General features: G+C 60.2%; 88 protein-coding genes and 2 pseudogenes. 57 read left to right on the top strand and 33 right to left on the bottom strand.

Annotated features, from left to right (window positions below; all coding sequences use genetic code 11):
* From MUB52_RS19305 to MUB52_RS19255, 11 genes are all read right to left on the bottom strand, one after another.
* On the bottom strand, positions 1-490 hold a 490-nt coding region (locus tag MUB52_RS19305), incomplete at its 3' end, for a helix-turn-helix domain-containing protein (RefSeq protein WP_263845778.1).
* Positions 487-924, bottom strand: a complete 438-nt coding sequence (locus MUB52_RS24110) for a DUF6932 family protein (RefSeq protein WP_404818252.1) — start codon at positions 922-924, stop codon at positions 487-489. The genes MUB52_RS19305 and MUB52_RS24110, both read right to left, overlap by 4 nt.
* Before the next feature lie 189 nt (positions 925-1113).
* Positions 1114-3030: a type IV secretory system conjugative DNA transfer family protein gene (locus MUB52_RS19295; protein ID WP_263845776.1), complete on the bottom strand. Its 1917-nt coding sequence runs from the start codon at positions 3028-3030 to the stop codon at positions 1114-1116.
* On the bottom strand, positions 3030-4937 hold the full coding sequence (locus MUB52_RS19290; protein ID WP_263845775.1) for a relaxase/mobilization nuclease domain-containing protein: 1908 nt from the start codon (positions 4935-4937) through the stop codon (positions 3030-3032). Before MUB52_RS19290 ends, MUB52_RS19295 begins: the two co-directional genes overlap by 1 nt.
* The gene (locus tag MUB52_RS19285) at positions 4930-5514 is read right to left on the bottom strand and encodes a helix-turn-helix domain-containing protein (RefSeq protein ID WP_263845774.1); all 585 of its coding nucleotides are present in this window, start codon (positions 5512-5514) and stop codon (positions 4930-4932) included. Before MUB52_RS19285 ends, MUB52_RS19290 begins: the two co-directional genes overlap by 8 nt.
* 340 nt (positions 5515-5854) lie before the next feature.
* Entirely contained in the window at positions 5855-6082 is a 228-nt protein-coding gene (locus tag MUB52_RS19280) for a hypothetical protein (RefSeq protein WP_263845773.1), read from the bottom strand.
* The gene (locus tag MUB52_RS19275; protein WP_263845772.1) at positions 6079-6438 is read right to left on the bottom strand and encodes a DUF2958 domain-containing protein; all 360 of its coding nucleotides are present in this window, start codon (positions 6436-6438) and stop codon (positions 6079-6081) included. Before MUB52_RS19275 ends, MUB52_RS19280 begins: the two co-directional genes overlap by 4 nt.
* A 64-nt stretch (positions 6439-6502) precedes the next feature.
* Positions 6503-6709, bottom strand: coding sequence for a hypothetical protein (locus tag MUB52_RS19270; protein ID WP_249994673.1), 207 nt, complete (start codon positions 6707-6709; stop codon positions 6503-6505).
* A 421-nt stretch (positions 6710-7130) separates the two neighbouring features.
* Positions 7131-7985 carry a cation diffusion facilitator family transporter gene (locus MUB52_RS19265; RefSeq protein ID WP_263845771.1) on the bottom strand — a complete coding sequence of 285 codons (855 nt, stop codon included), beginning with the start codon at positions 7983-7985 and terminating at the stop codon, positions 7131-7133.
* The gene (locus tag MUB52_RS19260; RefSeq protein ID WP_263845770.1) at positions 7982-8911 is read right to left on the bottom strand and encodes a cation diffusion facilitator family transporter; all 930 of its coding nucleotides are present in this window, start codon (positions 8909-8911) and stop codon (positions 7982-7984) included. The genes MUB52_RS19265 and MUB52_RS19260 overlap by 4 nt, the downstream gene beginning before the upstream one ends.
* A complete protein-coding gene (locus tag MUB52_RS19255; protein ID WP_263845769.1) occupies positions 8901-9656 on the bottom strand; it encodes a transglutaminase-like domain-containing protein in 756 nt (251 codons plus the stop codon). Before MUB52_RS19255 ends, MUB52_RS19260 begins: the two co-directional genes overlap by 11 nt.
* A 70-nt stretch (positions 9657-9726) precedes the next feature.
* On the opposite strand from MUB52_RS19255, the gene MUB52_RS19250 reads away from it, so the two are divergent.
* Positions 9727-10143 (top strand): MerR family transcriptional regulator, encoded by a 417-nt coding sequence (locus tag MUB52_RS19250; RefSeq protein WP_263845768.1) that lies wholly within the window; start codon positions 9727-9729, stop codon positions 10141-10143.
* Positions 10144-10287: 144 nt separating this feature from the next.
* On the opposite strand, the gene MUB52_RS19245 is transcribed toward MUB52_RS19250, so the two are convergent.
* Entirely contained in the window at positions 10288-10512 is a 225-nt protein-coding gene (locus MUB52_RS19245; RefSeq protein ID WP_263845767.1) for a GDCCVxC domain-containing (seleno)protein, read from the bottom strand.
* Between the two features lie 618 nt (positions 10513-11130).
* Between MUB52_RS19245 and MUB52_RS19240 the strand changes: the two genes are divergently transcribed.
* Positions 11131-11520 (top strand): MerR family transcriptional regulator, encoded by a 390-nt coding sequence (locus MUB52_RS19240; RefSeq protein WP_263845766.1) that lies wholly within the window; start codon positions 11131-11133, stop codon positions 11518-11520.
* A gap of 291 nt (positions 11521-11811) precedes the next feature.
* On the opposite strand, the gene MUB52_RS19235 is transcribed toward MUB52_RS19240, so the two are convergent.
* The 11 genes from MUB52_RS19235 to MUB52_RS19185 all read right to left on the bottom strand — a co-directional run bounded on the left by MUB52_RS19235 (position 11812) and on the right by MUB52_RS19185 (position 24496).
* Positions 11812-12846, bottom strand: a complete 1035-nt coding sequence (locus MUB52_RS19235; RefSeq protein ID WP_263845765.1) for an IS110 family RNA-guided transposase — start codon at positions 12844-12846, stop codon at positions 11812-11814.
* 172 nt (positions 12847-13018) lie between these two features.
* Complete coding sequence (locus MUB52_RS19230) at positions 13019-13918, bottom strand: ArdC family protein (protein WP_263845764.1); 900 nt, start codon at positions 13916-13918, stop codon at positions 13019-13021.
* A gap of 272 nt (positions 13919-14190) precedes the next feature.
* Positions 14191-15363 carry an ATP-binding protein gene (locus MUB52_RS19225; RefSeq protein WP_263845763.1) on the bottom strand — a complete coding sequence of 391 codons (1173 nt, stop codon included), beginning with the start codon at positions 15361-15363 and terminating at the stop codon, positions 14191-14193.
* Between the two features lie 52 nt (positions 15364-15415).
* On the bottom strand, positions 15416-16681 hold the full coding sequence (gene repC, locus MUB52_RS19220; RefSeq protein WP_263845762.1) for a plasmid replication protein RepC: 1266 nt from the start codon (positions 16679-16681) through the stop codon (positions 15416-15418).
* A 164-nt stretch (positions 16682-16845) separates the two neighbouring features.
* Positions 16846-17841, bottom strand: coding sequence for a plasmid partitioning protein RepB (repB, locus tag MUB52_RS19215; protein ID WP_263845761.1), 996 nt, complete (start codon positions 17839-17841; stop codon positions 16846-16848).
* Between the two features lie 73 nt (positions 17842-17914).
* Complete coding sequence (repA, locus tag MUB52_RS19210) at positions 17915-19132, bottom strand: plasmid partitioning protein RepA (protein WP_263845760.1); 1218 nt, start codon at positions 19130-19132, stop codon at positions 17915-17917.
* A gap of 515 nt (positions 19133-19647) precedes the next feature.
* Positions 19648-19986, bottom strand: coding sequence for a DUF736 domain-containing protein (locus MUB52_RS19205; protein ID WP_013959932.1), 339 nt, complete (start codon positions 19984-19986; stop codon positions 19648-19650).
* Positions 19987-20811: 825 nt separating this feature from the next.
* Positions 20812-22668: a ParB/RepB/Spo0J family partition protein gene (locus tag MUB52_RS19200; protein WP_263845759.1), complete on the bottom strand. Its 1857-nt coding sequence runs from the start codon at positions 22666-22668 to the stop codon at positions 20812-20814.
* A gap of 141 nt (positions 22669-22809) precedes the next feature.
* On the bottom strand, positions 22810-23178 hold the full coding sequence (locus MUB52_RS19195) for a hypothetical protein (protein ID WP_263845758.1): 369 nt from the start codon (positions 23176-23178) through the stop codon (positions 22810-22812).
* A 598-nt stretch (positions 23179-23776) separates the two neighbouring features.
* Positions 23777-24073, bottom strand: coding sequence for a DUF6522 family protein (locus MUB52_RS19190; RefSeq protein ID WP_263845757.1), 297 nt, complete (start codon positions 24071-24073; stop codon positions 23777-23779).
* Between the two features lie 9 nt (positions 24074-24082).
* Positions 24083-24496: an RrF2 family transcriptional regulator gene (locus MUB52_RS19185; protein WP_263845756.1), complete on the bottom strand. Its 414-nt coding sequence runs from the start codon at positions 24494-24496 to the stop codon at positions 24083-24085.
* An 88-nt stretch (positions 24497-24584) separates the two neighbouring features.
* Here MUB52_RS19185 and MUB52_RS19180 point away from each other — a divergent pair, with 88 nt between their 5' ends.
* From MUB52_RS19180 to MUB52_RS19145, 8 genes are all read left to right on the top strand, one after another.
* A complete protein-coding gene (locus tag MUB52_RS19180; protein ID WP_263845755.1) occupies positions 24585-25046 on the top strand; it encodes a group III truncated hemoglobin in 462 nt (153 codons plus the stop codon).
* A 15-nt stretch (positions 25047-25061) separates the two neighbouring features.
* Entirely contained in the window at positions 25062-25535 is a 474-nt protein-coding gene (locus MUB52_RS19175; RefSeq protein ID WP_160764833.1) for a hemerythrin domain-containing protein, read from the top strand.
* Between the two features lie 13 nt (positions 25536-25548).
* Positions 25549-26244, top strand: coding sequence for a 5-formyltetrahydrofolate cyclo-ligase (locus MUB52_RS19170; protein ID WP_263845754.1), 696 nt, complete (start codon positions 25549-25551; stop codon positions 26242-26244).
* Complete coding sequence (locus tag MUB52_RS19165; protein WP_263845753.1) at positions 26241-27452, top strand: NnrS family protein; 1212 nt, start codon at positions 26241-26243, stop codon at positions 27450-27452. Before MUB52_RS19170 ends, MUB52_RS19165 begins: the two co-directional genes overlap by 4 nt.
* Before the next feature lie 4 nt (positions 27453-27456).
* Complete coding sequence (locus MUB52_RS19160; RefSeq protein ID WP_245819069.1) at positions 27457-28125, top strand: NnrU family protein; 669 nt, start codon at positions 27457-27459, stop codon at positions 28123-28125.
* A gap of 72 nt (positions 28126-28197) precedes the next feature.
* Entirely contained in the window at positions 28198-28641 is a 444-nt protein-coding gene (locus MUB52_RS19155; protein ID WP_227258181.1) for a CBS domain-containing protein, read from the top strand.
* Between the two features lie 133 nt (positions 28642-28774).
* Positions 28775-29068, top strand: coding sequence for a DUF6455 family protein (locus MUB52_RS19150; protein ID WP_263845784.1), 294 nt, complete (start codon positions 28775-28777; stop codon positions 29066-29068).
* Positions 29065-29334: a DUF6455 family protein gene (locus MUB52_RS19145; RefSeq protein WP_263845752.1), complete on the top strand. Its 270-nt coding sequence runs from the start codon at positions 29065-29067 to the stop codon at positions 29332-29334. The genes MUB52_RS19150 and MUB52_RS19145 overlap by 4 nt, the downstream gene beginning before the upstream one ends.
* A 6-nt stretch (positions 29335-29340) precedes the next feature.
* On the opposite strand, the gene MUB52_RS19140 is transcribed toward MUB52_RS19145, so the two are convergent.
* Positions 29341-29655 (bottom strand): carboxymuconolactone decarboxylase family protein, encoded by a 315-nt coding sequence (locus MUB52_RS19140; protein WP_093994237.1) that lies wholly within the window; start codon positions 29653-29655, stop codon positions 29341-29343.
* 10 nt (positions 29656-29665) lie between these two features.
* Complete coding sequence (locus MUB52_RS19135) at positions 29666-30361, bottom strand: helix-turn-helix domain-containing protein (RefSeq protein WP_263845751.1); 696 nt, start codon at positions 30359-30361, stop codon at positions 29666-29668.
* Positions 30362-30621: 260 nt separating this feature from the next.
* On the opposite strand from MUB52_RS19135, the gene MUB52_RS19130 reads away from it, so the two are divergent.
* From MUB52_RS19130 to MUB52_RS19085, 10 genes are read left to right on the top strand one after another with little or no spacing between them, the layout of a single operon-like run.
* Positions 30622-33354, top strand: coding sequence for a nitrate/nitrite transporter (locus MUB52_RS19130; RefSeq protein WP_263845750.1), 2733 nt, complete (start codon positions 30622-30624; stop codon positions 33352-33354).
* Positions 33355-33367: 13 nt separating this feature from the next.
* Positions 33368-37108, top strand: coding sequence for a nitrate reductase subunit alpha (locus MUB52_RS19125; RefSeq protein ID WP_263845783.1), 3741 nt, complete (start codon positions 33368-33370; stop codon positions 37106-37108).
* A complete protein-coding gene (narH, locus tag MUB52_RS19120) occupies positions 37105-38628 on the top strand; it encodes a nitrate reductase subunit beta (protein ID WP_093994234.1) in 1524 nt (507 codons plus the stop codon). Before MUB52_RS19125 ends, narH begins: the two co-directional genes overlap by 4 nt.
* 1 nt (position 38629) lies before the next feature.
* Complete coding sequence (narJ, locus tag MUB52_RS19115; protein ID WP_263845749.1) at positions 38630-39334, top strand: nitrate reductase molybdenum cofactor assembly chaperone; 705 nt, start codon at positions 38630-38632, stop codon at positions 39332-39334.
* A 12-nt stretch (positions 39335-39346) separates the two neighbouring features.
* Positions 39347-40096 carry a respiratory nitrate reductase subunit gamma gene (narI, locus tag MUB52_RS19110; protein WP_263845748.1) on the top strand — a complete coding sequence of 250 codons (750 nt, stop codon included), beginning with the start codon at positions 39347-39349 and terminating at the stop codon, positions 40094-40096.
* A 5-nt stretch (positions 40097-40101) separates the two neighbouring features.
* The gene (locus tag MUB52_RS19105; protein ID WP_263845747.1) at positions 40102-40899 is read left to right on the top strand and encodes a peptidylprolyl isomerase; all 798 of its coding nucleotides are present in this window, start codon (positions 40102-40104) and stop codon (positions 40897-40899) included.
* A 16-nt stretch (positions 40900-40915) separates the two neighbouring features.
* Positions 40916-41488, top strand: coding sequence for a hemerythrin domain-containing protein (locus MUB52_RS19100; RefSeq protein WP_263845746.1), 573 nt, complete (start codon positions 40916-40918; stop codon positions 41486-41488).
* Positions 41478-42095, top strand: a complete 618-nt coding sequence (locus tag MUB52_RS19095) for a carbonic anhydrase (protein ID WP_263845745.1) — start codon at positions 41478-41480, stop codon at positions 42093-42095. Before MUB52_RS19100 ends, MUB52_RS19095 begins: the two co-directional genes overlap by 11 nt.
* Positions 42092-43369 carry a molybdopterin molybdotransferase MoeA gene (locus MUB52_RS19090; RefSeq protein ID WP_263845744.1) on the top strand — a complete coding sequence of 426 codons (1278 nt, stop codon included), beginning with the start codon at positions 42092-42094 and terminating at the stop codon, positions 43367-43369. Before MUB52_RS19095 ends, MUB52_RS19090 begins: the two co-directional genes overlap by 4 nt.
* Before the next feature lie 16 nt (positions 43370-43385).
* Positions 43386-43904: a DUF2478 domain-containing protein gene (locus tag MUB52_RS19085; protein WP_263845782.1), complete on the top strand. Its 519-nt coding sequence runs from the start codon at positions 43386-43388 to the stop codon at positions 43902-43904.
* A gap of 148 nt (positions 43905-44052) precedes the next feature.
* Here MUB52_RS19085 and hemN read toward each other — a convergent pair whose 3' ends face one another.
* Positions 44053-45408 carry an oxygen-independent coproporphyrinogen III oxidase gene (hemN, locus tag MUB52_RS19080; protein ID WP_263845743.1) on the bottom strand — a complete coding sequence of 452 codons (1356 nt, stop codon included), beginning with the start codon at positions 45406-45408 and terminating at the stop codon, positions 44053-44055.
* A 539-nt stretch (positions 45409-45947) separates the two neighbouring features.
* Between hemN and MUB52_RS19075 the strand changes: the two genes are divergently transcribed.
* From MUB52_RS19075 to MUB52_RS18985, 19 genes and pseudogenes are all read left to right on the top strand, one after another.
* The gene (locus MUB52_RS19075) at positions 45948-46370 is read left to right on the top strand and encodes a hypothetical protein (RefSeq protein ID WP_263845742.1); all 423 of its coding nucleotides are present in this window, start codon (positions 45948-45950) and stop codon (positions 46368-46370) included.
* Entirely contained in the window at positions 46367-48568 is a 2202-nt protein-coding gene (locus MUB52_RS19070; protein ID WP_263845741.1) for a NosR/NirI family protein, read from the top strand. Before MUB52_RS19075 ends, MUB52_RS19070 begins: the two co-directional genes overlap by 4 nt.
* An 11-nt stretch (positions 48569-48579) precedes the next feature.
* On the top strand, positions 48580-50520 hold the full coding sequence (gene nosZ / locus MUB52_RS19065; protein ID WP_263845740.1) for a TAT-dependent nitrous-oxide reductase: 1941 nt from the start codon (positions 48580-48582) through the stop codon (positions 50518-50520).
* 3 nt (positions 50521-50523) lie between these two features.
* Positions 50524-51855: a nitrous oxide reductase family maturation protein NosD gene (locus tag MUB52_RS19060; protein ID WP_263845739.1), complete on the top strand. Its 1332-nt coding sequence runs from the start codon at positions 50524-50526 to the stop codon at positions 51853-51855.
* Entirely contained in the window at positions 51821-52717 is an 897-nt protein-coding gene (locus MUB52_RS19055) for an ABC transporter ATP-binding protein (RefSeq protein ID WP_263845738.1), read from the top strand. Before MUB52_RS19060 ends, MUB52_RS19055 begins: the two co-directional genes overlap by 35 nt.
* A complete protein-coding gene (locus MUB52_RS19050) occupies positions 52714-53538 on the top strand; it encodes an ABC transporter permease (RefSeq protein ID WP_263845737.1) in 825 nt (274 codons plus the stop codon). The genes MUB52_RS19055 and MUB52_RS19050 overlap by 4 nt, the downstream gene beginning before the upstream one ends.
* Positions 53535-54101: a nitrous oxide reductase accessory protein NosL gene (locus MUB52_RS19045; RefSeq protein ID WP_263845736.1), complete on the top strand. Its 567-nt coding sequence runs from the start codon at positions 53535-53537 to the stop codon at positions 54099-54101. Before MUB52_RS19050 ends, MUB52_RS19045 begins: the two co-directional genes overlap by 4 nt.
* Position 54102: 1 nt before the next feature.
* Positions 54103-55017, top strand: coding sequence for an FAD:protein FMN transferase (locus tag MUB52_RS19040; protein WP_263845735.1), 915 nt, complete (start codon positions 54103-54105; stop codon positions 55015-55017).
* A gap of 316 nt (positions 55018-55333) precedes the next feature.
* A complete protein-coding gene (locus MUB52_RS19035; RefSeq protein WP_263845734.1) occupies positions 55334-55948 on the top strand; it encodes a TetR/AcrR family transcriptional regulator in 615 nt (204 codons plus the stop codon).
* A complete protein-coding gene (locus MUB52_RS19030) occupies positions 55945-57108 on the top strand; it encodes an efflux RND transporter periplasmic adaptor subunit (protein ID WP_263845733.1) in 1164 nt (387 codons plus the stop codon). Before MUB52_RS19035 ends, MUB52_RS19030 begins: the two co-directional genes overlap by 4 nt.
* Positions 57105-58241 carry an ABC transporter permease gene (locus MUB52_RS19025; protein ID WP_263845732.1) on the top strand — a complete coding sequence of 379 codons (1137 nt, stop codon included), beginning with the start codon at positions 57105-57107 and terminating at the stop codon, positions 58239-58241. Before MUB52_RS19030 ends, MUB52_RS19025 begins: the two co-directional genes overlap by 4 nt.
* Positions 58242-58244: 3 nt before the next feature.
* Positions 58245-58955, top strand: coding sequence for an ABC transporter ATP-binding protein (locus MUB52_RS19020; RefSeq protein ID WP_263845731.1), 711 nt, complete (start codon positions 58245-58247; stop codon positions 58953-58955).
* Positions 58952-59365: a hypothetical protein gene (locus MUB52_RS19015; protein WP_318527447.1), complete on the top strand. Its 414-nt coding sequence runs from the start codon at positions 58952-58954 to the stop codon at positions 59363-59365. Before MUB52_RS19020 ends, MUB52_RS19015 begins: the two co-directional genes overlap by 4 nt.
* Before the next feature lie 227 nt (positions 59366-59592).
* Entirely contained in the window at positions 59593-59823 is a 231-nt protein-coding gene (locus MUB52_RS19010) for a DUF1858 domain-containing protein (protein ID WP_093994224.1), read from the top strand.
* A gap of 54 nt (positions 59824-59877) precedes the next feature.
* Positions 59878-60375: a hypothetical protein gene (locus MUB52_RS19005; RefSeq protein ID WP_263845730.1), complete on the top strand. Its 498-nt coding sequence runs from the start codon at positions 59878-59880 to the stop codon at positions 60373-60375.
* 202 nt (positions 60376-60577) lie between these two features.
* Positions 60578-60907 (top strand): annotated as a pseudogene (locus tag MUB52_RS19000) (transposase); the annotation flags it as partial.
* A 72-nt stretch (positions 60908-60979) separates the two neighbouring features.
* Positions 60980-62191 (top strand): IS256 family transposase, encoded by a 1212-nt coding sequence (locus MUB52_RS18995; RefSeq protein WP_263845729.1) that lies wholly within the window; start codon positions 60980-60982, stop codon positions 62189-62191.
* Between the two features lie 33 nt (positions 62192-62224).
* Positions 62225-62914 (top strand): annotated as a pseudogene (locus MUB52_RS18990) (IS30 family transposase); the annotation flags it as partial.
* A 260-nt stretch (positions 62915-63174) separates the two neighbouring features.
* Positions 63175-63387, top strand: coding sequence for a helix-turn-helix domain-containing protein (locus tag MUB52_RS18985; protein ID WP_044025801.1), 213 nt, complete (start codon positions 63175-63177; stop codon positions 63385-63387).
* Positions 63388-63619: 232 nt separating this feature from the next.
* On the opposite strand, the gene MUB52_RS18980 is transcribed toward MUB52_RS18985, so the two are convergent.
* Complete coding sequence (locus MUB52_RS18980) at positions 63620-63868, bottom strand: hypothetical protein (protein ID WP_263845728.1); 249 nt, start codon at positions 63866-63868, stop codon at positions 63620-63622.
* A gap of 158 nt (positions 63869-64026) precedes the next feature.
* Between MUB52_RS18980 and MUB52_RS18975 the strand changes: the two genes are divergently transcribed.
* Together MUB52_RS18975 and MUB52_RS18970 are read left to right on the top strand one after the other, a co-directional pair.
* On the top strand, positions 64027-64491 hold the full coding sequence (locus MUB52_RS18975; protein ID WP_072779850.1) for a helix-turn-helix domain-containing protein: 465 nt from the start codon (positions 64027-64029) through the stop codon (positions 64489-64491).
* Positions 64488-65066, top strand: coding sequence for a PIN domain-containing protein (locus MUB52_RS18970; protein ID WP_263845727.1), 579 nt, complete (start codon positions 64488-64490; stop codon positions 65064-65066). Before MUB52_RS18975 ends, MUB52_RS18970 begins: the two co-directional genes overlap by 4 nt.
* A gap of 15 nt (positions 65067-65081) precedes the next feature.
* Here MUB52_RS18970 and MUB52_RS18965 read toward each other — a convergent pair whose 3' ends face one another.
* Positions 65082-65660, bottom strand: coding sequence for a hypothetical protein (locus MUB52_RS18965; RefSeq protein ID WP_263845726.1), 579 nt, complete (start codon positions 65658-65660; stop codon positions 65082-65084).
* A 128-nt stretch (positions 65661-65788) separates the two neighbouring features.
* On the opposite strand from MUB52_RS18965, the gene MUB52_RS18960 reads away from it, so the two are divergent.
* The 16 genes from MUB52_RS18960 to MUB52_RS18885 all read left to right on the top strand — a co-directional run bounded on the left by MUB52_RS18960 (position 65789) and on the right by MUB52_RS18885 (position 78597).
* Entirely contained in the window at positions 65789-66145 is a 357-nt protein-coding gene (locus MUB52_RS18960) for a hypothetical protein (RefSeq protein ID WP_318527446.1), read from the top strand.
* Between the two features lie 67 nt (positions 66146-66212).
* On the top strand, positions 66213-66710 hold the full coding sequence (locus MUB52_RS18955) for a lytic transglycosylase domain-containing protein (protein WP_263845725.1): 498 nt from the start codon (positions 66213-66215) through the stop codon (positions 66708-66710).
* A 21-nt stretch (positions 66711-66731) separates the two neighbouring features.
* Positions 66732-67013 carry a TrbC/VirB2 family protein gene (locus tag MUB52_RS18950; RefSeq protein ID WP_013959853.1) on the top strand — a complete coding sequence of 94 codons (282 nt, stop codon included), beginning with the start codon at positions 66732-66734 and terminating at the stop codon, positions 67011-67013.
* Positions 67013-67291, top strand: coding sequence for a type IV secretion system protein VirB3 (locus MUB52_RS18945; RefSeq protein ID WP_013959852.1), 279 nt, complete (start codon positions 67013-67015; stop codon positions 67289-67291). The genes MUB52_RS18950 and MUB52_RS18945 overlap by 1 nt, the downstream gene beginning before the upstream one ends.
* Positions 67281-69662: a VirB4 family type IV secretion/conjugal transfer ATPase gene (locus MUB52_RS18940; protein ID WP_404818251.1), complete on the top strand. Its 2382-nt coding sequence runs from the start codon at positions 67281-67283 to the stop codon at positions 69660-69662. The genes MUB52_RS18945 and MUB52_RS18940 overlap by 11 nt, the downstream gene beginning before the upstream one ends.
* A complete protein-coding gene (locus tag MUB52_RS18935) occupies positions 69653-69838 on the top strand; it encodes a hypothetical protein (RefSeq protein WP_263845724.1) in 186 nt (61 codons plus the stop codon). The genes MUB52_RS18940 and MUB52_RS18935 overlap by 10 nt, the downstream gene beginning before the upstream one ends.
* A complete protein-coding gene (locus tag MUB52_RS18930) occupies positions 69835-70941 on the top strand; it encodes a lytic transglycosylase domain-containing protein (RefSeq protein WP_318527445.1) in 1107 nt (368 codons plus the stop codon). The genes MUB52_RS18935 and MUB52_RS18930 overlap by 4 nt, the downstream gene beginning before the upstream one ends.
* Positions 70938-71711: a type IV secretion system protein gene (locus MUB52_RS18925; RefSeq protein ID WP_263845723.1), complete on the top strand. Its 774-nt coding sequence runs from the start codon at positions 70938-70940 to the stop codon at positions 71709-71711. Before MUB52_RS18930 ends, MUB52_RS18925 begins: the two co-directional genes overlap by 4 nt.
* Positions 71708-72103, top strand: a complete 396-nt coding sequence (locus MUB52_RS18920; RefSeq protein ID WP_263845722.1) for a hypothetical protein — start codon at positions 71708-71710, stop codon at positions 72101-72103. The genes MUB52_RS18925 and MUB52_RS18920 overlap by 4 nt, the downstream gene beginning before the upstream one ends.
* Positions 72103-73116 (top strand): type IV secretion system protein, encoded by a 1014-nt coding sequence (locus MUB52_RS18915; protein WP_318527444.1) that lies wholly within the window; start codon positions 72103-72105, stop codon positions 73114-73116. The genes MUB52_RS18920 and MUB52_RS18915 overlap by 1 nt, the downstream gene beginning before the upstream one ends.
* Positions 73113-73778 carry a virB8 family protein gene (locus MUB52_RS18910; protein ID WP_263845720.1) on the top strand — a complete coding sequence of 222 codons (666 nt, stop codon included), beginning with the start codon at positions 73113-73115 and terminating at the stop codon, positions 73776-73778. Before MUB52_RS18915 ends, MUB52_RS18910 begins: the two co-directional genes overlap by 4 nt.
* Positions 73779-73781: 3 nt before the next feature.
* Positions 73782-74513 carry a TrbG/VirB9 family P-type conjugative transfer protein gene (locus tag MUB52_RS18905; protein WP_263845719.1) on the top strand — a complete coding sequence of 244 codons (732 nt, stop codon included), beginning with the start codon at positions 73782-73784 and terminating at the stop codon, positions 74511-74513.
* A 4-nt stretch (positions 74514-74517) separates the two neighbouring features.
* The gene (locus MUB52_RS18900; RefSeq protein WP_263845718.1) at positions 74518-75939 is read left to right on the top strand and encodes a TrbI/VirB10 family protein; all 1422 of its coding nucleotides are present in this window, start codon (positions 74518-74520) and stop codon (positions 75937-75939) included.
* The gene (locus tag MUB52_RS18895) at positions 75936-76922 is read left to right on the top strand and encodes an ATPase, T2SS/T4P/T4SS family (protein WP_263845717.1); all 987 of its coding nucleotides are present in this window, start codon (positions 75936-75938) and stop codon (positions 76920-76922) included. Before MUB52_RS18900 ends, MUB52_RS18895 begins: the two co-directional genes overlap by 4 nt.
* A gap of 107 nt (positions 76923-77029) precedes the next feature.
* Positions 77030-77407 (top strand): hypothetical protein, encoded by a 378-nt coding sequence (locus MUB52_RS18890; RefSeq protein ID WP_263845716.1) that lies wholly within the window; start codon positions 77030-77032, stop codon positions 77405-77407.
* Positions 77408-77491: 84 nt separating this feature from the next.
* A protein-coding gene (locus MUB52_RS18885) for an IS3 family transposase (RefSeq protein ID WP_263845715.1) occupies positions 77492-78597 on the top strand; the annotation gives its coding sequence in 2 pieces (ribosomal slippage) (positions 77492-77747 and positions 77747-78597; 1107 coding nt in all).
* 130 nt (positions 78598-78727) lie between these two features.
* On the opposite strand, the gene MUB52_RS18880 is transcribed toward MUB52_RS18885, so the two are convergent.
* From MUB52_RS18880 to MUB52_RS18860, 5 genes are all read right to left on the bottom strand, one after another.
* The gene (locus MUB52_RS18880; protein WP_263845714.1) at positions 78728-79273 is read right to left on the bottom strand and encodes an AAA family ATPase; all 546 of its coding nucleotides are present in this window, start codon (positions 79271-79273) and stop codon (positions 78728-78730) included.
* Positions 79270-79785, bottom strand: coding sequence for a hypothetical protein (locus MUB52_RS18875; RefSeq protein WP_263845713.1), 516 nt, complete (start codon positions 79783-79785; stop codon positions 79270-79272). Before MUB52_RS18875 ends, MUB52_RS18880 begins: the two co-directional genes overlap by 4 nt.
* A gap of 1251 nt (positions 79786-81036) precedes the next feature.
* Positions 81037-82059: a hypothetical protein gene (locus MUB52_RS18870; RefSeq protein ID WP_263845712.1), complete on the bottom strand. Its 1023-nt coding sequence runs from the start codon at positions 82057-82059 to the stop codon at positions 81037-81039.
* 12 nt (positions 82060-82071) lie between these two features.
* Positions 82072-82656, bottom strand: coding sequence for a DUF4186 domain-containing protein (locus tag MUB52_RS18865; protein ID WP_263845711.1), 585 nt, complete (start codon positions 82654-82656; stop codon positions 82072-82074).
* Position 82657: 1 nt separating this feature from the next.
* The coding region (locus MUB52_RS18860; protein ID WP_263845710.1) for a hypothetical protein at positions 82658-83705 on the bottom strand (1048 nt) is incomplete at its 5' end.

Here is an 83705-nt window from a genome sequence, read left to right as displayed (position 1 = left end):
ATGGCTCCAAGCCAGTTTGCATAAGTTTTCGGATGATACCGTCAAACGTCTCAGGCGCGTATGGCACTAAAATCTCATTCCTCAGCTTGATTCCAAGTGCGTCTGATATTTCTATCAGGCGGGACAGACTTGCACCTGCATACTTTTCTGCTTCATAGCGTTGTATTTGCTGCTGTTTCAGGCCCATTCGCTCAGCAAGCTCACGCTGAGACAGTCCAGATGCGATCCGTGCTGCAATCAGGCCTTCCGCCAAGTCGCTGAGTTGATCAACCCTGATAACCGGTGCTTCCAGCGATTGCAGAGTTTCGTACTCGGCCAATTCGTTTTCTAAGTCTTCGAGCTGACTGCTAAGTCCACCAAGTTCCGCCTCGATAAAGGTTGGATGTATCCCCGCATCTTCTCTCTTGGCGGCATCAAATCCAGCGATTGCGGCCTTGAACTTCTCGGCGTTGGCCCGAGTCATCTTGTATTGGCGTTCGTTGGTGATCATGTGATGCTCCCTAAATCTAGAGACAAGATTCCTTTGGCATTCCCATTCCTATCGGTTTGAAAAAACTCTTCAAAAAGCACGCCAGGCGCCGCCAAACTCGATGAGATAAAGAGCTCGCCACCATACTTTGCTTTCATTGCTGCGCGCTGATTGTCGAAGTTCAACAGGACTGGATCGACTCGGCTGGGATCGACGCCGACCGGGCTCCAAGCCCCGTCATAGTCATTTGGCAACTCCTTTTGAGAGACGAAGCTCCCATCTAGCAATATCACCCTGCAACCCGCTCCATGCAGATTCAGGGCTGCCGCTCGCAGGCCACTTATGAGCCGCGATCGATGAGCGTTGAGCTCGCACAGTGCCGTCATAGCGCTCCATGAGACTTGATGGAGGCCAGGAACCAAATAGCCTGTTGTGGAATCATACCTTAAAGTCATGACACAACAAATATGTTGTGTTGATGATTTGGTCAATCAAAAAGTAGAACAACGTTAGAACACGTTAGGAGCGAGCAAGGCGCGGCCCCAGCCTTGCCGTTGTGTCAATTGACAGACGTCGAATGTTGGCTCTCATGCAGAGGCTGATTCTACTTCATACCTGCAGCGAATGACGGCTTCCCGCCCCGCCTACTGACTATCCCCGAGCAGTTCGTCGATGAAGTCACCTTGCTCGCGGAAGACTTGCTCCCACTTTTCTGGGACCGGGTCCTCCCGATCAAGGGTTTCCGGACGCAGCTCACCTGCAGTGGTTTCATTGATTTGCGTCTGCATGGATCGCGATTGCCGTCGGCGTGCACGCTCGCTTGTTGCAGTAGAATCGACAGAGGCAGGTTGCAATGTCGAAGGAGCGGGTTTCGGTTCTTCGAACCAGGGCCCCACTCCGTCGACACGTGGGGGATAGGGGAAGTCGCGGCCCGCCTGGCGATCCGCCAGTTTGATGAAAAAGGAATCCTCGAAATACTTGATGCGCTGTGCGCGGATCGGGTGCTGCGGTGAGGCCAGGATGATCACCTCATCAGGATCCATGGTGCGCGCCTCGGTCTCGGAGAGGAGTGGACGTTCCTCCAGACGTGAAGTCGTTGAGGTCGCACCCAGGATGCCCTTATTTCGACCATACATGCGGGTCACCGCTTCCCGGGTAGTGCTGCCGACGGCCGCCGAGACCTCGCGAACGGTACGCTGGTCGCGAGGCGTTATGTAGAGCTTGAGCCCTGCCCCGTTCTCAAGGCTTTCGCGCCCCTCGGGTCCGTAGATGCGATCGAGCGAGGCCAACGACTGCGCAATCATCGCTACACGCCCGCCATAGGCAGCGAGCGAATGGATCGCCCGCTCGAGATAAGGCATCGCGCCCATTTGCTGGAACTCGTCGATCATCATCATGACCGGCCACGGCTCGTCGGGACCCGGCTCGTTCTGCCGCAAACTGGCGATGAGATCCGCGAACATGAGCCGCAGGAGCGGTGCCAGCGTCGCGATGTGATCTTCCGACACCACGATGTAGAGCGCGTGCGGTTTTTTCCTGAAGTTCGCGAACTCGAAGTCGCTTGCATCGGTTGCCGTCCGAACCGCCGGGTTGTCCCACTGCTTCAGACCGGCCGTCATCAAAGCCTGGATGTTGGACGTCAGCAGCCGCGACGACGCGCTGGCCGCATTGATCCAAAGCTCGCGCACCGTCGCTTCCTTCGCCTCGTCCGCATAGGCACTGTACTGTGCATTCTTGTAATCCCCACCGGTGACGATCTTGTTGACCTCGCCCAGGGTCGGCCTGCCGCGTTGGATCGCCAGAAGGCAGGCGGCGACGAATATCGATTTGCCTGCCTCGGAGAAGGTGTCGAGTGTCTTGTTGTCCTTGTCGAGGAAGAGGTCCGCCAGGATCGAGACTTCTGTGAACTGCTGGGCGAAACTGGGGGCGGCCGCGATCCGCGCGAGCGGGTTGTAGCGATGCGAACTGTTCGCCCAATCGAACGGGCTGAAGCGAAAGACCTCATCGCCGTTGAGCGCCCTCAGCCTTGCCGTCTTCTCGAAATTCTCGCCCTTCACATCCAGAACCACGACCGAACCTGCGAAAGACAAAAGGTTCGGGATCACGAAGCCCACGCCCTTGCCGGCCCGGGTCGGAGCGACCATCATTACATGCGGTATGTCGCCCGCAGAGATGTAGGGTGCCTTTGACGCCGGCTTTCCCAGCTTGCCACAGACAAACCCGGATCCCGGCGTCTGGAGCATGCCGTTCGCCTTGAGTTCGCGTCTGGTCTGCCAATGTGCGGACCCGTAATCATCCCGGTCCTGCGCCCAGGTCCAGCTAAAGGCCAGAACCGCCAGTCCAGTGGCCCCGAAGCCAACAGCGCCGAACGCGACCTTGAACGCCTCGGGATTTGCGGCGCGCAGACCCGGGCTCGCCGTCCAGACGGCAAACATATCAAACTCGGCAAAACCCGTTCTCAACGCCAGAGCGAGATAGAAGCTCGCTGCAATCGTGCCGAGGGCGGTTCCGCAGAGGGTACCCACTGGCACGGCAGCCCAGAGAGGAAGCCGGGTGCTCATCAGAAGCTGATCTCATCGTCGAGATCGCGCGATAGCCCCCTGCCCCGCTGCATCTCGAGATGGGTGTCGCGGGCCAACGCCTCGACCTTGTCCTGCTGCAAGGCGGAGGCACGGTCGGTGAAGACCTGATCACCGGTCTCCTCGTGGGTCAGCTCGAGGAATTCCTGCGTGACCGTGATCTGATCAATCCGGTTGGGAAGCACCTCTGCCAGCACCTCGTAATTGCCGCGCCGCAGCTCCCCAAGTCCCTCCTCGCCCAGCTCCTTGAAGAGTTCGGCCTTCAGCGTGCGTTCCACGGTCTCTTCCTGAGCCTCAGAAAGGCTGCCATCGCGCAATATGTCCGCGAGGTCTTGCAAATAGGCGTTCGGTCCACGGTCCTCGTCATCGATCACCTGCAAATCGTCCGATGCGCGTGACAGACCCGTCGCTATGCCGAGCTCCTTCGCGCGCTCCAGCAATCGGTCCATGAACCGATCGACTGTTTCCAACGCGCGATCTTGTTGATCGTCGCTGGCCTGAGCGAGATCGATGCCATCCTTGGCCAGAACCGCCGCCATGTCGCGGTCCACCCAATCCTGAGCAAGCCCATAGTTCGTCGTCCCACCGGCTTCGATCCGGGCAGCCATCTCTTGCGGATCGAGACCGGCCCTTGAGGCATCCGCCTTCAGGGCCTCGAGGACAGGGTCCTTGCCCGATGAGAACGCAGCACTCAAGCGCCCGTCTCCGGCTCCTGGCGGATAGGACTCGGTCAAGTCGCGCCCGAACCGGGCGCGCAAATCAGGGTCCGGCACCATCTGCGAGAGATCACGAACGACACCCGCCGCCCTGGACTCAAATCCCGGGCGTTCGGTGGCATCAAGTTCTTCTGCCTTGAGCCTTAGCGCTTCGATGGTTTTCTCGGCATAGTCGATGGCCTCACCGACCGTTCGAATGGTCTCCATATCGATCTCTCCTGCGGTAAATCTGTACGGCGTGTCCGAGCCGATTGAAGCCGCCATGCGGCGCATGGCATAGGCCAGGTGTTTGTGATCCATGCGATCCAACACATCGGCAAGATTGCGGTAGTCCTTGGCAAAGCCCACAACCTGCGCCTTGGCGATGGCGCGTTCTTCGGGCGACAGCGCGATCTCGCGCGGCAGGCGCGCCTCGTCCTTTACCCGGTAGATCTCTGCGATACCGGGGGCCTTCTCGAAGATGCCGCGCTCGAGCCGGGTCGTGGCCTCAAGCATGACACCGTAGCGTTCGGCGATCTCCGCCTGCTTTTCCCGCATCAGCTGGGGCGACATCACGCCCTCCGCCCAACAGGAGAACCAGGTGCCTTTTGTGAGGCCCCGGTTGTTCAGCAGGATATGGGCGTGCTTGTGCGCCCGGTCATCATGCACCGAGAGCACGTAATCCCACTGATCGCAGTAATCTCCGCTTTCGAAGAAATGCTCCGCCCAATCGAGTGTGATCTCGCGTACCTGATCTACCGTGACGTCGGTCGGAAACGACAGCAGCATATGCGAAGTAAACCCGAGCTTCGCCGTGCCCCGCCAGGATTGCGCCCAAGCCTCCACGATCTCCGCCTTCTGCGCCTCGGTCAGCAAGGCCTCAGCCGTCAGCGGGTTGGTCATCGTCGCGTAGGTGTAGACCGCCTTGTCGTTCACATAAGACAGCTGGTTGCCAAGGCTTTGCTTCGTTTTGCACCCCCCTGCCCTGATCCGCTTGAACACCGCGGCGCGGCTCTCCGGCATAACCGACTTCAGCAGATTGTGCGCCGAGGCCCGACCCACGCGCTGGTAACAGCGACCTTGCCGCCGCCCTGCCAGCCGCGCGTCTATGCGCGCCTGACGCTGACCCTGGATGCGCTCCGTCTCCCAGAGCTTGCCCATGACGGCGTGATAAAGAGCGAGCGGCTCAGACATGGTCCACCAACTCCTCAGGCGCGTCTGAAGCCTCGGGATCCGCCGCGTTCCACCCCACGCCCCGTCGCTGACAGGCCGACGCTTTCAGCGCGGCCAGATCGCGATAGGTGCGCTGCGCGAGATCATGCAGCGCGACAAGCGTTGCACGGTTCTCCGGCGACAGCGTCAGCTTTCCGCGCTGCACCGCCTTCGCCAGAACACGGCCGCTGTCTGCAACGTCTTGTGCCTGCTGTAACGTCTCCGAGAACGCCCGGAGATCGTCTCGCATCAGATCAAGCAGCCCACACCGCGCCCGCACAACCGCCTGCAAGGCCTGGCTGCGGCTTGTAAAGCCGCGGGCCTGCCAAGCCGCATCGAAGGCGGCCATCTCAGAGGTCGCCGCGCGGAAACTCACCGCGACCGAAGGGTCCCGGACCTCCTGCCCGTCGCCCCGCTCCTCTTTGGCAAGCCGGGTCACGTGTCGCCGCGAAACACCGTAGGCCTCCGCCAGAACCTTCGGCGTCTCCCCGGCATGATAGCGCCGCGCGAGTTCGATCCGCTCTTCGAGTTTCAGGCGTTTTGGGCGTCCCGGTTTCACGTCTCAGACCCCTCGGACAAAAGTCGCAGACATTTGGCATATCCTGCCAACGTCCCTCTCATTTCATCCTCAGGGATACATCAATGCATGAATCTGCGCAATTTGTCTTTTTGCGCATTGTGTCACTGCGCAGAATGCTGCCGAGTCGTCGGGATCAGTCTAGCACGGTCCGAAGCCCGCACTCACACTGAGCACAAGAGTGAAGCAACCGCGCTGAGGCGCCATCGATGCGGGACCACTGCGGGAAGAAGAACTGCTGGCGACACGAGTCTATTCAGGAAAAAGTCCGGCGTGTGGCGCTGATGCTTGGCGGGCCACCGTAGCGGCCCGCAAAACAATGTCAGGCCGGTCTTCCCCCGTGGTCAGTGACCACCATCGTGTAGGTCACACTGACGAAGAGTGGCGTGATGACATATTCGCCGCCTGCGTCTTCAGGTGCTGTTACTGCGACGATAGCCGAAGCCGGCGCACTGTCCACGAAACAGGAGAAGAGCGCGAAGTTCTCGAAACGACCAGATGTCAGCGCCTCGAAGGCGCTGACGTGATCTCTGCGGATATTGGTGCTCATGCGATGATCCCTCCGGCTTTGCGGGCGCCCTCGGCATAGGCGCTGAGGGTGCCGTCGGCCGTGAAGTGAAGGTCACGTTCGACGGGCAATCCTAGACGGCCGCGGACGGCTCGGATTTCGCTGAGGCGTACCGAGCCGATCTCGGGAAAGCCAAGCCCCAGGTCGCAGAAGCCATACGCGATATCCGGGTCCTCCGGATCGGTTTCGGAAAGCAGCCAGGTCGCCCCGGCATCGGGGGTGAAGAGTTTCACGACAGGTTCGAAGTCGAGGGTGTCTTCGCCTGCTTCAATGCGGTCCTGGTTGGTGCGCCCGTTCGCAGCGAGCTGGTCGAGGATGGATTGTGGCAGAAGGTCCATGAGGTGTCTCCTGGATGTCGGTGTGAAAAAGGCCGGGACGGCAGACACCGTCCCGCAGGACAGCTCATTCGACGAGGTCCGGGGCATCGCCCTGCCCGTCTGGCTTCGGCTCGAAGAGAACGAGCTGGCCGGTCACGGGCGTGGCGAAGAGCTGGATGGTGAGGAAGGATTTCGCGTCGGGCTTCTGGGGGAAGGCAACGCCGATCTTGTGGAAACGGGTCTTGCCGTCCTTTCCTTCGTCGGGTGTGGTGACGGTGTAGTAGCGGGTCATGTCGATCTCCTCTCGTTTTCGATGCAAGAAGAGACCGGGACCGTCCGGACAGGCTGTCAGGCGGAACTTTGCTGCGCGAGGAATGGCCGCGTCAGCGGACAGGGGAAAGTTCCGCTTGAAGAGAGCAAGCGGCGCGCGCGACCGTCAGTCGGGCCAGGTCCCGGAGATTGCATCCGGAAGAAAACGCGAGGCGATCGACCGGTCCCCTTCGTGGCGCGACATGCAAAGATGGAGGTGCGGCAGGGACGCAGCCAAAAGACGCGTCTGTGCCGAAGGACAGACCGCAGCAGAACTCCAACGGATCTGGCCTTGTCGCAAAAGGCGGGCTCGTCTTCTTCGGCTTCAGCCTAAAGAGGTAGATTCGTGTATCGCTTTTGTGCCCTCTCAGGCTCTGACTGACCTCGACATTGATGACATGGCGTTATTGGTCCGGCACCGGCTGCAATCGCAAATCAGCCCGCGCGTCGCGAATAATTACCCAGGACGAGTGCAGGAACAGCGCCGCGATACCGAAGGCGACGATCAGGTCCGGCCAGCCACTGCCGAACCAGGCGACAAGTCCGGCCGCGATCACCACAGCGACGTTGCCGATGGCGTCGTTGCGCGAGAACAGCCAGACTGCCCGCATGTTGGCGTCTCCCTTCCGGTGCTTCAGAAGCGGCAGAACGGCGAGGATATTGACGATCAGCGCACCCACGGCGAAGGCACCCATCAGGCCCGCCTCGGGCGTGGCCTGGTTCAGGACGCGCCAGAACGTGCTGGCAACGACCCCAAGTCCCAGGAGGCCAAGGAACACGCCCTGGATCATGGCGGATCGGGCGCGCCACGTCAGGCTCCAGCCAATGGCGAGCAAGCCGAGAAACGTGATCGCCCCATCGCCGAGGAAATCGAGGGCATCCGCCTTCAGCGCCTGCGAGCCGGAGAGAAAGCCGCCCGCCATTTCCACAACGCCGTATCCGAGGTTCAGCGCGACCACGATCCAGAGCGCCCGGCGGTAGGACGGGTCCTGGTGGGCTGGATCGGTCGAGGCGTCGTCGCCCTCAATCCGTTCGAATCCGTAGCCTGTCGCCTTCAGGGCCGGACGCACCTGCGGAAGATCGTTTTCCGCGATGCGCAGCGTCATTATGTGGGTTGCAGCCGAGACCTTGACGTTCTCCGCCGCGACGCCAGCCGACCGCGCAGCGCGCTCGATCTCGGCCGCGTCCTTCGCACAGTCCATCCCTTGCACCCGCATCCGGATCGGCGCGTTCTGCTCACTGGTTACGGGCGTGTTCATGAGATCGCCTCACCATGCCCGCGCCCGCCGAACTCGGAGGGGTCGCCACAGGCGTGTCGCGCACATTCAAGCTCCAACGTCGTGTGCTCGATGTCGAACCTGTCGGAGAGGACGGACTTGATCCGCTCCTTGATCGCGTCCGCGTCGTTCCAGCGGCCCTCCTCGATCACCACATGGGCGTCGAGTGCCGCGTGATGCTCGTCCATCTGCCAGAAATGCGCGTGGTGGATGCCGGTCACGCCGGGCACCCCGCGCACGGCGTCGAGAACGCCGCGTGTCTCGATGTCTGGCGGCGATCCGAGCATCAGGATGCGGATGACCGGGCCGACCTCCCGGAAGGATTGCCAGAGGATATAGCCCGCAATCATGACCGTCACGATTGGGTCGATCAGCCGCCAGTCGTAGAGCAGGATCAGCGTTCCGGCGAGGATCACGGCGATGGAGCCAAGCGCGTCAGCGACGTTGTGCAGGAACGCCGCGCGTATGTTCACGCTGGATTTGGACATGCGATAAGTCAGCAGTGCGGTAGCCGCGTCCACGATCAGCGCGATTCCCGCGATGATGACGATCAGCCATCCCTCGACAGGCTGCGGATCGACAAAGCGCATCGCCGCCTCGTAAAGCAGGTAGAGACCGATCAGGATTAGGGTCGTGTAGTTGATGAGCGCTGCAACCACCTCCACCCGGCCGTAGCCGAGGGTCATGTCCGCATCCCTCGGTCGCCGTGCGATCTTGCGCGCTGCAAAGGCAATGATGAGCGAAATCGCGTCTGAGAAGTTGTGCAGCGCATCGGCGATCAGTGCGAGAGAGCCGGAGACGATCCCGCCAATGATCTGCGCGATCGTCAGTCCAAGATTGACGGCAATCGCCGCGAACACCCTCCGGTCGCCCGCCTCGGGGTCTATGTGGACGTGGTCATGCGGCATTAGGTGTGCCCCCATGCGAATGTGTTGAAACTGCTTGTGGCTTCAAGCGACCCGAACGAAATGCTCGAACTCGACGGTTCATCCAATGACGAATGATGTTTCGATAGAGGAAGCCCCGAACCCAACCGAACTCCTGGGCATGTTTTTCGTAGAAGTCGTCAGGGGTCTCAAAGAGGCCAAAATCCTGAACGATCCCAGACTTTTGGATGTAGGTGCCGTCGCCCTTCCATTCGACCGGCGGCGCGCTCAAGCAATCCGTGCCGACACCGTAGCCACACAGACTTTCCCGTCCATCGAAGGCGGTCTGCAAAGCTGACAGAAACCGGCTGTCCAGGATGAACCCCTCAAGGTCGATCCAGCGTCCATCCATTTCGACCTCCACCCAGGAGTGCAGGATTTCCAAAGGCGCGATGGGATAGACAAGCTCGGGCACCACGCCGCGCTGAAGGTCCTTGTGGATCGTAAAGCCGTGAAGCCGACACGGCACACCGACCGCACGCAGGAGCGCCATGAGCAGCGTGCCTTTCGTGTTGCACTGTCCGTACCCGTCAGACAGCACCTCGGATGCCGGAATGTCATCGGCGCGATTGTAGCCGAACAGAATTTCGTTGCGGACAAAATCATAGGCGGCCCCAATCCGGTCACGGGTCGCGAGGGCAGACCAACCATGCTCGGCGATCAGCGCCTGGATTGATCGTGCCCGAAAATCGAGAAGCGGAGTTGCGGAGAGATGGTCACGGGACATGGCGGGCCTCTGGATTCGTTGTCCCAGACAGGATAATGTCTCTAGCGACTAGAGGTTCAAGGAGTATTTCATGTTCTCGATCGGCGAGCTTTCACGACGCACCAAGGTCAAGGTTCCGACCATCCGCTACTATGAGACTGTCGGCCTCCTGACCGCGCCAGAGCGCACTGAAGGTAACCAGAGACGATACGATCGGGCGGGTCTGCAAAGATTGAGCTTCATCAGGCACGCACGAGACCTCGGGTTTTCGATTGAAGCGATCTCGTCGCTGATAGAGCTTCAGGATCACCCCGACCGGTCCTGCCAGGCGGCAACCGACATCGCGGCCGCGCAACTCTCGGATGTCCGGGCGAAGATCAGAAGGCTCCGTGCGCTGGAGAAAGAGTTACTCCGTATCACCAAAGGGTGTGATGGCGAAGGCGTGTCAGAGGACTGCTACGTGCTAACATCCTTGGCCGACCACGAGCTGTGCGAGTGGGAGCATTGATAGGCCAAGATCGGTTGTTTCTGTCAGCAGAAATCTCAATTGATCACAAAGGTATATGTCACGCATGCCGACCTTATCCATTGTTGCGGCGAAGGTTCGGAAAGAGACCAAACCTACGTATTTCTGCGATGAAACGAACGTCAGCTATGTGCAGCAGGACTTGCCTTCCTGTATCGGCGGGCATGGTACGGTCGCATAGGAGCAATAGACGCAGCAGTCCCCTTCGAGCGGCTTCAAGACCGTGTGGCAGGACGTGCATTCATAGAACCACTGACACGCATCGGTTGGCATCGTTTCTTCCGCGACATGCCCACACTTGGGACAGGTGAGGACGGATTGAAGAACTACTTCGTTCGTTTGCGTCGCCATAGAACGTACCCCGTGAGAATGGGAAAACCTGCAAGGATCGGAAGCAACACGTCGTGGCGATAGACGTAACGAAGCGCCCCGCTGATGCCGAGAAGTGAAAACAACCATGGTAGAAAAGGCGTCAGGCAACAGACGGCGGCCAATCCGGCACCGCCAAGGCTCAAAGGAAGCAACCAGCCCTTCACCTATATTGCCTGAACAAGGCAAACATCGTTCGCGCCGCGTCTTCTTCCCAAAGAGGCGAACTGGCGGCGAGAAGAAACGCGAGTGTCGTGAAGCTGAGTAAGACCACGCTCGAACGCCTGCGGCTTGCGCACTGCCAACGTCGCCGGAGACGAAGCCAACCCCAAGCCAGTACCATTCCTACGAGGACGAGAATTTCGATGCGGTACTCGACAAATGGACCAAGCGTCACAAGCCATGTTCCGCCCAGTCCGATGATTGAAAGCCCAATCGGCAGGACGCAGCATGATGCGCTGAGTAAGGCCAGCAAGCCAGCACCACCGATTAGCAGTCGGTTCGGTCCTTTGGTTTCAACCCGAAGCGTTTCAGTATTCGACATCATGACTGAGTTTATGCATCCTGTAGTAACTACAGAAGCAAGCGAGGTTCGATCACATGATTGCGATAGGTGAGGCGTCCCGTCTCAGTGGCGTTTCAATCGAGACCATCCGCTATTACGAGCGTGAGGGCATAGTATCGAAAGCAGGGCGCACTGCGTCCGGACGTCGAGCGTATTCGGACACTGAGATTTCCGAACTCCGTTTCATCAAACGCTGCCGTGATCTGGGTTTCTCAATCCCAGACGTAGTAGCGCTCCGCGATCTAGCCGATGCACCAAACAACTCGTGCAAGACAGTTGAGGGGCTTGGGCGAAAGCATCTTGCTGAGGTCCGAACGAAATTAAAGGAGCTAAGGCAGCTCGAAAAAGCATTGTCTGAGCTGGTCTCGAATTGCGCAAATGGCAAAAGCGATTGCCCGATGCTCGACGCGCTTCGGGCGAGTTAAAGGGAAAGCAGTCATTGGTTGAGTGGCAGCTTCTCTAATCGGGCGTTTGGGTCAAGTTCATTTCATCGTTTCGTTTCCGTCCTGTGGGATCGGGTCTCTCATCCGGGTCAAGCTTCTCTTCGCAGTCATTGTTGGTCCGGTTCGGTTGGACCGCTGCATGCATGTGTCGGATCGGTCGCGGAGCGCCCAGCTTAGTCTCGCGCTTTGAATGGCGCAGCAGCCATTTTCGGCGTCATCCGCTGACCTCGTCCGGTGAGGGACGATCCCGTCATTGATTGTCGAAGGTTCAGTTCATGCGGCGCCCTCCAACGGTCTTTGACGGAACTCGGTGTTGTCGGCCCACATGCGGTGCATGACGACAGCAAGCTTTCTGGCGACGGCAACGACAGCTCTGCGGCGGCCTTTTCGACGCATCAGCCGAAGGCCCCAGCTCTTGATCTCAGAGCTGGCGACGGACCGCATCATCATCGCGTTTGCTGCTGCGTAGAGCGCGGATCGAACATCCGCATCTCCTGCCTTCGAGATACGGCCAGGGTTGTCCATCTCCCCGGACTGGTAGCGCCTCGGTGTCAGGCCGAAGTGGGCGGCGACGGTCCTTGAACTTGTGAAGCGTTTGGGATCATCCACCGCTGCCTTGAAGGTCAGAGCTGCGATTGGTCCCACGCCAGGTATCGCCATGAAGCGCAGGCAGGTCTCATCATGGCTGGCCGCTTGCTTCACGCGTCGATCCAGTTCCCGGTATGTGGAGAAGAGAACTGCGCGAGCATCCAAAAGCGGCAGCAATGCATGTGACAGGTCTGTGTCTGCTTCGATGATTGGGCGCACCCGCTCGTCAAAGGATGCCTGATCAATACGCGATGGCAGGCGCAAGCCAAAGACCCGGAACAGCCCACGTATCTCGTTTGCCAGATCGATGCACTTACGCTGGACTGCTTTGCGGCTGCTGAGCAGTGCACGCACGGCGTGCGCCTCCCGGCTCTTCATATGAACAGGATTGAACCAGCCAGAACGAAGTACATTGGCAATACCGCGTGCGTCTGTTTTGTCGGTCTTGTTGCGCATGGCCGAAAGCGCCGCATTCACCTGCCGTGCCTCCATACACACGACGTTCAAGCCTGCCGCCTGCAATCCGAAGAACAGGTGTTGGCTCATCGCGCCAGCTTCAAAGCCTATTCTCAGCTCAGAGGCCGGGAAGCCCGCAAGACATCGGCTGATGTCATCAATCTCGCAGGCGACCGAGCGCTCAAGAACCGATCGGCCATCCACATCGACCACACAGACAGCAACCGACCGTAGCGACACGTCCAAACCAACAAAGTAATCCATCTCGTTCTCCTAAGATTGCAGCAATCACTGCATTCTATCGAGAACCTGACCTCTCCAATCAGCCAGCCCGATTACCCATGCTTCGTCCCGCATTGCCGCCACCGATTATTGGCGCGATGAAGGTCCGGAACCGTCACCTGCGAACCCTTAGGCAGGTCTGTCTTGCGACCGCCTAAGCGACGGCCTCGTCTCGATCCGGTTGCAGACCGTGCAAAAAATCAACCGCACGCTGCGCATGGGCCGCGGCCTGGAAGATATATCGCGGGTCGCTTCGAAGACCGCGAAGCCAATGATCGATATAGGCGGCATGCTCCGGGCGCGGATCCGGCGACAATCCCAGATCGGCGGCCAGAAACGCAGCGCCCAGTTCCGCGACAAGCTCCTCTTGCGCATAGCCTTCATCGCCCCAGCGTTTTCGGCCGAAACTCCGGTCCAGGCGATCGGGATGGCGGGTCCAGTGGGTGATCTCATGACCGAGTGTCGCGTAGTAGCTCTTGGGATCTTCGAAGGTCTCGAAGGGCGGCATCTGCACGTAATCCGGCTCAACAGCGTAGTAGGCCTGAGTTCCCCCGTGACGAATGTCGGCCCCCGTGGCTCCAAAGAAGGAGTCGGCAGCTGCATCGCGCGCGACTGTGTCAGGCATCGGCTCCGGGACGGCATAGAACGCCTCGGGAAGGCCCTCGATCTGATCGACGTTGAAAACCGTGTAGCCTTTCATGAAGGGGATCGCGACTTCACGGTCTTGACCGGCGGCGTCGGTTTCGGTCTTGCGAAAGGTGTCTGCATAGACGACCAACTCGCCCTTCGCGCCCTTGCGCACCTGGCCGCCGAGTTCTGACGCCTGACGATAGGTCATCCAGGTCGGCGCGGCGAAGCCCTTGGCGACCGAGGCGGCCCAGAGCAGGACGATGTTGAGACCGCGATAGGCGACCCCGTTGTGCCGCAAGGGTCGGGAAATCCGCCCTGCAAGGTGTTCGGCGTTCCAGGGCTTGTGCCAGGGTTGGGTCCCGGCTTCGAGATCGGCGATGATCTTCGCGGTGACGCGGGTGTAGATGTCGGGTCGTTTTGCCATGATGTCCTCCTTTCGGCAGGTCCCTCGTGCGGGACGCGAAAAGGCAGGACGGACGCGGTGAGCCGACGGCGCATGGTCAACACGGGGGAGCGTCCGCGACCGGCGCGGGCAGGCCATTGCGCTGGCGGCGGCGTCTGTCACGCCCGCGCTCCCCTGCTCGCACGGGGGGATCTGACGGGAGGCGCAGCTGGCAGGCGGGTCGAGGATTGATCAGCCCCGTGTCATCGGGGCTTGGGCCGCGGATTGGCGGGGACCTAGGCGGAGATGCGCTCCTAGAGCGCGCGCAGCCGGTCGATTGCGGCCAAGAGCGGCATGGCACGCAGACCACCCTGCCCCGGCACCTCGCGGGTCTCGGCATAGACCAGAAGCCGCTCCGCCACGTCGAGATCGTCAGCGGCGATATGGAATCCGCGGGTGACCTTGGGACTGGTCGTGCGTTTGACCTCGATGGCCCAAAGCGCCCCGCCGGGCAATTTCAGGATCAGGTCGATCTCGGCCCCGGCAGAGGAGCGGTAGAAACTGGCTTCGGTGCCCCGCGGGGCCGCCGCGATCAGGTTTTCGATGCAGAAGCCTTCCCAGGAGCCGCCGACCACCGGATGACCGAACAGCGCCTCGGACGTCTCAATCCCCAAGAGCGCGTGGGTTAGACCCGCATCGCGGATGTAGACCTTGGGCGATTTCACCAGCCGCTTGCCGGTATTCGCGTGCCAGGGCGGGAGCCGTCGCACCAGCATCAGGTCCACCAGCAGATCGAGATAGCGCGCAATGCTTTGGCCAGAGACGCCGAGGCCCGCCGCCAGCTTCGCCGCATTCAAGAGCCCGCCCTGCTCATGGGCCAGCATGGTCCAGAACCGCCGCAGGGTTTCGGCCGGGATGCGCAGGCCGAAGCTCGGGATGTCGCGTTCGAGATAGGTGCGAATGAAATCCTCGCGCCAGGTCAGGCTGGCCCGGTCCGATTGGGCGAGAAAGCTGTCGGGAAAGCCGCCGCGTAGCCAGAGCTTCTGCAAGGCCTCCTGCCTCACTTCATCCAGCGTGAACGGCGTTAATTCGTGATAGCTGACCCGGCCTGCCAGCGATTCCGCGCTTTGCTGTAGCAGCGTATTGGAGGCCGACCCCAGGAGCAGGAATTGCCCGGTGCGGTGCCCGGCCCGCCGTCGCCGGTCGATCTGCCCCCGAAGGGCACCGAACAGCCCCGGCATCAGCTGCACCTCGTCGATGACCACCAGCTTGCCCATCTGCGCGTCGAGATAGAGATCGGGCTCCTCGAGGATCTGCCTGTCCGCGATCCGCTCCATGTCGAGATAGATCGCCTCGCGGGTTTCTGCGATATCCTGGGCCAGCGTGGTCTTGCCGACCTGACGCGGCCCGAGAAGGACGACCCCCGCCTGGACATCGAGGGCGTCTTCGACCCGTTTGAGGTGATTGCGCACGATCATACCTTGCATTTATTCCATCTCGTGGAAGATTTGCAAGGTTTTTGAAAAGCAAAGCCCGGTCTCACGCCGCCATCTCGCTCAGCCGACCGAAGAAACTGCGCTCGAGATGCAGCTCCCCTGCCCCGGCCTTTTCGACCATGCCCCGCAGATATCCGCCCGGCGAGTTGACCTCGCCTGAATGGACCTTCTCGAAGACCAAGGCAAACGCAGCCGCAGCGGCGGGTTTGCCCATCTGCTCCTGTGCGGCGACCCAGGCATGTTCTGAAATGCCGATCATTGGCCGCAATTCACCGGCGACCCGCACGAAATCGCGCCAATCGCGGATGTAGCCACCTAGATTGCGCCCCCAGGAAGTGAATTCCGGGCAGGCTTGCAATATCGTGTCCAACTCGATCCCGACCTGCGGTCTGTTCGCCTCCCCTGCCCCACTGTCCGACGCTGTCCGTGCCAAAGGCGCTGGCGTTGCCGGTCCGGGCGGTTCGGCTGCCGCTTCCTCATTTTCTGAGGAATTACTTATTACAGAATGAAGGTGTTTTGTAATTAGTATGTGAGGTCCGGAACTGACCTCCCTGGGGTCCATATTTTCTCTTTCTTTGGTCATCTCTATGCTTTGACCCACAGGTTTTGCCTCCCGCAGAAACACCTTCTCGACCCGCGACAGCAGGTCAGCGAAGCGGTTTGCCAGTCGCTGAAGCATGTCGGCCCCCGCACGCGGGCCCGGTAGACGCGCCAGAAGCGCCTCGAAGGCCTGTTGCAGGCTCCGGAGCCCCGGCATGTGTTCCTGGCGCTCCAGCGCCGCCTCGAGACGCGCCCGGATACTGCGCCGGGCAATTGTGATCTGACGCCGAAGACGCTGACAGTGCACGCGCTCAGCCGCCAGATCGGCCGCCAGTGCCTCGAACTCCGCGGCCCGGGCGCTCAAGGGGGCGAGATCGAACCCGTAGGCCTCGACAATCACACCATCGGCATCGCGGCGGCCCCAGCGTTTGCCATTCGGGCTGTCCCGGAAAGTGATCACGCCGACCTCCGCCAGGCGCCGGGCGTGGCGTTTGAGCGTCGACAGGGAAAACCCGGTCCGCTCCATCAGATAGGCGTTCGACGCCCAGACGATGGGGCGTCGCCCCTCCTCCCAATCCTGGGGCTGGGTAAAGGCCGCAAGCGTATCGAGCAACAGAAGATCTGCCGCTTTCAGCCCGATATGGGCCCCCACACGTTTCGCCGCGACGACACTGCGTGTCTTGGCAATGGAAATCTGTTCGCCGTCTCGGGCCAGCTGATCCGCGGTCCCGAGAGCCGGCGTCGGCTTGCGCCAACCGCTCTGTGTCATGCCTGTATCTCACCTCCGGTTTTGTGGAGGCAAAAGAGTCCCGTGCGCCAAAACGACGTTCTTTCGTTGACAGTGATTCGCGGGAGCGGTATCCAGAAGGTGTCTAATCTATTTGGATAAGCTCTCGGGCCGGATCGGCTTGGGGGCTTTTCTTTTGCCTCAGGTCATGATGTCGATGTCTCCTCCGATTGAGACAGATACTCCGCATAGAGCTGGTCGAGGTTCTCTGAGAGAAACTCTCCAAAGCCTGCGGAATCCTTGGAGGTCAGCGAGATGGTATAGGCGCGGCCCGCGCGTCCGATGACGCCCTTGATCCGGCCCTCTCCGGCGGTCCAGGTGCGCTTGGCCGGGGTGGCTTTCGCCGCCCGGCGCCGGGGTGCCCTGCCCGCCTCGGTCACCTTGCTGTGCAGAATTTCGAACCTGGTGTCGCTGTCGAGCTGGTCAAACCCCTCCGTGGCTAGGATACGGTCGGCCACCGTGACATTGCTTTTGACTGCCATCAGCTTCTTGAAATCTTCCCAACGGTCCCGCCCGATCTGCTTGGCGGGTCCGATCGCGGCGATGACATGGCCGGGCACCGTCCCCGCGACCGACAGCATGCGCGACAGGAGCGTGCCGTCGATGGTCAGCGCCTGCTGGATCACCTCCTTGGCCTGACCGAGATCATGCAGGTTCCTGGCGAACAGCGCCTTCTCGATGAAGGAAAGATCGGCCCGGGCCGTGTTCTCCTGGCCCTGCGCCAGCACATGGGCGACATCGTCCATCTCCTTGACCACGGCGCGGACCGGCCGTCCGAGCGCGCGCGCGACACGCACCCGGCGATGCCCGAAGACGACCATGTAGCGATTGGCGGCCTCCGGATGCGGTCTGAGCAGGACCGGCGTGTCCTGACCGCTTGATGCGATCGAGGCTTTCAACTCCTCAAAGGCCTCGTCATCGCCGCTGAGCCGGTCATTGACGAAAGAGGCATCGATCAAGGCGGGATCGATCTCGACGATGGTTTCGCCTTCAAGAAGCCGTTTGGAGTTTTCGGCGAGACTGTCGATCGAGACCTTCATGGATTTCGAGGCACCCCGCATCGCGTAGCTCGAGCGGCCCCCATCGACCGGCGGGTCTGTCGGCTGCCCGATCACGGATTTCAACAGGTCTTTTCTGGCCATGATGCCCTCCTTTCCGGCGCACGCAATCCCCCGTCTGCACGGCTGTCAAAACGCATCTGCACGGCTGTCAAACTCATGGGCTTTCGCGCCCCCAGGCCTGATGCACGAGACCGGCGATCTCGTCGTTGACGGCGTTCAGAGAGGTGATCGCGCGGTCATAGGTCGACCGCACGAACTGCGCCCGCTCGACCTCGTAAAGCGTCTGCTTGGTGATCCCGGCATCCGAGATCGCCGTCGATTTCACCATCTGCGCTTCGAGCATCTGGTTGGGAAACATTGCCTGCAGGAAGCCGACCATCTGCTTTTGCGGCCCATCGGTGGGTTCGAACCGCGTGACGAGATAGCGGAACCATTTGAGCCGCATCTCGGCCCCGGCTTCGCGGATGGTGCGCAGGATGCCGCCCAGCATCAGGAGGAACTGGCTCATCGACATCACGTCGAGCATCTGGGGATGCACGGTGATCAGTACCGAACTCGAGGCTGTCAGCGCGGTTAGGGTCAGATATCCAAGCTGGGGCGGGCAATCGATCACCACCACATCGTAGCGGTCTTCGACTTCCTCCAGCGCTTTTGAGATGCGGGTGAAGAAGGCGCGGCCCTCGGAGGGGTCGCGACTGGTGAGGGCCACCGGCGTGTCGTATTCGTATTCCTGCAGATCGAGGCTGGCCGGAACGATATCGAGGTTCGGGAAGTTCGTGGGCCGGATGACCGCGCTGATCGGCTGGCGCTCCGCGTCATAGCGCAGGGTCTCGTAAAGCGAGGAAACAGAGTCTAATTCAGGCTGAATGCCGTGCAGCGCGGTGAGCGAGGCCTGGGGATCGAGATCGACCGCCAGCACGCGGTGGCCCTTGAGCGCCAGGTGCTGGGCCAGATGGGCGGCGGTCGTTGTCTTGCCGCTACCGCCCTTGAAGTTGACGACGGAGATGACATGCAGCTCTTCGCCTTCGGTGCGGTGGGGCAGGTAACGGCGCTTGCCCGGACGGCCATGGGCATCGAGATAGGCGCGCAGCTCGAGCATCTGTGCTGCGGAATAGGATCGCCGCCCAGAGGCCGAGGTTTGTGGCTCCGGTCCCTTGCCCTCCAGATGCAGCTTCTTGATCGTCGACTGCGTGACCCCGAGGAAATAGGCCACTTCGGCGAGAGAAAACTGCCGCAGACCCTTCTGGGCATCGGGGGGGTATTGTTCCTGACGCAAGATATTGAGTCGATCGGAAATCAGTTCTCCTTGCTGGAGGATGATTTCATCGAAGGCCAACTCGCCTGTATCTTGCCGGAATGGTGCTGTCGCCATCCTGCCGCCTCGCCTAATATCGCTTTTATCGCGATTTCTTTCGTTAAACTGTGACTACAGCGGAAGTAGGTTATCCACAACGATTTTTTCAGCGGGCGGCAAAGCGCTGCCGGATCATGGCAGAGATCGGGGCGACCACAAGACCCCGCAGATAGGGCAAGAGGAACCGCAATATCTGGTAGGGTGCAATACCGATCCAGTCCTTGCGTCTTTGCGCAGACGGCGGCAGAATTACTATAGATTGTTGTTTTTAATAATGTTTCCTGATTTGCACGGCTGTCAAGAAAGACAAACCACGATCCGCGCACATGGGCCGTGGAGCCAGATGGCCGTTGCCTGCGACCACCCGTGCAGGCTTGCGCCACAATCACGGTCTTCCGCGCGGCGCGCACTGGGGTCACGCTCGGAGGATTCCGGCAAGAAACACCCCCAGCACACCCATTCGCAAGAATCGGGGCCCGATTCTCAGGCCCAAGCCCGGGTGGGTTGGCCGGGTGTCCCGGCCAAGCGCGGGTTCACGCGGCCTCTTTCGGGCCCCAGGGGATCACCGCCTGCAGGGTCGGGTCGTCCTGATGCGCCGCCTGGCCGAGATTGGCATTGAACCCGTAGTCCCGGATCGTCAGCGTGAAATAGTCCGCGCCAGTCTCCCGGTTCTGTTTGCGCCAGATGCCGCCGCATTCGACGAGACGGCCGCGGGGCGAGCGGCCGAGCACCCGGTGGGTGGGTGCCATCGGATTGTCGCTGGTCACGGGTTCCACGGAGATGTCGAGATCGAAGGTCAGGGTCGAGATCGACCCGGTGCCCTTGGCGGTGCCGATCTCGGCGGCGTCAAATTTGATGCAGTTCGGGGTCATTGCGTGTCTCCTTGTCTGGTGTTGCAATGCCGGTGACCAGAGCAGGGCGTCCGAGGGACAGCACCGCAGGCGCAGCGCAGCGGAGAAGGGCAGGGGGCCGCGCTTTTTGATCCGCGCGGAATGCCCGGCACGGGCAGGGGAAAAAGACGGCCTCCAACCTTTGCGGCTCCCGGAGCGCCCTGCCACCGGCGACGCTCAGCAACACCGGTCGGAGACGGGCCGGACCCCCGGACAACAACAGGTGACCGCCACGATGAGCGCCAATGGCTCGGACAGGATCTGCGCCTCGGCGATGCATGTCGCCGGGCACCCAAAGCGGCACGCCATCCCGCGTCTCGCCCAGGAACCGGCCGCCCAACCTGCGGCACCAGTCACCGCCATGAGTTCCATGCCGCAAACCCCGGAAACGGCTGCACTCAGTCGTCGCTCCAACGCGATCCCGTGCGATACCAATCAGGGTTTCGGCTCAGGTCGCAGCGGGCAGGCCACCTGTCTCAGCGCCATGCCCGGCGCGCCGGGTGTCACGCGCCCGCCCCGCCACATGGGCCACCGGGGCGATCCACTGGCCGCAACGGCACGCCCCGGAGCTGCCACAAGTGGCCGCTCGAAGCCCCACAGGCCTGACGTCCCCCACTGAGTGCCTTCCCAGCACCTCCCGTCGCGCAGCGACCCCCGCGCGGGCAGCGCCGGCCCGGCGGCGGGGCAGGGGGCATTCCTCTGCCCCGCCGCCGGACAATTTTGGGCCATCTCGTTCCCGTGCTTGCCGGAGCACAAAAAAAAGACCCCGCCGGAGCGGGGCCAGGTGGTCTTCCCACGAAGGAAGGCTCAGAGGCAATCCGGGACCCAGATCGCCAGCTTGTCTTTCTGCTCGGAGGTCAGCCCCATGAGTTTCTGCGTGGTCGCATCGCCGATCAGCTTTTCCAGCTTCTCGGCCTTCTCCGCCTTCTTGAGTTTGCCGAAGGCCACCACGCGCGCGTCGCGGGTATCGCAGTCGAGAAAGGTGCAAAGCAGGTCGGTCAGCACCCCGGCGGAGACGCGCGAAAAGAAATTCTCCGCTGTGGGCGTCCAGTGGGCTCGAATATCGGCCTTGGCCTCGGCGGCGATGGCTGCAAAGAAACCTTCGTCCCCGGCCTGATCAGGCAGGGCGCGCGCGAAAGCTTCGGTGAGGACTGCGTTGCGGGCCTTCTTGCCGCTGGCCCGAAAGGCGGCGAAGGCCTCCTCCAGATCATCGACGCGGGTACCGGTCTGCCACGCGGCGGTCGGGTCGAGACCGTGATCAAGCCGCGGCTCGCGGTCAAACCCATTCTCGATGCTCGGGACGTTGTTGGGACGTCCGAGGCGCAAATCAAAGAGGCTTTCGAACGACCCGGAGGCTTCCGACAGGCCGAAGGCCAGAAGATCAAGCACAAGGTCCGGCTTGGCGAGAAGGGCCGATTGCACCGCCGCCAGCCGGATCGCCTGCATGTCGGCCCTCAGCTTCTGGGAGTAGGGGGATTTCGGCGCGGGGGCAGGGCGGTCGGGGGCGGTGAGAACACCCGCCGCGAGGGCCACGTCCTTGTCTTCGGGGCGCACCAAACCAGCGGTGATCTCCACCTTACCAGATTGATTTACAAGGATAAGACACCCTGAGACGCGCTTCTGATCTTCGGTGTATGAGCCGTCGAGAGTGGCTTGCAGATCGGCCAGCCGCGCCTCGCCGTCCGCGTCGAGCACACCCGCCTCGCACATCTCGGCCAGCCGGTCGTAATCCTCGGCCTCCGCGTCGCTCAGATCGCCCTCGACCGGGTAGAGCCGTATCAGCTTGGCTTGGTCGATTTCATAGTAGTTGAGCCATGGCTCGCGTTTGGCCTCGGCCCAGAGCCAGCCCGTATCCGCCACCAACGCGGCACGCGCCGCCTCGAGCCGTTCGTCAAAGAGATCATCCAGCAGAGCCGGATCGGTGAAATAGACCGCCTGCGAAAAGAGATCGCGCGTGATCGCGCCGCCTGCGGCCTCATAGGCCTCTTGGCCGACAAAGAGCGCGCGGCGGTCACTGCCGGTCACCGCTTCGGGGGTGAGCGCGGATTTCAGCTGCGCCTCGGAGATCGGCTGCCCCTTGATCTGCTCGAGAAGCGTGAGCGTCAACGCCGCATCCTCCGACAGGGTGAAGGCCTTGGCCGCGCCGAGGGTGATCTCGCCTGCGGCAAGCGCGTCAACGACCGGCGCGGGCAAGGCGGCCAGCGCCAGCCGCTGATAGACGCGGGCCTCGCTGGTGGCGAAGGCCAGCGCAATATCGGGCACCGTCGCGCCCTTGGCCGTCATTGCCCCAAAGGCGCGGATTTCATCCGCCGGGGTCAGGGCTTCACGCGCGGCATTCTCGGCATTGGCCCAGATGGCGGCTTCCTCGGCATCTTCGGTTATGCGCACCGGGACGGTGACCGGGGCAGGGGTCTCGGCCTTGGCGGCGATCTTCTGCAATGCCCGCAGGCGGCATCCGCCCGCGACGATCTCGACGCGGCCTTTCTTTGTGCGCAGGCCCGCAAGGTTCTGGATCAGACCGAAACGGGCGATGCTGGCCGCCAGCGTGTCGATATGGGCCTCCGAGACGCTCTTGCGCGGATTGAGGTCCGAGAGCGTGAGGGCGTCCAGCGGCACCAGTTCGATGCTGCCTGTGTCGGTGGGGATGGGGTGTTGCTTGGTCATGGGGAGGGTCTCCTTTCGGTTTGGATGGTCAGAGCCCCCCTGCGCCCTGAGAACGGCGCGGGAGGACGATGGAGGGGTAAGGGGGCAGGGGACCAAGCCCCAAAAGACGCTCAGGGCGTCTCCGGGGCGCTGTCGGGCGACCTACCACCAGCAGGAATAGACCACGGTCGATCCGGCCTGCATCTCGGCCCGTGCCCATGCGCAGAAGTCCAGGTCGTAGGTGCGGTAATCGGCAGCCTGTTCGTCCTGAAACTGGTGCCCGTAGAAAAAGCCGCCCTCGCACCGGGGCAGGGTGCCGTCGGTGACGGCCTGTTCCAGACGGTCGATGTCCTCCGGCGCGAGGATCAACTCGCCGCAATTGAGGTCGCTGGCCGAGAGGCCGGTGCGGGCGACATAGAGGGATTCCATGAATGTCTGCAGTCTGGAATGCTTGCGCCAGACAAAGGCGGGTACTTCCCCTTCGTCTCCGCTTTCGGGTGTCTTGAGATAGGCATATTGGTCGAGGCCCATGGTCTCGCTCCTTTCCTTCGTGGTTGGCGCGGCATGGGTCTTTTGTGCAGTGGCCCATTGTCCGCCTTGGGCGCGGGCCATCCCGGTCTCTGACGTTCGGAAGACCCCCGCGTCTTCCGAAGGGCAGAGCAGGGAGGGGCACAGCCCGACCTGCGGCCGGGCGGCGGCGGGACACAGGGGGCCGGAGCGGTGAAATCGGGAGGGACCCGGCGGCATCAGCCGACGGGAGGCACCGGATTTCTCCGGCGGAGGCTGACGCGCCAGCGGCACCAGAGCCCCTGTTCGCGCCGTCGTCCGGATGTCAGGCGGATATCAATAAACGATGTGCCCGGCATCGCCGGGCACACCTTCGAATTCCGCGCCACGGATCGTGACCCGAAGGGCGGAGACATGGATGGCTCCGGGGCAGGCGCCTAGAGCCGGATCGGCGCCCTCTGGGCGCCGGGGCGCAAGGCCAAACCTCCCCCTCCTGCGATACCGGTATCCTGATGGCTACAGCTCAGGCAGCCGGGATCGAGAGACGCCCGACGCGAGGGCGACCGATTTGCCTTGGCCGTGCTCGTGATTCCGAAAACGCCGCGTTCGGCCCCGCCGTCGCTTAGCCGGAACGTCCGGGCGTGTCGAACAGCGCACGTTTCAGGACCTCCCCCTGAGCGTCGATGGTGAGACGCAACGCCCGTCCATTGTAGAAGAACGTGATACGCCAACGACCTGCATCCTCCTCCACCCCGGTCTCACTGCGGCTCGTAATCGATCCGTGCCGCATCAGGTCGGGGACGTCGGCGGGTGCCAGATCAAACGCCGTGGCGATCAGTTCGGCCGGGACCAGAAAGCGGTCACCGTCAAAGGAAATCGTGCCCGGTGTTGTGGTCGGCCTGGAACGTGATGTCGTCATTATCCTGTCTCACATGCTCTGCGATCGGCGCAATGCGATGTCGGCGAGCGTGCTGCGGTCGAGCGATTCCAGAAAAGCGGTCTCGGCCACACGCAGGCGGGCTTTGAGACCGCAGGAGCCATCGAGCGTGCAGGCATTTCCGGTGGAGAAGCATTCGACCAAGGGCTGATCTTCCTCCAGCAGCTTGATCAACGCCCCGAGCGGAATATCGCTTGCCGGTTTGGCAAGCCGTGCTCCGCCGCCTCCCCCGCGCCGCGTTTCGACGACACCGGCTGCCGACAACCGCTGCATGATCTTGCTCAGGTGATTGCGGGACAGACCGAACTCATCGGCCATCTCGGCCGTGGAGTGGGCGCGGTCCGGCGCACCAGCCATGCGCATCAGCATGCGAAGGCCGTAATCCGTAAAAGATGTGAGACGCAAAGGGCTCTCCACTACATGAATAGGTATTTACAATACCCATTAGCAGGTCTACGTCTTGGTGCAACGGAAAAACCCTCAGGACGCCAGAATGGTCGGCATGCAATCAGAACAACCGCGCATTTCATCAGCACGACCCGAGATGACCCGCGCGATCATGGACAAGACCGGCCTCGATCAAGGGATGCTGACGGATTTGGTACATCGATTTTACGGTAAGGTTCGCGCAGACAGTGTTCTCGGACCGATCTTCGCAAGCCGCATCACCGACTGGGAGCCACATCTTGCGCGGATGATAGCCTTTTGGTCGTCCGTCGCGTTGATGACAGGGCAGTATCACGGTGCACCAGTGCCAGCGCATGCGCATCTGCCGGTATCACGGTCGCATTTCGACCGTTGGCTGAGCCTGTTTCGCGAGACCGCCTATGAGACCTGCCCACCTGCCGGTGCCGCGCATGTGATGATCCGCGCCGAGCGGATTGCACACTCTTTGCATATGGCCGTGGAGGCCACGGCTCGCGCCAACTCAAAAACCGTTCCTAACTTACGCTGACGAAAGGATGCTGCAATGCCTGATACAAGCCCGCCACAAGATCCTGCTGAGCTGACCCGGTACATCGAAACGCGTTATCATGAGCGGCACCGTGAACAGCTGCCGCTGCTTGCCCAGATGGCCGAACGGGTCGAAACGGTGCATTTCGGTGATGATGATGTGCCGGAGGGTTTGTCCAACCTGTTAGAGCGGATGATCGGCGATATGGAAGTGCATATGAAAAAAGAGGAACTGATCCTCTTCCCCGCCATCCGCAAGGGGGGGATGCCCGGCATCGAAAACCCGATTGCGGTCATGCGTGCTGATCACGACAATCACGCCACCGAAATTGCCGATATCCGCCGTCTGACCTGCAATTTGACCTTGCCGGCGGGGGCCTGCGGCACCTGGACTGCGCTTTACACCGGACTGGCAGAGTTCCTCGGCGACTTGGAGGAGCATATGCGCCTGGAAAACGATGTCTTGTTCCCACAGTTCGAGCCGGCTTGAGGGCGCTCGCGAAATGGGGATCACAGACACTGGAAGCCGTTTCGCCTCGCCGCCGTGCCTCGCGGGCGAGATCGCGCCAGACTATTTTGATCCGATGGCGGTGGATCCCGAACAGGCGCGGGACGTGGCGCGATGGCGAGCGTCGGAACGTACGCGACTGCGCGCGGAGCGCCAAGCGCTCAGCGTCAGGGGCCGTGCAGCCGTGGGAAGGGCGCTAGCCGAGCATCTGCGAGAGCTGTTGTTTACGCGCTTTGACAGGGCGCAGGGCAGGGTGGTCTCGGCGTATTGGCCAATCAAGGGAGAGCCCGATCTGCGACCGCTGATGGCCGATCTGCACGCGGCAGGTGTCACACTTGCTTTGCCATTGGTCGAACACAGGGCCGCGCCGCTTGTTTTTCGCCGCTGGACCCCCGACACAATCATGGTGCTGGGGAGTTGGAACATTTCCGTCCCGCCGCCCGAGGCAGATGCGCTGACGCCCGACATAACGCTGGCGCCATTGGTGGGCTGGGATAGCGCAGGCTTCCGACTTGGCTATGGGGGTGGCTATTTCGACAGAACGCTGGCCGCATTGACGCCACAGCCGTTTACCATCGGAATAGGGTTTCACTCCGCCTACCTGACAACGATTTTCCCACAGCCTCACGATATTCCCTTGGACGTCATCCTGACCCAAGAGGGCGTGCAAGTTTCCAGGCAAACACCATGAGCTCCACGGCTGAGCAAATGCGCGCTTGGCGCGGCCCGGCACTGCTCACATTCGGCTTTCGCCCCTTTTTCTTCGGGGCTGCGGTCTGGGCCGTGCTGATCATGGCGCTCTGGGTGCCAATGCTGTCCGGGGCGCTGACAGTGCCAACGGCATTCGACCCGGTGTCATGGCATGCGCATGAATTCCTGTTCGGGTATCTCTCGGCCGTCGTTGCGGGATTCCTGCTGACGGCGGTGCCGAACTGGACCGGGCGGCTGCCGATTGTCGGCTGGCCGTTGGGCGGGCTGGCTGCGCTTTGGGTGGCAGGGCGCGTTGCCGTAGGGCTGTCGCTGCTGCTGCCGCCTCTTGTGGTCGCCGTCGTCGACCTCGCGATGCCGGTTGCCCTTGGCCTGATGATCGCGCGCGAGATTGTCGTGGGCAAAAATTGGAGGAACCTTCTCGTTCTTGGCATGCTGGCTGTGTTCACGCTCGCCAATGCGTTGTTTCATTGGGAGGCCGCGACTGGCTCCTATGCCGCGCAAGGCTATGGCTTGCGCCTGGGGCTTGGCGCTGGCGTGATGATGATCGCCGTGATTGGCGGGCGGATTGTGCCGTCTTTCACGCGCAATTGGCTGGTCAAACGTGGCGATGGACAATTGCCGACACCGCCAATGCAGAAACTCGACAAGGGCGCCCTGCTGCTGCTTCTGGCGGCGCTTCTGATCTGGGTCGCCTTTCCGGATCACTCGGTCGCGGGTCTCGCGCTTCTTCTGGCGGGCATTGCGCATACTGTCCGTCTGGCACGGTGGGCCGGGCATCGCACGGGACCCGAACCGCTGGTTGCCGTTCTGCACGTCGCCTATGCCCTTGTGCCTCTGGGGGCACTCGCCATCGCCGCAGAAACTCTCCGGCCAGATCTCTTCGGGGCGGCAGCGGCACAGCATATTTGGATGGCCGGGGCGATCGGGCTGATGACGATGGCCGTGATGACCCGTGCCACGCTGGGGCATACTGGCCAGCCGCTGACGGCCGGGATCGGAACGATTGGTATCTATGTCGCTGTGATCGTGGCGGTTCTGGCCCGGGTGAGTGCAGGGGTCTGGCCGTCCGAGGCGGACAGGCTGCACCTGCTCGCGGGCCTTGGCTGGATCACGGGCTTCGGCGCGTTCGTCATGATCTATGGACCACTCCTGCTGCGATTGCCTCCAGACAAGCAGCGCAGAGGGTAAGGATGTGGGCTGGCTGGAATTCACCTTGGCCTGGGTCGGTTTTCTTGTCACACATTCGCTCCCCTTGCGCCCTCCCATACGGCCGTGGTTGCAGGCCCGGTTGGGCCAACGCGGGTTCACCATTGCCTATTCTGCTTTGTCGCTGGCCGCACTGGTCTGGCTGATTGGCGCCGCCGGGCGCGCGCCTGTCGTGCTGCTGTGGAACTGGACGCCGTGGCAGGGGCATGTGCCACTTGCTGTGATGCTGCCCGTCTGCGTGGTCCTGGCGCTTGCCATCGGGCGGCCGAACCCGTTTTCCTTCGGCGGCGCGCACAACGACCGCTTTGATCCGACGCACGCTGGAATAGTTCGGATGACGCGGCACCCGATACTTCTGGCATTGTCGCTTTGGGCGTTGGCGCATGTCGTGCCCAACGGCGATCTGGCGCATGTGCTCTTGTTCGGGTTTTTCGCGATCTTCGCCGCGATCGGCGTGCGTCTTGTCGACCGGCGGCGGCAGCGTGACATGGGGGTGGCGTGGCACCGTCTCCATGCCGAGGTGACCTCCAGCCTTGGGACTGCCAGACCGACGTCCTGGGGCGGGGCGATCGCCCGCGGGATCGCTGGCGTCGCGTTTTATGTCGGCTTGATCTGGGTGCATCCATGGTTGTTCGGCGTCAGCCCGCTGGGCTGAGAAAACCCATAATTGATTCTGATCAAGGCGCGCGTACCAAGATCGGCTACAGTCTCTTGCAGCAGTTGATGGATGGAACCGTATCCGATGAAAACGCTTCGGCAAATCCTGGACGAGAAGGGCACGGAGGTCTTCAGTGTGCCGCCTGATGCCACCGTCCTCGATGCCATCCAGGCAATGGCCGATCATGACATCGGGGCGCTTGTTGTTCTGGATGGTGAGATGCTGGTCGGGATTATTACCGAGCGGCATTACGCACGAAGGGTTTTTCTGAAGGGCAAATCCTCTCCCAAAACCAAAGTCAGGGACATCATGACAACCCCGGTTGTATGCGCCGATCCCGGCCAGTCTACCGATCAGGGTCTGGCTTTGATGACGGAAAAGAAGATACGTCATTTGCCGGTCATCCGTGAGAACCGGGTCATTGGCATTGTCTCGATCGGCGATCTGGTAAAAAGCAAGATCAGCGACCAGCGCTTCGTGATCGACCAACTGGAGCGATACATATCCGGGTAGCGAGCGCTTTTGTGGTGCCCGGATAACCGGTGACGCCGCGCGTCTCATTTTGAGCCGAATTGCGCCAGATCAAGGTATTCCTGAATTCGGCCTGTAGTATTTGCATGTGCAACACAGGGGAGGTGTGTTTGCCATGACAACAAGCTTGTTCGAGACAACGATTGGTGCCTTCGAAGAACGCATGGCGCTCAGGCGGAAAATGCTCAACGTCACGGGTGTCACGCTCCCAAAACGGCGTATCCCGAAGGACGTGGAAGACAAAATTCGCGACACCATTATCAACTGCTACGAATGCAAGAGCGGCGAAACCTGCGCAAGCTGGCTTGCGACAGCGGACGATGGCGTGCCGCCGCCTGCGTTCTGTCCGAACCGGGACACGATCCTGCGTTTGAAGACAGACGGCTACACACAGGAACCGGGCGCATGACCATTCGCGAGGCACTTGGCAGCTTTTACGCTGTGCGCGAGGCGCGGCTGGGCCAGATGGGAGATATGCTTGATATCACCGGCGTGATGACGGCCCTTGAACGCGGGCTGTGTGGGGACTCGGAGCTTCAGTCAGCCGTCATCAGATGTCTGAACTGTCGGAATGACGAGGCCTGCAAGGCTTGGCTGGCAAAGGCCGAGCACGGTGCTCCGCCACCGTCCTTCTGTCCGAACGCAGCGCTGTTTGACGGGCTGAGACCGCGCTAAGTCACTTTACGCGCCGAGAACGTCCTCGATCCAGGTTTTGGCCGCCACGGCCCGCGGCAGGCCCAGCGTGCCGATCGCCAGTAGCGCCACTTGCGTCAGCGCCGCATTCTCGACGCCCTCGGTCTTCGCCCGGCGGCTGTGCGAGTGGACGGCCCCTTCGGAGGCCGCCCCGATCGCAAGCGCCAGTTTCACCAACCGTTTCTCGCGATCGGTCAACGGACCCGCCTCTGCGCAGGCTGCGCCGAGGCTGGAATAGGCGCTCCAGATTTCGGGGTGCTGCTCTGCAAGGTCACCGGCCGCGCCAGGCATGGATTTTGTCATTGGACGCTCCTCACGTTGTATGATCATCGATCAGGGGATTGGGCTTTGCGAACCGGGCAAGTTCATCGGGATCGACGATTGAGATATGGTTCGAGGAGACCTTTACGCCATAGGGCTCAAGGCCTTTGAAGGCGCGGCTCAGGTTTTCCGGGGTCATGCCGAGAAAGGAAGCCAGACGCCTTTTCTCCATTGTCAGGTCGAACTCGGTCGACCCGGAAAGCGTTTGCTGACGCAGGATGTAGTTGGCCAGCCGCTCCAGCGACGTGCGCAGTTTCAGATCCTTGGTGTTCTTGACGACCGACCGATAGCACTGCGCCAATTCAGTCACGATCGCCCGTGCGAAGGCGGGGTCCTTGGAAAAGATTTGCCGCACGTCCGTGGAAGGAACTAACACGATACGGCTTCTTTCCAATGTGCGGGCGGACATCAGATAGGGAAGGTCGTTGATGGTTGCCGCAAGGATGAAGGTCGAGATCGGCCGCACCGTGGCCATCGAACTCTCGCGGCCATTCCAGGACGAATAAAGATCGACGGATCCGGTCAGAACGACATGTAGGAAATCAGGCCGGTCTTCTTCATGGATCAGATCGATGCGTGGCGGGAAATTCTGCACATAGGCGCCCCGCATCAGGGCATCAAAATTTGCCTCTTCCATCTCCGCGAACAGCTCGAGCGCGCGAATGTCTTCTTCATACGACTCAGGCATTGCAGACTTCGCGGCTCCCGATCCCTTTTTGACATATGTTTCTTCAATAATTGATAAATGTCAATCAACAGTATGACCTTTGCCGGACCCGAACTTGATCGCCGCGTGCACCGACTTGATAAATCTGCATAACATATTTATTTTGCTGTATTATTCTGTTTTCTTGATCCAGATCAAGCACCGTTCACGCGACCTCCGCCACACCTGTCCGCAAGCCCGCAAAGGGCATTCTTGCCGTACAGATGCCAGGAGGACATGCCATGGACAGTGCCGGAACCGTCCCAAGATCAGACCAGAACAGAGCCCTCGCGCTCAGCACGATCGCCTTCACAGCCTGTTTTGCCGTTTGGACCATTTTTTCGATCATCGGGGTCGGCATCAAGGCCGAGCTCGGTCTCAACGAGGCTCAGTTCGGCCTGTTGGTGGCAACACCGATCCTGACTGGCTCGATCTCGCGACTGTTCCTGGGGGTCTGGACCGAGAAATACGGTGGACGTATGGTATTCACCGCACAGATGCTGCTGACGGCGCTGGCCACATGGGCGCTGACATTCGCGTCAACCTACATCATGTATCTGGTCGCGGCGCTCGGCATCGGTTTGGCTGGCGGTTCCTTCATCATCGGCGTGGCCTATGTGTCGCGTTTCTATGATGCGGGCCATCAGGGAACGGCACTCGGAATTTTCGGGGCGGGCAACGTGGGGGCCGCAGTCACCAAGTTCGTCGCTCCCTTTGTCATGGTGGCTTACGGCTGGCAGGGCGTCGCGCATGTATGGGCGGTCGGGCTGGCGATCATGGCCGTCATCTTCTTCCTGTTCGCCAAAGACGATCCGGAGTTGGTGGCGCGGCGTCAATCCGGAGTCAAAGCGCCGAGCCTCATGCAGCAGTTCGCACCGCTTCGGAATCTCCAGGTCTGGCGCTTTTCGCTCTATTATTTCTTCGTCTTCGGTGCCTTCGTGGCGCTGGCGCTCTGGATGCCGCACTACCTGATCGATGTCTACGGGCTTGATGTCCGGGCGGCCGGTATGGCGGCTGCGGCTTTCTCCCTCTCGGCCTCGCTCTTCCGCGCCTATGGCGGACATCTCTCCGACAAGTTCGGCGCACGCGCGGTCATGTACTGGACCTTCGGGTTCAGCCTGGTGCTGCTCTTCATGCTGTCGTACCCGCCGACGGACTATGTCATCCAGGGCAAGAACGGACCCATCACTTTCTCCACCGAAATGGCGCTTTGGCCATTTGTCATCACGCTCTTTGTCCTCGGCTTCTTCATGAGCCTCGGCAAGGCAGCCGTGTTCAAGCACATCCCCGTGTATTATCCGCACCATGTCGGCGCGGTCGGCGGACTTGTGGGCATGATCGGCGGCCTCGGGGGATTTGTCCTGCCGATCGGCTTTGGTGCCCTGCTTGAATTGACGGGGATCTACACAAGCTGTTTCGCGCTTCTGTTTGCGCTGGTCGCGATTGCACTCGGCTGGATGCACCTGTCGGTGCGCGCGATGGAGCGGGCGGCGCATGGTCCCGCACTCGATGCGCTCCCCGAGCTGCCCGAGATGCAGGAGATCCACTCACCCGAGAAAACGGCCATGCCCCGGACGCTGACCGAGTGGCAGCCCGAGAACGCTGACTTCTGGCAGCAGAAAGGGCGCGCCGTCGCCCGCCGCAATCTGTGGATCTCGATCCCGGCACTGCTCCTGGCCTTCTCGGTCTGGATGGTCTGGTCGATGGTTGTGGCCCGCTTGCCCGCCATCGGGTTCGACTTTACCTCGTCCCAGCTGTTCTGGCTGGCTGCCCTGCCGGGTCTGTCGGGCGCGACTTTGCGCATCTTCTACAGTTTCATGGTGCCGATCTTCGGCGGCAGGCTTTGGACAACTCTGTCAACGGCATCGCTGCTGCTACCGGCCATCGGGATCGGCTATGCCGTTCAGAACCCCGAAACGCCCTATCTGATCTTCCTCGCGCTCGCGCTTCTGTGTGGCCTCGGTGGCGGCAACTTCGCCTCCTCCATGGCCAACATCGCCTATTTCTTCCCGAAAGCAGAGAAGGGGAATGCGCTGGCACTGAATGCGGGTCTCGGCAACCTCGGTGTCTCGGTCATGCAATTCCTTGTGCCGATCGTGATCACCGCCGGTGTATTCGGTGCCATGGGCGGATCGCCCGTCACTCTGGATGACGGCAGCCAGCTCTGGATGCAGAACGCAGGCTTTGTCTGGGTGCCCTTCATCCTCGTCGCCACGGCGGCAGCCTGGCTTGGCATGAACGACATTGCCGACGCCAAGGCCAGCTTCCGCGATCAGGCGATCATCTTCAGCCGCTTCCACAACTGGGTGATGTGTGTGCTCTACACCGGCACCTTCGGCAGCTTCATCGGCTACTCGGCCGGGTTCCCGCTGCTGACACGGTTGATGTTCCCGGAAGTGAATGCATTGCAGTACGTGTTCCTTGGACCCCTCGTTGGAGCGCTGAGCCGCGCGGGCACGGGCTGGATCAGCGACCGTTTCGGCGGCGGGCGGGTCACCTTCTGGACCTTCGCCGGCATGATCGTCGCGGTCTTCGGGGTGATCTCCTTCCTGCCGTCGGACGGGCAGGGGGGCAGCTTCATGGGCTTCTTTGCCTGCTTCATGGCTCTGTTCTTCCTGACCGGCGTGGGGAACGCCTCCACCTTCCAGATGATACCCGCGATCATGGGACGTGAGATCCCGCGCCTGATGCCGGAACTCGACGCGGTGGCAAGCCGCAGGCAGGCCGAACGCGAAAGCGCTGCCATCATCGCCTTCACCTCGGCGATTGCGGCTTACGGGGCCTTCTTCATCCCCAAACTCTACGGCACGTCGATTGCCATGACCGGAGCCCCGAATGGCGCGCTCTGGGCCTTCCTCGGCTTCTACGTGATCTGCCTGGTCGTGACCTGGGTCTACTACACCCGGCCCGGCGGGCTTCTCTATGACATTGAACGCGGTCGCGGCACAGATGCCGCTGCGCAACCTGCTGAATAAGAAAGGACGCCAGATGAGCCACCTGCTCGACAGATTGAACTTCCTCCAGTCCAGGGACCTTGAACAGTTTTCCGATGGCTTTGGCAAAGTCACCCGCGAGAACCGCGACTGGGAAGACACATACCGCAACCGCTGGCGTCACGATAAGGTCGTGCGCTCCACACATGGGGTAAACTGCACCGGGTCGTGCAGCTGGAAGATCTACGTGAAGTCCGGGATCGTCACCTGGGAGACGCAACAGACCGATTATCCGCGCACGCGGGCCGACCTCCCGAACCATGAACCGCGCGGCTGTGCCCGCGGCGCAAGCTACAGCTGGTATCTCTACAGCGCCAACCGCGTGAAGAACCCGCTGGTCCGCGGACGGCTGATGAAGGTCTGGCGCAAGATGCGCGAAACCATGAGCCCGATCGAGGCCTGGACCAAGCTGCAGGCCGATCCGATCCTGCGGGCCTCCTACGTGGAGACCCGCGGCAAGGGCGGGTTCGTGCGCGCCACATGGGACGAAGCGACCGAGATCACAGCGGCGGCCAATGCCTACACCGCCAAGACCTACGGGCCCGACCGCGTGTTCGGTTTCTCGCCGATCCCCGCGATGTCGATGGTCTCCTACGCCGCAGGGTCGCGTTACCTCTCGCTGATGGGGGGCGTCTGCATGTCCTTCTACGATTGGTATTGCGACCTGCCGCCGGCCTCTCCGATGACATGGGGCGAGCAGACGGACGTGCCTGAAAGTGCCGACTGGTACAATGCGGGCTATCTGCTGCTCTGGGGCTCGAACGTGCCGCAGACGCGGACGCCGGACGCGCATTTCTACACCGAGGCGCGCTACAAGGGCACCAAATCCGCCGTCATCTGCCCCGACTATTCCGAGGCCGCCAAGTTCGGCGATGTCTGGCTGAATGCCAAGCAGGGCACCGATGCAGCCTTGGCCATGGCCTTTGGGCATGTAATCCTGCGCGAGTTCCACCTCGACCGCCAAGCCGCGTATTTCGAGGACTATACCCGCAAGTACTCCGACTTCCCGATGCTGGTGAAACTGGACGAACGTGACGGGAAGCTCGTCCCGGGCCGCTTCCTGCGGGCCGACGATCTGGACGGCAAGCTCGAAGAAGAGAACAACCCCGAATGGAAGACCGTCGCCTATGACGAGCAATCCAAAGGGCTTGTCGCCCCCAATGGGTCGGTCGGCTATCGCTGGGGCGAAGACGGGGAGTGGAACCTCGAAGAAAAGGCACACGAGGCGGACACCAGCCTGAAGATGTCCTTCGTTCTGGACGAAGACCATGACGATGTGGTCGGCGTCGATTTCCCCTACTTTGGCGGGGAGGCGTACGGTCAGTTTGCGACCGACGCCGATCACCCCAACGTGCTGACCCGCAACATCCCCGTCAAGAAGATCAAGACGGCGGATGGTGAGATTTCCGTGGCCACAGTTTTCGATCTGTTCTGCGCCAACTACGGTCTGGATCGTGGACTGGGCGGGGACTGGGTCACTTCGGACTATGCCGATGACATGCCCGGCACCCCTGCCTGGGCGGAAAAGATCACCGGGGTTCCGGCCGACAAGATCATCCATGTCGCCCGGGAATTCGCGGACAATGCCGAGAAGACCCAAGGCAAGTCGATGATCATCATCGGGGCCGCGATGAACCACTGGTTCCACATGGACATGAACTACCGGGGTGTCATCAACATGCTGGTGATGTGCGGCTGCGTCGGCCAGTCCGGCGGCGGTTGGGCGCATTACGTGGGTCAGGAGAAACTGCGCCCGCAGACCGGCTGGCAGCCTCTGGCCTTCGCGCTCGACTGGAACCGCCCGCCGCGGCACATGAACTCGACCAGCGCATGGTATGCCCATACCGACCAGTGGCGCTACGAGACGCTTGAGGCCTCGGAGATATTGTCACCGACCGCCCCCGAGGGGGATTGGAACATCAGCCTGATCGATTACAACATCCGTGCGGAACGCATGGGCTGGTTGCCCTCGGCACCACAGCTCAAGACAAACCCGCTGGAGGTCGCAAAGGCCGCGAAGGAAGCGGGCAAGGAAATCCCGGCTTATGTGGCCGAGAACCTCAAGTCGGGCGATCTGGAAATGTCCTGCGAGGACCCGGACAACCCCGCCAACTGGCCACGCAACCTGTTTGTCTGGCGGTCCAACCTGCTCGGCTCCTCGGGCAAGGGCCACGAGTACTTCCTCAAGCACCTGCTCGGCACCGACCACGGCGTCATGGGCAAGGACCTGGGCGAGGACGGTCGCCAATTGCCCAAAGAAGCCAAGTGGCATGAAGACGCGCCGCGCGGCAAGCTGGACCTGCTGGTGACCATCGACTTCCGGATGAGCACCACGGCGGTCTACTCCGACATCGTTCTGCCGACGGCCAGTTGGTATGAAAAGGACGACATGAACACGTCGGACATGCACCCCTTCATCCACCCGCTGCAGGCGGCCGTGGACCCAGCCTATGAAAGCAAATCCGACTGGGAGATCTTCAAGGCCATCGCCAAGAAGTTCCAGGAGATCGTGCCGGGCTATCTGGGCAAGGAGACCGACATCGTCGCTCTCCCGATCCTGCATGACACCCCTGCCGAGATTGCGCAGGATCAGGTGAAGGACTGGAAGAAAGGCGAATGTGACCTGATCCCCGGCAAGACGGCGCCGGCTTACGTGGCAGTCGAGCGGGACTACGCCGCGATCTACGACCGGTTTACGGCGCTTGGACCGGCGCTCGACAAGCTGGGGAACGGCGGCAAGGGGATCATCTGGAACACGCAGGAGGAAATCGACAACCTGGCGGCATTGAACGGCGTGCAGTTGGACGGCTCCGCGGCCGGACGGCCGAAGATCGACAGTGCGATCGACGCCTGCGAAGTCATCCTGATGCTGGCCCCAGAAACCAATGGCAACGTGGCCGTGAAAGCCTGGGAAGCGCTAGGCAAGGCGACAGGGCGCGAACACGCGCATCTGGCCGAAGGTGAGCATCACCAGAAGATCCGCTTTCACGACATTGCCGCACAGCCGCGCAAGATCATCTCGAGCCCGACATGGTCAGGGATCGAGAGCGAGAAGGTCAGCTACAACGCAGGCTATACCAACGTTCATGAACTGATTCCCTGGCGGACACTGACCGGGCGGCAACAGCTCTATCAGGACCACCTGTGGATGTTGGCCTTCGGCGAAGGGCTCATGTCCTATCGACCTCCGATCGACCTCAAGACGATCACCAAGGAGGTGCAGGACGAAGGTGACACCCTTGTGCTGAACTTCATCACACCGCACCAGAAATGGGGCATCCACTCCACCTACACCGACAATCTGTTGATGCTGACGCTGAACAGGGGCGGCCCGGTGGTCTGGATCTCCGAAGTGGACGCCAAATCCGCCGGTATTGTCGATAACGACTGGATCGAGGTCTACAACACCAACGGCGCGTTGACCGCTCGAGCGGTTGTGTCCCAACGGATCAAGGAAGGCACGACCTTCATGTATCACGCTCAAGAAAAGATCGTGAACACACCGGGGTCCGAGAAGACCGGACACCGGGGAGGGATCCACAATTCGGTCACCCGAACGGTCCTGAAACCCACCCATATGATCGGCGGCTACGCCCAGCAATCCTACGGCTTCAACTATTACGGCACCGTGGGCGCGAACCGGGACGAGCTCGTGGTCATCCGCAAAATGAAGAAAGTTGACTGGCTCGACCGCGAAGAGAGCTGGAAAGCGCCTGCACAGGAGGCCACGACATGAGAATCCGCGCACAAATCGGCATGGTGCTGAACCTCGACAAATGTATCGGGTGCCACACCTGTTCTGTCACCTGCAAGAACGTCTGGACGAGCCGGGATGGCGTTGAATACGCTTGGTTCAACAACGTGGAAACGAAACCGGGCACAGGTTATCCGACGGATTGGGAAAACCAGAAGCGTTGGAAAGGCGGCTGGGAACGGACCAAGGCAGGCAAACTGCAGCCTAAGCAGGGCAGCAAGTGGCGCATCCTGTCCAACATTTTCGCCAACCCGTCCATGCCGGAAATCGACGACTATTATGAGCCGTTCGACTTCGACTACGATCATCTGAAATCCGCCCCCGAGATGGAGGCGTTTCCGACGGCACGTCCCCGCTCCAAGATCACCGGCGAGCGTATCGAGAAGATTGAGAAGGGTCCGAACTGGGAAGAAATCCTGGGCGGCGAATTCTCCAAACGGTCCGAGGACTATAACTTCGAAGGCATCCAGAAGGAGATTTACGGGGAATACGAGAACACCTTCATGATGTATCTCCCCCGCTTGTGCGAACACTGCCTTAACCCGGCCTGCGCGTCCTCGTGTCCATCGGGTGCGATCTACAAGCGCGAGGAGGACGGCATCGTCCTGATTGACCAGGAGAAGTGCCGGGGCTGGCGGATGTGCGTCTCGGGCTGTCCCTACAAGAAGATCTACTACAACTGGGAATCCGGGAAATCCGAAAAATGCACCCTGTGCTATCCGCGGATCGAAAGCGGCAACCCGACTGTCTGCTCGGAAACCTGCGTTGGGCGCATCCGCTACCTCGGCGTCATGCTCTATGATGCCGACAAGATCGAAGATGCGGCCAACATGGAGAACGAACAGGATCTCTATGATGCGCAGCTTGGTGTCTTCCTCGACCCCAGAGACCCGGTGGTTATTGAGACGGCCCGTGCCGACGGCATTCCCGAGGATTGGATCAAGGCCGCGCAGGAAAGCCCGATCTGGAAGATGGCAATGGAGTGGAAGGTCGCCTTCCCGCTGCATCCCGAATACCGGACGCTGCCAATGGTGTGGTACATCCCGCCACTCAGCCCGATCCAGAACGCGGCGGAAGCCGGGGCGATCGGGACCGATGGTGGCATGCCCGACGTCAAGAACCTGCGCATTCCGGTGAAATACCTCGCCAACATGCTGACGGCCGGAGACGAAGAGCCGGTGGTGCACGCGCTGGAGCGTATGCTGGCCATGCGGTCCTACATGCGGACCAAGACCATCGAGGGTGTGATCGACGAGGCCATTGCGGCCCGCGTCGGCCTGAGCGGTCGCGTAATCGAGGACATGTATAAAATCATGGCCCTTGCAGATTACGAAGACCGGTTCGTCATCCCGACCACGCACCGCGAGCAGGTCGAAGAAGCCTATGACCTGCGTGGCGGCTGCGGCTTTACCGACACCAATGGATGCGGCGGCGGATCAACCAAGGGTTCCCTCTTCGGTGGTTCCAAAAGGCCCCTCAAGATGCCCACGGAGGCGATGTGATATGGACCGGACTTTGAAAGCACTCTCGCTCATTCTGAGCTACCCGACACGCGAGCTGCAGCATGCCATGCCCGAGATCGGCGCCGTTCTGGCCTCGGACACGCGTTTGACAGCAGCAGCCCGTCGGGCGTTGCGCCCGCTGGTGGAGGAGCTTGGCGGGCGCGACATCTATGACCTCGAAGAACAGTTCGTGCTGCTCTTCGACCGATCGCGGACCCTGTCGCTCAACCTCTTCGAGCATGTCCACGGCGAAAGCCGGGACCGGGGCGGGGCGATGGTGTCTCTGATCGAGACCTATCGCGCGGGCGGCTTCGAGCCGAATACATCGGAACTGCCTGATCACCTGCCGGTCCTGCTGGAATTCCTGTCGACGCGTCCCTTCGCGGAAGCACAGGACATTCTCGCGGATGCAGCCCATATCTTTGAGGCGTTGAACGCACGACTTGGCCGGCGGGAAAGCAACTACGGTGCTGTGTTTGCCAGCCTCTTGCAGCTGGCAGGCGCAAAGGCCGACCAGGGCGCTGTGGCCGAGATGCTGGCGCAGCCCGATGACGATCCTTCCGATCTGGAGGCCCTCGACGAGGTTTGGGAAGAAAGCGAAGTGCTTTTCGGCCCGGATCCGAATGCGGGGTGCCCGCAAGTTCGTGACATGCTTTCGCGCATGGACACACCCGTCAATCCCGCACCGCACCACGCGGCCGAATAGGGAGAAAGCACCATGTTTGCCAATTTCGATATCGACTTCATCATCTTCGGCATAATGCCCTATGCCGCGTTGACCATCCTCGTGGTCGGCTCGATCGCCCGCTACGATCGGGATCAATTCACGTGGAAGAGCTCATCGAGCCAGCTGTTGCGTCGCAAGCAACTGATCTGGGGGTCGATCCTGTTTCACGTCGGCATCATCACCGTCTTCTTCGGGCATCTGGTCGGGCTCTTTACCCCGGTCTGGGTGCTGGACGCGATTGGCGTGCCGTATTGGGTCAAGCAATGGATGGCCGTGCTCATTGGCGGCCCTGCGGGCATCGCTGCATTGATCGGTGCGACAATCCTGTTGCACCGCCGCCTGGCCGACAGCCGTATCCGGATGACATCCAGCTGGGCTGACATCATCATCATGGTGTTGATCTGGTGGCAGCTGGTGATCGGCCTTCTGACCATCACCCAGACCCTGCAGCACATGGATGGTGCGGAGATGGTGCGCTTCATGACCTGGTCACAGAGCATCGTGTCATGGAACCTGAATGCCTGGGCCATGGTGGTTGACGTACACTGGCTCTACAAACTGCACATCTTCCTCGGGCTCATCATTACGGCACTGTTTCCGTTCACCCGGCTGGTGCACATGGTGTCCGGTTTTGCCGCGCCGTTCCGGTACCTGTTGCGCCCCGGATACCAATTGGTGCGCTCGCGGCGGCAGAAACCACTGCCCAAGCGCGCTGCGCCCAAAGCAACGCCGGCGGAGTAGGGATCATGAATGCAGCATTGTTTCCCGATCTGATCGTGAACGGCGAGCATGTGCCGCACACGCTCGTCGCCGCAGAAACGCAGAACCAGGACGCCCCAAAGGGCAAGCCCGGAATTGCCTGGCGGAAAGCGGCCAACGCAGTTGCGATCCGAACGCTGCTTCTGCAGGAAGCCCGATCACGCGGCATTGCCGCTGACCCGCAGGAGGTGGGGCCGGGCCGTTTCGAGACCGACGAGGAGGCCCGGATACGGGGCCTCCTCGAAGAGGCCATCGATGTCGGAGCCCCCGATGACGCAGCAATCGAGGCCGAGTGGAGCAAGGATCCCTCGCGCTTTCGGTCCCCGCCACTTTGGGAGGTGTCACATATTCTCATTGCCTGTGATCCAAGAGACGCGGAAGCCCGAGACCGTGCGTTGAACCGCGCCCAAAAACTGTTGGACATCGCGTCAAACGATCCGAAAGCATTTGCCGCTCTGGCCGCCCGCGAAAGTGACTGTGGGTCGAAATCCTCGGGCGGAGCTTTAGGCCAATTGGGTCCGGGAGATACAGTTCCGGAATTCGAGGCCGCACTGCGCACTCTGGCTGAGGGGGAGGTCACATCCGAACCGGTCCTGACACGGCACGGGTACCACATCATTCGCATGGACGCTCTGGCCTTGGGACAAGTTCTCCCCCTGGCTGCAGTGCGTGCCAGGATTGCGGAGGCGCTCGAAAAGGCCGCATGGGCGCGCGAAGCGCGGCGGTTTGTCGACCAGTTGGTCCAATCCGCAGATATCGAAGGGGCGGATCTGAAGCAGGTCTGAACGGGAGGAAGGACCGATGGCGCGAGATCGAGACAGACGTCTGAACACGGCACGCAGCGCAACACATCGCCTTGTGACGCTAGAGAATCCATTGGATTTCATGGCCGAAGACCACCTGCGTGAGCGGGAAGTCTGCACCCTGATCGATCGCATGGTGGAGGGAGAACCGGTCGATCACGGAGACATCGCAATGATGCGCACATTCCTGATCGACGATTTGCCAAAGCATCTTGCGGACGAGGAGAGTGACCTCTTTCCCTTGATGCTCGAACGCTGCGATCCGGACGAAGAAATCGACAAGATGATCACGCGTCTGCAAGCCGATCACCGCCATGCGATTGGCGATTCGCCGGCCATTGCCGCGTTGATCGTGGCCCAAGCGGATCGCAAAGAGCCGCTTTCCGATACGGACTGCACCAAGATGTCGGACTTCGCCACACATGCGCGGCGCCATCTGATCCTCGAAAATGCCATCCTCCTTCCGCTTGCCCGCGCGCGGTTGACCAAAGCCGATCTCGAAACGATGCGCACACATATGTTGGAGCGCCGGGGACAGGCAACCGAACAAGGAGCGGAACATGCTGGCTGATCTTCTGGAGCGAAATGCCCGGTGGTCTGACACGATCAATGCCGAGGAGCCGGGATATTTCCCGAGGCTGGCACAACAGCAATCGCCAGAGTTCTTTTGGATCGGCTGCTCTGACAGCAGAGTGCCTGCCAATGTCGTCGCTGGGCTGGATCCCGGCGAAGTATTCGTCCATCGCAATGTGGCTAATGTGATCCATTCAGCCGACATGAACATGCTTTCGGCGCTTGAGTTTGCCGTCGATGCGTTGCGTGTTCGCGAGATCATTGTCTGTGGCCACTATGGCTGCGGCGGCGTGAAGGCCGCCACGGAGGACCTGCCGCATGGCCTAGCCGACCATTGGTTGGAGCCGATCCGCCGCCTGGCCCGCGCCTACGCCGTGGACCTCGCGCGGGAGGATTGCGCGGAAGCAAAGCAAGACAGGCTGGCCGAATTCAACGTCATCGAAGGGGTTCGGCGTGTTGCGGAAACGCCGATCATCCAGAGAGCTTGGCGCGCAAAAGCCAACATCCGCATTCACGGACTCATCTATGGTCTGAAGGACGGGCGGTTGCGCGATCTCGACTGCACTTTGGGACCGGGGCATTTCCAACAGGAGGCTGCAAAATGACTGTTCTCACGAGGATCGAAGAGCAGGGGTGCGGATGCGGCTCTGCAGATCATCCGGGGGATTTGATATCAATCGATGAAGCGGTTGCGCAGATATCGCGAAACGCGGGACACGTTCGGGAGTCAGAAGAGGTGGCACTTGCCGGGGCGCGTGGACGAACTCTGGCCGAACCTATTTCTGCAATCGCGGCCGCCCCCCCGTTTGACAATGCCGCGATGGACGGGTTTGCGCTGAACACGGCCTGCCTGGTCGGGCCGGGACCGTGGCGGCTTCCCGTTGTCACCCGCATTCCGGCAGGGCAGCGCGGCTCGGAACCGCTGCCGATGGGCGCGGCAGCACAGATCTTTACAGGCGCACTGATGCCCGATGGTGCGGATGCGGTCGTGATGCAGGAAAACGTCCGACGCACAGAAAACACCATTATCGTTTCGCATGAGATTCTGGCAGGCGCGCATGTCCGGCGCAAGGGCGAGGACATGGCGGCGGGCGACATGGTTGTCCCTGCGGGCCGCACCCTGACGGGGCGTGATATCGCAGCCTGCGCGGCAGCAGGGCGGGCAACCGTTTGCGTGCGCCGTCGGCTTCGGGTTGCGCTTGTTGTCACCGGTGATGAAGTGAATTCCCCCGGCCGGACATTGAGCTCTGGCGGCATCTGGGATGTGAATACGCCGATGCTAAGCGCTCTGATCCCTGCTCCGGAGATCGAATTGGTCGATGTCCTGGGGTTTCGGGACAATCGCGCAGCTCTGCGGCAGCAGCTCAGCGCGCTTGCCGACGAGGTCGACCTGATCGTCACCACCGGCGGGATATCGGTGGGTGAGGAAGATCATGTCAAACCCGCCTTGAGTGATCTTGGTCTGGATATGGTGTTCAGCGGCGTTGCGATAAAACCCGGCAAGCCGGTCTCGTACGGTCGTTTGGGACAGGCGCATTGGCTGGGGCTGCCAGGCAATCCGCTCTCCGCATTCGTCACCTGGCAGCTTTTCGGAACGGTGCTTTGCCAGTCCCTTGCCGGGAACAGCGCGTCATCGCCCGACCGCCGTCATGTGGTGCTGTCACAGGAGTTGCGCCACAGCTACGGGCGATGCGAAGTGCGGCTCGCGGAAATCTCAGGTTTCGACAGCACAGGCCGTGAGATCGTCCGCTTTGACAAGACCACCCATTCCGGGCGCGTGGCGCGGCTTCCCGCAGCAGATGGCGTCATTTTGATTCCGTCGGAAGTTGAAGTTCTGCCGGAAGGTGCGCTGGTCGAGTTCCAGCCTTTCCGTGATTGATAAAGGAAGAAAGACCATGAAGATTGCTTATACGATGGGTCCTGGGCGCGGTGATACCGATCAGTTGCTTTTCACCTTGGCGCAACACCTCGCGTCTGACGGGTATCGAACATGCGGCACGGTTCAGATCAACACCGATTGTGGCACGCATCCGTGCGACATGGATGTCAAGGTGCTCCCGGATGGGCCTGTGTTGCGGATTTCCCAAAACCTCGGGGCCGGGGCGAGGGGATGCCGACTGGACCCTGCCACTCTCGAAACGGCTGTTGGACTGGTCGAGACAGGGCTTGAGGCCGCCCCGGAGCTGTTGATCGTGAACAAGTTCGGAAAGCACGAGGCCGATGGTCGGGGTTTCCGTTCGGTGATCGCAGAGGCCATTGCGCGCGATATCCCCGTTCTTGTTGGGGTCAACGCATTAAACCTGGAGGCCTTTCAAGACTTTGTGGGCCCTGAAACAACGGAGCTCGAGCCTTCCCTGGAGGTCTTGGTCCGTTGGCTACACGCCGTGTTGGACAAGGAACGGGATGTGGCCTGAGACCTCTCACGCCAACGCGCGGCGTGAACAGATCGGTGCTTTTGTAGCCGACACGTGCAACCGCAATAGCCAAGCGGCGTGCTCGGCACTCTCTTGGCGGCTTTGCATTCGCGGTCGGCTGAATCTGGTAACTGGTGTAACTGAGATTCTACGACGCGCGAGAATATTTTATGCCATCCGGCACGTGTTGATCGAGAGTCGATGCAATAATGCGTGTCAAAGCGCGGCCTGCCGGCGCTATGTCGAGGCGGTTTTCGGTGAGCGTGGCAAAAGGCGCAAACCGCGTAGCCATCTCGGCCAGCGATGAGGACAGCGTATCCGCAAACGGGCCGAACTCATCTTTGAGTTCGTGCAGATCGAGTGTGAACATGCACATCAATCGTTCAATGGCGCGCGCGCGGAGCTGGTCTTCGGTTGTCATAAGATAGCCTCGCGCACCTGGAAAATCGCCCGTATTGAGGCGTTGTATATAGGCTGCTGTCGCAGGGGCGTTCTGCACATAGCCGCTCGGAAACCGCGAGATTGAAGAGGCGCCAAGCCCGATCAGGGTCTGGCAGGCGTCGGCGGTGTAGCCTTGAAAGTTCCGGCGCAAGCGGCCGGCGGCAAGTGATTGCGCAAGGTCGTCGCCGGGGCGGGCGAAATGGTCGATGCCGATGGCGGTCAGGCCCGCATCCGTGAACCGCTCCGCTGCGCGGGTGGCCAGCCTGTAGCGCGTCAGATCGTCGGGCAATGCCCCTTCGGGGATCAGCTTTTGCCGCTTCGACACCCAGGGCACATGCGCATAGCCGAACAGCGCGACGCGGTCGGGGGCGAAGGTCAGCACCTTGTCGATGGTGTCTTCGATCCGGGCGAGGGTCTGATGCGGCAGGCCGTAGACCAGATCGGTGTTGAGCGAGGTGATGCCCGCCGCACGCAGATCGTCGACGCAGGCGCGCGTTACCTCGAACGGTTGCAGGCGGCCGATGGCCTGCTGCACCTCGGGGTCGAAATCCTGAATGCCGATGGAGGCGCGGGTCAGCCCTTCGGCGGCCAGCGCGTCGATCTTGGCGCGGTCGACCATCGTCGGGTCGATCTCGACCGAGAATTCATGTTGCTCGGCCTCGGGAAAGACAGAGCGGATCGCCTTGGCCAGCCGATGGATCAGCGGCGGCGGCAGGATCGTTGGCGTGCCGCCGCCCCAATGCAGACGGCCCATGCGCAGGCCGGAGGGCAGGGTCCGGCGCAGCAATTCAAGCTCCGCTTCGAGCGTGCCGATATAGCTTTCGACCGGTCCGAGCGTCTGCGTGCCCTGCGTATGACAGGCGCAGAACCAGCAAAGCCGTTCGCAAAAGGGGATGTGGATGTAGACGGAAACCGGGTCCGCCGGATCAAGCCCTTCCAGCGCCGCTTTCTGAAACGCGCCGCCGATCTGCGGCGAGAAGACCGCTGCAGTGGGATAAGATGTGTAGCGCGGCACGCGCGCATCGAAAAGGCCAAGCGCCTTGAGGGTGTCTATATGTTCCATGACCCCCATATGCGCGGATTTGGAAAAGCTGACTTTGCAGTAGATCAAATTCAGCAACAAAAAATGTACCCGGCTGTCAGGGTTCCTCTTGGGGGACGTGCCGGGTAGCAGCTTTCTCCTGATAGCGCCTAATGTGCTCGGTGGATTTTGGCTCCATCGCCATGGCGAAGCGCGGCTTTTGCGGCGGGATCGGAGAATCCTTGCGCCAAAGCGTCCGGTTCTGTTAGGCCTGAGTCGTGCACACGGTGTCGCGTTCAGGAGTGTCGGTTCATCGACACCGGCAACGAAGCGATCGTGTGCAGGTGTCGCGCGGACTTCAACCGATGCGCGCGATGAGGGAGCAACGCGAATCCCTTGGTGCTTTGGCTTTTTGTTAAGTTTGACAAGCACTTGAACCGAACGAGATGAGCGCCACGATAATGTGGCTTGGTCTTTGCAGATCGATTCCGATGCGGTCGGGGTGCCTCTTGCCAGCCTTTTCTGAATGACCTCGGGTCAGAAGGCAGATCTTAAATGTTTCTATTTGCGCTAGATCAAACTTGGCGCGCTTGAGACCGAATAAAGAAGGCGTCATGCGAACCGTCGTCTCAACTCTTCTTCTGGCATGTCTGTCACTGTCGCTCGTCTTTTCGGGTCCGGCGGCGCGTGCGATGGCGATGTCTGACGCGACGATGGTGGAGCTGTGTCTTGACGGTGTGGTGAAGGTGGTGCGGCTTGGGCGGAATGGTCAGCCGGTCACGCCAACGGACGATTGCGACCGCACCCATGCCTGCTGCATCATGGCTGGTGACCTGTCCGTGGCGGCCGTGATCCCCGACATGACGGCCCCGTTTCTCGAACAGCCAGCTTCGGTTAACGCCACTGGCGTGTTGATCCCTCGAATTGAATACCTTTCTGCCGATCAGCGCGGCCCTCCGGCAGCGCAGCTTGGGCAGATTGACCAAACGGAAATCCGCTCATGATCTTTCTTCGCTCCCTTCTCAGGGTATCGCTTTTGTGCCTCGCGACGCTGCTCTTCACGCAGTCGGTGCAGGCGCAGTCCGAACTGTCCCGCCTCCTGCCCGATATCGCTGCCGGAGATGTGGTCGAAGGGGCGACAAGCTTTGGGCGCGTTCACGACGATCTGCCGGTCGTTCAGGTGCTCCGCGACCAAGAGCAGATCGGCTGGGCCTTCATCACGTCGGATTTCGTTTCGACAACGGGCTATTCCGGCAAGCCGATCCATACGATGGTCGCCGTTGATGATGCGGCCCAGGTGATCGGTGTCGAACTTGTCAAACACTACGAACCGATCGTTCTGATCGGGATACCGGATGCCAAGGTCAAGGCGCTGGTGGCGAACTATCGTGGCCTCGATCTTGTGGCCGAGGCCGAATCCGGCGGCACGGCGCATGAGCTCGACATCATCTCGGGCGCGACCGTGACGATCATGGTGATCGACGACTCCATCATCCGCGCCGGTCTGAAGGTCGCGCGGCAGCTGGGGCTTGGCGGGCTTGCCGTGGAGGTCGAAATCGGGCCGCAGTTCGAGATCGATCCGGACGCCATCGCTGCCGACGACTGGATGACGCTGGAAGGCGACGGCACGCTGCGACGGTTGTCGCTGGACGTAGGACAGGTCAACGCTGCCTTTGCCGCGATGGACGATCCCCGCGCCGACGACCGCGCGCTGACCGAAGCGCCGGAAACCACCTTCATAGAGATGCAGGCCACCCTGATCTCGCACCCCGCGATTGCGACGGCGATCCTGGGCGATGCGCGTGCTGACAACCTTCAATCCTGGCTGGACGAGGGTGATCACGCGGTCGCGATCTTTGGCCGTGGGCTTTATTCCTTCAAGGGCTCCGGCTACGTGCGCGGCGGGATTTTCGACCGGATCGTTCTCATTCAGGACGATATCTCGGTGCGCTTCCGTGACCGGATGCACCAGCGCATCAACGGTATCGACGCCGAGGGCGCGCCCCAGTTCAACGAGGCGGACCTGTTCAAGATCCCCGCAGACAGCGGCTTCGATCCGACCGAACCGTTCCGCATTCAGCTTCTGGTACAGCGCGAGGTCGGCGCGATCGAAAAGATCTTCACCACGTTCGATCTGGGCTACCGTCTGCCGGATCAATACCTGCGGTCCATCGCTCCGGCCACCGCGCCCGAGGTTCCGGCGGCCGTGACCACTGTCACCACGCAATCCGAAGATCAGGCGCATCAGGCGCTTTGGAAACGCATCTGGGCGGACAAGACCACGGAAATCGCCGTGGTCGGCGGGATGCTCGCGCTGCTGACGCTGGTGTTTTTCTTTCAGGGCATCGCCACCCGCAACGAACGCGTCTTCTTCTGGTTTCGCATGACGTTCCTAACGGTTGTCCTTGTGTATCTTGGCTGGTACGCCAATGCGCAGCTGTCCGTCGTGAACCTCATCGCGCTTTTCAACTCATTGACCTCGGGCTTCAGTTGGCAGGCGTTCCTGCTCGACCCGCTGACCTTTATCCTGTGGTTCTCGGTCGCCGCAGCACTTCTGTTCTGGGGGCGCGGTGCCTATTGCGGTTGGCTGTGCCCGTTCGGCGCCTTGCAGGAATTGCTCAACCAGATCGCGCGCGCGCTGCGGATCCCGCAATGGACGCTGCCCTGGGGCCTTAACGAACGGCTCTGGCCGGTGAAATACATGATCTTCCTCGGGCTGTTTGGCGTGTCCCTCATGAGCATCGAACAGGCCGAGCGATTGGCCGAAGTGGAGCCGTTCAAGACCGCGATCATCCTGAACTTCATGCGCGCCTGGCCCTTTGTCGCCTACGCCGCCGCATTGTTGATCGCGGGTCTCTTCGTCGAACGGTTCTTCTGCCGCTACCTGTGCCCGCTAGGCGCGGCGCTTGCGATCCCGGCGCGGTTGCGCATGTTCGACTGGCTCAAGCGCTATCACGAGTGCGGCAACCCGTGTCAGACCTGCGCGCACCAATGTCCGGTTCAGGCGATCCACCCCACGGGTGAGATCAATCCGAATGAATGCATCAACTGCCTGCACTGCCAGGTGCTGTACCAGTCCACAACCCAATGCCCGGTCGTCATCAAGAAGATCAAGCGGCGCGCCAAGGTCGGGGCCGCTCCCGATCTGAGCCGCGACATCTCGGGGCATCCGAACCAACCCAAGACTCACCCTGCAACCTGAAAGGATATTTTATGTCTGAGGGAAAGAAACTGCCAATCACACGCCGGGGCCTTCTGGGCGCCACGGCCGGGGGCGCGGCACTTGCCGGAGCGTTCGGCTCTCGCGCGATGCTGACGGGAACCGCCGCAGTAGGCGCGGCTACCGTTGCCGGCACGACAAGCGTACGCGCCGCAACCGGTGCCGAAGTGGCCCCCGGTCAGCTTGACGAATATTACGGCTTCTGGTCCTCGGGCCAGTGCGGCGAGATGCGGATTCTCGGCATCCCGTCGATGCGTGAATTGATGCGCGTGCCGGTGTTCAACATCTGCTCGGCCACCGGATGGGGCATCACGAACGAGTCCAAGAAAATCCTGACCGAAGGCCTGACCGAAAAGACCAAGGCCTATCTGGCTGCCAACGGTCATGAATTCCCGCCCAACGGCGATTTGCACCACCCGCATATGTCCTTCACCGAAGGCACCTATGACGGGCGCTATCTGTTCATGAATGACAAGGCCAACACCCGCGTTGCCCGCGTGCGCTGCGACGTTATGAAATGTGACAAGATCATCGAGATCCCGAACGCCAAGGCGATCCACGGCCTGCGTCCGCAAAAATGGCCGCGCACCAACTACGTATTCGCCAACGGCGAGGACGAAGTGCCGATGGTCAATGACGGGCAGATCCTCGATGAGCCCGACAAGTACGTAAACTTCTACACCGCCATCAATGCCGACGAAATGACGGTCGCATGGCAGGTGATGGTGACGGGCAACCTCGACAACACCGATTGCGATTACGACGGCAAATACGCCTTCTCGACATCGTACAACTCGGAAATGGGGATGACCCTGCCCGAGATGACCGAGAAGGACATGGACCACGTCGTTGTCTTCAACATCGCCGAGATCGAGAAAGGCATTGAGGCGGGGGATTACCAAGAACTGAACGGCGTCAAGGTGCTGGACGGGCGCAAGGGGCAGAACAACAAGTACACCCGCTACATCCCGATTCCGAACAACCCGCACGGCATCAACATGGCGCCCGACAAGGTTCACCTCTGCGTTGCGGGCAAGCTGTCGCCGACCGTGTCCGTGATCGACGTGCGCAAGCTCGACGCGGTGTTCAACGAAGACGCCGATCCGCGCAGCGTCGTGGTGGCCGAACCGGAACTGGGGCTTGGGCCGCTTCACACTTGCTACGACGGCAAGGGCAACGCCTATACGACGCTCTTCCTCGACAGCCAGGTGGTGAAGTGGAACATTGAGAAGGCAATCGAACTGTATAACGGTGCAGACGTGGATCCAATCATCGTCAAGAAGGACGTGCATTACCAGCCGGGCCACAACTCGACCGTGATGGGCGAAACGCTTGACGCGACCGACAAGTACTACCTGACGATGAACAAGTTTTCCAAAGACCGGTTCCTCAATGTCGGGCCGCTCAAGCCGGAAAACGAACAATTGTTCGCGATCGACGGGGACGACCTGACGCTGATCCATGACGGTCCGACCTTTGCCGAGCCGCACGACTCGATCATCGTCGATCCGTCCAAGGTCAGCCCGAAATCGGTCTGGGATCGGAATGACCCGATGTGGCAGGACGCCCGCAATCAGGCCGAAGCCGACGGTGTCGATCTCGACGATTGGCAGGACACGGTGATCCGCGACGGCAACAAGGTGCGTGTCTATATGTCGAGCCAAGCGCCGAACTTTTCACTCGAGACGTTCACGGTTCAGCAGGGGGATGAAGTGACCGTCTATGTCACCAACCTTGATGACATCGACGACCTGACCCACGGCTTCACCCTTGGCAACCACGGTCTCGCGATGGAAGTCGGGCCACAGGCAACCTCGTCTGTGACCTTCACCGCGGCGCAGCCGGGTGTCTACTGGTACTACTGCCAGTGGTTCTGCCACGCGCTCCACATGGAGATGCGCGGCCGGATGTTCGTCGAACCGCGGGCGAGCTGAGCCATGTTGCGTGTCCTGACCCTTATGCTGACGCTGCTTGTCGCGCTGCCCCTTTGGGCGGCCGAGATCGCCGTGCCGGCGGGGCAGGGCACGCTTGCCAAAGCCATCGCCGGGGCCCAACCCGGCGATGTGCTGATGCTTTCCGAAGGACGCTACGAAGGTGCCATCACCATCGACCGACCCTTGACCCTGACCGGGCCGCAGACGGCGATGATCGACGGCATGGGCCAGGGCACGGTTGTCACCATCGACGCGCCGGATGTGACGCTGCGGGGGCTGACCGTGACCGGATCGGGCATGGACAGCGAGGCGCTCGATGCGGGGGTGAAAATCCTCAAGGGCGCGGATCGCGCCGTGGTCGCGGACAACCGGGTGATCGGCAACCTGCACGGTGTCGATGTGCATGGCGGGCGCGACGCGCAGGTGCTGCGCAACACCATCGAGGGCACGCGGCAGGCCCGTGTCAATGACCGGGGCAACGGCATCTATGTCTGGAACTCTCCCGGCACGCTGGTCGAGGGCAATTCGGTGCGCTGGGGCCGCGATGGCATCTTTTCCAATGCGTCGCGCACCGGCACCTATCGCAACAACCTTTTCCGCGACCTGCGTTTCGCCGTGCATTACATGTATACCAACGATTCTGAAGTGTCGGGCAACGTGTCCATCGGCAACGGGCTCGGTTACGCGATCATGTTTTCGAACAACATCATCGTGAAGGACAACCTGAGCCTGTCCGACATCAGCCACGGCGTGATGCTCAACTACGCCAACAATGCCGAGGTGTCGGGCAACCTCGTGCGCGGCGGCGCGAACCGCTGCACCTTTATCTACAACGCGCACAAGAACCTGATCTACAACAACCGCTTCGAGGGCTGCGAGATCGGCATCCATTTCACCGCCGGGTCCGAACGCAACGTGCTGACCGGCAACGCCTTCATCGGCAACCGCGAGCAGGTGAAATACGTGGGCACCCGCGATATCGAATGGAGCTTCGAGGGGCGAGGCAATTACTGGTCCGACCATCCCGGTTTCGACCTTGGTGGCGACGGCATCGCCGACAGCCCGTTTCGGCCCAACGACCTGATGGACCACATCCTGTGGTCGCAACCCGCCGCGCGCCTGCTAACCGGCGCGCCGGCCGTGCAACTGATCCGCTGGGCACAATCGAGCTTTCCGGCGACGCTGCCAGGCGGTGTCGTGGACAGCGCGCCCCTGATGACCGCGCCGCAGATCGCGGTGCCCGAAGATTACGCCGCGATGGAGGCCGAAGCCGCCGTGCGCCGCGATGAAAGCGATATGAATGACATCGACGTTAACGATCTCTCGTCTCACTAAGCGCTTTGGCGGGGTGCATGCCCTGACCGATGTGTCGCTGACCGTCGCCCCCGGCGAACGGGTGGCGCTGCTGGGCCATAACGGTGCCGGCAAGTCGACGCTGATGAAGATCATTCTCGGTCTGATTTCGCCCGACGGCGGCGAGATCTCGGTCTGCGGCGCGACGCCCGGCGATGCGGAGGCGCGCGAGCGCGTGGCCTATCTGCCCGAGAACGCCGCCTTCCATTACGCACTGACCGGGCTGGAACAGATCACCTTCTACATGCGCCTGCGCGGCGTCGATCCGAAAGGCGCGCGCGACCTGCTGGGCCGGGTCGGTTTGGGCGATGCCGCGACGCGCCGGATCGGCACCTATTCCAAGGGCATGCGGCAGCGCGTCGGCCTTGCGCAGGCGCTGATCGGGCATCCGCGTCTGCTGGTGCTCGATGAGCCGACCAGCGGGCTCGACCCGGTGTCGCGGCGCGATTTCTACGAACTGCTCGACGGGCTTGCCGCCGAAGGGGCCGCCATCCTGCTGTCGAGCCACGCGCTCACCGAAGTGGAGGCGCGCACCGACCGGCTGCTTATCCTGTCGGGCGGACGCATGGTGGCCGGTGGTTCGCTCTCCGATCTGCGCAGCGAGGCGGCGCTGCCGGTGGCGCTGCATGTGACAGCGATCAACGGCTACGCGTCCGAATTGATGGAAGCGTTCCCAAATGCGATCCAGACCAAGGAAGGCCTGCACCTGACCTGCGCTCAGGACGACAAGCTGGCCACGCTGGCGCGGATTTCCGAGATGCGTGGCAAGGTCGCCGATCTGGAGGTGATCCCTCCCAGCCTCGAGGACATCTACAGCCATTTCAGCCGGAGGGATGGCCAATGATCGCGCGCATCCTTGCCACCGCCCGGATCGAGGCGAACATCGCGCGGCGCAACCGCTGGGTGCTGATCGCGGTGCTGCTGATGGTGGTGTTCTCGCTCGTCCTGTCCGCCGCAGGCTCCGCGCCGACCGGCGCGCTGGGGGCGGACCGCCTGTCGGTGGTGGTCGCCTCGCTCACCTCGCTCTCGGTCTATCTGGTGCCGCTGGTGGCGCTGCTCATGTCCTTCGACGCCATCGCCGGAGAGGTCGAACGCGGCACGCTGCCGCTCTTGCTGACCTACCCGGTGGCGCGGTGGGAAGTGCTGGCGGGCAAGCTGCTGGCGCATGTGGCGATCCTGATCGTGGCGCTTGTTGCAGGCTATGGATCAGCCGCCTTGATCGCCATCCTGAACGATACGGAGGCGGTCGCGGGTCTGGGCGCGCTCTGGCGGCTGACCTGGACCTCGGTGCTGCTCGGCGCGACCTTCCTCGGCATCGGCTACGCGGTCTCGGCCCTGTCGCGGCGTGCATCGGGGGCGGCGGGGCTGGCCATCGGCGTCTGGCTCGGGCTTGTCGTGCTCTACGATCTGGGGCTGCTGGCGGCGGTTGTAGCGGATGATGGCGGATTCTTCACCACGCAGGTCTTTCCTGCCGCCCTTCTGGCCAATCCCGCCGACGCCTTCCGCCTGTTCAACCTGAGTGCCGCCGAGGCCAGCGCCGCCGCCTCGGGCGTGGCGGGTGCGGCGGGCGCAATCCCGCAATGGCAATCGCTGTGCTCGGTTGTGAGCTGGCCCTTCCTCGCGCTGGCCCTGGCCGCGCTGACCTTCAGAAAGGTGGACGCATGAAACGCCTCTCGTTTGTCTTGTTTTGCCTCGCCTTGGCTGCCTGCAAGGAAGAGGTGGCGCAGGATGTCACTCCGGTGGCGCTCAGCCCCGACGCGGTGGGGCATTACTGCCAGATGACCCTGCTCGAACATGACGGGCCCAAGGCGCAGGCACATCTGGCCGGATTGCCCGGCGCGCCGCTTTTCTTCAGCCAGGTGCGCGACGTGGTGGCCTATCTGCGGATGCCCGAACAAAGCCACGAGGTCGTCGCCGTCTGGGTCAACGACATGGGGGCTGCGGGCGCAAGCTGGGACTCCCCCGGTGCGCAGAACTGGATCGACGCGCAGGATGCGCTTTTCGTTGTCGGCGCGGATGTCGTCGGCGGCATGGGCGCGCCCGAACTGGTGCCCTTCTCCGACCCCGCCGCGGCGCAGGATTTCGCCTCGGCTAACGGCGGCGCGGTGATGACGCTCGACGAGATCCCCGACGCGGCGGTGCTGGCGCCGGTGGATCTGGTTCACGACACTGACGACAGCGCGTTTCAGGACCGGCTGCGCGCGCTGTCCGACAAGATGGGAGACTGAGATGACAATGATATCCCGACGCCGGATGCTGACCATCCTCGCCGCCGCGACCGCCTTTCCCGCCTCCGCGATGGCGCGGGCGGAAATGCACACGTGGCAGGGCAGGGCGCTTGGCGCGCGCGCGACGCTGCGGCTAGCCCATCCCGACGCCGCCGCCATCGCGGCCCGCGTCGCGTCCGAGATCGACCGTCTGGAGGATGTGTTCAGCCTTTTCCGCCCCGAAAGCGCGCTGGCGCGGCTCAATCGGGACGGCTCGCTCACCGCGCCGCCGTTCGAGCTTCTGGAATGCTTGTCATTGGCCGGTCGCGTTCTTGCGGCAACTGAAGGCCGGTTCGACCCGACAGTTCAGCCGCTCTGGCGGGCCTACGCAGACGCCGCCATTGCCGGTCATGCGCCTAAGGACACCGACCTCAGCCGCGCGCGCGCGCTGATCGGGTGGGACGGCGTGCAGGTCGCGCCCGACCGGATCATGCTGCGGCCCGGCATGGCGCTGACGTTGAACGGCATCGCGCAGGGCGTCATCGCGGATCGCATCGCAGATCTGCTGGCGGGTGAAGGGCTCGACAACGTGCTGATCGATACCGGCGAATTCCGCGCGTTGGGCGGCGCTCCCGACGGCGACGCTTGGCCCGTGCGTCTTGCTGCCGGGGGAGAGGTGCCTCTCAAGGCCCGTGCCTTGGCCACGTCGGCACCGCGCGGTACGACCTTCGGAAAGGGAAGCAGCGGGGAAAGCCACATCCTCGATCCCAAGAGCGGGACGTCCGTCGCGGCCATGTGGTCCGAAATTTCCGTGTCGGCGCAATCCGCAGGTCTGGCCGATGCTCTTTCGACTGCCGCCTGCCTGTTTTCGACTGAAGCCGAGATCATAGCCTGTTTGCGGCAGTTTAACGATGTTCGACTGGAAAACGTTGGATAAGATGAAGATTCCGACATGCAAGGGATTGCGGCTTGGAATGCTCCAGATTTGGGGGCAGTACGATTTGTTACGTGCCGAGCGGTTTTTGTACCTTCCAATGATCTTAAGGGCTGTTCGCTGTGCCGATCCGAAATCAGAATAATGAGGTAACCTCGCATCTAGCGCCCAAAGATATGTCGCGCCGCTGAGGTTGATCTTTGTCTCGTCGGTTTTGAGCGCTGTCAGGATTTTACAAACACTGACGGCGACAAAGACACTTGAAGGAGAGATGAAGCAGCATTAGTTAGTAATAGATAACTAACTTAGGACAACGGGCATGCCACGCAAATCCGCCGATGATCGCAAGGCAGAGATCGTTGCAACCGCCCTGCGGTTGGCTGATGAGCTTGGGCCGGACCGGCTGACGACCCAGGCAGTCGCGGATGCCGTTGGGCTGACCCAACCCGCGATCTTCCGACACTTCCCGACGAAACAGGCCCTTTGGCAGGCGGTGGCAGAGGTCATCACCGAAAGGATGACAAACGCATGGGAGGGGGCACTGGCGAAAGAGCGTGAGCCGGATCGACAGCTGGTCGCGCTCGTTCTCGTTCAATTTCGCCAGATCGAAGCCAATCCTGCGATCCCCGCGATCCTGCATTCACACGAATTGCAAACCGAAAACGGCGATCTGCGTCAGAGTTTTCGGGCCCTCATGACGCGTTTTCAGGGACTGCTGCTGGCGGAGCTCACCCGCGCCCGTGATACGGGGCGCGTTCGCTCCGATCTTGTCCCGGAAGATGCCGCGGTCCTGTTGATTTCGCTGATACAGGGGATGGCGCTGCGTTGGTCACTCGGTGACCGCTCGTTCCCGCTTGCGAAAGAGGGCGAGCGACTTCTCGACGCGCAGATGCGCCTGTTTCGGGCCGCCCCAGACGGGGAGCCAAGCTCATGAAACGCAGAACACGCCAAGGCCTGGTGGCCATTGCCGTCATCGCATTGATCGGCGTGGCCGGTTGGGTCTTTCTGACCGAACGCCCCATCGCGGTGCCGGTGGTCACCATCGATCGGGATGTCCCGGTCCGGGTCTACGGACTTGGCACAGTTGAGGCGCGCATCGTTTCCCGGATCGGGTTCGAGGTTGGTGCCGCCTTGACCGGTCTGGAGGTCGATGGTGGCGATGCCGTTGCGCGGGGTCAGATACTGGCGCGACTGCACGCCGCCGAACAGGAGGCCCGGGTGGCACGTGCCGCCGCATCCGCCGAAGCGGCGGACGCGACACTTGGACGAACCCGCGCGAACGTCGTGCGTGCACGTGCCGTTCTTGCACAGCGTGAGGCGACCAATACCCGTCAACAAGCCTTGGCCGTCCGCAACACGATCTCTGCGCAAAGAGCGGAGGAAGCGCAGCGCGACGTGGACGTCGCGGCCGCGGAGCTTGCCGTGGCCGAAAGCGATATCGCGGTCGCGCTGGCACAACGTGCCGATGCCGAAGCTGCATTGCGCTACGAGCAAGCGCTCCTCGATCATCATGTCCTGAGGGCACCCTTCGACGCGATTATCGTAGATCGACACGTCGAGGCGGGCACGGTCGTGCGTGCGGGCGAGCCGATTTTCACGCTGATGGACCCCACAACCGTCTGGACACTGGCTTATGTCGACGAAGCGCGTGCCGGTGCCATTGCCTTGGGCCAGTCGGCAGAGGTTCGGCTGCGGTCGCTGCCACACGAGGTCTTTAGCGGCACGGTGGCGCGGATCGGAATCGAGAGTGATCGCGTCAACGAGGAGCGGCGCGTGTGGATCGCGTGCTACCGCTGTCCGCCGCAAGTCTATCTGGGAGAACAGGCCGAAGTCAGGATCACCGTCGCTCTTCTGACCGAAGCCTTCCTTGTGCCCGAGATTGCCGTCAGCGGTTTCGATGGGCACCAGGGCCGCGTTTGGGTGGTGCGGGACGGGAAACTGACCAAGGTTTCTGCGGTGTTCGGCCATCGCACGGAAGACGCCCGGCTGCAGATCTTGAACGGACTGGCCGAGGGTGACCAGGTGGTCTCGGCTCCCGTGAAAGGCCTGTCCGAAGGGCGGATGGCGCGTGTTTTGGGGGGAGGGGCATCATGAACCTTGCCTACCGCGATGTGCGCCACAACCTGTTTCGATTTGTGCTGACCTGTCTTGGTCTCAGTCTGCTGATGGCGGTCGTGCTGGCGATGATCGGGATCTACAACGGTCTGGTCGCCGACGCATTGAATATTGTGAAGGCACCGCAGGCCGATTTATGGGTGGTGGAATCGGGCACGCAAGGCCCCTTTGCGGAGGCCTCAAAGATCCCTGGCAGAACCCGCGATGCCGTCGCCCGGCTGCATGGCGTGGCAGAAGCGGGCAGCATCACCTACCAGACCGTCGAGGCACGCCATGCGGGCGAAACACTGCGCCTGTATGTCATCGGCTATGAGCCAGGGCGCCCAGGTGGGCCGCAGACCATTGCCGAGGGGCGCGGCATCACGCAGACCCATTTCGAACTGGTGGCCGACCGGCAGACCGGGCTTGTCGTCGGCGACCGCATCCGCCTCGGCCGCAACAGCTTTGCTGTCGTCGGCCTGGTCGAGGATACGATGAATTCGGGCGGCGACCCTGCCGCGTTCATCACGCTTCCAGATGCGCAAACCCTGCAATCGCAACTTGCCCCGCCAGCCCAGCGAGTCCAGACCGCCCGGGGTGCCGGCCTGCTGAAAAGCGCCGACACCGTTGCGGCGGTCATCGCGCGGCTCGAACCCGCGGCCGATCCGCTGGGTGTCGCCACCACTGTTCGTCAGTGGAAGCACCTCGGCGCGCTGACGCAGGCAGAGCAGGAGGCGATCCTGATCGGGTCGGTCGTGGACCGCGCCAAGCGGCAGATCGGCCTGTTCCTCGGTATTCTGCTGACGGTCTCGGCCGTGGTGATCGCGCTGATCATCTACACAATGACGATGGAGAAACTGAAGCAGATCGCCACCTTGAAACTGATCGGCGCGCCCGATCGCACCATCGTCAGCCTGATCGTGCAACAATCGCTAGCCCTGGGTATGGTTGGCTGGAGTTTCGGCCTGATCCTGATCCTGCTGGTCAAGGACTACTTCCCCCGCCGCGTCGTGCTGGAGCCGGTGAATGCGGCGGCACTCGGCGGGATTATCATCGTGGTTTGTATCGTCGCCAGCGGGCTTGGTGTCCGCGCCGCGCTGAAGGTTGATCCGGCAACAGCGATCGGAGGCTGAACAATGGATGACGCGCGCCAGCCCCTGATCGAGATCGCCGGCGTCTCCAAGCATTTTGGCGAGGGCGAGGCGCGCGTCGATGCGCTGCGCGACATTGACCTGACCGTACGCCGTGGCGAGGTCGTGGCCCTGCTGGGCCCGTCGGGGTCGGGCAAGACCACACTGCTCAACGTTATCGGCTGCATCATCGCGCCGACCGTAGGCCGGGTGACACTGGACGGCGAACTGGTCTATGACAACCGCGCCCTGCGCGGCGATCTGCGCCGCCTGCGGCTCGACAAGATCGGCTTCATCTTCCAGTTCCACAACCTGCTTCCGTTTCTCAACGCCCGTGACAATGTCGCCTTGGTGTTGACGCTGGCGGGTCGATCGTCTGTGGAGGCTCAAGAGCGGGCTGTGGAGTTGCTCGATTATCTTGAAGTAGGCCATCGCAAGGACGCCATGCCGGCACTTCTGTCGGGAGGTGAAGCGCAACGCGTGGCTATCGCGCGCGCGCTCGCGAACAGTCCGCGCATCATCCTTGCGGACGAGCCTACGGCGGCGCTGGACAGCAAACGCGCGGGGATCGTGATGGATCTTCTGCGCAAACTGGCTGCCGAACAGGATGCCTGCATTGTCGCCGTCACCCATGACGAAAAGATCTACGACCGCTTCGACCGGTTGTTTCACCTGCGCGATGGAGTTTTGGAAGATCAAGAGGAGGAAGTGTCGTGAAGAACCTTTCAAACAGAAATTGGCCAATGAAAACTGCTGCAGGCGTCGCCATTGTCTTTGGAGTTCTGACGATACTGTCCGGTGGCCGAGTGCTTTTCGGTGGTGAAGCTGCGCAGGCAGCAGCTGGCAACGCGGTTTACTTCGTATTGTGGTTCAATTTTCTATCGGGGTTTGTCTATGTTCTGGCTGGCGTTGGGATAGCGATGTTGCGTCGCTGGGCGGTTTGGATCGCTATCACAATAGCTGTCTCGATCGCGGCTGTGTTCGCACTTTTTGGTCTGCACATCTATGGGGGTGGAGCCTTCGAGATGCGCACGGTGGGCGCGATGACCTTGCGCCTCATCGTTTGGGTGGCCATTGCCATCATCGCAGGCAGGGCCATTCTTGCTAAACAACACATCGCAGAGTGAATTAAGTTCATTCGCTTCAACGCTTGGTGCCCGGTGTTAGGTGAACTGGCTCCATGCATGTTGCTGCAAAAGCGCAATCGATCTTGGGAATGCTAAAGCTACGGCGGGAACACCCGCATCTTCCGAGCTAAGGTTTGAAATATGCTTGTGACAGCGAGTTTGTGCTAGCGCAAAGACGCTGCGACCGATTCCGTTAGGATGAAAGTTTAGGCACTCGTGAGGCTGATATGCAAAGGCCCAAATGTGACGACCTGAATGATCTCTCGCTATGCGCGCTGATGACGCAATGGCCGCAAACAATTCCAGTTTTCATTAAGTATAAAATGTTGTGCGTCGGTTGCATGGTGAGTTCTTTTCACACGGTCGAAGACGCCAGCAAAGAACATGGCGTTGACGATGCACTTTTTAAGGCTGACCTTCGCAAATGTATGGGGTGTCAGAAAACGCCAGAAATCTAACCACGTCACCGAGGCCTCGAACTGCTTGGAATAATCGTGGCAAGACTTTGAAACATGACGAGTCAGGTAAATGCAGACTATGGCTCTGCTTCAATGAGGCGCAAGGTAAATGGCGATGCAAGAATTTCGCAAAAAGGAAAGATCTTGGGTGTGACAAAAACTAGCATTCTGATCTTTGCACTTGTAGCTAGTGCTGGGCCATTGCTTGCCGACACGGTTTGTCGGTTGGAGCTTCAGGAACGAGGTGGCCCACAGTTGATGGCAACACTCACAATGACTGATGCAACCGCAACTATTGAGTATGAACCTCATACCGGATTTCTCTACCCGTTCACCTTCGATTGTTCTTCTATTGAAAAATTGATCTGTGTGACCGTCAATCGGTGGTCTCTACATGCAATATCCTTTGAGTATCCTTCATACGCAATTACGCTTTCAGTGCTCGATAGAGAAGCGTATGGCACTGCGGCGACAAATACCAAAATCAGATTATGGAGGATCATTAACTGTGTCGGTGACACTGAGTTTGACTGGCTCAGTCGGAGACCATAGCGTTACAATCCGCAGTTTGCGGGCCTGTGCTTCGGGTGCCAGAGTTGCCGTTTGATGTGCGACGGTAGACGTAGTCCAGAACAGTGCATTTAAATTAGAATGAACATAATAAACCTTATCGGACTCAGAACACTGTAGCGGTGGATTCACAAACGAAGTGCAAATTCTGTATTAAAACAGAACGTTGCATGGAGTACGAAGAATGGGAACCCACTACTCTCACCTGAGACTGGATGAACGCCGCAAGCTGGCTAGCTGGCTTGGGGCCAAAATGCCAATTGCCGAGATAGCAGATCGGTTGGGCCGTGACGCTTCAACCATCTACCGCGATATCAAACGGAACCAGTACACGGACACCGAATTGCCGGAGCTGAACGGCTATCACGCGCTTGTCGCTCAGAACAAATATGAGGCGCGCCGTGCGATCCATCGGAAGATGATCGTGCATCCAGAACTGAAGGAAGCCATCGAAGATCGACTGAAGGCCGGATGGTCTCCTGAACAGATAGCGGGACGCATGCGGCTAGAACGGATAACGTAAAGAGTTTTTCGCACAATTGACCGTGATGACGGCTCCTTTCACACTGTCCGAGAGGAGCAAAGAATGGATGAGAATGAGAAGCCCAAACCGATTGGGCAAGTGATACAGATCGACGAGGCGCGCATTCGCGATCACCTTGGGGAGATGGTGCGCGGCACCGTCGAGGAGGCCTTGAACGCGATGTTTGATGCGGAAGCCGACCGTTTGTGCGGCGCGAGCAAGTATGAGCGGAACGAGGGTCGCAAAGACACCCGCGCCGGTAGCTACGAGCGGTCGCTGGACACGAAGGCCGGACCGGTGAAGCTGAAGATGCCGAAGCTGCGCAAGCAGACCTTCGAGACGGCCATCATCGAGCGGTATAAACGCCGCGAGAGCAGCGTGGAAGAGGCCATGATCGAGATGTATCTCGCCGGCGTTTCAGTCCGCCGCGTCGAGGACATCACCGAGGCGCTCTGGGGCACGCGTGTCAGCCCGGGCACAGTGAGCAATCTCAACAAGAAGATTTACGCCAAGATAGACGAATGGCGGCACCGGCCGATCGAGGGGGATCACCCGTACGTCTTCTTGGATGGCATCGTGATGAAGCGCTCATGGGCGGGCGAGGTGCGCAACGTCTCTCTTCTGGTGGCTATCGGCGTCACCACGGACGGCTATCGGGAGATTCTGGGCATCATGGAAGGCCCTAAGGAAGACAAGTCGGGCTGGTCGGCATTCCTGCGGCACCTCGTGGATCGCGGCCTGTCAGGCGTGCAACTCGTCGTCTCTGACGCCTGCCGCGGGCTCGTGGAGAGTGCTGCCGAGTTTCTGTCGGACGCCCGGTGGCAACGCTGCGTGGTGCACTTTTACCGGAACGTCTTCGGCCTCGTGCCTTCTGGCAAGGTACGGGACGTGTCGAAGATGCTGAAAGCCATCCACGCCCAGGAGGACCGCAAGGCCGCGGCTGAGAAGATGCAGGCGGTGATCGCCGATCTGCGCGCCATGAAGCTGGCCAAGGCCGCCGAACTGCTCGAAAAGCACGGCCACGAGACGCTGGCGTACTACGGCTTCCCCGACAGCCATTGGATCAAGCTCAGGACCAACAACCCACTCGAACGGATCATGCGTGAGATCAGACGACGCACACGCGTCGTTGGCGCATTCCCGGATGGAAAGTCCTGCCTGAACCTGGCCGCGGCGCGCCTGCGCCACATCGCAGGGACACATTGGTCGACCCGCAAGTACATGAACATGACCCCGCTATTCGCGGATCAAACCCAAGGAGCCGTCGTCGCGTGAAAATCAAAAGTGCGAAAGATCTTTGACACTACCCTAGAACGACATCCGATCCGCGTCAGTCACGAGACAATCTATCGTTTCGCTTACTCCAAGGACGGTCGCGAGGAGCAGTTCTACCGGCACCTGCCCGAGCATCGCCGTCGCCGAAGGCCGCGTGGTTACCGTAGGCAAAACAGAACCCGCATCTTCGACACGCAAAGCCTGTCCCATAGACCCGAGCGTATCTCTGAACGCGCTGAGTTCGGCCACTGGGAATGCGATTTGATGATGTTCCGCAAAGAGCATGGGAAGGTGAATGTCACGTCCCTGGTCGAGCGTGTCAGCCGCTATGCTGTCGTCATGCGCAACGAGGATCGCCAATCCAAACCGATCATGGAGGCGTTGATCCAAGGCCTGGCCCCCCTGCCCGCTGATGCGCGTCAATCGATCACCTTCGACCGCGGCACCGAGTTCTCGGCCTGGAAACATCTCAAGGCCGGGATCGGCGCGGATGCATGGTTTTGTGATCCGCAAGCGCCTTACCAGAAAGGCACGGTCGAGAACACGAACAACAGGCTACGGAAGTACCTCCCCAGATCAACCACACCGACAGCGCTGACAAATCGATATTTGAGGTCGATTTGCCATCGCCTCAATTCTACGCCGCGCAAATGCCTCGGCTACCACACCCCGGCGGAGATCTTCGAAACCAAGCTGATGGAGATCCAGAACCGATTGGAGTAAAACGACATATCAGGAAGTGCACTTCAGCGAGAGTTCACATTGCGACGCACCCCTGCCTCAGCCGCGACGATGGGCAAAACTCTGCCCAACAGGACCACTCCGCCTCGCTGCATGAAGTCACCATGCTATCTTATTCAATCAAATGGCGAGCTTGATCGACACCTTTAGAAACAGAAAATCACACAGTATCAGCCGCTTCATCGTCGAATGTATAGTATATTGCGTGGTTAAATACGCCACATCATGGCCGAGCTTCGGTCATGAATTTGAAGGAACGAGTAGGTCTGAATCTTCAAGATGCCCGGCGCGCCAAGGGCATCAGCCAGGAGGAATTGGCGCATCGTGCAAGTGTGAACCGCGGCTATGTCGGCAAGATCGAAAACGCCAAGTATTCCGCTTCGCTGACAACGCTCGAAAAGATCGCCCAAGCTCTGAACATCGATCCTTCGGAACTTCTCAAACCCCGCAGCTAGGAGGCCGGACGACACCCTGCTCCGGGATGGCGGGTGGATGATCGTCCGCTCAAAGGCGTGCCCGTGCGCGAAGGCGTAGCAATCGTGAACGGGTCAGAACTTGTCGTCTGGCAAGAGCATCTCTGGAACACCGGCGACCGCACGCGGGTCTGGCTCGTAAGGCCCGAGGAGATTTGCGTAGTCAATATCATCGAAAGAGATATCGATCTCGATAGATCCGGACCCGCCTAGTCTAGCGCGCCTTGTTCGATTGCGAGAGAACCGTTCCTGCCAACGATTTCGTGTCACTGCTGTACTTTTCGCTTTGCAGGACCTTGGAGGCTTTGTCCTCCATCGCCGCCCCCGTCTGTTTACCAGTCCCGGACTGCGCCAGCGCCGATGCCGCTAGGCTCTTGGCGGTTGCGGAGGCGTTCGGGTCGCTTAGCGTGGCCGCTGCCTGCGATGCGACTTTGCGCGAGGTGCGTTTCGTGTTCTTGCCCATGATACTACTCCGTAAGGCGATTCTGTTCCTGTTTTGTTTACACTCGATGGCGCGACCTGTCTATCGAAATCGTTACACTTATTTCACTTATTCCGTTTATTTCTATTGCATGCGTGACTCCCTGGGTACATCTAAGGGGTGAATCGAGGAGAAAAACCATGGCCGATACCGCGGAAAGACCAGCCCAGAGCGGGCTTATGGAGCGCCCGCCGACCCCAGAAGAAATCGACAGTGCCGCGCATGCTGCGACAGCCATCGCCGTGGCTATGGAACTGGACGGAGGCTTGAAAGTCTCGGGAGAGAACGGAGATCCGGTCTCCATCGCGCCAGAGGTTGGAAAACTGATCATCGAACTGCTCGGCCATGTGAGCAATGGCAACATGGTCACGCTCGTTCCGGTCGGCACCATGCTCACAACCCAAGAGGCCGCCGACATGCTGAACGTGTCCCGCCCTCATCTCACGAAGTTGCTCAAGGAGGGGAAGATCCGATTTGAAGAGGTCGGCAAGCACCGGCGCGTGCCTCTGACGGCGCTCATGCAATACCGGGAAGAGAAAGAGCGGCGCCAGGAGCAGGCGATGCGCGACCTTGCGCGATTGGGTCAGGAGTTCGACAACGCATGAGCTTTGTGGCCAACCCCTTCGTGGTTGTCCTCGATGCCAACGTCCTGTTTCCGTTCCGGGTTCGGGACGTCCTCTTGACGTTCACACAAGAAGGCCTGTTTCGGGCCAGGGTCACCGATGAGATTCTCGACGAATGGACACGCAACCTGATCGCGCTCAAACCACATCTCGAAGAGAGCATTCGCCAGCAGGAAGCCGCGATCAGAGAGACCTTCGAAGAATGCTTCGTGACCGGATACCAGCCCTTGATTGCTGGTCTGGACCTGCCGGACCCGGACGACAGACACGTTCTCGCGGCAGCGATCCGATGCTCGGCACAGGTTATTGTGACAGAAAACCATCGAGACTTCCCAAGCGAAATTCTCGACGACTATGGCGTCGAAACGCTCGGCGCGGATGACATGCTCGCCAATACCTACGACCTGTATCCATCCGGCGGCGCACGTGCACTCCGCCGCGTGAGAAAAAGGTATGAAAACCCGCCGATGACGCCGTCCAAGTTCCTGCTCGACCTGACCCGGCATGGCCTGTCGAAACTGGCGGCGCAAGCCCGTGCCGATATTGAATACCTGTAGTTACCGAACGAAGCCTCAGTATCTGACCCAATCGGTGTAATCCATGGCGCCGTCGTAATCGCCATACTCCATCATGACGGCCCTGCTGTAGAAGGCCCAAAGCCCACCCGAACCGGGTGTCGGGATGTCCTGGCCGTTTTCCGACGCGAACGAAGCCGGCCAAGGCGAATGTGAGCCATAGACGCGCACGATGTAATGACAGTTCTTGTTTTCATGATCGCAGGATCTGATGGACCAGTCCCACTGACGTGGCTCATCGCGCGGCTCATAAGATCGACCGCGCCACCAAAGCACGCGCGTTCGGCGTAGCCATTCGTAGTCCGCTGTCGAAATATCGAGAGCATCCTCTCCACCCGGTCCACCCAAAGCGACCGGAACGGCAGCATAGGTGCAGACCCCAAAGGGTGGCCGGCTCGGCCAGGGCGTAATCCGCCGGATCATTTCGGCATAGGCGGCGGAACACACAGCACTCGATGGAAACCCACCGGCCATACAGAGCATGATGGCGCAATCCATATCGTAGGCATGGGCTTGCTGGGCGTCGACCGTCAGCCCGGCTGCCAAAGCCAGTGACGCAAGGCGGGTGTGTTTCATATCGGCCTCCTGAAGTGATTAGGCCAATTCTCGCTCAAAATACGTATTGCGCAATATTATATATTGCAGAGTGATGGCTTTCTGCGGAATGCTGCCGATAGTAGAAGGACTCCCAGTGGGGGAGTCCGGTGCCGATCGCAAGAGACCAAATCTTGATTACTATTGATGGGGTGAAGGACCTCATCGGGTCGGGAGTCGACTTCCGCTGTCGGTACGAGCTTGTCGAGTTCACGGACGATGGGAAGCCCCGCTATCAGTGTGTCTACCTGCGCGAAGGAGAGCCCGAGGCGATCCTGGTCTCGACACGGTTCGGACCCTACGGACCAGAACCCCGCCTCTTCAACATCTGGCCCGGCCTCTTCAAACATCACCACGAGTTCGGCGATGGTCGCACTCTGTGTTTTGACAGCGACTACTCTATCCCCTTCGACGCTCCTGGCGGAGGCGATGATCTTCGGAGCGGACGGAAGCGTCAGAACAACTGACGGCTGGACGGTTCACGGCCAGGTAGACAAGAACCCCCCGCCCACACACTCGCAAAGCTTTGCAACCATGGCCCCGTCGGATGTGCTGGCGGCCATTCATGCGACAGCTTCAAGACATGAACGCAACCGAGCCCTTCGAGCACTCGAGATCAGCTCCGATGACTGGCTGGCTCTGTTCCGCGCCTTGATCGAAGCTGAAAGCGCTTATCGCCCTGACGCCATCAGTGACAAAGGCGCTTATGGTCTCGGCCAACTCATGGCCGCCACCGCACACGACCTTGGCGTAGACAGAACCGATATCGCGCAGAACCTCGACGGGTCAGCACGGTACCTTTTGGCGCAGCTGGCATCCTTCAACGACATCGACCTTGCGCTGGCGGCCTACAACGCCGGTCCGCATCGCGTCGTAGAATACGGGGGCGTGCCGCCCTTCACGGAAACACGCGACTACATCGCCCGGGTGCATCGCATCCGAGCGCGCCTTTCCGGCGCAGCCACGCAAGACCTGACCGGACCGACGATGCGCGACGCCACGCGTCCCGTCGTCGTGCTCGACCTGAAGTAAGACCTGAAACGAGGGAAACCGATGCGAAGATTGCCTCCAGGATACCTACCTCCAATCATTGGCCTTCTGGCCTTATGGGCCTCCCCTGCCCTCGCCCAGGACCTCTCGCCCATCCAGACAATGCTCGAGACAATCGAAGCGGCGCTCACCGGCCCAATCGGCATCGCGGTCGCGACGCTCGCCGTCATCGGCACCGGCTTCATGTGCATGATGGGGCGGCTCAACTGGGGATGGTTCGCCTCCGTGGTGATCGGGATCGTCCTGATCTTCTCCGCGGGCACCATCGTTGACGGGTTTACCTGATGGCCATGCGATCCCCTCTCTTTCTCGGGTTGGCCCGCCCACCGAAATATCTCGGCTTGCCGGTCGGATATCTCGTCGTGCTCACGCTTGGCGTGGTCCTGCCCTTTATCTGGACGAAGTCACCGGTCTTCTTTCTGGTCGGCGCGCTCGCCTATCCCGTCCTCTGGTTTGTTGCGGACAAGGAGCCGCATTTCTTCGAAGTCCTGCGCGTCTCCTACGGCACGGTGCGCGGCACGCGCAATCGAGCGCTTCACGGCGGAGACAGCTATGGCGCTTGACGGGATGAAATACGCAAAGCCCAGCCCGGCGGTCATTGAAACCAGCGGCACCGCCCTGGCACGCGAAAGCCATCTCGCCGAGCATTTGCCCTACATCGCCTTCGCCGAACCCGACGTCATGGTCTTGCGGGAGGGCGATCTGATGGCCACGCTCCGCCTCGAGGGACTTGCGGCACCGACGACACCGGACGTCGATCTCGATGCTATGAAACGCGCGGTCGCGGCGGTCATCGCGCAAACGGGCAATCTCTACGGCTTCTATGTCCATCGCATATTTGTCCCTCAGAAGCTCGCGATGCGTCCTGTACAAGGCGACGGCTTTGCAGCGGAGATCGACCGACGCTGGCAAGATTACATCGCGCAACTCGCGCCCAAAAAGCCGCAACTCTATCTCAGCATATTGCGACGTCCGGAGATCGGGGCACGGGTCCCACTGTTCAACGCTTTTGCCAAGCGAACCTGGATGAAAGACCGCGCGGGTCGCGCGCGGGAACTCGATGAAGTGGCCGGGTTTTTCGAGACTGCGCTTGCACCTGCAAAACCCGTTCGTCTCGACAACACCACCGGCGAATGGCTCGGGTTTCTTGCGACGCTGCTCACCGGCCAATACGCCCCGATTGCGCGACCAAACGCCCCCCTGCCCCTAGGCTACGCGCTTGGGTCCTGCCGAGCAACTTTTGACGGAGATACGGCTCGGATCACATGTGGCACGACGGGCGAGACACGGTATGGGGCTCTCTTCAGCATCAAGAGCTATCCCGCGCTTACGGATGTCTCTCTGTTTGACGGTCTCGACCTTCCGCTTGATATCGTGCTGACCAATTCCTTCACGCCGATCCCCACAAACATCATGGCAGAACGGATTCAACGGATCGTTCGGCAGATGCGTGCGGCCGATGACGCGGCAGTCTCCTTGCGGGATCAGCTCATGGAAGCGGCCGATGATCAGGAAGCCGGGCGCATTGCGTTCGGCGATCATCACCTGTCCATCGCCGTCTACGCGCCCGATCAACCGACGCTCGAACAGGCCGCAGCCGAGATCAAACGTCTGGGGCAGGAAATCATGGCCGTGATCGTACGAGAGAATATGGCTCTCAAGGCGACCTATTTTGGGCAGGCTCCCGGTAACTATGGCTACCGTGCTAGAAAGACACCGATCTCCACGATCAACTTTGCGGATTTCTCAGCGCTGCATGGATGCGTCGAAGGACGTTCGGATCGAGAGACGCCGTGGGGAGCGCGCGTGACAGTCTTCCCGACGACGGGCACCTGTGCCTACGGCCTCAATTTCCACGAACCCGGGTCGCCCGAGCGCGAACCGACCGTTGGCCATACGCTTGTTCTGGGTCGCACGGGCAGCGGCAAAACCCTCACGACCGCCTTTCTCGCCGCCCAAGCACAGCGGGTCGCCGCGCGGCTGTTTTTCTTCGACAAGGATCGCGGGCTCGAGATGGCGGTGCGCGCCCTGGGCGGTCACTACAATACGATCCTTGCCGGTATCCCGACGGGCCTCAACCCGCTGCAGACAGAGACGGATGAACGCGGACGGGCCTGGCTGTCGGAATGGCTGGCGACGCTTCTGGCGCGGGCGGGCGATCTGTCCGGAGAGCAGTCTCGGCACATTCAGAGCGCGGTGTCGCAAAATGCGGATGCCGGCCCCTCGCTGCAACGGTTTGTCTCGTTCCAGACCTTGTTCCAATCGCTCGACGACGATGGCGAGTTGCAGGCGCGTGTTGGGGAATGGGCACCGGGCGGTCGTTATGGCTGGGTCTTCGGTATGCCGCAGGAAAACGATGCCATGCACATGGACGGCGACATTGTCGGATTCGACATGACCGAGATCCTCGACATGTCGACCGAACGCATGGCCGTCCTGTCCTACATCCTGCGCCGGATCGAGCGGATCGTGGAAGATCGCCGACCGACAGTGATTGTTCTGGACGAAGCCTGGAAGCTTCTCGACGATCCCTATTTCGCGGCGAGGCTCGAGAACTGGCTCGTCACCCTCCGCAAGATGAACTGCGTCGTCGTGATGATGACCCAATACCCCAGTCAATTGCGAGAGGCTCGGGTTGGCAAGACCATCATCGAGACGGTATCGACGCAAATCCTGTTCCCCAACGAGCGGGCCACCCCTGCTGACTACGACTTCCTGCGCGTAAACGAAAAGGAAGCCGAGCTGTTGACAAGACCCACGGCAGGCCAGCGCATCGCGCTGGTGCGATCCGCGGGCGACAGCGTCTTTGTCGATGCTGACCTCTCCGCGCTTGGGCCGCTTCTTACCATTTTGGGGGGAGGTCGATCCGCTGAGGCGCAGCTTGGCAACAATTGGCGCAGCTCTCCTGAATTCTGGAGGCAGCTATGCGATTAGCTCTGATCTTTCTGGCGGCCATACTCACCGCCTGTGAACGCTACACCGATGCCACCTCGCCGTGCTTTGGTCGCGACGGCGCGCCTGCCGTGAGCCGGGCCAGCACAGAGGTACTCTCCTTTGCAGCGCAAGGCACCAAGGACTGCGACTTCGAAGCGATCGGGCGCGGCCCATGAAACCAGCGGCCTCTCTCATTGCCATTCTGGTCTGCTCGACGCCCCTCGCCCAAGCGCAAGGTGTGCCGACGCAAGACAACGCAGGGCTTGGGCAGCTTTTCACCATCCTCTCGAAACTGGGGGACGATATGGAGGCACAGCGCGACCAACTGAACACGGGCGAAACGCTCTCATCGGTTCAATCCGATCAGCTTCGGGTGCTGGAGGCGATGTCAGCCGCGCTCACCGGCCCGGGGCTCGACATTCGCGCGCTGGAAGGAAACGCGGACTTCCCTGCGGGCGATGTCTACCCCGTTGCCACCAATCATCCCATGGACAGCCGCCTCTTCGGGGAGGGACGCGAGACCGTCGAGATGATGATTGTGCGGGTGGCCGATGAATATGCCGGATCAGCGGGTGTGCGGCGGGCCGGTCTTTCGGCCACCCAGTGGCGCTGCCTTTTCCAGGCGCTGATCAAACAGGAAAGCCGGTTCAGCGTCACCGCGCAAAGCCCCGTGGGCGCCTACGGCCTGACACAGCTCATGCCGGGAACGGCGTCAGATATGGGTGTGGACCGCTACGATGTGATGGACAACCTCCGCGGCGGCGCGCGGTACATCACGACGCAACTCAACACCTTCGGAAACATCCCGTATGCACTTGCCGCCTATAATGCCGGACCGGGCCGGGTCCATGAATATGGCGGCGTGCCACCCTTTGCCGAAACCCAGGGCTATGTCCGGAATATCTCGCGGTTCTACAACGAATACCTCGCCGTTATTGGTGGGGCGGATGCGCTCGGCACGCTCTCGCCGTCGGACATGGCGCTTGCGGAGTACAGCAGCATCTCAGAAGCCAGTGTTTACTACGCCGCCGATAGCCACGCCACGACCGAGCAAGTCATCAATAGGCTCGCCGCGATCATCCGGCAGATCGACGAGACGCCGGATATCAAACGGGCCTTCGAGCTCAACACCTACGCCAAGGCCGAAATCGGCCGCATCCTCAACCTTCGCGTTCGTCTGATGGCTTCCAACCGTCAGCGCGAGGCAGCCCATGGCCAACATCTGGCTGCGGACCGGCTCTCTGAGCGCGACTTCATGCGCATGGGAGTCATCCGATGAAAGGAAAGACCTTCGGCACCGCCTTCGCCACGCTTCTCGCCGTCACGCCCGCAGATCAAGCCGATGCCCAGGGTGTCCCGACATTCGACAATTCGAACCTTCGACAATTGGTCTTACAGCTCGAACACATGGCGGAGGACCTGAATGTCCAGCTGCAACAGCTCGCGACGATGCGGCAGGAGTTGGAAACGCAATTGAGCCAGCTTCTGAACCTCGAGGGGCAACTGGCCTCTCTCATCGATGGCAATGAATTGGGCCAGCTTTTCGCGACCGTCGAAGAGTTCGAGAGGGTCCGCGGCAAGCTGACAGCACCACTCGCGACAGCTGAAGCCATTTCGAGCGGTGACTTTCTGAGCGGCTTTCGACCGGGGGCGGAGCTGGATGCTGCCGTTGAACGGGTTCTGTCCGGCAGCGGGTTCACCCAAGAGCGCCTGACATCCCTGGCGACCAGCGATGAGCCCGCAGACAATCGGATCGCGACGCAAGCCGGGTCCAGCGCCATGCTGTCGGTTGCCGCTCAGGAAAGCCATGTCGAAGCCGGGGAAAGCCTTGGCCGTCTTGAGACCATGGTGGGGTTGATCGACGACCAAGGCGGTCTGAAAGCCGCGGTCGATCTCAACACGCGCGTGACTGCCGAGCTCGGCATCATCCTCACGCAGATCTGGCGTTTGGAAGCGGCCGCCGGCGTCAATGGCGGGCAGTTGGGTGTTGTTGATGCCGCAACCCTCGCCGAGGAGCGAAAATTCCGCTCCATGGAGGTGCCGAAATGATCCAATTGACCCCCATTCTTCTGACCGCGTTTGCGCTGGTCTGCATGCCGCTGACATTGAGCGCTCAAACCTCCCAGGGCGGGTTCGAAACCATGGCGCAACCGACCGAAGACCAAACAGAATGCAAGGCTCCGCGGCCGCCAAAGGACCTCGCGGAAAGCGCATATATCCGCAACGGCTACCGCGCGATTTTGCGCATCATGGCCGCTGAAGCATGGAGAGAGACTGGCTCCTGTGACTGCCTTCTTACAGAGATTGAGTGGGATGAGGTCTTGGAGGCAGGGGAGGAATATCGCGTCTCGGACGATCCCAAACGCCCTTTCGACACTTCGGAACTAAGGGAACACGCTGATAAGCTATTGGCTGAACGGGACGCGGCCTGTTCTTCCTGATGGGTATCATACGAGACATACTCGAACAGGTCGATGAAGCTATCGACACTGTGGCCGAGTCCGGTTTTGCAGATGGCGCTGCCGTTGTTGGTGATGTTCTGTCGGTTGGCGGAATAGTCTTGCTGATTATACTCGGCATATCAGTTGTCATGCAGCTGCGTCCGATGACCTTTGGCAGCGCATTTGCCTTTGGGCTCAAACTGTCCCTGATTTCTATTTTTGCCCAAAGCTGGGACAACTTTTCCGTCGTGTACCGCATTGCGGTCGATGTGCCAGATAGCATCGGGGCAGCAATACTAGACCTGACCGACACCGGTGACGAAGCAGGGGTCTACGAAAGCCTCGACAGCATGGTGAACCGGATCACCGCCTATGGTGACGCCATCGGCGACCGTGCGGGCTGGGTGTTTGGCGCAGTGCTCGGGGCGATTTTCTTCGTTCTGTCCGCCATCTTCGCAGCCGTCACCGCCGGGATCATCGCCTACGCGCGTATCGTTTTCACACTGATGATCGTCATCGCGCCGTTCATGATCCTGACGTCGCTCTTCAAACCGACCCAATCGCTTTTCGAAGCCTGGACACGGGCAACCATCGGCTATGCCTTGATGCCTGTGGCCGCTGCCGGAGCCGCCGGGATCATCGTCGCCATCGCTGAGTCTATTGGCGACGCCTCCGCCGACCCGGACAACGTCGAAACGGTCAGCCTGATCCTGCCGTTCCTCGTGATCTTGCTCCTTTCAGCTGGCGTGATGGCCGCCGTCCCGTTCATCGCATCCAACCTCACAGGTGTCATGGGCATCGCCTCGAATGCGATCGGCCTGACGGGATTGGCGCGACGCGGCGTGGTCAACGCTGGAGAGTATGGCGCGGGTGGTGCAGGACGCATCTTGACCGGCAGAACGCCGTACGAGCTACGACGCGAAGTGAGCGGTGCGGCCACGAAGAGCAACGAATTGATCCGTTGGACGCCTGCAGCCGCGCTCGCGCTGACAAAATCCTTTCGCAAGACATGACCCGCGCGGAGTTCGATCAGGACGCTTTCGAGGCCGACTTCATCTTTGGGCCACGCAGGCGCGAGCGTTTTGCCTACTTTGTCGCCGCTGCTGGTGTGATCATCGGTTTGGTCGGTTTCGTGGGAGCCGTTGCTTTGTTCCCGCTCAAGACGGTCGAGACCTTCGTGGTCGTCGTCGACAAGGAAACCGGCGAAATGGACCGTGTTGCCGCTGTCGAGGCGCTCAGCCTCGACGAAAGTGATGCGATCATTCAGGCCAATCTGGTCGCCTACGTGGATGATCGCGAAACCTACGACCTGACCGACGGTGAAGAACGGATCAATTCGGTCCTTCAAAGATCCGACGAAGACGCCGCGCGCACGCTTCGCGATCTTTGGTCTTCGACCAATCCTGACTATCCGATCTCGGTCTATGGACGGGACGCGAAGATCGACGTGGTCATTCGGTCTGTGAACCAGGTCGAACCCGGGGTGGCGCAGGTGCGGTTCACGAAGACACTTCGAAAACCGCGTGACAACAGGACTGTGACACGGCCCTACGTCGCCACGCTGCGCTACGAGTTTCGCCCGGAAACCCGTCAGCGGTTGCAGCAGGTCTGGGCCAACCCGCTCGGGTTTGTCGTCACGTCTTATCGTGTCGACGCCGAAACGTTGGAGAACTGAGTGATGAAGCTGCGCACCGCCCTGCCCTGTTTGCTTTTGGCTCTTGCACCTTCTCAAGTGCTTTCGGAAGCGACGCCTCAGGGTGGGCCGAAAGATATCCGCATACGGTATGCGGTCTACGACGAGCAACAGGTGTTCCGTATCGAGACGGATCTGCGGCACTCGACCACGATCCAGTTTGGCGACGGGGAGCGGTTCGAAGCTGTGATCGTGGGAGACACCGAAAGTTTTCAGGTCGATCCAATCCCCGAGCTTGGCAATGTGCTGACGATCAAGCCGCATGTCCAAAATGCCTCGACCAACATGACCGTGATCACCAACCGTCGCAGCTATGCATTCCATCTCCGGGAAGGCTCGATTCCAGGTCGCACGGGCATGTTCTTCGAAGTGCGGTTCCGCTACCTGGGCGAAGAGCGCCTTGCCACACTGACGAACGCACGGCCCAAAGGGTTCGAGGCGCCGCGCAACTACAACTACAAGATCGCCGGCGAAGGCGACTTTCGCCCGGCCACGGTCTACGACGACGGTCGGTTCACCTACTTCAGTTTTCCCGAAAGCGGACGGCAACCCGCGATCTTCAAGGCTGACAACCGCGGTCGCGAGCGCACGGTCAATTGGACCCAGAACGGCAACACCGTCCGCGTCTCCGGTGTCAACGACTTCTGGACACTGCGGCTGGGTGAAGAAGCGCTCTGCATCTACCGAGACACCTCCGCGATATACGTGAGCAACTGAACCCATGTCGGATGATCCCAACCTGAAGAACCGGCTGGATACATTCAGCAAGGCAAAACGCTCCAAACCCAGATCGGGATTCGGTGTCACTGCCCTGGCGCTCGCTCTCGGCCTCGCCGGTGCGGGCGTTGCGTATTTCCTGGCGACTGACTGGCAAGCAGATCCAGACCAACTAGAGACTTCGGATGTCGAGCCGTTTCAGAATGACGGTATCTCAAATGGTGGTCGGCTGGAATTTCCTGCCGATGAAGCGGACCAGCGCGTGAACGATGCCCTTATCGCTGTGGAAGAAGCCCTTGAGGCCCCCGAGCTGATCCCGCCCGCGGCTGAGCCAAGCGTAGAAATCCTCGCCGAACTGGCTGAGCTTCGCGAAGCACTCGCCGTTACTCAAGCCGAGCGAAACGCCGAGATTCAGTCAGCCGTTACCGAACTGCGCAGTGCCTTCGCAGATCAAGCACAAGCCCTCGAAGCCGCTGTCGCAGATCGAGATGAACAACTCGCGGCCCTGGAACGCGACAGCGAGACCCGGCTGAACTCTCTTCAGAGTCTTCTGGAGGCAGAACGCGCGCAACGCGAAGCCCTTGAAGCGGAACGCGCCAATGACGCCCTGATCCGCGACCAACAGCTTTTAGAGGAACGTCGCAGACAGGAAGAGGAGCAAAAGCGCCGAGAAGCCGAACAGCAGGCCGAACAACTATTGAGGGCCCAGATCCAGTCTCCTGCCGTAGTCTATTCGACAGGATCATCGGTCTCGACACCAAACGCCAGCGGCCTGCAGAACGGCGCGCCAGGCGCAGATATCCCACTGAATGAAAACGAAGCCTATCTAAGAGGCGCGGCGCGGCCGCTTGAAATCGATGAGGCGGCGCAGATGGAGCGACCCGAACGCACTCTCGCGCAAGGGTCCGTCATACAGGCGGCACTGCAAACGGCCATCAACAGTGATCTGCCCGGAAACGTTGTCGCGGTCGTCGCGGAACCTGTCTACGCGTTCTCCGGCGACGCAGTACTGATCCCGCGAGGCTCGCGGTTGTTCGGGCAATATCGATCTGGTGTGGAAGTGAACCAGAAGCGCATCCTCATTCTATGGACGCGCGTCCTCACGCCGGACGGTACATCCATGCAGATCGCCTCAGTCGGGGGTGATCGACTCGGACGCTCCGGCCTGACCGGTTTGGTGGATACGAAGTTCGACGAACGCTTTGGAGGAGCTGCTCTGATATCGATTATCGGCGCGGCCCCCACAGTCGCCGCCAATTCCACGGAAGACGAAGTGACCCGCGAGGTTCTGGAGGAGGTCGGCAATGATCTCGAAGACGCGACAAGTTCGGTGATCGCCGATCAGGTCTCGATCTCGCCAACCATCTACGTCGATCAGGGGGCCATGGTAACCGTACTGGTCGATAGGGACGTTGTGATCTATTGAGCGAAGCGTCCCTCCCCTCCTCGTATCTCGAGCAATACCTAGAACCCTATCGCGATTTGATCCTGAAGGACGACATCATTGAGTTGGCGATCAACCCGGATGGTAATGTCTGGATCGAACGCCAAGGTGCACACGCCATGGAGAGAATTGACCGCACTGTCGAGGTGGCCGCAGCAGCAAATCTGGCTGCCACATTGGTTGGTGATGCGCGCGCGCGAGTGTCGCAGAAGTCGCCTTTAGTTTCAGGTAAGATCGACTACCTTGAGCGCCCGCTACGCATCCAGGTTGTTGTGCCACCAGCAGTAGAACACGGCGCGGCGATCTCCATTCGGCTATTTGGCGTTGGTGGCCAGACAACCTTCGATCCTGAGTATCTGTTCGGGGAGCCGGTCTCGCTCGATGATCGGCGGCAATCGAGACTCTTAGAAGTCGAGGAAATTGCAAAGAGCGACCTCTCCAGAGCCTTGTCTTCCCTCGTCCGCCATCGCTTGAATCTTTTGGTCAGCGGCGGGACGTCCACCGGCAAAACCACATTCGCAAGGCATCTGCTGAAATCGGTTCCGGACGACGAGAGGCTCATCACCATTGAAGACGCCTTCGAGCTTTTCCCTGGTCAGCCAAACACTGTTTGCCTGTTGTCTGAGCGTGTTCCGACATCTCAGCGGTCAACAAGTGCTCTGCTACAGGCGAGTTTGCGCATGCGCCCGGATCGCATCGTTGTGGGCGAGTTGCGCGGTGCTGAAGCGCTGACATATCTGGAAGCCATCAACACGGGTCACGGCGGATCGGTGACAACAATCCACGCCGAAACCGCTGAGCTTGCGATAGACCGGTTGGCGATTATGGTCTTGCAGGCCGGGACACCTTTGACCTTCGCCGAGGTACAGAGCTACATCCGACGGTCGATAGATGTCATTGTTCAGCTAGGACGCGACAGCGGTAAACGCGGCGTCTCAGAGGTCCTGGTTGTTGGGACACGCTGACGGCCCATTGCTGCCGTCCATCTCGGATCTCATCGCGGCAATGCAGCTTCCCCAAAGCAGACTTTGCATGTTACGTGAACACACCGACATGAATTGGAATGTGAGTGATGACGAAACTACCAGTGAAAGTGCTGCCAACCAACGACTCTGGTCGATTACTGGTACGATTGAGTGTTAAGTACCGGTCCGACATTCCGCGCTATGGCATTGCACGACTAACGAACCTCGAGAACAGAAAATTCGAACGTGTACTAGTTCTTGGCCACGATGATGATACCGCAATCTTCATGCCCTACGACATCAGAAAAGCTCTTGGGGTGGAGAAGGGTGCCGAATTACAGTTTTTGATCGAAGAAGTTTATTGGTTTAGCAAAATATTTTGGCTTTTGAATAGCCGTGACCCAGCGGTTCATGTTCCGGCATGGTTAGCGCTGGCATCTGTTTTGTTGGGTGCACTCGGTGTGGCAATAGCGTTCATTAGGTGACGGCCCATTTCAGACACTTTGACGTGCTCCCCTGAAAAGTCCTCGATTTGAGGTTAGCCTGTTCTCCAACTGAGGAGACATACGATGAAGAGAAGCCGTTTCAGCGAAGAACAGATCATTTGCATCTTGAAGGAGCATCAGGCTGGGCTTGGCGCGAAGGAGCTTTGCCGCAAGCACGGGATCAGCGACGCGACCTTTTACAAGTGGCGATCCAAGTATGGCGGCATGGAAGTGTCTGATGCGCGGCGGCTGAAAACGCTGGAATCTGAGAACGCCAAACTGAAGAAGATGCTGGCCGAGCAGATGATGGATGTGGCGACGCTCAAGGAAATGCTCGGAAAAAACTTCTGAGGCCTGGTTCAAGGAGGAATGCTGTGAACTGGGCCATGAAGACCAAGGGCTACAATCAGAGACGCGCCTGCGCGCTGGCAGGGATCGATCCGCGTGTGTATCGCCGGACGTCGAAGCGTCCGGCAGACACCGCGTTGCGCACCAGGATGAAAGAGTTGGCATCTGAACGGCGTCGGTTCGGCTATAGGCGGCTGCACATATTGCTGAAACGCGGAGGCTGGGAAGTGAACTGGAAGAAGCTGTATCGGCTCTACCGCGAAGAAGGGTTAACCGTTCGTAAACGGGGCGGACGCAAGCGCGCAGTCGGCACCCGGGCACCCATGGCGATTCCGCAAGGCCCAAACCAGAGATGGTCGCTCGACTTCATGTCGGACGCATTGGAGGACGGGCGCCGGTTCCGGGTATTGAATGTGATCGACGACTTCAGCCGTGAATGCCTGGCCGCTGTCGTGGATACATCAATTGGAGGTGCGCGTGTCGCTCGTGAGTTGGATCGCATCGCCGAGTTACGCGGTTACCCGTGCATAGTGGTCTCGGACAACGGCACGGAGCTGACGTCAAATGCGATGCTGAAATGGCAGGAAGACCGCCAAGTCGGCTGGCACTACATCGCGCCGGGTAAGCCAATGCAGAACGGCTTGGTCGAGAGCTTCAACGGGCGGATGCGGGAGGAATGCCTGAACGAACACCTGTTCCCGTCACTGCGCCATGCCTGCCGCATGATTGCGGCATGGCGCGCCGACTACAATCACCACCGCCCGCACTCGAGCCTCGACGGGCTCACTCCGTGGGAGTATCACCAACGGTCAAGAGAGGACCAAACCCTAAACAGGAGCTAACTGAAAAACGCGGACTCACAGGGGAGCACGTCAACTTGTTACAGTCAAAGATACTGAGGTGCAGCCCCCTACAAAAGACTTTGGCCGGCAATATCTGAATAGATTCTTTGGTACCGACAAGCGGGTTCCACTATCGTTGCGGTGTCTTCGTCGCCGAGATACATGCAGCAACCAAGGCCTCGATTGGCTCCTCCGCGTCCAGCACTAAGTCTGCAGCGAGCTTTAGGTCATTGCCGACATCAGTCTCAACAATGTGTTCCAGAGCTCCTTCCAAGCTGCTTAGTTCATCACCTCTCTCCAGGGCCCTTTCGGTCGCCAGAGTATCGACTACTTCCAAATGGATATGAAAAAGTTGACCTTTGAAGTGGTGTCTCATAGCGGAAAGAACGGAAGTGTGCCTTAGGCCGTCGACAACGACATTTGAGTTCGAATCCCAATTGTGAAATATGAGGGTGCTGCTCAGAAATGATTTGGGATCAGCTTCCACCTGCCTTTGTCCTTCGTCCTGAAGGTCTTTGCGTGACAGAGGATCACCACCTTTCGCAGAAACGGATGCTCGAACGTAGTCCCCGAAGCTAATTCTCTCAAATTTGAGGTGGCTTGCGACCAGCTTTGAGACAGCGCTCTTCCCACTCCCGATTTTTCCTGAAAACGCTATCACTACTACCTGACTCAAAACGCGAACTCCATTTGGTCGTCGTTAAGCGAAACCCACCCTCTTCGATCGCTCTTCGCAAAGGAAATCGGTACAAAATCAACCGTCTGCTCCATATGGATCAGGGACGCGTACCGAGCATCTTTCTTAGAGACCCAAAAGTCGTCATCGGCTAAGATCTTTGAACCATGGTCTGCCCTCATATCTTCTAATGAATGATGGGCAACAGAGAAAAATTCGCTATCAGCGACATATGTGAGTGCGGTGATTGGACCGCCAGTTTCCTTTACAAGCACGAGATCACCTCTCATGACCTGCCCAAACGGAGCACATCGAACTGTCGACAACCGGGTGTCGACCGTCTTTCTTCCTTCTATCACATGTTGCAAAAACGGCTCAGAAAAAATCGCAACATGAAGGCTAGCAGGTCTTGCGCCACGACGGATCTCGGACAGGAGTGGCCCCCAGAAAGAGTGGTTCCGCAACCGCTCTTCTAGCTCGCCGTATATTAGTGCGCTGCGGTCCAAATCCATCTCCGAAATGCTGTCTCTCTTCACCTCGCTCAATAGCTGACAAGCTCTCAAGATAACACTTCAACTTAGCGTAATGTTGGAATTTTGCGACGCTAGAATGACGACATGGGTCAGATCTGTCATCGCCAAGACAGGACAGGAAGTCACCCTGAAGCGCCGCAACAAGCTCATGGGGTCTATTACAACGAAAAACCCGGTTTCCTGAGGTCCAAACGTTAGCTTTTGCCCGACGTGCATCCCTTCTGCTCACCGTGGGTAGTACGTCGCCTGGGATGATGCTTTGAAGTTGAATTGTCTGGCAAGGAGCATCATATCGAGAAAGGTCAACAAACACACGCATACGACCGATACCTACTTCCACCCATGCACGTTCAACAGGTACTGGTGAGGGTACGTCATGCTGCCAAACAACCGATTTTTTGAAGGCGAGTAGATCAGCGGACCTCCAGTCTCCCGGCAGGGCCAAACCGGCCGCCTTTAGTGCATTCGCTTCAAAGAATGGCGTCTGGTATCTAGCAAAGCTTTGCGCCTCTGAAACCAGCGACAATCCACAACGATGCGCGAGCTGAAGCAGGCTTTTTCTGTGTGTGATTGAGGAGCGTCTGGCGCCTAACGGAGCGGCAACTAGGAAGACATGACCACCTTGGGTGCATGCCTTTGCTGCGAGCGGCAACATCTCGAGTATGCACTCGTCATACCAAGGAGGGTCCAAGACCACACTTCGGAACTCACGAACGCTAGATTGGCTTAGGCTATCGATTGTTTCGAGCGCTTGATTTCTAACCCGGCTCATCTGTGAAATTGAGCTTGTTATCGCATTTTTTTCTCCAAGAAATGTTGCATGTCCCGCGATGTTCATGTCCATGGCGGCCAATGCCAGTGTTGGAGTACCTAGCAGCAAGGTGCAGTCAGACGAACTTGCGCAGACCCCAAACGCCCTCATCAAGAGACTACGAGAAGTGTCTTTGTCAAACCGCCATTCATAGTTCAAAGGATGTGGTGGGGGTAAAACGTTATAGCTGGTGCTCTGCCGTGGCTGGTGCTTGGCCTGCTTGACTAACTTTGCTGCATTAGAGGCATTGATGTGCCCTCGTTTAGCGAGCCGCCGTATCGACCCAAGCGCCGCGGTTGGATAGACACCGGGCATTGATGCCAATATGTCAGTGAATTCCGAGGCTCCTCGGGAAATGCATTGCATAACCGAGAGATCAACTTTTTCATCGAACGATAGGCTCTCTATTGAGAAATGCTTCATCCTGCCCTACCCCGCAGCTCAACTTCATGGATTGGCCGTGAACGGTCTTCTTGAGTAAAACGCTTCGCAATTTCTTCGTTCCAAAACGAAATAGACTCCTCTTGGATGGCCAGGCTTCGTTCAAAATCATCATTCATCCTCGGTCCAACTGGGCCATAAACCCCGATTTGCAGGGGTATCACTCTGAGAGGCAAGTTGGGGTGCAGGTCTTGAAGCCGGTCGAAAAAAGTGCTCATTCGCGACGCTAAGTTCTCAGAACTGGCGTCTGTGACGGTGATGTAGCCATAAGTGTCCAATCCGAGGTCGAGTAGTCGGTCCATAACGCTGAACTGAAAGTCATACCCTTCGCCATGGGCATTCGTGTTGAACTTGAATGACGCTTCATCGATACCCTTGAAGCAACAGACCCTTCCGTAGTTTTTATAGCGCGCCATCTCCTCTAGTTGTGCAGTCGTCAGCTTCTCGAAAAGATAGTTGGTGCTCAGATTATCATCTGACCAGAGAAACGTTGTTTGCTCCAACCCTCGCGCTTCCAACTCCTCCATCATCCAAATAGACCACTCTGGGATCAGGTCTGGCGAGCCACCTGATAAATCAATGAGCCTTGGAGCGTCAGGTCCTTCCGTCTCATAGAGGTCCAGCAGCCTTGGAACGCTTAGCCATTCCGAGTGTTTTGGATTTGCGCTCAGCAGAGGATACGGCACAAAACAATACCAGCACCGCCACGGACATGCTGCATTCTGAAAGACTTGCGCTTCCAATGTTTTGGTCGCTAGCGGTAAGCCGAATGCATGAGCTGCAGGCACTATGGGTAGCGGATTGGAAGGCCAACCGTCGGAGGTGTCCGTCCTGAAATGGCGGACACGACCAAAACCATCACAGTTTGTTGGCGCACTGAGGTCGGGTTCTTGATCTGAACCGCTGAGCTTAGATACAAGAATGCTTCTAGACTCAATCTCGATGGACCTACTGCGCAAGTGGTCCGACGTGGCCGCCGTATCGATAACGCCGCGTTCCATCGAATACTTCTCCTATTGAGCCTTTTTCCGGATCGGCGGAACCTTCTGGGGCTCATCGGTAATGTCGTTTAGCCGATCCCGCAGACAGAGTTCGATAAGATCAGAGCAGTACTCCACCTCTTCATCTGTCAGATCGTGCTCTTTGGAGATATTATGCCAATAATTTAGACAGGTACGGCAGCATGTGGCGGTTGCGTGCTGCGCGTAGTAGATCGGGTTTCCATGAAATGGCGTTTGCTGCCCGTCTCGTGGGTTGCCCGACTTTGCAATACTTTTCCAGACTCTGTTCTCGATAGCTTCGCGAAGAAGGCCCCAACCTTTACGTTTGGCGTAGTTCAGGGCATGTTGATCGATCTGTGTATGGAAAAAGTGATGGCGGATTTTCTCGTTCCGGAGCGCAGCAAACGTGAAGTCTGCGTCGTCGATTGATCGCTGATGCAGGCGTGGCCAATCTACTAACTCGACCCCGCAAGAACGGCAGCTTCCTCTTTCCTCGTCCGACATCTGTCGTGTGGCCTTGAAGCAATGCAAATCATTCTCGCAATCACTATCTATACAGCTGATTTTGAGGGGTTCTAACTTTCCTAATGGTTTCATCCTACGTCCTTTCCAACGCGCGATCTAGAATTGACTGGTCAGTGGCATCTATCCCTTCGAACGAAAATCTTTCACAAAATACGTCTCGTGCTATTTCCCATGGGTCTTCACTACTGCGTTGAAGATTTGCTGCGGCTCCCCACCAGTTTATGCCTTGCATCTGAAGGCGGAATGCCAGGTAGTTTGCAAAGAGCCCAACATCGATATCATGTGCTTCAGCGACTTGAGAAACCAACGACTTTACCCGTCTTATGTCCCCATTGCTTTGATTGATTACTACTTGGGTCAGGTTTTCCGCCTGCCCCCGCAACGCAACCTCGCCGGCAAATTGGCTTGCTCGTATCTCTTCGTCGGATTCGCGACGTTCAACAGAAGTTTCCGCAGCCTCCAAAACTAAGAAATCCGTTTCCTCAGGCCTTTGCGACACATGGTAGAGCTCATGAAGCAAATCGAAGAGCCATCGGCCTGTATGTGGCGTCCTTTGCTTCATAACAACTACGTTTCGACCTTCCATCCGCCAGCATGCACCATGAAACTGACCACCGTCGCTAAGTGGCATGATCGGGATTCCCAAGTCCCAACAGAAGTTCAAAAGATTTCGAAAGTCGAGCTCTTGGTAGCTTGCGTGGTAGAGTTCCAAAAATGCATCCGGCTCATCAGGAACTGGGTTCAACGGGCCTTTGGGAGTTGCTTGAAGGACCAAACGTGCAAGATAAAATGCATAAGCTGCATACAAAGTGGTTTGGTCCGCGTTTCGGCGTGCGGGCATCTTGAATCGAGCCTGTGCACCAGCCAATGCTGGCACCGACAACGGTTGTGCGGACAGAAGTTGATCTTTGCCCCATCCAAATACTCGGCTTACAGCTTCGATTGATTTATCTACAACCGTTGGGGTCTCGTTGAGAGATCCTTTTTGCACCTGGTCGAACCTGCAAGCATCTGCAGAGCTAATGAGCTTCGAAGAAAGAAACGATGGCTCCAAGCCAGTTTGCATAAGTTTTCGGATGATACCGTCAAACGTCTCAGGCGCGTATGGCACTAAAATCTCA

The organism is Roseobacter sinensis (assembly GCF_025755255.1).
In the GTDB taxonomy this organism is placed as follows: Bacteria; Pseudomonadota; Alphaproteobacteria; order Rhodobacterales; family Rhodobacteraceae; genus Roseobacter; species Roseobacter sinensis.
This window is presented reverse-complemented; position numbering and strand designations above follow the sequence as displayed.

Coding starts and splice junctions, on each gene's coding strand:
- MUB52_RS19265 (WP_263845771.1), bottom strand. CDS start 7,985: ATGAACACGCCCGTAACCAGTGAGCAGAACGCGCCGATCCGGATGCGG.
- MUB52_RS18995 (WP_263845729.1), top strand. CDS start 60,980: ATGGATGAGAATGAGAAGCCCAAACCGATTGGGCAAGTGATACAGATC.
- MUB52_RS19105 (WP_263845747.1), top strand. CDS start 40,102: ATGAATGCAGCATTGTTTCCCGATCTGATCGTGAACGGCGAGCATGTG.
- MUB52_RS19170 (WP_263845754.1), top strand. CDS start 25,549: ATGGGGATCACAGACACTGGAAGCCGTTTCGCCTCGCCGCCGTGCCTC.
- repA (WP_263845760.1), bottom strand. CDS start 19,132: ATGGCGACAGCACCATTCCGGCAAGATACAGGCGAGTTGGCCTTCGAT.
- MUB52_RS19180 (WP_263845755.1), top strand. CDS start 24,585: ATGGTCGGCATGCAATCAGAACAACCGCGCATTTCATCAGCACGACCC.
- MUB52_RS18910 (WP_263845720.1), top strand. CDS start 73,113: ATGACCCGCGCGGAGTTCGATCAGGACGCTTTCGAGGCCGACTTCATC.
- MUB52_RS19035 (WP_263845734.1), top strand. CDS start 55,334: ATGCCACGCAAATCCGCCGATGATCGCAAGGCAGAGATCGTTGCAACC.
- MUB52_RS18920 (WP_263845722.1), top strand. CDS start 71,708: ATGATCCAATTGACCCCCATTCTTCTGACCGCGTTTGCGCTGGTCTGC.
- MUB52_RS19055 (WP_263845738.1), top strand. CDS start 51,821: ATGACATCGACGTTAACGATCTCTCGTCTCACTAAGCGCTTTGGCGGG.
- MUB52_RS19125 (WP_263845783.1), top strand. CDS start 33,368: ATGAGCCACCTGCTCGACAGATTGAACTTCCTCCAGTCCAGGGACCTT.
- MUB52_RS18935 (WP_263845724.1), top strand. CDS start 69,653: ATGCGATTAGCTCTGATCTTTCTGGCGGCCATACTCACCGCCTGTGAA.
- MUB52_RS19130 (WP_263845750.1), top strand. CDS start 30,622: ATGGACAGTGCCGGAACCGTCCCAAGATCAGACCAGAACAGAGCCCTC.
- MUB52_RS19290 (WP_263845775.1), bottom strand. CDS start 4,937: ATGTCTGAGCCGCTCGCTCTTTATCACGCCGTCATGGGCAAGCTCTGG.
- repB (WP_263845761.1), bottom strand. CDS start 17,841: ATGGCCAGAAAAGACCTGTTGAAATCCGTGATCGGGCAGCCGACAGAC.
- MUB52_RS18905 (WP_263845719.1), top strand. CDS start 73,782: ATGAAGCTGCGCACCGCCCTGCCCTGTTTGCTTTTGGCTCTTGCACCT.
- MUB52_RS19205 (WP_013959932.1), bottom strand. CDS start 19,986: ATGACCCCGAACTGCATCAAATTTGACGCCGCCGAGATCGGCACCGCC.
- MUB52_RS19270 (WP_249994673.1), bottom strand. CDS start 6,709: ATGACCCGCTACTACACCGTCACCACACCCGACGAAGGAAAGGACGGC.
- MUB52_RS18950 (WP_013959853.1), top strand. CDS start 66,732: ATGCGAAGATTGCCTCCAGGATACCTACCTCCAATCATTGGCCTTCTG.
- MUB52_RS18940 (WP_404818251.1), top strand. CDS start 67,281: ATGGCGCTTGACGGGATGAAATACGCAAAGCCCAGCCCGGCGGTCATT.
- MUB52_RS19145 (WP_263845752.1), top strand. CDS start 29,065: ATGACCATTCGCGAGGCACTTGGCAGCTTTTACGCTGTGCGCGAGGCG.
- MUB52_RS18970 (WP_263845727.1), top strand. CDS start 64,488: ATGAGCTTTGTGGCCAACCCCTTCGTGGTTGTCCTCGATGCCAACGTC.
- MUB52_RS24110 (WP_404818252.1), bottom strand. CDS start 924: ATGACTTTAAGGTATGATTCCACAACAGGCTATTTGGTTCCTGGCCTC.
- nosZ (WP_263845740.1), top strand. CDS start 48,580: ATGTCTGAGGGAAAGAAACTGCCAATCACACGCCGGGGCCTTCTGGGC.
- MUB52_RS18875 (WP_263845713.1), bottom strand. CDS start 79,785: ATGGATTTGGACCGCAGCGCACTAATATACGGCGAGCTAGAAGAGCGG.
- MUB52_RS18915 (WP_318527444.1), top strand. CDS start 72,103: ATGGGTATCATACGAGACATACTCGAACAGGTCGATGAAGCTATCGAC.
- MUB52_RS19085 (WP_263845782.1), top strand. CDS start 43,386: ATGAAGATTGCTTATACGATGGGTCCTGGGCGCGGTGATACCGATCAG.
- MUB52_RS18980 (WP_263845728.1), bottom strand. CDS start 63,868: ATGGGCAAGAACACGAAACGCACCTCGCGCAAAGTCGCATCGCAGGCA.
- MUB52_RS19140 (WP_093994237.1), bottom strand. CDS start 29,655: ATGACAAAATCCATGCCTGGCGCGGCCGGTGACCTTGCAGAGCAGCAC.
- MUB52_RS18955 (WP_263845725.1), top strand. CDS start 66,213: ATGGCCCCGTCGGATGTGCTGGCGGCCATTCATGCGACAGCTTCAAGA.
- MUB52_RS19020 (WP_263845731.1), top strand. CDS start 58,245: ATGGATGACGCGCGCCAGCCCCTGATCGAGATCGCCGGCGTCTCCAAG.
- MUB52_RS19280 (WP_263845773.1), bottom strand. CDS start 6,082: ATGAGCACCAATATCCGCAGAGATCACGTCAGCGCCTTCGAGGCGCTG.
- MUB52_RS19030 (WP_263845733.1), top strand. CDS start 55,945: ATGAAACGCAGAACACGCCAAGGCCTGGTGGCCATTGCCGTCATCGCA.
- MUB52_RS19025 (WP_263845732.1), top strand. CDS start 57,105: ATGAACCTTGCCTACCGCGATGTGCGCCACAACCTGTTTCGATTTGTG.
- MUB52_RS18930 (WP_318527445.1), top strand. CDS start 69,835: ATGAAACCAGCGGCCTCTCTCATTGCCATTCTGGTCTGCTCGACGCCC.
- MUB52_RS18945 (WP_013959852.1), top strand. CDS start 67,013: ATGGCCATGCGATCCCCTCTCTTTCTCGGGTTGGCCCGCCCACCGAAA.
- MUB52_RS18900 (WP_263845718.1), top strand. CDS start 74,518: ATGTCGGATGATCCCAACCTGAAGAACCGGCTGGATACATTCAGCAAG.
- MUB52_RS19235 (WP_263845765.1), bottom strand. CDS start 12,846: ATGGATTACTTTGTTGGTTTGGACGTGTCGCTACGGTCGGTTGCTGTC.
- MUB52_RS19070 (WP_263845741.1), top strand. CDS start 46,367: ATGATCTTTCTTCGCTCCCTTCTCAGGGTATCGCTTTTGTGCCTCGCG.
- MUB52_RS19190 (WP_263845757.1), bottom strand. CDS start 24,073: ATGACGACATCACGTTCCAGGCCGACCACAACACCGGGCACGATTTCC.
- MUB52_RS19255 (WP_263845769.1), bottom strand. CDS start 9,656: ATGTCCCGTGACCATCTCTCCGCAACTCCGCTTCTCGATTTTCGGGCA.
- MUB52_RS18965 (WP_263845726.1), bottom strand. CDS start 65,660: ATGAAACACACCCGCCTTGCGTCACTGGCTTTGGCAGCCGGGCTGACG.
- MUB52_RS19040 (WP_263845735.1), top strand. CDS start 54,103: ATGACAATGATATCCCGACGCCGGATGCTGACCATCCTCGCCGCCGCG.
- MUB52_RS19295 (WP_263845776.1), bottom strand. CDS start 3,030: ATGAGCACCCGGCTTCCTCTCTGGGCTGCCGTGCCAGTGGGTACCCTC.
- MUB52_RS19195 (WP_263845758.1), bottom strand. CDS start 23,178: ATGGGCCTCGACCAATATGCCTATCTCAAGACACCCGAAAGCGGAGAC.
- MUB52_RS19050 (WP_263845737.1), top strand. CDS start 52,714: ATGATCGCGCGCATCCTTGCCACCGCCCGGATCGAGGCGAACATCGCG.
- MUB52_RS19100 (WP_263845746.1), top strand. CDS start 40,916: ATGGCGCGAGATCGAGACAGACGTCTGAACACGGCACGCAGCGCAACA.
- MUB52_RS19225 (WP_263845763.1), bottom strand. CDS start 15,363: ATGCAAGGTATGATCGTGCGCAATCACCTCAAACGGGTCGAAGACGCC.
- MUB52_RS19090 (WP_263845744.1), top strand. CDS start 42,092: ATGACTGTTCTCACGAGGATCGAAGAGCAGGGGTGCGGATGCGGCTCT.
- MUB52_RS19245 (WP_263845767.1), bottom strand. CDS start 10,512: ATGGCGACGCAAACGAACGAAGTAGTTCTTCAATCCGTCCTCACCTGT.
- MUB52_RS19275 (WP_263845772.1), bottom strand. CDS start 6,438: ATGGACCTTCTGCCACAATCCATCCTCGACCAGCTCGCTGCGAACGGG.
- narH (WP_093994234.1), top strand. CDS start 37,105: ATGAGAATCCGCGCACAAATCGGCATGGTGCTGAACCTCGACAAATGT.
- MUB52_RS19135 (WP_263845751.1), bottom strand. CDS start 30,361: ATGCCTGAGTCGTATGAAGAAGACATTCGCGCGCTCGAGCTGTTCGCG.
- narI (WP_263845748.1), top strand. CDS start 39,347: ATGTTTGCCAATTTCGATATCGACTTCATCATCTTCGGCATAATGCCC.
- MUB52_RS18890 (WP_263845716.1), top strand. CDS start 77,030: ATGACGAAACTACCAGTGAAAGTGCTGCCAACCAACGACTCTGGTCGA.
- MUB52_RS18975 (WP_072779850.1), top strand. CDS start 64,027: ATGGCCGATACCGCGGAAAGACCAGCCCAGAGCGGGCTTATGGAGCGC.
- narJ (WP_263845749.1), top strand. CDS start 38,630: ATGGACCGGACTTTGAAAGCACTCTCGCTCATTCTGAGCTACCCGACA.
- MUB52_RS19250 (WP_263845768.1), top strand. CDS start 9,727: ATGTTCTCGATCGGCGAGCTTTCACGACGCACCAAGGTCAAGGTTCCG.
- hemN (WP_263845743.1), bottom strand. CDS start 45,408: ATGGAACATATAGACACCCTCAAGGCGCTTGGCCTTTTCGATGCGCGC.
- MUB52_RS19095 (WP_263845745.1), top strand. CDS start 41,478: ATGCTGGCTGATCTTCTGGAGCGAAATGCCCGGTGGTCTGACACGATC.
- MUB52_RS19165 (WP_263845753.1), top strand. CDS start 26,241: ATGAGCTCCACGGCTGAGCAAATGCGCGCTTGGCGCGGCCCGGCACTG.
- MUB52_RS19155 (WP_227258181.1), top strand. CDS start 28,198: ATGGAACCGTATCCGATGAAAACGCTTCGGCAAATCCTGGACGAGAAG.
- MUB52_RS18985 (WP_044025801.1), top strand. CDS start 63,175: ATGAATTTGAAGGAACGAGTAGGTCTGAATCTTCAAGATGCCCGGCGC.
- MUB52_RS19260 (WP_263845770.1), bottom strand. CDS start 8,911: ATGCCGCATGACCACGTCCACATAGACCCCGAGGCGGGCGACCGGAGG.
- repC (WP_263845762.1), bottom strand. CDS start 16,681: ATGACACAGAGCGGTTGGCGCAAGCCGACGCCGGCTCTCGGGACCGCG.
- MUB52_RS18865 (WP_263845711.1), bottom strand. CDS start 82,656: ATGAAACCATTAGGAAAGTTAGAACCCCTCAAAATCAGCTGTATAGAT.
- MUB52_RS19230 (WP_263845764.1), bottom strand. CDS start 13,918: ATGGCAAAACGACCCGACATCTACACCCGCGTCACCGCGAAGATCATC.
- MUB52_RS19240 (WP_263845766.1), top strand. CDS start 11,131: ATGATTGCGATAGGTGAGGCGTCCCGTCTCAGTGGCGTTTCAATCGAG.
- MUB52_RS19175 (WP_160764833.1), top strand. CDS start 25,062: ATGCCTGATACAAGCCCGCCACAAGATCCTGCTGAGCTGACCCGGTAC.
- MUB52_RS18870 (WP_263845712.1), bottom strand. CDS start 82,059: ATGGAACGCGGCGTTATCGATACGGCGGCCACGTCGGACCACTTGCGC.
- MUB52_RS19150 (WP_263845784.1), top strand. CDS start 28,775: ATGACAACAAGCTTGTTCGAGACAACGATTGGTGCCTTCGAAGAACGC.
- MUB52_RS18925 (WP_263845723.1), top strand. CDS start 70,938: ATGAAAGGAAAGACCTTCGGCACCGCCTTCGCCACGCTTCTCGCCGTC.
- MUB52_RS19045 (WP_263845736.1), top strand. CDS start 53,535: ATGAAACGCCTCTCGTTTGTCTTGTTTTGCCTCGCCTTGGCTGCCTGC.
- MUB52_RS19010 (WP_093994224.1), top strand. CDS start 59,593: ATGCAAAGGCCCAAATGTGACGACCTGAATGATCTCTCGCTATGCGCG.
- MUB52_RS19005 (WP_263845730.1), top strand. CDS start 59,878: ATGACGAGTCAGGTAAATGCAGACTATGGCTCTGCTTCAATGAGGCGC.
- MUB52_RS19060 (WP_263845739.1), top strand. CDS start 50,524: ATGTTGCGTGTCCTGACCCTTATGCTGACGCTGCTTGTCGCGCTGCCC.
- MUB52_RS19200 (WP_263845759.1), bottom strand. CDS start 22,668: ATGACCAAGCAACACCCCATCCCCACCGACACAGGCAGCATCGAACTG.